Consider the following 115,343-nt stretch of genomic DNA (forward strand, 5'->3'; position numbering starts at 1 on the left):
TTCCCAAGTCATGGACCGAGGCCGTGGGGATGTCCCAGCACGCGTACCACTTCCTGGCGCTGTCCATCGGCACCGTGGCCGGTGTGGGCACCCTGGTGGGCATCGTGATGTTGATCGTCCGGCGCCGCCTTACCGGTCCCGTCTTCATGGCCACCACCGGTAACGACAAGTTCATGTACGTCATGCTGCTGGGTGCCATCCTGGCCGGTCTGGCGACCACGGTGCTGGCCGTGTTCGACCCGAACACCGTGGACTATCGGGAAACCGTCTCCCCGTGGTTCCGTTCACTGTGGGTCCTGCAGCCGGACGTCGGAGCCATGGCCGCGGCGTCCACCTCGTTCCACGTCCACGTGCTGTGGGGTATGGCACTATTCGCGATTTGGCCGTTCACCCGTCTGGTGCATGCCTTCACCGCCCCGCTGCACTATTTGTTCCGCCCGTACATCGTGTACCGCACGCGCGGTTCCAGCCCCCGGGCCGGCTCCGCCCCGGTGCGCCGCGGGTGGGAACCCATTGGCACCCACGACCGGGACAGCGGACGACGCCGCACTCGGCCGCCGCGTGAGCGCTCCGGTTCCACGCGCGTCAAGTAAGTAATTCTCGGATCGGGAAGCGTTCTCGCCACAACGCCTCCCGGCTCAGGCCCACCACGTCCCAGAAGGAGCGTCATGTCCTCCGTTGAAGCCGCCTCAGCGGCACCGAACTTGAAACAGGGTCAACTCAGGAACCTCATCCTGGCCACCCTGGCGTCCACCGTGGGTTTCTGGGCGTGGACCATCGTGGGTCCGCTCTCCAAGCGCTACGCCGGGGACATGTCACTGACTCCCGGCCAGACCGCCATCCTGGTGGCCATGCCCATTTTCGTGGGGTCCATTGCCCGAGTTCCGGTGGGTGCGCTCACCGACAAATACGGTGGGCGGGTCGTGTTCACGGTGATCCTGGGCATCACAGCGCCGCTCGTGTTGCTCACAGGCCTGGTGGGCCAACTCAACAACTTCCCGCTGCTGGTCGCGGTCGCGTTCCTCCTGGGCATCGCCGGCACCGTGTTCGCGATCGGTATCCCATTCTGCTCCGCCTGGTACGAGTCTCACCGCAAGGGTTTTGCCACCGGTGTGTTCGGCGCGGGCATGGTGGGCACGGCCGTTTCCGCGTTCTTCACCCCGCGGCTGGTTGCGGCCACCGGATATATGGCCACCCACATCATCATTGCCGCGATCGTGGCCGTCAGTGCCCTGCTGTGCTGGCTGCTGCTGCGAGACTCTCCGGCGCGAGCCGGACGCAAGGTTGAGCCGATGATGCCCAAGCTCAAGCAGGCATTCAGCCTGAAAGTCACCTGGCAGTTGTGCTTCCTGTACGCGGTGGTGTTCGGCGCTTTCGTGGCGTTCTCCAATTACCTGCCGACCTACCTGGCCAACGTGTATGAGTACGACCCCACCGGAGCCGGAACCCGCACCGCAGGATTCGCCCTGGCGGCCGTGATCGCCCGCCCGATCGGCGGCACGCTCGCGGACACGTTCGGACCCAAGATCGTCACCCTCACGTCCTTTGGCGGCACCATCGTGCTGGCGATGCTCGTGGCCTTCCAGCCCGATGCCGAGCACGTCTACGGCCCGCTATTCCTGGCCATGGCCGTGTTCCTGGGCCTGGGAACCGGCGGTGTCTTCGGTTGGGTCGGTCGTGCCGCTCCGGCCAAGGACGTGGGCACCATCGGCGGCATCATTGCTGCGGCCGGTGGACTGGGTGGTTACTTCCCGCCGCTGGTCATGGGCGCCACCTATAACCCGGACAACCGTTCGTATTTCGTGGGCCTCACACTGCTGGCGGTGTTTGCAGCCCTGGCGTTCCTGCTCGCCCTCATGGTTCGCAACGGCGGCAAGACCAGTGAGAACGACAAGCCGGTCGAACAGGCCCAGGCCTCCGCCGGGTAACTGACACGCGCGGCACGACGGCGCCTGACCCACGCCATCTCATCCGGCCTTACTGCACAGTAAGGCTCCCTACTCTGCAGTACGGCCGGATGAAATGGTGCGCCGCCGCGGCGCCCGCCGACCCGGGGCGAGCCGCGCCGTTAGCCGGTGGCTCGCTGATCCAGCATCCGTCGCACGATCTGCACGCATTCGTCGGGGGAGTAGTGCAGCTCTCCCGCGGCGCGGTCCAGGTACTCGGCGGCGGCGTTGCAGGCGGCCGCGTGGCGATCGTCGGAGGACTGGGCGATGAACGTGCCCTTACGGCCGCGGGTCTCGATCACACCGCTGGCCTCCATGGTGCGGTAGGCCTTGGCCACGGTCCCGGCGGCCAGCCCGAGCTCGGTGGCGAGCGAGCGCACCGGGGGAATCCGGTCGCCGGTTTCCAGTGAGCCGGAGGCGATCCCGGTCGTGACGCACTCGATGAGCTGTTCGTACACCGGCACCGGGGACGCAGTGTCCACGGTGAAGCTGGCTGCGGTGGTGGACATGGCGGGCCCCTTCGGACGGTGATTCGCGCATCGTGTTACTAACCATGATACAAATCCGGCCGTTGTCGGATAAAGAGGCTCGGCCGGTCGCCCAAAGCACGTAGGCTTACTACTGTGTTTGACCAGTCGACGTTGCCGATCCCGCACACTCCTCGACCCGAGCGGCGGGAGGTTCAGGAGTTCGTGCGCCACGGCCTGAACGTGGCCCGCGAGTTGTCATCCGGCCTGCCGTTGCCGGGCCAGGGCAGCACCCGCGAGTTGTGGGCGGAGCTGAGCGGTTTGGCGCGGCAGGATCTCGCCTATGCACGCATTATCGAACCGCATCTGGATGCCACGGCGATCATCGATCAGGCCGGCCGCAACGACGTTCTCACCGGCGCGGACACCTGGGCCGTGTGGGCCGCGGAAGGCCCCGGCACGCCCTTGACCGCAACGCCGTCCGCGGCAGGGTGGACACTCACCGGCACCAAACCGTGGTGCTCGCTCGCGGAGTTCGTGAGCCGCGCCGTGCTCACCGCCCACGTGGCGGATGAGACGGGGGAACTCACCGGCCACCGCCGCGCGTTCATGATCTCCACCGACCACCCCGGTTTCCTGCCCGAGCCCAACGCCGCGTGGGTCGCCCAGGGGCTCTCGGACGTCCCCACCACGGCGGTGGACTTCCGCGAGTTGCCCGCCGAACCGCTCGGCGAGGACGAGTGGTACCTCACCCGCCCCGGATTCGCGTGGGGCGGCATGGGGGTGGCTGCGATCTGGCGGGGCGGCGCCCAGTCCGTCGCGGACCTCCTGTGGCAACGATGCAAACACCCGCGCACACCCCTCGACGACGCCGCGCACACCCACCTGGGCCGCGTGGACCTGGCCCTGTCCGCGGCGTCGGCCGTGCTGGACCGGGCGGCGAGCGCCGTCGACGGTGGGGATGCCACGGGCGAGCAGGGCGCCCTGTGGGCATTGCGGGTTCGCCGCACCGTTGCCGAAGCGGCGGAAACGGTGCTGCGCGAGGTGTCCCGGGCCACCGGGCCGGGCCCGCTCACCGGGGACCCCGCGCACATCCGCCGCGTGAACTCGTTGCAGGTGTACATCCGTCAGGACCATGCGGAGCGGGACAACCGAGCGCTGGGCGAGTTGCTGTTGGCGGGGGCGGAGGGTTCGCCGTGGTGAGCTTCGACCACCGGGAGCCCGGAACCCCCGAACAGGCGTGGGCCGACAGTAAACAACTGCGCGCGGTGCCGGAACTGGATCTGGCGGGTGTGGACCGCGCCGTCGTCTTTGCGGCGCACCCGGACGACGAGACGCTGGGTGCCGGTGGCACCGTTCACCGCCTGATCCGGGCGGGCGCCTCGGTGCGCGTCATCGTGGCCACGCTGGGGGAGAAGTCGCACCCGAAATCCCCCACTCACACGCGGGAATCACTCTCGCGGGTGCGCCATCAGGAAATGGCGGACGCGGTGAACGTCATCAGCGCAGGCTCCAGCGAACCCGAGTACCTGGCCCTGCCCGACGGAGGGCTCACTGCGGAGGCGCTCGCGGACCCCGTCTCGGAGGCCGTGGCCTGGGTGGCGGAGGGCAGGCGGCCCCTGGCTGTGGTTACGTGGGTGAAGGACGGTCACCCGGACCACGAGATCCTTGCGGCCCAGGTGCAGCGGGCCGCCGGGGCCGCGGCGGTGCGTTGCGTCCAGTACCCCATTTGGTGGTGGCACTGGGGCGCTCCCAACACGTTGCCGCGCGGGGTGGTGCACGTGCCGCTGTCGGACGAGGACCGGGACGCCAAACAGCGGGCCCTGGCCCACCACGTGTCTCAGGTGCGCCCGCTGTCGGATCAGCCGGGGGACGAAGTGTTGCTCGGCCCGCACATCCTGGCGCACTTCGAACGGGACCGCGAGTACTTCATCCTGTCCGCACCGCACCAGACGCCGGTGTTCAACAGGGTCCACAGCGAGTCCGAGGACCCCTGGAACGTGGACGGTTCCCGTTATGAACACCGCAAACGCGACGTGCTCACCGCCAGCCTCCCGCGTGAGCTGTACCCCCGCGCCCTGGACATCGGCTGTTCCACGGGTGCTCTCACGGCACAGTTGGCAGCGCGCGTGGGCGTGCTGACCGCGGTGGACGCGAGCGACGTCGCACTGGGCAAGGCCCGCGCACGCCTCACCGAGCGGGGTCTCACGAACGTGCAGCTACGCCAGGCCGTGCTTCCGGGGCAATGGGACCCCGCCTGGCGCGAGCTGGACCTCATTGTGGTGAGTGAGGTGGGCTATTTCTGCTCGGCCGAGCAATGGAACGAGTTGTTGTCCCTGTGCACCGGGGCGCTGTCCCCGGAGGGTCACCTGGTGCTGTGCCACTGGCGGCACCCCATCAAGGACTGGCCCCTGGACGGTGACGATGTGCATCGTGAGGCCCGGCGCCGCCGGAACCTCACCAGGGTGGTGGCGCACCGCGAAGCGGATTTCGAGATCGACATCTACGCACGGACCAGGCGCGGCCATTCATGAGCTCTCGGATCGCGGTGGTGATTCCCGCGTGCAACGAACAAGATCGGGTGGCCCGGTGCATCGAATCGGTGAGCGCGGCCGTGCGCAACCTCGTGAGCGCCGAACCGGGGGCCATCGTGTGCGTGGTCCTGGCCGCCGACAACTGCACCGACCGCACGGTCCCCGAGGCGTGCGAGGCGTGGGCGACGTCGTGGGGCCCGGACGAGCGTGCGCACCTGACGGTGCTGGAGGGCCACTGGGCCAGCGCCGGGGGAGCGAGGCAAGCGGCCGCGAACCGCGCGCTGATCGGGAACCCGGACTGGATCGCCTCCACGGACGCTGACACCGCCGTGCCCGCTCATTGGCTCAGCTACCAGGTGGAGCGCGCGCGAAGCGGTGTGGACGCCGTACTGGGCACCGTGGAACCGGACCCGGACGAATGCCCCGACCACGTGTCCCGGCTGTGGCATTCGGAGCACGACCTGGCGGAGGGGCACCCCTATATTCACGCGGCCAACATGGGCGTGCGGGCCGGTGCCTTCGCCGCGGCCGGTGGCTTCCCGAACGTGGAATGCAGCGAGGACGAGGCGCTGGTCGGAGCGCTGCGCGCGCACGGGGCCCGAGTGGAGTCCACGGACCGCATCCGCGCGATCACCTCCGGACGGTTGCGCGGCCGGGCGGCCCTCGGGTTCGCCTACCATTTGCGCAGTCTGGCGGCCCAGCGAGGGGCGGTCGAGGGCTTCGCCGATCGCTGAAGCCCTTGCAGTAGCGGGCCCGGCACTGCCTAAGGTTGAGAGCAGTTCGTTGCAGTACCCAACGCAGAAAGAGGTTTTCATGAGTGAGACCAGCATCAGCGCCAATCGGGTCATCGACGCCTCGGCGGAGGACATCTTCGAGGTGCTCTCCCTGCCCGCCAAGCACCCGCAGGTGGACGGATCCGGCACCGTGGTGTCCGGCACCGACCAGCGGATCCAGCAGGTCGGGGACGTGTTCGTGATGAACATGAACTCGGACGCCATGGGCGGTGATTACAAGATGGAAAATCACGTCACCGGTTTCGACCCCAAGAAGTTGATCGCGTGGAAGCCGTGCCAGGAGGGCACTCCCGTGGAGAAGAACGGCTGGGAGTGGATGTACGAACTCCAGTCCCAGGGATCCGATTCCACAGAGGTCACGCTGACCTACTCGTGGGGCGACGCCAACCCGGCGCTCCTCAAGAAGATGAGCTTCCCGGTGTTCCCGGAGTCCGTGCTGGAGGATTCCCTGGAGAACCTCGCCGCAGCGGTGAGCGACAAGTAAGGGTTCACTCCCGCACGGTTCACCCGACGACGCCGCCCGGTCGCCCGCAGTATGCGGGTCACCGGGCGGCGTCGTCGCGTTCGGGTCGGTGCGGCCCGGGACGGTGCGGGCGCGGCGTACCCTGGTCCAGGACATCATCCACATGAACGTAGTGAAAGGGAGCGCCTCGGCATGCAGTCCGCAGGGACATGGGAAGGCTACGAGCGAGGCAGCTCCGGGTACAAGAAGATCCTGATCGCGCTGTTGTGCGCGGGCATCGCGACATTCGCCCAGTTGTATTCGGTCCAGGGCGTTCTCCCGATCATGGCGCGCGATTTGCGCATCGATGCCGCTCAGGCCTCGCTGGCCGTGTCGGCCGCAACCCTCGGCCTGGCGGTCGCGGTGATCCCGTGGTCGTTGGTGTCGGACCGGTTCGGCCGCCGCCGGACCATGGTGAGCGCGGTGGTGGCGGCCACCATCCTGGGCGTGACCATGAGTCTCATGCCATCCTTCGAACTGCTCGTGGGTCTGCGTTTCCTGGAGGGAATGGCGTTGGGTGGCATTCCGTCCGTGGCCATGGCCTACCTTGCGGAAGAGGTGAACCCGCGGCACGCGGCGATTGCCGCGGGGAGTTACATTTCCGGCACCACGCTGGGTGGGCTCTCGGGGCGCATCGTGGCGGCGCCGGTGGCCGACTTCTTCGGTTGGCGCGCCGGTACTCTCGTGGTGGCCATCTATGCGGCTCTCGCGGCGGTCGCGTTCATTCTGCTGGCGCCCAAGCAACAAGGTTTTACACCGCAAGCGGTGCGGCTCGGAGGGCCGGAGGGTCTTTTCGAGCGGCTGCGGGTGAACCTCAAGGATCCCGGATTGGTCTCGCTGTACATGCAGGGTTTCCTGCTCATGGGCGGATTCGTGGCGGTCTACAACTTCATCGGGTTCCACCTCGGTGACGAACCGTTCAACGTGCCGCAGTCGGTTGTGTCCGTGCTGTTCCTGTCCTACCTCTCGGGCACGTGGTCCTCCGCTCAGGCGGGTCGGATCGCGGCCCGGTTCGGCCGCCGCGCGGTGTTGATCACGTCCTCGTTGATCATGTTGGGGGGCCTGCTCGTCATGCTCATCCCGTGGTTGCCGGCCGTGGTCGCGGGGCTGCTGATTTTCACCGCGGGATTTTTCGGGGCGCACTCGGTGGCCAATGGTTGGGTGCCGGCGCGGGCCACCGTGGGGCGGGCCCAGGCGTCCTCCCTGTACACCCTCTTCTACTACGGCGGTTCATCCGTGTTCGGTTACGTGGCGGGGCTGTTCCTCACGGGTTACGGCTGGAGCGGCGCGGTGGCGTTCATCGGGGCCCTGATCGCGGTGGCAATTGCCTTGACCCTGGTCTTCTTGCGCCGGCCGGTCACACCGGCCACGGCGCGGTCCCTCGACGGCTAGGGTTGACGGAGACGCACCCCGCACATGGACCACCTGAGGAGGCCCCCATGACCAGCACGTTGACCGTTCGCCACTTGTTCGGCCCCGGACCGACCAATCCGTACCCTGAAGCCACCGAGGCACTCGCCCGACCGCTCATCGGACATCTGGACCCCAAGTTCCTGGAGATCATGGACCGTGCCTGTGACGGTCTGCGTCAGGTGTGGGGCACCGCCAACCGCCGGACTTTGCCGGTCTCGGCCACCGGTTCGGCGGGTATGGAAGCGGCGTTCGTGAACTTCGTGAATCCCGGTGACCCGGTGGTGATCGCCGTCAACGGGCTCTTCGGCGAGCGCATGTGCGATGTTGCCGCGCGCTGCGGTGCCGAGGTGATTCGGGTGGACTTCCCCTTCGGCCAGCCCGTGGATGCGCAGAAAGTGTCGCAGGCGCACCCGAACCCCACAATCATTGCGGCCGTCCACGCGGAAACCTCCACGGGCGTCCGCTCGGACATCGCCGCCCTCGGGGCCATCAAGGGCGACGCCCTGCTCCTCGTGGACGCCGTGACGTCGATCGGCGGTATTGAACTGAAGGCCGACGAGTGGGGCATCGACATCGGCTACGCCGGCACACAGAAGTGCCTGGGCGTGGCCCCGGGCCTGGCGCCCTTCACGGTGTCGGATCGCGCGTGGGAGCGCCGAGTGGAGAACCCCCGCTCGTGGTACCTGGACCTGGGAATGCTGGGCGGTTACGTGGGGGAGGCCTCCGGCAGCGCGACCCGCACCTACCACCACACCGCCCCGGTCGCCATGATTGCGTCCCTGGATGCCGGACTGCAGCGCATTCTCGATGAAGGGCTCGACGCCGTTCGCGACCGTCACTACGCGGCCGGCCACGCGCTGCAGAACGGGTTGGAGGCCATGGGGCTGGAGCTCTTCGCGGCGGAGGGCCACCGCTTGCCCGAGCTGACCACCGTCAAGGTCCCGGACGGGGTCGATTCCGCCGCCGTCCGTAAGGAACTGCTCGAGAAGTACAACCTGGAGATCGGACCGGGCGTCAAAGAGTTCGCCAACACCGTGTGGCGCATCGGCCTGATGGGCCCCAATGCCGCCCCGGAATCCGTGGCGCTCATCCTGGGTGCATTGAAGGACGTGCTGGGGAAGTAGTCCTCGAGGACCTACACCGGATGACGTCCGGCACCCTACCCGGTGACGGAACTGCCCCGGCCGCAAGATGCGACCGGGGCAGTTGTGGTTCTGGTCGAGATCTTTCCGGGTGGTGATCCCGCTCAGTGATCTCAGGCGGTCAGCTCCTTCTCGATGGCCTGGACGAACGGTTCCAGGTCACCGGGGTTGCGAGAGGTGATGAGCACCCAGTCCTTGGCGGGGCACCGCTTGACGGGCTGGTCCACCCACGTGCCGCCGGCGTTGCTGATGTCGACCTTGACGGACTCGTAGGAGGTCAGGGTCTTGCCGTCCACCAGTCCGGTTTGCACGAGCAGCCACGGGCCGTGGCAGATGGAGGCAATGGGGCGGCCGGAGGATGCGAAGGCCTGGGCGATCTTCTGGGCATCCTCGTCCAAGCGCAGGGTGTCCGCGTTGAGTGTGCCCCCGGGCAGCAGCAGCAGGTCGTACTCGGAGTCGTTGACGTCGGAAATCTTTTGGTCCACGGGGAAGGTCTCACCCAAATCCCAGTCGCCCACGAGGCTCTGAACCTCACCGTTCTCCGGCGAAGCGACGGTCACGGTGGCACCCGCTTCGCGCAGCTTCTCCAGGGGAACCTTCAACTCATCCTGCTCCACACCGCGGTTGGTCTGAAGCGAGAGAATCTTCTTACCGGTCAAGTCAGCCATTGGTAAAGCTCCTTTCTAATGGGTTATGCCTCCACGCTTCCACTGCTCACTGCTCTTGGCAAGAAGATTCCGGGACTGTCCGCTATGAGCAACACGACCCGGCAGAGGTGCAACTAACGGCGGGTCGGCTAATGTAACGAACAGGTCACGATGGAAGAAAGATGCGTCGTAATGCACGTGAATGGGTGAGGTCGGTCATACTCTAAACGGAAATCAGCAGCAATCTGATCACTATGGACGAGATAGCTCTCTGCCTGCGGCGGGGGTGGAGACGGTGCGCGCGTGTGGGACTTTGTCAGAGATAGTCAGCAACAGATCTTGTTCGCCTCGTGGCAGCATTTCAGCCTAGTGGTCCAATGCTTGGTGCTGGCCACGGTTGTGGCAGTGGTGCTCTCCGCGCTGGTCTACCGAAGTAAGACGGCCAGCGCGCTCGCCAACGGCGTTTCGGCCATGGGGCTGACCATTCCTTCTTTCGCGCTCATTGGTTTGTTGATCGCACCCTTCGGTTTTGGTGTCATCCCGGCCGTCATTGTGGTCACGTTCTTCGCGATCCTGCCCATCTTGCGCAACGCGGTGGTGGGGCTGAACAGCATCCCCGCCTCCGTGGTCGAATCCGCGCGCGGAATCGGTATGAGCCGGTTGCGCACCCTGGCCACCGTGGAACTGCCCATGGCGTGGCCGATCATCCTGGCGGGCATTCGAGTGTCCGCGCAAATGGTCATGGGCATCGCGGCGGTGGCCGCCTACACACTCGGCCCCGGCCTGGGAGGTTTCATTTTTTCAGGCCTCTCTCGGCTGGGCGGGGCCAACGCATTTGAATCCGTGGTGGTAGGAGTCGTTGGAGTGATCCTGCTGGCCATTATTTTGGACCTCCTTCTGGTGGTCCTGAGCCGACTGACAACCTCGCGAGGTATCCGTGTCTGAAACACAAACCATCCAGAACTCTGCCGAGCAGGTCAGCGGCGCATCCATCCTTCTCGATCAGGTGACCAAGCAGTACCCCGGTCAGGCCAAGCCGGCAGTGGGCGGGCTCACCATGGAGATCCCCGCGGGCAGCATTGTGATGTTCGTGGGTCCCTCCGGCTGCGGCAAGACGACCACCCTCAAAATGATCAACCGCCTGATCGAACCGTCGGACGGGTCCATCGTGATCAACGGGGACAACGTCACGGACATGAACGGTGACAAGCTGCGCCGTCAGATCGGCTACGTGATTCAGGCCGGCGGACTGTTCCCCCACATGAGCGTTGCCGCCAACATCGGGTTGGTGCCCAAAATGCTCGGGTGGGACAAGGACCGCATTGCCGCTCGGGTGGATGAACTCCTCGACCTGGTGTCCCTGGACCCCAAGACCTACCGCAACCGGTACCCCAAGGAACTCTCCGGCGGACAGCAGCAGCGCATTGGCGTGGCCCGTGCGCTCGCGGCGGACCCGCCCATCCTGCTCATGGACGAGCCGTTCGGCGCCGTGGACCCCATCACCCGGCAACGCCTGCAGAACGAGTTGCTCAACATCCAGGCCGAGCTGCAGAAAACCATTGTCTGTGTGACGCACGATTTCGACGAGGCCGTGAAGCTCGGCGACTGGATCGCCATCTTCAACGAGGGCGCCCAAATCGAGCAGTACGACTCTCCCGAACGGATCCTCGCCAATCCGGCCAACGAGTTCGTGGAGAACTTCATCGGTTCCGGCGCCGGGCTCAAGCAGCTCACGCTCAACCGGGTGCACGAGGTGGAGCAGCAGGAAGCCGTCACCGCCAGGGCGGGGGAGTCGCCGGAGGAGGTCATCGCCCGGCTCGACCAAGCCGGTCAGCAGAATGTGGTGATCCTGGATTCACGTGGCCGCGCGATCCAGTGGTTGTCGCAACGCCAGCTCTCACGCATGCAGGTGATTTCGGACGCCGCGGACCCCAACCTGCCGCTCGTCAACGAACAATCCACGCTCAACGACGCCCTGGACGCGATGCTGGTCGCGAGCACGGGCGCGGCGCTGGTCGCCGGGCGAAGAGATGTGTTCACCGGACTGATCACGGTCAATACCGTGATGGACGCGATCTCGGCCGGCCAGGCCGCCGCCCAGGGCCACGGTGACGCGCCGGTCGGTCTCAACACCGGTGCCCTCCCCCAAGTTTCCGACCACGACAACCAGGAAGACGCCGCCGCGGCCGGTTCCACAGCGGCCACCGAAGACGCGGCCGGGGACCGGTCATGAGCGCCACCACCGGGGTCGCGAACCCGGATGCCGTCTCGACCACCGCCGCGGTGGCCGGAAGTTCGTCCAAGGGACTGTGGATCCAGCTGGCCGTCATCCTCGTGGCCATTGCGGCCTTGTTCGCGTGGTTGGCCTTCGGTGACCTGACGGATACGGAACGTGCGACACTGGCGCCCGGCGCACTGTGGGGTTACACGTGGGAGCATCTGAAACTCACCGCGGTGGCGGCCGTGCTGGTCCTGGCCATCGCGATCCCGCTGGGAATCCTGCTCACGCGCGGCCCGCTCCGAAAGTTCACCGGACCCGTTCTGGTGGTGGCCAACATCGGGCAAGCGGCTCCGGCCATCGGCCTGGTGGTGTTATTGGCCTTCTGGCTCGGTTTCGGGTTCACGGCAGCGGTCGTGGCATTGGTGGCGTACGCGATCCTGCCGGTGTTGCGCAACACCATGGTGGGACTGCAACAAGTGGACCAGCGGCTCGTGGAAGCCGGACGCGGCATGGGGATGAGCGCGGCCGCGGTGCTCTTCAGGGTGGAACTGCCGCTCGCGGTGCCGGTGATGCTGTCTGGTATCCGCACGGCACTGGTGCTGCTGGTGGGCACCGCAACCCTCGCCACGTTCATCAACGGCGGTGGCTTGGGAATCCTGATCACCACGGGAGTGAACCTGAACTTGATCAAGGTGCTCATAGCGGGTTCCCTGCTGGTGGCACTGTTGGCTTTGCTCGTGGATTGGCTGGGGCGTTTCGTGGAATACGTCGCGCGCCCGAAGGGACTGTGATGGCAACGTCGAAACGAACGGGACAGAGGCAACGACCGGTGGCCGGGGCGGCGTCGTCGACACGAAAGCCCACGCGCATTGCCGCCGGGCTGAGCGCGGGCTTCGGCGTGATGCTGCTGGCGGGCTGCGGTCTGCAGCCGGCTACGTCGTTCGTGCCGGAGGTGCAACCGGGGTCGATACAGGCCGTGGAAGGCCTGCCCGAGGACGCCCAGATCACGGTGGTGAGCAAGAACTTCACGGAGCAACTCATCCTGGGCAAGATCGCCGTGATGACCGCGGAGGCTGCCGGGTTCGAGGTGGAGGATTTCACCAACGTTCCGGGAAGCCAGCCGGTGCGCGAACTCATGGTGTCGGGTGAGGGTGACTTCACCTACGAGTACACGGGAACCGCCTGGATCACGTACATGGGCAACCCGACCGGCATCCCGGACAAGGAAGAACAGTGGCGGGCCGTCCACGACGCCGACCTCGAGAACGGACTCACGTGGGGTAGGCCGGCGCCGTTGAACAACACGTACGCGTTCGCGGTGCGCAGCGAGGCCGTGCCCGAGCTGGGCAACATCTCCAAGCTGTCACAGATCGGGAACCTGCCCGTGGCCGAACGGACGTTGTGCGTGGAGGCGGAATTCAACTCCCGCCCGGACGGCCTGGATCCCATGCTGGACACCTACGACATTCCGCGAGGCTCGGCCAACGGTATTCCGGACGGCAACATCGGCGTGTACGACACGGGTGCCGTGTACACCGCAACCGATAACGGCGACTGCAACTTCGGTGAGGTCTTCACGACCGACGGTCGGATCGACGCCCTGGAGTTCACGGTGCTCGAGGATGACCGGAAGTTCTTCCCCGCGTACAACGCGGCGCCGGTGTTCAACTCGGAAACCCTGGAGCAATACCCGCAGCTGCGGGAGGTCTTCGATCAGGTTTCGCCGCTACTGACCGATGAGACCATGCGCCAGCTGAACCTCAAGGTGGACGTGGAAGGCCAAGAGCCCGTGGACGTGGCCCACGACTGGATGGTGTCCGAGGGGCTCATCACGGGGGAGGGCTGAGCGGGCGGTGTTGGGGCTGCGTCCCGATGACGGGGCCGGGCTGGCAGTCGAGCGGGCGGCGTCGCGCGAGGTAATGCTCAAGGGCTAAAAAGGGCGGCAGCCGCCCGAAGACGGCTGCCGCTGTTTCCGCCCGTCCAGGAGGCCACTGCCCGGGCGGAGTCTGGTGACGGTTCTCAGGAACCGTTGGAGAGTTCAGACACGAGGCGTCCCACGTGGCCCTTCGCGTCCACGCGGTATTCGGCGTTCGCGAGAGTGCCGTCTGAGTTCACCACGAACGTGGAGCGCAGCGGTCCCTCGGAGGTTTCACCGTTGATGGTGCGCTCACCCCACGCGCCCCATTCCTTGGCGGCGGTGTGCTCGGGGTCCGACAAGAGTGTGTAGGGGAGGTGATATTCCGCCACGAAACGACTGAGTTCTTCCGGGCTGTCCCCGGAGACCCCGTACACGTCGTAACCCAGGCCCTGGATGGCGGCCAGGTTGTCGCGGAAGTCGCATGCCTCGGTGGTGCACCCCGGCGTGAACGCCCTGGGGTAGAAGTACACCACTGCGCTGCGTTCGTTCTGGTCACCGAGGGTCACGGTGGTGCCGTCATGAGCGGTGAGAGTGAGTGCGGGGGCGGTATCGCCCGAAGCGAGTTCGCGGGACATGGCTGCTCCTAGTGGTGGGTGGTTCCGGCGGGATCCGCGGTCAGCGGGCCAGGATCCGGGACAGTGCTGCTCCAACGCACGCAGCGGAGACGGCCAGGGTCCACATCTCAGCGGACCGGTTCTGGATCTTGCTGCTACCGGAGGAGAAATCCGGGTCCAGCGTATCGCCGGTGTACTTGAAGTAGGACACGTGGGCTGCAGTGGCGGGTGCGTTCGACATTTCTCATTCCTTTCGTAATCCGGAAGCTGTTTTCCGTAATATGAAATCTACTGTAGGCTGGGTCACAGGTCAAGGGGTTTGCCCAGAAATTTTTTGCGGTATCGCGCGGGTGCGTGACGCGACCCCGTGAAGCCAGTGGCTCACGGGGTCTCACGTGAGGGGAAGACAGTTACCCGGTGTGAGGGGAGGAAAACGCTTAGAGCGCGCCCTCTTTCTGCAGGTTCATCACCTGAGACTGCGGGGGTGTATTAGTGACCGCGCACGTAGCCCAGGCGCTTGTCGACCTCATTCTTAAGGTCCTCGCGGCGCAGCCAACGGCCCAGATTATTCTCGAACTGTTCCGCCAGGGTGGTACGCCAGCCGACCACATCGCCGCTCATGTGTGCGGAGATGTGCACGGTGGGCATTGCCCAGAACGGATGGTCGCTGGGTAGGGGCTCCCGTTCGAAGACATCCAGGGACGCCGCCGCTATGCGTTCTTCGCGCAACGCAGCCAGCAGTGCGGGCTCGTCCACGAGCGCCCCGCGGCCCACATTGACCACGTGCGCGCCCGGTTTCATGTGCTTGAGCACGTGGCGGTCGAGCAGCCCCCGGGTCGTGTTGGTCAGGGGTGCGATCAACACCAGATGATCAATTTCTCCCACATGCTGCGCGAGGTCCGAACTGGCGACCACCGTGCCGAAATCCTTGTCGCGCTCGCGAGCAGTACGGCCCGCGCCCGTGACCTTCAGGCCTGCCGCTCGCAAGAGTCTTGCGGTCGCTCGGCCGATTCCTCCGGTGCCGACCACCAGGGCCCGCTGGCCCGCGGTCTGCTGAAGTTCCCGGTGTTGCCACTGTGCGTTGCGCTGCAGTTCTTTGCTGCGGTGCAGCTGCTTGTCATGTGCCAGGATCGAGACGAGCACGAATTCAGCGATGGGCACGTCGAAGGCACCGTGGGCGTTGGTCACCGTGATGTCCGAGTCGCGCAATGCGTCGAACAACAACGAGTCCACGCCCGCCGCAGCCACGTGGATCCACTCGAGGTCCGTCGCGTACTGCCAGGCATCCCGCAGCGCCGTGGAGAAGAAGTCCCAGACCAGCAGCGCTTGAGCCCCGGGAAGCATGTCGGGCAGTTGTTCTGCGGTTGCGTAGACGACCTCCGAGAGCGCCTCGAGCTCCCGGGCGTTCGGCAGGTCCGGTGCGCTGGGGGATGTGAGGACTACGAGCTTGGGGCGACGACGTCGCTCGGTGCCTGACGCGTAGTTGCTCGCCTTGAGTGCCCCGCGCGTGTGGGCGGTGTCTCGGTGCGCGCTGCCGATCGGGCGATTCTCGGGTGTCTGTTGCGGCTCCACATCTGAACCTTAGGCCAATCCTCTGATTGTTGACAATCATTCGATTACGCCGGGAGAATGTGGCGCATGACATCTCTGAGCCCCGTCCTGAAGCAGGCGACTCCGGTCGTGGTCGATCACGGCCTGGGCAGTTGGATTTACGGCACGGACGGCCGGGAGTACCTGGACTTCACCACGGGCATCGGAGTGACCAGCACCGGGCACTGTCACCCCAAGGTGGTGGAGGCGGCACGGGAGCAAGTGGGCAAGGTGATCCACGCGCAGTACACGACCGTGATGCACAGGCCACTGATCGAGTTCACGGAAAAGCTGGGTGAGGTACTGCCCGCGGGGCTGGACTCCTTGTTCTTCGCCAACTCCGGTTCGGAAGCGGTGGAAGCAGCGGTCCGGTTGGCTCGCATGGCCACCGACCGGCCCAACATTGTGGTTTTCCAGGGCGGCTTCCACGGTCGCACGGTGGCCGCGGCGTCCTTGACGACCGCCGGCACCAAGTTCTCGGCCGGCTTCTCGCCGCTCATGGGAGGGGTTCACATGTCCGCGTTCCCCTATGCCTATCGCTACGGCTGGGATGAGGAGACCGCCGTGGATTTCGCGCTGCAGGAACTCGATTACCTGCTGAGCACGCGCACCGCTCCCAACGACACCGCGGCGTTCCTGATCGAACCGGCGCTGGGGGACGGCGGCTACATTCCCACACCTGCGCGTTTTCTCGAGGCGCTGCGCGAACGGGCCGACCGCCACGGCATCCTTCTGATCATTGACGAGGTACAGGCCGGCGTGGGGCGCACCGGTAAGTACTGGGGACACCAGCACTCGGCTGCGCTGCCGGACATCCAGGTCATGGCCAAGGGCATCGCCTCGGGTTTCCCGATCTCCGCCATTGCAGCCTCGACCGAGCTCATGTCCCAGGCATGGCCCGGTTCGCAAGGTGGCACCTACGGTGGCAACGCGGTCTCCGCGGCCGCCGGCGTGGCAACGCTGCAGGTCGTGGCGGAGGAGGGCCTCGTCGAGAATTCCCGCGTGCGTGGTCAGCAACTGCGAGCGGGTCTGCTGGACCTGCAATCCCGCTACCCGGTGATCGGCAATGTGCGCGGGCTGGGCCTGATGCAGGGCATTGAGTTCACCGCCCCGGACGGCTCACCGGACGCAGCCACCGCCGCCGCCGTTCAGGGGGCCACGACCGACCAGGACCTCCTGACGCTCACGTGTGGTCCCGTGGGCAACGTGGTGCGGTTGATCCCTGCCCTTGTGGTCACCGAGCGTGAGATCGGCCAAGGACTCGAACGGTTCGACGCCGCTCTGGCAGCCGCCACGGCGTCGGCCGGTTCGGACGCCCGGGGCCGAGGACGCCCATGAACGCTGCCAGCAACTCCGCCACCTCGACAGGTTCCGCCGGTGCCCCTGATTCACGCTCCGCGACTCAGCCCGAGATCACCACGCCGGTGCTCACGCGACTGCGTGACGCGGGGGTCGAGGTCGACGCGTCCGAGCGAAGCACCTCCGAGTACGCCTACGATGCCTCCAACTACCGGGTGCGTCCCCTCGCCGTCGTCTTCCCGCGTACCGTGCAGGACGTGGTCGCCACGGTGCACGCGTGCGTGGACTCCCGCACCCCGATCGTCAGCCGGGGCGGCGGTACGTCCATGGCGGGCAATGCGGTGGGGCGCGGCGTCGTCGTCGATTTTTCGCGCCACCTGAACCGAATCCGCCGCGTGGATCGGGAGGCCGGAACAGTCGACGTGGAACCGGGGGTTGTGCTGGCCACCCTGACCCGCGAGGTCGAGGTGGCGACCGACGGGCAGCTGACGTTCGCACCGGACCCGTCCTCGAAGAACCGCGCCACGGTGGGCGGGGCGATCGGTAACGACGCGTGCGGCAATCATTCCGTGCGCCACGGCCGGACGAGCGATCACACGCTCGAGATCGACGTGGTGACCACGGACGGCGCGCGGCTGACCGCCACGGCCGCCGGGCTGCGCGCCACGGAGCCCGGCGACCGGATGGCGGTGGAGCGAGCGGAGGAGTTGAGCCGCGAATTGCGCGCGCTGGCCCACGATCATTTGGCCGCTTTCCGACTGGAACTCGGACAGATTCCGCGTCAGGTCTCGGGATACCACGTGCAGAACCTGCTGCCGGAAAAGGGCTTCAACGTGGCCCGCGCCCTCGTGGGTTCGGAGGGCACGTGCGCGTTGGTCGTGGGGGCGCGCATGCGTTTGGTGCCGAAACCCGCCAGCGCCCTGCTGGTCTGCCTGGGCTACGGCACGGTGGTCGATGCCGCCCGGGACGTGACCACGATCCTCGAGTTCTCGCCCGCCGCGGTCGAGGGCACGGACCGGGCCATTGTCGAAACCATGCACTGGCGCCGGGGGCCGGATTCCGTCACGGGGTTACCGGAGGGCAATGCCTGGTTGTTCGCGGACCTGGACGGTGACACGGAGGAAGCGGTCAAAGCGCAGGCCCATGAACTGCTGGCACGGTTGGGCGAGAACGGCCGGCTCGTGCAGGGCATCGCGGTCCCGGACCCCGAGGAACGCGCAAACCTGTGGCGGGTCCGCGAGGACGGCGCAGGCCTCTCGTCCCGGCTGGCCACGGGCGGGGAATCCTGGCCGGGCTGGGAGGACTCCGCGGTGGCCCCGGAAAACCTCGCCAACTACCTGGCCGACCTGCGCGTGTTGCTGGGCGATTACGACCTGGACGGCGTGATGTACGGGCACTTCGGTGCCGGGTGCATCCATATCCGCATCACCTTCGACCTGCGCACCGGGCCCGGGCGTGACGTGTATCGGAATTTCACTCGAGACGCGGCTCATTTGGTGGTCCGGCACGGGGGCTCGCTGTCCGGGGAGCACGGTGACGGTCGCGCTCGTTCCGCGCTGCTGCCCATCATGTATTCGCCCGAGGTGCTTGGGGCCTTCGCGCGGTTCCGGCGGGTGTGGGACCCCACCGGACTGTTGAACCCGGGATCGATCGTGGGCCCGGAACCCATCGACGCGCACCTGGCGCTCCAGGGTGTCCCGGACAGGCAGTGGCGCACGAGCTTCGACTTGCAACCCGTGGGGGCGACTGAGACCGCCCGAGAATCGGGGCCGGCAGCCCAGCCGGATCCCTGGGTGCACGCCGTTCAGGGGTGCATTGGCGTGGGGCGGTGCCGCGCGGACAGCGGCGGCGTGATGTGCCCCAGCTTCCGGGCGACCCGCGACGAGAAGGACTCCACCCGCGGCCGCGCCCGAGTGCTGCAGGACATGGTGCGCGGTGCGCCCAGCGTGGCCGAGGGCTGGAGGTCCGAGGACGTGCGTGAGGTCCTCGACCTGTGTCTCTCCTGCAAGGCGTGCGCCACGGACTGCCCCGCCGGCGTGGACATGGCCACCTACAAGTCCGAATTCTTCGACCACTACTACGCGCGCCGGATCCGCCCGCGCTCCCACTACTCCCTGGGCTGGTTGCCGCGCTGGCTCGCGCTCGCCGGCCCCATCGCACCGCTCGTCAACGCCGTCCTGGCCACGCCGCTGGGCAAGCTCGCGGCACGACTCGGGGGACTCACCACGAGCCGGGAGCTGCCAACGTTCGCCCCCGCCGGGCTATGGCGCGCCGAAGTCGCCCGCGCCGCTCGCTCCGTTCGGCTCGACGGCTCCGAGGGCGTGGCCACCTCACGTTCCGACGGCGACCCGTCCGATGGGGCGAATTCCGACAGTGCCGTCCTCTTCGTGGACACGTTCACCCGAGGTTTCCGGCCCGAGGTGGCCGGTGCCGCAGCCCGGGTCCTGGCCGGTGCGGGGGAAACGGTTGAGTGCATGGCGGACGTGTGTTGCGGGCTCACCTGGATCTCCACGGGACAATTGGGCACGGCCAAGAAACTGCTGACCCGAGCCGCCGCGGAACTGGATGACGGCACCGACCGCCCCATCGTGGTGATCGAACCCAGTTGCGCCGCGGCACTGCGCAAGGACCTTCCCGAACTCGTACCCACCGAGCAGGCGCAGCGGGTGGCGCGCCGCGTGAGGAGCTTTGCCACCCACGTTGTCGCACTGGCCGGAGAGGATCGGCTGGCGGAACCGGCACGACCGGTGCCGCGGCGCGCCGTGGTGCAGACCCACTGCCATGAGTACTCCGTGTTCGGCCCCGCCACCCAGCGCAAGGCGCTAGCCGCCGCGGGAGTGGCGGAGGTGAGTGAGGCTCACGGCTGCTGCGGGGTGGCCGGAAACTTCGGTTTCGAGGCCGAACACTATGAGGTCAGCATGAACGTCGCGGAGACGTCCTTGGCCCCGGCCCTGCGCGCGGCCGCGCCGGACACCGTGGTGCTCACGGACGGGTTCTCATGCGCGATGCAGGTGAACCACCTGCATTCAACCGCGCACGGCACCCACCTGGCCGAAATCCTCGACCCCGGAACATCAACCACCTGAATCTCCGCCCTCGAGCCCTCCACCATTGGGCTCGCTAACTTCGCCCGAAGGACATTTGATGAGCACACACACCACCGCACACCGCACCTCGCAGGCCGCGCTGGACGTGATCGCCACGGTCAAGACGGGTGCGTTCATCGACGGACAGTGGGGCGAGGCCGCCTCCGGAGCACGGTTCGACGTGCTCAACCCCGCGACCGAAGAGGTCATCGCCACCGTGGCGGATGGTGGACCCGAGGACGCCCAGCGCGCCATTGACACCGCCGGGCGCGTCCAGAAGGACTGGGCCGCCACACCGCCGCGCGAACGCAGCGACATCCTGCGCCGCGCCTACGACCTGATCATGGAACGCCAGGACGCGCTGGCGCTCATCATGACCACGGAAATGGGCAAACCGTTGGCCGAGGCTAAAGGCGAGGTGGCCTACGCCGCCGAGTTCTTCCGGTGGTTCTCGGAGGAAGCCGTGCGAATCGGTGGGGACCAAACGATGACCGGTGACGGTAAGAACCGCATCATGGTCTCCAAGCAACCCGTGGGCCCGTGCGTACTGGTCACGCCGTGGAACTTCCCCCTGGCCATGGGCACCCGCAAGATCGGACCGGCCATCGCCGCCGGCTGCACCATGGTGTTCAAGCCGGCCAACCTCACCCCGCTGTCCTCCCTGGCGCTCGTGGACATCCTGGTCGAAGCGGGGCTTCCCACCGGAGTGCTCAACGTGGTGTGCACCAAGAAGGCCTCATCGGTAGTGGGTCCGTGGCTGGCCAGCGGGATCGCCCGCAAGGTCAGCTTCACCGGTTCCACGGAGGTGGGTGTGCGACTGCTGGAACAAGCGGCCCAGCACGTGATGCGCTCATCCATGGAACTGGGCGGCAACGCGCCGTTCATCGTCTTCGAGGACGCTGATCTGGAGCGAGCGGTCGACGGCGCCGTGGCCGCCAAGATGCGCAACATGGGGGAGGCCTGCACCGCGGCCAACCGGTTGTTCGTCCACCGTTCCGTGATGGGCGAGTTCTCCCGCAAACTCGCCGAGCGGCTGAGCGGGCTCTCGGTGGGCGACGGCGCCCAGGACGGGATCGATGTCGGACCCTTGGTCGAGGCCAAGGCCCTCGACAAGGTACAGGAGCTCGTGGCCGATGCCGTGGCCAAGGGCGCCACCGTGGACTGCGGCGGTTCCCGCCCGGATCGCCCCGGATTCTTCTACAACCCCACGGTACTCTCCGGCGTGGACCCGGGATCCCAGCTGATGACCGAGGAGATCTTCGGTCCCGTGGCACCCGTGATCCCCTTCGATTCGGAGGAACAGGTGGTTGAGATGGCCAACGACACCCCGTGGGGACTCGTGGGTTACCTGTTCACCCAGGACGTGGACCGCAGCTTCCGGGTGAGCGATGCGCTGGAGGTCGGCATGGTCGGGCTCAACACGGGCATCGTCTCCAACCCCGCGGCACCGTTCGGCGGCGTGAAAGCTTCCGGTCTCGGTCGCGAAGGTGGCCGCGTGGGCATCGAAGAGTTCCTGGAGTACAAGTACGTGGCGGTGCCGCGCACCTGAGCTATGCGCCGTCCGTGGTCAGCCGCATGATCGCATCACGCATGTGATCGAGCAGCAGCACATCCACGCGGGCTTCATCCGCCGCGCGGATGGCCTCGGAGATCTCCCGGTGCTCGTCCAAGCGGAAACTGTGGGACGCGTACCGGGTCTCGAGCGCGGTCATGCACATGCGGGTCTCGACCATGAGCGTGTCGTGCATACGAATCAGCCGCGGGCTTTCGGACAGCTCCACGAGTAGGGCGTGGAACGCGACGTCGGCCTCCGTCAGGGCGGCAGTGTCACCGCGGTCGATAGCCGCAGCCATGTCCTCGACCTTTTCGAGGAGGCGATCCGCACCGGCCTCGGGGTCGCTCGCAATGACACGGTCGGCGGCGGCCCGCTCCACGGCGTTACGGGCCAGGTAGAGGTCACGAACGTCGTTGTCGGTGACCTCGATGACGAACACGCCGCGGTTACGGACGCTGAGCAGCAGGCCCTCCTGGGTGAGGCGCTGTAAGGCTTCGCGCAGCGGCCCGCGGCTCACACCCAGGGAACGGCTCAATTCCATTTCATTGAGCTGTTGCCCGGGCGCCAATTCGCCGTCCCCAATGGCTCGCCGCAGCTGCCTGGCGATCAAAGATGGGGTGGTTTCCTGCACCACGGGTCGTAGCAGATTGCCGGGCATGGCGGCCTCCGGTCCGGGGCAAACCGCACGGGTCTGCGCGTCAACGTCTTACGTAACAATACCCCTGAGGGTAGGATTGTCGACAATCAAACGGTCAGCACGTATCTGGCGTCGCGGCCGAAGATCCCGAGGCACCACCAGGTGCCACTTGAATTCACAGTGGAGGTTCTATGAATTCGCAACACCAGGCCGATCCGCCGCGTGATGCGCGCGGTACGAACACCCTCGACGGAACCTCGCACCACCCGGAGCCGGACGCCCAAACGGTGCGCCGCGCGGTAGCGGCGTCGGCGATCGGTAACGCCACCGAGTGGTTCGACTACGGCGTGTACGCCGTCTCGGTCGTCTACATCACCCAGAACTTCTTCCCGGGCGAGGCCGGGACCCTGCTGGCGCTGAGTACGTTCGCCCTGTCCTTCCTGGTCCGGCCCTTGGGTGGCTTGTTCTGGGGTCCGCTCGGTGACCGGCTGGGTCGCAAGAGAATCTTGGCTCTGACCATCATCCTCATGGCAGGTGCTACCTTCTGTATCGGCATCTTGCCCACCCACGCGAGCATCGGCCTGGCGGCCCCCGTCCTGTTGGTGTTGCTGCGCGTGATTCAGGGATTCTCGACCGGTGGAGAATACGGCGGGGCGGCCACGTTCATGGCCGAGTACGCCCCGGACAAGAAGCGAGGTTTCCTGGGCAGCTTCCTGGAATTCGGCACCCTGGGCGGCTTTGCCCTCGGTTCGCTGATTGTGCTCTTGGGCGAGGTCATCCTCGGCAACGAGGCCATGATGGACTGGGGCTGGCGTATCCCGTTCCTGCTGGCCGGACCCATGGGCCTCATCGGTTTGTATTTGCGGTCCAAACTGGCCGACTCCCCGGTGTTCCTGGAACTGGAGGAAGCCGGCCACTCGGAGGAATCCGCGGGCATGGCCCTGAAGGAATTGGTCACCACCTACTGGCAGCCCATGCTGATCATGGCCGGCCTGGTGGTGTCCGTGAACGTGGTCAACTACACGCTGCTCAGCTACATGCCCACGTACCTCGAGGGACAGACGGACATGTCCGCTCAGACGGTGCTGACCATCATGTTCGTGGCGCAGTTCGCCATGATGCTCGTGATTCCGTTCGCAGGAACGCTGTCCGACAGGTTCGGGCGCAAACCCATGTGGTACTTCTCGCTCATCGGCTTGATCGTGATGTCGATCCCCATGTACATGCTCATGGCCAACGGCTTTTGGTGGGCGCTGCTGGGCTTCGCGGTGCTGGGACTGCTTTACATCCCGCAGTTGGCCTGCATCTCGGCCACGTTCCCGGCGATGTTCCCCACGCAGGTTCGCTATGCGGGCTTCGCGATCACCTACAACGTGTCGACCGCGATTTTCGGCGGTACCGCACCGCTGGTCAACGAGGCCCTGATCGAATCCACTGGCAATCCGTTGATCCCCGCCTTCTACATGATGGGCGCGTGCGTGATCGGGTTGATCGCCGCCAAGTTTATGAAGGAGACCGTGGGGGCGTCGCTGCGCGGTACGGAGATCCCGGAGACGGGCAGGATGCCCGTGGTCACCCGGTAGAACAACGCGCGTATCGTCAGCGCGAGAGCAGTCGCAACGCGGCCAGGGTGTATGCCCTGGCCGCTTGCGTCAGCTCACGAATACTCACCGACTCGTCCACCTGGTGCGCCTGGTCGTTGAGCCCGCCGGGACCCATGACCACCGTGGGCACTACATGGTCCCGGGCAATGAACCCGCCATCGCACGCGGCCGTCCAGCCGCCGATCGACGCCGCTCCGCCCACGTCCGCGACGGCGGCATGAACCGTGGTGACCAGTTCATGGTCCCGCTCGGTGCGGAAACCCGGCATGGACATGGTGATGTCGATGTCCACGGAGATGCCGTCACCGGTGATCCCGGCTTCATCCACCGTGTTGCGCAGCTCGGAGACGATCTGCTCCGGGTCCTCGCCCGGCATGAGCCGCCGGTCCAACCACACATGGCACGACGGCGCCACCATGGACGTTGCCCGGCCGCCCTCGATCTTGCCCACGTTCCACGTGGGCGATCCCAGCAACGGATCTGTCACGCGCGTGTGCTTCTCGTGGTCCTGTTTGACGAGTGTGAGGAGCGCAGCGGCGGCGTCGATAGCATTTCGGCCGTCCGCCGGCCGCCCCGAATGGGCGGGCACTCCGGTGATCTCCACCTCGAGGTAGGCATCCCCTCGGCACGCGATCACGGTCTGCAGATCGGTCGGTTCGGCCACGATGCAGCCGCGGAAGTCCCGTCCCAGTCCGCGTGCGGTGAGGTGACGGATGCCGAGGCCCAGATCTTCCTCGTCCACCGTGGACGACAATCGCACCGGCCCCGAGAGTTCAACCGCCGAACGGCGAAGCGCCGACATGGCGATCACCACCGCAGCCAGCCCGCCCTTCATGTCCGTGGCGCCGCGCCCGTACAGCCGGGCGCCGTCGACCTGCGCGCTGTACGGCTGCCGCGTCCACCCGGGCCCGGCGGGCACCACGTCGGAGTGACCCAGGAACAACAGCCCCGGCCCGTCGGACACGGGCCCGCCCACGGGCAGGTCCACGTCCACATTGGGGCGCCCGGGGGCCACGACGTCGCTGCGGGCCAGTAATCCCCGCTCGCTCGCCGCGTGCTCCAAGGCCCGGGCCGTGTGCTCCTCGATGCCCCCGGGATTCTCGCCGGCGGTGTTCACCAGGGTGCAGGTCAGCTCGACCAGTTCGTCGGGGTCGATGAGGTCGAGCACGTCCCGTTCCTGCGAGGTGCACTGCACGTCGTCAGGCGTCATCCTGGGCCCCCGGTCACCCATCGACTTCCTCGCGGGCGATGTCGAGAGCTCGCACAAGTCGCTGAAGTCCTTCGTCGGTCCGTTCCGGGGTACTCGAGGCAAAGCACAAGCGGAACGCGTCCTGGAACTGGCCGGACGGCGACAGCGCGGGACCGGGAATGAACGCGACGCCCTCGGCCAGGGCGATCTCGAACAAACGCGAAGACGACACCCTGGCGTCGTCGCCCTGGAGAGTGACCCACAGGAAGAAACCGCCGGCGGGATCGGTGGTGCGTACACGAGTGCCCAGGTGCCTGGCGATGGATGCATCCATGGCTTCCTTGCGGCGCTTGTACTCGGTGCGCAGGCCGGCCAGGTGCTCACCGTAGCCGCCGCGGTTGATGTAGGCGTTGATGATGTGCTGGGCGGGCACGTTGGCGCACGTGTCCATGGCCTGCTTACCGGCGATCAAGAGCTTGCGCAGGCGTGGATCCGCGTTGACCCAGCCCACGCGCAAGCCGGGCGCCAGGATCTTGGAAAAGGTCCGGACGGAGAAGACCAGGGGGTCGTCCGGGCTGATCTCCCGGAAACCGGGTACGGGATCGCCGGAGAAGCGCAGGGCACCATACGGATCATCGTCGAGAATCATGGCGCCCCACTGATGCGCGAGGTTCAGCAAGCGGCGCCGTCGACCCTCGCTCAGGGTGGTGCCGGACGGGTTCTGGAAATTGGGGATCGTGTAGATCATGCGGGGCGTGCGGCCCGATTCGGCAACGAGGGTCTCGAGCGCGTCGATGTCCATGCCGTTGTCGTCCACGGGGACTTCCAGGACATCCGCGCCGTAGCTCAACGCGGTGCCGGAGCCGTTGGTGTAGGTGGGGCTCTCCACGACCACCAGGTCACCGGGATCCGTGAACAGTTTGAACGCGAGATCCAGTCCCTGCATGCCGCCGGAGGTGATCACAATGCGCTCCGGATCGGAGGAGCCGCTCGAGTACTGTTCGGTGACCGTGGTGATCAGGTCCGGTTCACCCTCGGTGGCGCCGTAGGTGAAACTTGCGTCCGTGAGGACTTCGCCGGCGATCTGTCGGAACTCTTCCGTGGGAATCACTTCCGCGGCCGGCGCGCCCATGGCGAAGCGAACGATGTCGTGGGTCTGGGCTGCAAGCAGCGAGGTGGAGGAGTCGATGACGGAACCCACCAAGCCGCCGGCGCGGCGGGCGAGTGGTAGTAGGTTTCCCGCCGTGGGGTCCGAGATGCCCGCGGTGGGGTTGGGGTCCAGGGAGTGGACCGTGGTGATACGCGGCGTGGTGGTGATCATGAGCTCACTTCCTGATGATCTGGCGGGGGAAGGACGTGAACGTTTCCACCCCCGTGCTGGTCACTCGGATGGTCTCCGAGACTTCGTAGCCGTATCCCGTCATCCACATACCGCAGATGAGGTGGAAGGTCATGTTCTGCTGCAGGGTGGTTTCGTCCTCGGAGCGGATGCTGATGGTTCGTTCGCCCCAGTCCGGTGGGTAGCCGACGCCCACCGAGTACCCCAGGCGGCTGGGTTTCTCCAAACCGTGGGCGGCCAGTTTCCAGTTCCACGCGCTGGCCAGTTCACGGATGGGCACATCCGGGGCGGTGGCATCCAGAACGGCCTGCATCCCCTCGGCAACGGCTTCCTCCAAGCGCAACATGTGGTCACTGGGTGGACCCAGATTCACTGTGCGGGCCAGGGGTACGTGATAGCGCCGGTGCACGCCGCTCAGCTCGACCACCACGGCATCGCCGGGGCACAGCACACGATCGGACCAGGTGAGATGGGGTGTGTCTGCGGAGGCGCCGGTGGGCAGCATGGGCACGATGGCGGGGAAGTCACCCCAGGCCTCGCCATCTCCTTCCGCTTGCGCAGCGGCAATCCGGGCGGCCACGCGGTACTGGGGGATTCCGGGTGCGATGGCGTCGATCGCAGCGTGCATGGCCGCGGTGGTGACTCTTGAGGCGAGGCGCATGTAGTGGATCTCGGCCTCCGACTTGACGGAACGCACCCAGTTGACCAGCTCGAAGCAATCGACGAGCAACCATTCGGGGAGCGCGTTGACCAGGGCCCGGTAGCCCTTGGGGGAGAAGAAATGGGCGTCCATCTCGAGTCCCACGCAGCCGTGGGCGGCCGGGGCGACCTGCGCGCGGTGTCGGAGCGCAAATGCGACCCAGTCGAAGGGGTGTAGGTGCGGGCGCTGAACGTAGCGCTCCGGATAGCCGATGATTTGATGAGGCGGCAGCCACGAGGTACGAAAGGCACCCTGCGCATCCATCTCGCGCAGGAACAACAGCATGTCTCCCTCGGCGGGGATGAAGAGCAGCTGCGGAACGTAGAAGGACCACGCGTCATAACCGGTGAGATAGAAGAGGTTGGCGGGATCCGTGACGATCAGCGCGGACAGCCCCTGGTGCGCCATCTTCTCTCGAACGCGCCGCAGCCGCTGTTCGTACTCGTGGGCCGTGAACAGCGGCGAACGGACATCAGGATTCCCCGGCGCGGCCGCCGCAACGGGAGCCGGATCAGGGGAGGGGTGACCCTCCGACGCGTCCCAAGTGCTCATGATTCATGATTGAGATAAATCCGCCTATTGTCAACAATCAGGCGATCCGTCGAGGAGCGCCCACCTGGGTGGGCGTTCCTGGCGCCGGACCTGTCCCGCTCAGGACACCAGTATCGACGCCGCCAGTTCGGCGGGTAGTTCCACGGACTCGGATCGGTCGACGCGGCGCAGGGTCACGGGTCCGGGGTGGCCCGGGTGGGCCTCCGAGCCGGAAGGGGCGGAGCCGGTGACCACCACGGCCGCACCCGGCATGAGCCCGGCGTCGTAAAGGGCTCGCAGCAGGTCCGCGTGGGTCTGCACCGATTCCGAGATCAACTCCAAGGTGTATTCGCGTGCCCCACCGGAGCCGGCCGCACCAGCGCCAGTGCCGGCATCAGCGTCAGCCTGCGCCACCGCATCCAACAGTGAGACCCCCTCCGGGTTCTGGGTGAACGCGCCGTGGATCGGAGTCCCGTACGGGGAGGTGGTGGGCGAGGCCAGCAGCTTCTCGAGCAGCACTTCCACCCGATCGCTCATGACGTGTTCCCAGCGGCAGGCTTCTTCGTGCACGTAGGGCAGTTCCAACCCGATGACGTCCGCCAACAGTCGTTCCGCCAGGCGATGCTTGCGCATCACGGACGTGGCCTGCTCGCGACCCTCCGCGGTCAGGGACACCGTGCGGGTGCGAATATCTCCTTCGGAGAGCACCATCAACCCCTTACGGCACAGCCGCTGCACGGTTTCGGACACCGTGGGGCCGGTGTGGCCCAGGCGCTCCACGATGCGCGCGCGCAGGGCGGGGATGCCCTCTTCTTCGAGCTCCAGCACGGTGCGCAGGTACATCTGGGTGGTATCGATCAAATCTGTCATGGTGCGTTCCTAGCTGTGGGACCGGTCCTTCCACTGCGAAATCTCTGAGGCCAAAGATTCTGCCCTGGCTTCACAGTATGAACCGTGAAACCTGGGCAAACCACCGCGGAGTGCGAATCACACGAGTCCGCGGTTGAGCAGACGGCCCGAGGGCTTCTGGTAATCGACTTCCTTACCGCCCACGAAGGTCCGGCGGACCTTACCGGAGAGCACCTTGCCCTGGTACGGGGTGATGGGGTTCTTGTGGTTGAGCGCCTTGGCGTCCACCACAAAGCTTTCGTCCTGCGCGAAGACGGCCATATCGGCGTCGTAACCCAGGGACAGGCGGCCCTTGGAACGCAGACCCACGCGCTCGGCCGGGCGCGTGGACATCCACTGCAGCACGCGACCCAGGCCCACACCGCGGCGTCGCGCTTCGGTCCAGATCAACGACAGACCCAGCTGCAGCGATGACACGCCGCCCCAGGCCACGCCGAAATCGCCGTTGCCCAGGTCCTTGAGGTCCAGGGTCGAGGGGGAGTGGTCCGAGACGATGAAGTCGATGGTGCCGTCTAACAGGCCCTCCCACAGCTTCTCCCGGTTGGCGACCTCGCGCACCGGCGGGCAGCACTTGAACGCGGTGGCCCCGTTGGGGATCTCCTCGGAGAGCAGAGTCAGGTAATGGGGGCAGGTCTCCACGGTGATGTCCAGACCGTCGCGTTTGGCGGAGGCGATCATGGGTAGTGCATCGGATGAGGACAGGTGCAGGATGTGGGAGCGCGCCTCGGTCCAGCGGGTGCGCTCGATGACCTCCGCAATCGCGATGTTCTCGGCACCGCGCGGGCGGGACTTCAGGAAGTGCTCGTACATGTCACCGTTGGGCTGCGGGGCCTTGTCGATGGTGCGTGAATCCTCCGCGTGCACGATCAGCAGCGAGTCGAAGGTCTTCACCTCGGCCAGTGCTTCCTCCATCTCGTCCGCTTCCAGGTGCGGGAACTCGTCCACACCGGAGTGGAGCAGGAAGCATTTGAATCCGAACACGCCGTCGTCGTGGAGGGGCCGCAGGTCCTTCTTGTTGCCGGGGATCGCCCCGCCCCAGAAACCGATGTCCACGAACGCGTTCTGCTGGGCGAACAGGCGCTTGTACTCGAGTGCGGCCACGTTCACGGTGGCGGGCACGGAGTTCAGGGGCATGTCCACGATGGTGGTCACGCCGCCGGCCGCGGCTGCGCGAGTGGCGGACGCGAAGCCCTCCCACTCTGTGCGACCGGGCTCATTGACGTGCACGTGGGTGTCCACGAGACCCGGGATCAGGGTCTCGTCGTCAGCGAGTTCCACGACCTCGGCACCCTCGAGGTTCGCGCCGAGCGGCTCGATCGCCACGATCTTGCCGTCCTTGACGCCCACCTCGCGCGGGGAGAAATGATCACCGCACGAGACCTGCTTGCCGCGCACCACGAGGTCGAACGTGCCGGCGTGCTGGCCGGTGATGCGAGCCTCCGTGGGCTCGTCCGATTCCGTGAGCTTGTGCTCCGACTTGTACGCGCGGATCAGTTCGCGCACGCGCTCGGCGCTGTTGACCTCGTTGGCGAGCCTGATCTGCTCGGCACGCGCGGATTCGACCTCTTCGCGGCGCTCCCCGGTCACGGCCAGCTGGGAGTTCTCCTGGGCCACGTCCTGCGGGGATGCGTTGACCTCGGGCTTCGACGCCGCCTCGGCCACCTTGGCCTGCACGCTCTCCGTGGCGCGCTTGGCGTTCTCCTGCGGATCCGTGGTGCGCTGGTTCGTGTCCTCAGCGGGGCGGTTGTTCTTGGTGTTGCCGGTGTTCTTGCCGGAGTCCTTGTTGTCCTGGGGTGGGGTCGCGTTCATAGCGGGAAGTCCTTTCGAAAGGGACGGGAACGGTGACGGGGCGGGCCGCTCAGCCGTTCGAGGTCGAGGCTAGTTCTGAAGCTACCGTGTGTCCGACCTCACGGAGCAACCGGGGCGCTTCACGCATGGAGGTGTGAGCATCCGGTGCCAGGTCGGAAAGGGCGTGCGTTGCGCGGAAACCGGTGGCCTCCAGCGTTTCGCGATCCAGGGTCGTGCGGCCGCACACGGCGATCACGGGCACGCCGTGTGCCTGTCCGACCTTGAGCACGCCCACCGGGGTCTTACCGCCCAGGGATTGTTCGTCCAGGCTGCCCTCGCCGGTGATCAACAGGTCCGCGCCGGTCACGGCATCGTCGAGTTTCACCAGGTCCAGGACGACGTCGATCCCCGGCCTGCGCGTCGCATGCAAGACGGCTAGCGCGGCGTAGCCGACGCCGCCGGCCGCACCGGCGCCCGGGGCTTCGGCCGCGGTGCGTGCGGAGTCTCCCAAGACCTCGGCAAGGACATCGCGGAAGGTTCCCAGGGTGGCATCGAGCTCGGCCACGTTGCGTTGGGAGGCGCCCTTCTGGGGTCCAAAGACCGCGGCAGCACCCCGCTCACCGGTCAGCGGGTTGTCCACATCCGCCGCGAGGACGAACTCGGCCTGGGCAACGCGCGGGTGCAGGCCGGAAACGTCCACGTGAGCCAACTGCGCGAGGGCTGCTCCGCCGTCGGGAATCTCGTGGCCGGCTGAGTCGAGGAGGTGGGCTCCCAGGCCGGCGAGCATACCCGCGCCGCCGTCCGTGGTGGCGCTGCCGCCCACGCCCAGGATCACCCGCGCGCAGCCGTCGTCCAGGGCCGCGGCAATCAATTCACCGGTGCCGCGGCTGGTGGCCTCGCGCGCGGCGAGGATCGGCTCGCCGTTCGCGTCGTGGGGGAGTGCGGCCAGGCCGGAGGCCAGGGACATCTCGACCACGGCGGTGTCGTCGAGTTGGGCCCACGCGGCCGCCACGGGTTCGCCGATCGGGCCGGTAACCGTGAGGTCGTGGCGCGTATAGCCGGCGGTGACCGCGGCATCCAATGTGCCCTCACCGCCGTCCGCGACGGGCAGGATCGTGACCTGGGCGTCGGGCTGGGCCTCGCGGATCCCGGCAGCGATGTGCTCGGCCGCCTCTTCGGCGCTCACCGAGCCCTTGAATTTGTCTGGTGCCACCACAATGCGCACGAGAACCTCCGGAAGATGTAGAGACGAACCGCGGGCCGCGCACGGATTCCGTGAGCGGCCCGCGAGGTATCGGACAGAGTAGATCACTCCGCTTTCAGTCGAGCTTGTCAGTCGAGCAGGGCGATGGCGGTGGGTGCGTCCACACCGCGGGCCGCCAGCTCCTCGAACTCCACCACGTTGTCCAGTTCGGTGCCCATGGAGATGTTGGTGACCTTCTCCAGGATCACCTCCACCACCACGGGAACCTGGTGTTCTCGGGCCAGTGAGTTGGCCTCGGAGAACGCTTCCTGCAGCTTGTCCGGATCGGTCACGCGCACGGCCTTGCACCCCAGGCCCTCGACCACCTTGAGGTGATCCACACCGTAGCCCTGGGTCTCCGGGGAGTTGATGTTCTCGAAGGCCAGCGACACGTTCTGTTCCATCTTGAACCCGCGCTGGGACTGACGGATCAGACCCAGGTAGGAGTTGTTCACGACCACGTGAATGTAGGGCAGGTTGAACTGCGCGCCCACGGCCAATTCCTCGACCATGAACTGGAAATCGTAGTCACCGGACAGGGCCACCACGGTCTCGCCGGGCTTACCGCGCACCACACCCAGGGCGGCCGGACCGGTCCAACCCAGGGGGCCCGCCTGACCGGCGTTGATCCACTTGCGCGGCCCGAACACGTGCAGGAACTGGCCACCGGCGATTTGCGACAAACCGATGGTGGACACGAAGGTGACGTCCCGGCCGAAGGCCGAGTTCATCTCCTCGTACACGCGCTGCGGTTTGATGGGCACCTCGGTGAAGTGCGTCTTGCGCTGGAGCTGGCCCTTGCGCTGAATGCATTCCTTGGCCCACACACCGTAATCGGGGACGGAGAACTTGCCCTTACGTTCCTTGGCCACCTCGAGGAGGACGGTCAGAGCGGCGTCGGCATCGGAGACGATGCCCAGGTCCGGTGAGAACACGCGTCCGATCTGAGTAGGTTCGATGTCCACGTGCACGAACGTGCGGCCCTCGGTGTACTTGTCGATGGACCCGGTGTGGCGGTTGGCCCAGCGGTTGCCGATACCCAACACGAAATCCGAGGCCAGGAACGTCTCGTTGCCGTAGCGGTGCGCGGTCTGCAGACCCACCATGCCGGCCATCAACGGGTGATCGTCCGGGATGGCGCCCCAACCCATCAGGGTGGGAATCACGGGAACGTCCAGCACCTCGGCCAACTCGACCAGTTTCTCGGACGCGTTGGCGTTGATGATGCCGCCGCCGGCCACGATCAGCGGGCGCTGCGACGCGAACAGCATGTCCAGGGCGCGCTCGGCCTGGGCGCGGGTGGCTGCTGGCTTGGCCACGGGCAGGGGCTCGTAGAGATCGATGTCGAACTCGATGTCGGCCAACTGCACGTCCAAGGGCAGGTCGATCAGCACCGGACCGGGTCGGCCGGTGCGCATCTCGTGGAACGCCCGCTGGAAAGTGCCCGGGATCTGGCCCGGTTCCAGCACGGTCACGGCCATCTTGGTCACCGGCTTGGCGATCGAGGCGATGTCCACGGCCTGGAAATCTTCCTTGTGCAGCTTGGCCACCGGCGCCTGACCGGTGATGCACAGGATCGGCACGGAGTCCGCAATAGCGGCGTACAGGCCGGTGATCATGTCGGTGCCCGCGGGTCCCGAGGTGCCCACGCAGATACCGATGTTGCCGGGAGCGGCACGGGTGTAACCATCGGCCATGTGCGAGGCGCCCTCGACGTGGCGGGCCAGCGTGTGGCGGATCCCGCCGTCATTACGCATGGCCGAGTAGAACGGGTTGATGGCCGCACCGGGCAATCCGAACGCCTCGGTTGCGCCTTCCTTCTTCAGGATGGCGACAATGGCGTCCACCGTACGCATCGTGGTCATGATGTTCTCCTTGAATTCTTGTGTCGGACCGCCGGGCCCGCGTGGGCCGGGCAATTACTTCTTGTCGCCGCCGGAGAGTTCGTTGGCGAGCTTGAACAACCCCGAGTGGTCCAGGCCGCCGTCGCCGCGGGCGACCAGGGCGGAGACCAGTTGGGCGACGACCGCGCCCAGCGGGATGGTGACGCCGGCCTCGCGTGCGGCGGCGGTGACGATGCCCATGTCCTTGTTGTGCAGGGCCAGGCGGAAACCGGGATCGAAGTTGCGATCGAGCATCTTCTGCCCCTTTTGATCGAGAACCTTGGAGCCGGCCAGGCCGCCGCCGAGGACCTTCAGGGCGGCGTCCGTGTCCACGCCGTAGGCCTCGAGGAACACGACCGACTCGGCGAGCAACTGAATGTTGCCGGCCACGATGAGCTGGTTGGCGGCCTTGACGGTCTGGCCGGAGCCGGAGGGGCCCACGTGCACGATGGTCTTGCCCACGCCATTGAGGACTTCCTGCGCCGCCTCGAAATCGGTGGCCTCGCCACCCACCATGATGGACAGCGCTGCGTCGATCGCGCCCTGCTCGCCACCGGAGACCGGGGCGTCCAACGGACGGATGCCGGCCTCGCGAGCGGCGTCGGCGAGGTTCACGGCCACGTCCGGGCGGATGGTAGACGCGTCGATCCACAGGGCACCCTGCGGGGCGTTGGCGAACACGCCGTCCTCACCGCCCACCACGTCCTGGACGTCCGGGGAGTCCGGAACCATGGTGATGATGACCTCGGCGTCCTTGACGGCCTCGGCCACGGAGCCGGCAGCGGTGCCGCCTGCCTGGGCGAGCTCCCGAGCCTTTTCGGGGGAGCGATTGTAACCGGTCACCCGGTGGCCGGCCGTGACGAGGTTCTTGGCCATGGGAAGGCCCATGATGCCCAGTCCGATAACTGCAACCTTGGCCATGATGTTCTCCTTAGACGTTCTGCGGTGATCCGCGGGTGTAGCTGGTATTTGGTCTTGGCGCGCTGCTCGCGTTGCGTGCCGCGCTGCCCGTGACGGGTAATGTGCGGGTGCGACCGGATCAGGCGCGCTTCTCGCGGGGCAGCCACGCGAAGGGATCCTCCTGCGAAGCCTTGTACTCCAGGCCGATCACGCCGTTGTAGCCGAGCTCACGGGAACGGTTGAGCCACGTCTCGAGCGGCAGCTCACCGGTGCCGGGTTCATTGCGGCCCGGGTTGTCCGCGATCTGGATGTGGCCGAAGTCAGCGGCGTGATCCTCGATGACGCGCTCCACATCGTCACCGTTGACGGCCAAATGGTAGAAGTCGGCCAACAGCTTGACGTTGTCGCGGCCCACCTTCTCAAGGACGGCCAGGGCGTCCGCGGCGGTCTTGAGCGGGTACGCCTCGGTTCCGGAGACGGGCTCGAGCAGCACGACGCCGCCCAAGGGTGCCACGGCATCCGCCGCGCGCTGCAGGTTTTCGACGCCGATCCGGTCCTGCTCCGCGGCGTCCTCGCCGTCCAAGCGGTTGCCGTAGAGCGCGTTGAACGCCCTGCAGCCGGTGGCCCGGGCGATCTTGACCACGGCGTCGATATTGGCCCGGAACTCCTCCGAGCGAGCCGGCTGGGAGAGCACGCCGCGCTCGCCGCCGGGCATATCGCCGGCGTAGAAGTTCAAACCGGTCAACTGGACGCCGGCATCCCTGAGCGAGTCCACGAAGTCCTGAATTTCGGCGTCCGAGGGTGTGGGACCCGGGAAGGGCCACCAGAACTCGGCGCGGGTGAAACCTGCGGAGGCGACGGCCTGGGGCCGGTCATTGATCGGTAGATCGGTCAGCAAGATCGAAGAGTTGACGGTGTAGCTCACGGTTTTCCTCCTGCGCGGCGGCCCTCGCGGGTGCATGTCTTTCGGATTGTGGAATTGAATTTCTGTTCTGTGAAAGACCCTAAGTGACAATGTGATGCCCGTCAACCCTCCCGGGGATACAGACGAGTACCCCCGGCAAGCAGAGAAAGCGAGACCAAGTTTCGTATGGTGGAAAATAAATTCTTTTCAACGGAACTTCAGGGACGTATTGTGTGATTCACACCACCCGAGGATGCCGGCGGACAAAGTGTGCCTCCGCTCCGAAACCACCCTTGAGGCGACGCTGCAGGTGTCGCAATCGCCGACCGGGACAAGTTCTCGCAGGGAGATCTCACATGGACAAGAAGAACCTTCACGCGGTGTCCCCCGAACTGGCCGGACGGCCCGATTTCGAGGGGGAGTATTCGCTGGGCACGGTGTCAACGGAACCGCCGCCCATCACCAGTGACCGGTTGTACAACGTGGACCTGGCCCCCACGAAACAAAAGGGCCGAACATGGAGTGCGTACAGCATCTTCACCTTGTGGGCGAATGACGTTCACTCGCTGGGTAACTACTCCTTCGCCATTGGGCTGTTCGCCCTGGGCCTGGGGGCATGGCAAGTGCTGACCGCGCTGGGCGTGGGGGCGTTATTGCTCTTCTTTTTGCTGAGCCTGTCCGGTTTTATGGGGCAGAAAACCGGTGTTCCGTACCCGGTGATGAGCCGCATCGCCTTCGGCGTGCATGGCGCTCACCTACCGGCAGGGGTCCGCGGTGTCGTGGCGATCGCATGGTTCGGGATCCAGACCTATTTGGCCGCAGTGGTGTTACGGGTCCTGCTCATTGCGCTGTGGCCCGGGCTGAGCTCCGTGGACTCGAATGATTTTCTGGGGCTGTCCACCCTGGGGTGGCTCAGCTTCCTGGCACTGTGGCTCGTGCAAGTGGTGATCATTTGCTACGGCATGGAAATGATCAGGAAGTACGAGGCATTCGCGGGGCCAATCATCCTCATCACCATGCTCGCCATGGCCGTCTGGATGTTGCTGCGGGTCGATTTTTCCATTGCGTGGTCCACCGACACCCCTCTCACGGGAGGTGAGATGTGGGTTCACATCTTGGGCGGTGGTTCCCTGTGGGTCTCGATCTACGGCACATTCGTCCTGAACTTCTGTGACTTCACCCGGTCGGCCAAGAGCCGTGGCTCCATTGTGAGGGGCAATTTCTGGGGAATCCCGATCAACATGTTGGTGTTCGGCCTGATCGTGGTGTCGCTGGCCGGTGCGCAGTTCAAGATCGACGGTAGGGTCATCACGTCCCCGGCCGACATCGTCGAGACGATTCCGTCCACGCTGTTCTTGGTCCTGGCATCACTTGCGCTGTTGATCCTCACGGTGGCCGTGAACCTCATGGCCAACTTTGTGGCCCCCACCTTTGCATTGACCAACATGTTCCCCAAGAAACTCAATTTCGCGCGGGCGGCGATTGTCTCGGCAGTGATCGGGTTGCTGATCCTGCCGTGGAACCTCTACAACTCCCCCGTGGTGATCGTGTACTTCCTGGGAGGCCTCGGGGCCCTGCTCGGGCCGTTGTTCGGCATCATCATGGTCGACTACTGGATCATCCGCCGTTCCAAGGTCAATGTGCCGCAGCTGTACATCGATGCCCAGGAGGGCGAGTACTACTACCACAAGGGCGTGAACCCTCGGGCGATTGCGGCGTTCATCCCGGCTGCGCTGGTTTCCATGGCTGTCGCGCTTCTCCCCATGTTCAGCGCAGCCAGTGAATTCGCCTGGTTCATCGGCGCGGGACTGGGGGCACTGTGCTACCTGGTCGCCGCCAGGAAGTCCTTGGAATACACCGATCAGCACGGCGAGTCCATCGCCGTGGCCGCCACTCACTGACCTTGACAAGGAGAACATCATGCGCATTTTGACGGTCAACGTGAACACCACGGAGTCCATGACGGAATCAATAGCGGAGTCGGCGCGGAAAGTGGCCGAGCCCGGCGTCGACATCGTGGGACTGACCCCGCACTTCGGGGCACCCTCGTGCGAGGGGAACATGGAGTCCTACCTCGCCGCGGTGGGCGTGATGGACGCCGTGCTCAGCTACGACCAGCCCTTCGACGCCGTGATCCAAGCCGGATTCGGCGAACACGGCCGGGAGGGTTTGCAGGAACTGTTGGAGCAGCCGGTCGTGGACATCACCGAGGCAGCCGCAACCATGGCCACGTTCGTGGGCCGCAGCTATTCGGTGGTCACCACCCTGGACCGCACCGTTCCCCTCATTGAGGATCGGCTCCGGCTGGCGGGACTCATGGACCGCTGCGCATCCGTGCGGGCCTCCAACACCTCGGTACTCGATCTGGAGGCGGATGAGAACGCCGCGATCCAGTCCATCGTGGCCGAGGCGCAGCGGACCATTGACGAGGACCGCGCGGAAGTGATCGTGCTCGGCTGCGGTGGCATGGCCGCCCTGGAAGCAGCCGTGCGTGAACAATGCGGTGTGCCCGTGGTGGATGGAGTGGCTGCGGCGGTGACCGTGGCACAGTCGCTCGTGCGGTTGGGGCTGAAGACCTCCAAGTCCCGTACCTACGCTGCGCCGCTGCCGAAGGACCTGACGGGATTTCCGTTCGGGCGGTGAGGGGACAGCGCCGTTAGGGCCCGTCCCCTCGCCGCCCGACCCGGGATGACCGCACGCCCACGGCGAACCACCTTCCCCGACAATGACGTACCCCATGAGCGGGGTCTAGAGTCTCCTCCCATGACTACTAACGTTGCTGCCTATCAGGCCGTTGCTTCCGGCGCCCCTCTGGAGAAGGGCACCATCGAGCGCCGGGACCTGCGCCCGGACGACATCCGCATCGAAATCGAGTTCGCCGGCATCTGCCACTCGGACATCCACACCGTGCGTGAGGAATGGGGACCGATCGACTTCCCCATGGTCCCGGGCCACGAGATCATCGGCCGCGTCACCGAGGTCGGATCCGAGGTCTCGAAATTCACCGAGGGCGAGCGCGCGGGCGTGGGGTGCCTGGTGGATTCCTGCCGCGAGTGCGAGTGGTGCCTGAAGGGTGAGGAGAACAACTGCCCCAACGCCGTGGGTACGTACAACGGTGTGGACCGCTTCGACGGCCGTCCCACGGACGGCGGGTACGCCACGGAGATCGTGGTGTCCGAGGCGTTCGCGCTGCACATCCCCGAGAACCTCGATCCGGCTGCCACCACGCCGCTGCTGTGCGCCGGCATCACCACGTACTCCCCACTGCGCACGTGGGGCGTCACCGAGGGCTCCAAGGTGGCCGTCGTGGGCATGGGCGGCCTGGGGCACGTGGCCGTGAAGCTCGCAAAGGCCATGGGCGCGGAGGTGACCGTCATCAGTCAGACCCGTTCCAAGGAAGAGGACGGCCGCCGTTTCGGCGCGACCGACTGGATCGCCCGCAAGGAGGACCCCGAGGCGCTCAAGAACCACAAGGGCGTGTTCGACGTCATCATCAACACCGTCTCGGCGCACATCGACGTGCAGGAGTTCATGGCCACCCTGCGTCCGCACGGGGCCATGGTGCTGCTGGGGCTGCCCACCGAACCCCTCGAGGTGAGCGCCCCCCTGCTCATCGGCGGCCGCAAGTCCCTGACCGGTTCCAACATCGGCGGCATCCGCGAGACCCAGGAGATGCTGGATTTCTGCGGCGAGCACGAAGTGACGGCGGAGATCGAACTGATCAAGGCCGATGACATCAACGACGCCTACGACCGCGTGGTGGGTTCGGACGTGCGCTACCGCTTCGTGATCGACGCCAAGACGTTGTGAGGTCCTGAGCCCTCAGGCGTCAGCGCCCCGCGTGGCCTCCCAACGTCAGCGGGGCGTGGCGGTTGACGTCCTTGTACAGCAGGTAGCGGAAGGGTTTGGGGCCTCCGGCGTAGCAAGCCTGCGGGCAGAAGGCGCGCAACCACATGAAGTCGCCCTCCTGTACCTCGACCCAGTCTTCGTTGAGCCGGTACACGGCCTGGCCCTCGAGCACGTAGAGCCCGTGTTCCATCACGTGGGTTTCTGCGAACGGGATGATCCCGCCGGGCTGGAACGTCACGATGGTCACGTGCATGTCGTGGCGCACGTCCGCCGGATCAACGAACCGCGACGTGGCCCAGCGACCCTCGGTTCCGGGCATGGGTGTGGGCTCCACGTCCTGATCGCTGGTCACGAAGGATTCCGGCTTCTCGACGCCCGCGACCTTCTGGTAGCGCTTGCGCACCCACATGAACCGAGTTTCCTCGGAGCCGCGGTTGTGCACGGTCCACGTTTCACCGGGGGCGATGAACGCATAGCCGCCGGGGTTGAGGGTGTGAATGTCGTCGTCACCGGGCTCGTCGCCCAGGGTCAGCTCGAGGGAGCCTTCCATGACGAACAGCACCGCTTCCGCATCCGGATCGTCCTCGGGCTTGTCCGAGCCGCCTCCGGGGGAAACCTCCATGAGGTACTGGGAGAACGTCTCCGCGAAACCGGTCAGCGGCCGAGCGAGCACCCACAGCCTGGTGCCTTCCCAATGGGGCAGGAACGAGGTCACGATGTCGCGCTGCGTGCCTCGCGGAATCACCGCGTAGGCCTCCTTGAACATGGCCCGGTCGGTCAGCAGATCGGTCTGCGGCGGGTGGCCACCGTGGGTTGCCCAGTACGTGCGTTCGCTCATCGTGTCTCTCCTGTCTCAGAATGTTCAGCGTTCGACGCCGCCGCGCCCGTTTTCGCGATCGAGCTCACCGTTTCCGGGGTCAAGCCGGCGGTGCGCAGCTCGTCCTCGGTGACCGCACCGCACAGCGTGCCGCGCAGGATGTAGCGGGCCAGGGCGCGAGCGGTGGCAGGTTCGTCGGCCACGTCTGCGGCTTCAATACCGGGTACCGACCGGCGCGCGTAGACCTCCAGGCGGTGGGCGGCGGTGTCGAATCCATCGCGGTAGAACGCGTAATTGGTCAAGAAACGCGTGGGCAGCTGGTGGGCGTGCAGATCCCAGCCCTGGTAGTACCCGCGCTCCAGGGACTGGCGGACCAGGCGCGCGTGCAATGCCCAGGACTCGCGGCGCTGGGCGGTGTCCCCCACGGGCAACTGGTTGGTGGACCCGTCGGAGAGGTGCACACCCGTACCGGCCACTGCCACCTGCATGACGTTCTTCGCGAAGTCCGCGGCGGGATGTTCCATGGACTGGAACTGCGCGGAGATCCCCAGGGACGCCGAGTAGTCGTAGGTGCCGTAGTGCAGCGACGTTGCACGGCCCTCGGCGGCGCGCAGCATCGCGGGGATCAGGCACGTGCCGTCCAGCCCCAGGATCATGGGGGCCGTTTCCATTTGGATTTCGAAGCGCAGTCGGCCGTTGGGCAGGCCCAGCGCATCCTCGAGTGTCCGGCACGCTTCAACCATGACGTGCACCTGGTCCACGGAGGAGACCTTGGGCAGGGTCAGCACGAGTCCGGCAGGCAAACCATCCGAGCTCACGCCGGCCTCGATCAGGCCTCCCTCGCGCACCAGGGTGGTGACGAAAACGTCCAGGGACCGTAGGCCACGGGCGCGGGTGGCCGCTTCGAAGCATTTGAATCGAATGCCCGCGAAGGCCGGTGCCGGCGCGGAACCGCCGGCCCTGTTGATCGCGAACTGCGCCACGGTGCGCGCGGCCTGGGCCGCGGCGGCATCCTCTTCGCCGTCGGAGCGGTTGCCGAACCCGTCTTCGAGGTCCAGCCGCAGGTCCTCAATCGGTTCGGTCTGCAACTTGGCGGCCACGCGATCCACGACGTCGCTCGCGCCGTGCCCGGTGAGACCCGCCAGTTCGGCGAGCTCTCGGAGTCCGCCCGCTTCATCGGCGGCGGCCTGTGCGGCGTGGCCCCATTCGGCGGGGGTGTCCACGGTGACGAGGTCGGCCGGGATGTAGCACGTGTGCACGGGCTGGCGAACCCCGGAATCACCCGGGAAGAACCGTGCCAGGTCCGCGTCGGTGCCTGCGAGCACCAGATCCGCTCGCTGGTAGAACGCGGTCGGCAGGCTCGCGCCGGCCGGGATGGCCCCCGCCGAGCCGCGGGCGGCGGCGTCGGCGGGAGCGGCGGAGGCGACTCGCGCCCCGAGAATGGATTGTGTCATTTGGCCCCTTCCATGAGGTCATACGCGGGCAAGGTCAGGAAGTCCGGGTAGTTGGCGCTCAACACCATGTCGGAGATGAGCTTGCCCGCCGGGACGAACCACTTCTCATAGTTCTCGGCGTCGATTTCTTCCTTGAGGACACCCAACTGCTTCTCCAGGGCATCAGCGACCAACTCGCGCGTTGCGGTGTTTCCGGTGTCGGTGTAGACCACACCGTTCTTGATCTGCTGCCAGATCTGGGAGCGGGAGATTTCCGCGGTGGCAGCATCCTCCATGAGGTTGTGAATGGCCACGGCGCCGTTACCGGACAACCAGACCGCGATGTAGCGGATGGCCACGTAAAGATTGGCGTTGAGTTCTTCCTCGGTGCGCTGATCGCCGGCGGAGGGGACGTCCAGTAGCTGCTCGGGGGTCACGGAGACCTCAGGGCGCTGGCGGTCCACCTGGTTGGGCTTGTCGCCCAGCACGCCGTCGAAAACTTCCAGGCACACGGGCACGAGGTCCGGGTGGGCCACCCAGGAGCCGTCAAAGCCGTCGTTGGCTTCGCGGGTTTTGTCGTTGCGGACCTTCTCGAAGGCTGCGCGGTTGACCTCTTCGTCCTTGCGGGACGGAATGAACGCGGCCATGCCACCCATGGCGAACGCGCCGCGCTTGTGGCAGGTCTGCACGAGCAGCTCGGTGTAGGCGCGCATCAGCGGCGCGGTCATGGTGACCGAGGAACGGTCGGCCAGGATGAACTTCTCACCGGCATCGCGGAAGTACTTGATGATCGAGAACAGGTAGTCCCAGCGGCCGGCGTTGAGACCGGAAGCGTGATCGCGCAGTTCGTAGAGGATCTCGTCCATTTGGAAGGCTGCGGGGATGGTCTCGATGAGCACCGTGGCGCGAATGGTGCCGTGTTCGATACCCAGGTACTCCTCGGCAAACGTGAACACGTCGTTCCACAGGCGCGCCTCCAGATAGGACTCCATCTTGGGCAGGTAGTAGTACGGACCGTGGCCGTTGTCCACCAGCTGCTTTGCGGTGTGGAAGAAGTGCAGACCGAAATCGGTGAGCGAACCGGAGCCTTCCGTCCCGTTCACGGTGATGTTGTGCTCGGGCAGATGCCAGCCGCGCGGGCGGGTCACGACCACGGCGAGCGGCACATCCCCGCGCAGCGTGTACTCCTTGCCCTCGGGGGAGGTGAAGGCCAGTGTGCCGCGGGCGGCCTCGCGCAGGTTGGCAATCGCGTCGATCTGGTTGGCCCAGCTGGGGCTCGCGGCATCCTCGAGGTCGGCCAGCCACACCTTGGCACCGGAGTTCAGTGCGTTGATGGCCATCTTGGCCGGCGTTGCGGGGCCGGTCATTTCCACGCGGCGGTCCTGTAACGCCCTGGGTGCCGGGGCAACCTTCCAGTCCCCCTCGCGCACCTCGCGGGTTTCCTCCGGGAAGTCAAGGATGCCGGTCGACGCGGCCCGCTCGCGGGCGGTCTCGCGCTTGCCCAGCAGCTCTTTGCGGCGGCCGTTGAACTTCTCGTGTAGTGCCTCGATGAACGCCAGTGCCTCGTCGGACAGGATCTCGGTGGCCGCGGCCACACTGTGCGGGGTGTTGTGGGTGATGGTCATGGTTGCCTCCTGGAAATTTCGGGTGGTGCTGGTAGTGCTGTCGTGCCGGCGGTGCGTGGTCTTGCTCGAAACGGTGGGCGGGCGGCGCCGTCGTCTTGTCCACGGCGACGCCGCCGCCCGTCAGGTCGCTGCGTTACTGGCCGTCTTCGCCCAGTGCGGTGTTCTTGACCGCTTCCGCCACGGCCGGGGCCACATTGGGGTCGAACACGCTGGGGACGATGAAGCTCGCGTTGCGCTCGTCCGGTTCCACGCAGTCCGCGATGGCCTTGGCCGCGGCCACGAGCATCTCGGAGGTGATGTCCGAGGCTCCGGCGTCCAGCAGGCCGCGGAACAGGCCCGGGAAGGCGAGCACGTTGTTGATCTGGTTCGGGAAGTCACTTCGACCGGTCGCGACCACGGCGGCGTGCTCGGCGGCTTCGGCAGGGTGCACCTCGGGGTCAGGGTTGGCCATGGCGAACACGATGGCGTCATCGGCCATGGTGGCGATGTCCGCACCGGTGAGCACGTTGGGTGCGGACACGCCGATGAAGACGTCCGCGCCGGCCACCGCGTCCTTGAGTGAACCGGAGAAGTTGTTCTTGTTCGTGTTCTCGGCCAGCCACGTGCGGTGGGGGTCGGTGTAGGTCTCACCGGAGTGGATGGCGCCGTTACGCGAGCACGCAATTACGTTGGCCACGCCGTTGGCGAGCAGCAACTGGATGATGGCGTTGCCGGCAGCGCCCACACCGGAGACGACCACCTTGACGTCCTCGATCTTCTTGTCCACCACGCGCAGGGCGTTGTAGAGGGCGGCCAGGGTCACGATGGCGGTGCCGTGCTGATCGTCGTGGAAGACGGGGATGTCGAGTTCTTCGCGCAGGCGGGCCTCGATCTCGAAGCAGCGCGGAGCCGCGATGTCCTCGAGGTTCACACCGCCGTACACCGGGGCCATGGCCTTGACGATGCTGATGATTTCCTCGGTGTCCTTGGTGTCCAAGCACACGGGCCAGGCGTCAACGTCCGCAAAGGCCTTGAACAGAGCGGCCTTACCCTCCATCACCGGAAGGGCCGCGGCGGGGCCGATGTCACCCAGACCGAGCACTGCGGTGCCATCGGTCACCACGGCCACTGTGTTGCGCTTGATGGTCAGACGGCGAGCGTCCTCCGGATTCTCTGCAATGGCCATGCACACGCGGGCCACACCGGGGGTGTAGGCGCGAGAGAGATCGTCACGGTTACGCAGGGACACGCGCGGGGTGACCTCGATCTTGCCGCCCAGGTGGATCAGGAAGGTGCGGTCGGAGATCTTGTGGACGTTCACGCCGTCCAGGGCGTTGAGCGCGTCGCGGACCTCGTCACGGTGTTCAGCGTTGGAGACGTTGCAGCTGATGTCGATCACCACGCTGGTGGGGTGCGATTCGACAATGTCCAAAGCGGTCACCTGGGCGCCGGCAGCGGAGGCGGCGGTGGTGATTTCACTGGTCGAGTTGAACGTAGCGGGCGCCTCAACTCGCAGGACCATGGAGTATCCGGGGCTGGGTGTAGACATCTGTATGAAGTTCCTTTCAGACCGAGCGGAACCCTCGCTCCACTTCTTTATCCGCATTGTGGAAAAATATTTCCACTTATTGAATCGTAGATGTAGTCTGGGATGAAAGACAAGACCCGTGTGAGAGTTATTTCACATGGTGACATCGGACGGACCGTCCCGGATGGGGTCTCCGTCCATCAGGAAAGCGAGTTGGCGCCATGGCAGAAGGTAAAAATGGGGGAGGAGTCCAGTCGGTCGAGCGTGTGTTCGACCTGCTGAACATCATCACCGCATCCGGGGGCGAGTCCTCCCTGAGCGAGCTGGCACACAGGGCCGAGCTCCCACTGCCCACCATCCACCGTTTGCTGCGCACTCTCGTGCCCCTGGGGTACGTACGTCAGCTGCCCAATCGCAGTTACGCGCTGGGTCCGGGCCTGATCCGTTTGGGTTACACCGCCAGCCTGCAATTGGGGACCTACGCGCAGCCCGTGCTGCAGCAACTGGTCCAGGCGCTCGGCGAATCCGCCAACATGGCCGTGCTCGACGGCAGCATGGTCGTGTACGTGGGCCAGGCGCAGTCCTCGCAATCAATGCGCATGTTCACCGAGGTCGGCCGCCGTGCGCCCCTGCACAACACGGGTGTGGGCAAGGCCATCCTCGCCACGCTCCCGGAGGAGCAAGTGGTGTCCATTGTGCACTCGATGGGCATGCCCACCCCTACGCCTAAGAGCCTGGGTACCGTGGACGCTCTGCTCGACGATCTCGAGGGGATTCGCGAGCGCGGTTACGCCATTGACGACGAGGAGCAGGAGATCGGCGTGCGCTGTTTCTCCATGGCCCTACCCAACGCCCCCACACCCACCGCGATCTCGGTCTCCGGACCCACCACGCGCGTGGACTGGGACTTCGGCGATCGCGCCGTCCCGCTGCTGCGCAACGCGGCCGAGGAGTTGTCCCGGCAGTTCGTGCCGGCGGGTTCCTGACGCCTGCCGAGGTAGCGAACGCCCCGCCGACGCCGCCGCAGCCCCCCGATCTTTTGGGGCCGCGGCGGAACCGAGTGGGATCAGGCGTCCCCGCCGGCGTTGCCGGAGGTGCCTGCGTTGGGATTGAGCAGGTCGTACTTGTCGATGGCCTGCTGGGGAGCCTCCGCGTCCACCTCACCGGAATCCGCGAGCATCTCCAGCGTGCGCACCACCATGGAGTGGGCGTCGATGTTGAAAAAGCGGCGCGCGCCGGCACGGGTGTCGGAGAAACCGAACCCGTCCGCCCCCAGCGAGGCCCACTCGTTGGGTACGTACTGGCGAATCTGATCCTGCAGATCGGAGGCGAAGTCCGACGTCGCCACGACCGGACCCTGGGTCGCGCCCAGTGTCTCGGTCACGTACGGGATGCGACGGCTCTCTCCGGGATGCAGGAAAGCGTCCCGCTCGGCGGCCAGGGCGTCACGACGCAGGTTGGTCCACGACGTCACCGACCAGACATCGGCCGAAACACCCCACTCGTCCGCGAGGATCTGCTGTGCCTCTAGGGCCCAGGCCACGCCCACGCCGGAGGCGAGCAACTGCGCCTTGGGGCCCTCCTTCTCGGCCGGTTTGAGCAGGTACATGCCCTTGACGATGCCCTCGACATCCACGTTCTCCGGCTCCGCCGGCTGGTGGATCGGCTCGTTGTAGACGGTCAGGTAGTACATCACGTTGTGGTCCTCATCGCCCGTGCCGTACATGTGCTCGATACCGCGCTTGATGATGTGCGCAATTTCGTAGCCGTAGGCCGGGTCGTAGTGGATGACGGCCGGGTTGGTGGCCGCGAGCAACGGCGAGTGACCGTCCGCGTGTTGCAGGCCCTCACCGGTGAGTGTGGTACGTCCTGCAGTGGCGCCGATGATGAAGCCACGGGCCAACTGGTCAGAGGCCGCCCAGAACGAGTCACCCGTGCGTTGGAACCCGAACATTGAATAAAACACGTAGAACGGGATCATGGCCTCGCCGTGGGTGGCGTAGGAGGTGCCCGCAGCGGTGAACGCCGAGGTCGCACCGGCCTCATTGATGCCCGGGTGCAGCAGCACCCCTTGCGGTGATTCCTTGTAGGCCAGCATGAGCTCGCGGTCCACGGAGAGGTAGTTCTGCCCGTTCGGGTTGTAGATCTTGGCGGTCGGGAAGAACGAGTCCATACCGAACGTGCGCGATTCATCGGGGACGATCGGCACAATGCGGTGGCCGAAGTCCTTCTCGCGCATCAGGTCCTTCAGAATGCGCACGAAGGCCATGGTGGTCGCGGCCAGTTGCTTACCGGAGCCCTTCTTCCCCGAGGCATAAGCCTTATCGGACGGTAGCGCAATGACCTTCTGCGCGTGCGGACGATCCGGGACAAATCCACCCAGTTCTTTCCGGCGTTCCAGGAGGTACTTGATCTCGGGGGAGTCCTCTCCGGGGTGGTAGTACGGCGCGTTGTAGAGGTCCTTCTCGAGTTCCTCATCGCTAATGGGAATGCGCAGGTGATCACGGAAGACCTTGAGGTCATCCAGGGTCAGCTTCTTCATTTGGTGGGTGGCATTGCGGCCCTCGAAGTGGGTACCCAGACCGTAGCCCTTCACCGCTTGCGCCAGGATCACGGTGGGCTGACCCTTGTGCTCCATGGCTGCCTGATACGCCGCGTAGACCTTGTGATAATCGTGGGCACCGCGCTTGAGCTTCCAGATCTCGTCGTCGGACATTTCCGCCACGAGCTCTTTGGTCTCGGGGGACTTGCCGAAGAAGTGATCTCGGACGAACCCACCGGACTCGGCCTTGTACGTCTGGTAGTCACCGTCCAGGGTTTCGTTCATGATCCGCACCAGGTCGCCGGTGGTGTCCTTCTCGAGCAGGGTGTCCCACTCGCGGCCCCACACGACCTTGATGACGTTCCAACCGGCACCGCGGAAGAACGCTTCCAGCTCTTGGATGATCTTGCCGTTACCGCGCACCGGACCGTCCAGGCGCTGCAGGTTACAGTTGACCACGAAGGTCAGGTTGTCCAACTTGTCGTTGGCCGCCAACTGCAAGAGTCCGCGGCTTTCGGGCTCATCCATTTCGCCGTCACCGAGGAACGCCCACACGTGCTGGTCGGCGGTGTCCTTGATGCCTCGGTTGTGGATGTAGCGGTTGAACTGCGCCTGGTAAATCGCGTTCATCGGGCCGATGCCCATGGACACTGTGGGGAACTGCCAGAAATCCGGCATGGAGCGGGGGTGCGGATAGGACGAGAGCCCCCGCGGCGCCTTGGTCTTCTCCTGGCGGAACGCGTTGAGATCCTCTTCGGTCATGCGACCTTCGAGGAACGCGCGCGCGTAGTTACCGGGGGAGGAATGGCCCTGCCAGAAGACCTGGTCGCCGCCGCCGGGATGCTCGGGGCCGCGGAAGAAGTGATTCAAGCCCACTTCGTAGAGTGTGGCCACACCGGCGTACGAAGAAATGTGACCACCCACCCCGATCTCCGGGTGCTGCGCGCGATGCACCATGACCGCCGCGTTCCACCGCAGGTAGGCGCGGTAGCGCCGTTCGATCTCCTCATCGCCGGGAAACTCCGGTTCCTGGTCCACGGGAATGGTGTTGACGTAGTCCGAGGTGGTCACCATGGGCACACCCACGGAATGCGTGCCCGCGTGCTGCAACAGCGCGCGCATGATGTACTGCGCGCGCTCGGTGCCTTGGGTCTCGATCAGACCGTCGAAGGACTCGATCCACTCCTGGGTTTCCTCGGAGTTGGCGTCTTTGAGGTTGTTGGTCAACCCGCTCAAAATATGGTGATTGCTTGAAGGCTGCACAGTTTCTCCTGCAGTGTCACGGTGGTTCACCGATGTGGCACCGCGGCTGCCAGGCTCCGGTGGGGGCCTGGCAGCCGCGAGATTTTTTGTAGGGCGACGACACCGCTCGGTGCCCTCGCGCTCGATGGTCGCGAGCGGCGTCGTTGTCCTGGCTAGTGATCGTTGGTCGAGGACCCGGAGCGATTCTGCACGACCGGGGCCTGAATAACCTCGCCCGACGCCGTGATGGCGGGAACTTCTTTACCCTCGGAGTCCACGAGTTTGCCGTTCTTGATGGTGTCGCCCTCGCGCAGCGATCCCTGCAGGTGCTCGAGCGACTCAAGTCGAACGTAGCGGGGTGGTGCCGCGGTGAAGACCGATCCTTGGCCCTTGGGCGGGTTACCCAGCTTGATCTCGTTGAACAGGATGTTCAGCAGCACGGCTGCCACGGCGGCGGAGGAGATACCGGAGTGGAAGATGGTCTCGAACCACGCGGGGAAGCCGCTGTAGATCTCCGGAGCGGCAATCGGGAGCATGCCGATACCGATGGCGGTCGAGACGATCACCAGGTTGGGCGTGCCCTGGTACTTGACCTTGCCCAGGGTGCGGATACCGGAAGCGGCCACGGTGCCGAACAGCACGATGCCCGCGCCACCGAGGACCGGCATGGGAACCGCGGCCACCACCCGACCCAGGATGGGCAGCAGGCCCAGGACCAGCATGATCAGGCCACCGGCGGTGACCACGAATCGGCTCTTCACGCCGGTGATGGCGACCAGGCCGACGTTCTGCGCGAACGCGGACTGGGTGAAGCCGTTGAACAGCGGTGCCAAGAAGGACGCACCCATGTCCGCACGCAGACCGTCAGCGATTCGACGGCGGTCCACCGTGGTGTCCACGATCTCGCCCACGGCAATGATGTCCGCGGTGGTTTCCGTGAGGATCACCAGCACCACGATGGTCATCGAGATGATGGCCGCGGGCTGGAAGGTGGGCGGGCCGAACGCGAGGGGCTCGGGGAGGGCGAACACGGCGCCGTCCGTGACTCGGGAGAAGTCGGCCATGCCGATGGCCAAGGCGAAGAGCGTGCCCAGGACGATGCCCAACAGGATGGACAGTCGTGAGACGATCGCGCTGCGCACCTTGGACAGGAGCGTGATGATCAACAGTGTGGCACCGGCCAGACAAACGTTCTTGAAGATCGCGTTCTCATCCCCGGAATTCGCGACGGCGGCTCCGCCCATGGCCCACTGCGCGGACACGGGGAACAAGGACAGACCAATGGTCGTGATGACCACGCCGGTGACCACGGGCGGGAAGAATCTGATGATGCGCGCGAAGAACGGCGCGATCAGGAAGCCAATGGCCGCTGATGCCATCACCGCGCCGAAAACCGCCTGTATCCCGCCGTCACCGTTGACGATTGCGGTCATGGTGGCCACACCGGCGAACGAGGTGCCCTGGACCAGAGGCAACTGGGAACCGAAGAACTTGATGCCGAAGGACTGGAGCACGGTTGCCAGGCCGCCGACGAACAGACAGCAAGCGACCAGGAGCGCTTGCTCGTTGGTGGACAGACCGGCTGCGCCACCCACGATCAACGGCGGAGCAATGATGCCGCCGTACATGGTCAGAACGTGTTGGAATCCGTAGCCCAAGCTCGGACCCGCGCCGAGGTACTCGTCCTCGGGCCGCTTGACCTCGGTCGTAGCGGTTTGTGACATTGGGAAGCCTTCCTAGAAATGAGTGAGCCGGCGTGTCCCCGCCCTGGCCTCAAGAAGCGGGGACACATCGGTGGTGGAGCAGATGGCTCAGCAGAAGCCGGTGATGCCCATCCAGGCGTGCTCGTCCTCGGCAGCGCCCTTGCGCTGCACGGTGGCCTCGATCAGGCCGAACGGACGATCAGCCGCGTAGTGGGTTTCATTGTTGTTCTCCAGGTCGCAGAAGCTCAGGTCATAGACGAAGTGGTGCTTGTTGGGGCACGAGAACTTGATCTCGTCGATTTCCGGGTGAGCCTCGATGACGGCCTTGCCCATGAGATACAAGGTTTCCTGCAACGCACGGGAGTAGTGGTCGGTGAACTTGGTGAGCATGATGTTCTTGACGTCCTCGTACACAGCGTCGAAGTCGACATCGGTAGTGTTGTACCGCCAGCGGGTCGCCACGTCCGTGGACATGATGCGGTCCGTGGTTTCCTGCAGGGTCGTGTACTGGTCCTTGGGGTAACCCTCGAAACCGGACTCGGTGGACTTCAGGACGGTGAGGTCCTTGAAACCGGAGATCACGGTCTTCTTGTCACCGTCCGTGACGAGCACGGAGGTGCGGACTTCTTGCTTGTTCTGGACAAAGCAGTGGTCATTGTCATTGATGCGATCCCAGCGATATTCGTCCGCTGCCCAACGGCCGCCGGTGATCCACTCGAACTCGCCCGTGAAGTGATCGGAGAGCTTGAGGAGCAGGTCCTCCGGGGACTTGATGTCGTACTGCTGGGCAAACGCAAACACCGTGTTCTTCTGGGTGTCGGTGGGAACGCAATGGGCGTTGTCGCCCTTGGTGTGCACCTCGGTCAGGTCACCGCGCAACTGGGAGGTGACCACCAGGTCGCGAATGATGTGGCGGTCGTTGTCACGGTTGATGCGCACCACGTGGTTCTGCGCCTTGCCGTACTGGTTTTTTCCGAGAACTACTTCGGTCATCGTGATCTACTCCTGTGAGGAAATTGAGTGTGCTGTCTGAGTGGATCGGCAATCGTCGACGGGGTCGGCTCCTGGGTCAACTGCCGCGGTATGTGGAATACGCAAACGGGCTCAGCAGCAAGGGCACGTGGTAGTGGCCCTGCTCCTGTCGCACCGAGAAATCCACTGAGACGAACGGATAGAACGTCTCAAGCTCGCGCCCGGCAAAGTACGGCTCGGTTGCGAAAATGATCCGGTAATGGCCGGACTCCAGGGTCTCTGGGCCGAGTTCGGTGACTCGGCCGTCCTCATTGGTGGTGGCGGTGCCAAGTTCTTGGCCTTCGCCGGTGAGGAGCGTGACGTCGATTCCCTGGGCTGGGCAGCCGTGCACGGAATCAAGAACGTGTGCGGATATGAAGCTCATGACAGGATCCCTTCGATGCGGAGGAGTGCAATCTGACGAAGTTGCTCGGCAACTTCGGTGCGCTCGTCTTCCGGGGTGTTCTGCAGGCGGCGCTGCAGTTCTGACAAAATCTCGGGCAATGAACGGCCGGCGGCACGGATCAGGAAGACCTGGCCGAAGCGCTCTTCGTACTCGGCGTTGCCCCGGGCGAGCTCGGCGTTGAGGTCCGCCGTGGACTCACCCAGCCCGGCCTGCTCGTTGCGGGAGAGATCGGCTTCTTTGGACTCCCCGGCGGCGCGCTCGCCGATCTTGGGGTGGTGCGACAACGCCTGGTCGAGCTCTGCGTCCGTGAAAGGGTGAGCGGCATCGCGGGCGGCGGCCAGGACGTCGTCGATGGTGTCGTACGGCCGGCCGGCCACGATCTCCTCGATCCAGCGCTGGATGTCCAGAGCGGGACGAACGGTCTCCACCGCCGTCCGTCGATCCGTGTCGTTGAACTCGCTGAGCGTCATTGCATTCCCCATATTTTCGCTATGTGAAATCTAAATTCCATATGAAGATAGTGAACTGGATCACAAGACGGAAGTCAAGGGGGTGAGCCGGAGTTTTCAGAACCGAAACCAGGTGTCATTCGGCTGTAAGGCACAACAAGGCGTGACGCACACCGGCGCGCGCGAGGCGGGTGCCGGAACGGTGCTTACGATGAGGTCATGAAACCGTTTGTACTGCTGGCCACCCGGCCCGAAAACGATGTGGCACTGGAGGAATATGATGCCGTGCTGCGTTTCGGTGGCCTGCAGGAATCCCAACTCGAACACGTGCGACTGGAGAAGGGCCCGGTTCCGCAGTTGGAGCTGGACAAGTACAGCGGAATCATTGTGGGCGGCTCGCCCTTCAACTCATCGGATCCTGCGGAGGAGAAATCGGCCACGCAGCACCGGGCCGAGGAATGGATCAGCGCTCTCCTGGACGAGGTGGTGGCCCGTGACTTCCCGTTCCTGGGCGCCTGCTACGGCGTGGGCACATTGGGAACCCACCAGGGGGCGGTGGTGGACCGCACCCGCAGCGAAGAGGTGGGGCCGATCACCGTCACGGTTACCGATAAGGGCGCCAAGGACCCCTTGCTGTGCCACCTGCCGGGGGAGTTCACCGCGTACGTGGGGCACAAGGAAGGCACGCGATCGCTGCCCGCCAATGCGGTGTTGCTGGCCACCGGAACCGTGTGCGAGGTGCAGATGTACCGGATCAAACAAAATCTCTACGCCACCCAGTTCCACCCGGAACTCGATCCGCAGGGTCTGATCAACCGGGTGGTCGCCTACAAGGATCTGGGGTACTTCCGGCCGGAGGACACCCACACCGTCATCGACCGGGTCAAGGACGGCCCCGAGGTGGATCAGCCCAAGAAAATCCTGGCGGCGTTCGTGGACCGTTACGCGGTGTAGGGACACACGTCCGCTGCACACGCCCGTGACAATGACCGCACCGCGCACCGGCGACCGATAGCGTGGGACCATGAGCCAGCATCCCGCGCCTTGGAGCAAGCCACCCGCGCCGTCCCCGGTACCGCCCGAACAGCTGCGCACGCTGGCGTATCACCGGCTGGGCCGGGCGGATCGGAACCACGCATGGTGGAAGCCGCTCGTCGAGGGCGCCATCCTGTTCTTCTTGTTCCTCGTCCTGTCGGTGTTGTTCGCCATTCCGATCATCCTGTTCATGGACAACCCCATGGAGCTCGATGACGTGACCGGCGTGAACCAGCTGGATCCGTTGATCTTCTTCTTCCTATTCGGGTCAGTCGCGCTGCTGGCACCGGCGGCGTACCTGGCCAGATGGATCATGGGTCCGCGGCCCCTGGGGCTGCTCCACTCGGTGACGGGGCGGTTGCGCTGGAAGTGGCTGCTCCGGTGCGGACTCGCGGCCTTGGCCATTTTCGTGATCGTCAATGGCCTGTCCATCCTGCTCGACCTCATGGCCGGCGGCGAGGCAATAGAATTCACCGTGGCGCCCCAGTGGGGTTGGCTGCTGCTCATGGTGGTGGTGCTGGTGCCCATTCAGTGTTTTGCGGAGGAACTGGTCTTCCGCGGTTATCTGATGCAGACGGTGGGCCGGTGGCTGAAGCACCCGGCATGGGCCATTCTCCTGCCGGTGCCGCTGTTCGTCGCCGGGCACCTCTACGACGTTTGGGGACAGACCGCCATTGCCATCATGGCGATCACCATGGGGGTGCTCACGTGGCGTACCGGTGGGCTGGAAGCGGCGGTCGCCCTCCACGTGGTCAACAACTGCACGGTCACACTCATGGCCATGGTCGGGCTGGCGGACCTCAACGATACGAGCGGCGGGCCCATCGAAGTCCTCTTCACGCTTGCGATCAACGGGATATTCCTTGTGGTCGTGTTCCGGATGGCGCGCAAGGCGCGGATTGCCACCTCCCGCACCATCATCCTGCCGCCCCGGCCGCGGTTGCCCTCGCTCGCTCAGCGGCCACTCGTGGTCAGCCAGAACGGCTCCGAACTCGCGGCATTCGTGGTGGATCCCCGCACCCATAACTACCTCTCCCTGCCCGAGCAGTACGGCCCGTACACGGTCCAGGACGGTCAGGGGCGCCCGGTGGGCCTGCTGGACGTGCGCAAGACGACGAGCCCGAACCAAGGACCCCGCGGGGGCGGTTCTTCCAGCAACCAGGACCGCACTCCCTAGACTGTGCTGCATGGCCCCACACTGCGTTTCTGATTTGGATTCTCACCGTGCCCCGTTCGGCTACGCCCGCGCGCTGGGCGATTACGTCATGGCATCGCCCAGCTCCTACCACGCGGTCGAGGCCGCGGCGCAGCTGCTGCGCGGAGCAGGATTCACGCAACTGAACGAGACCGAGGCCTGGAGCGACGTCGCCGGGAGGCACTTCACGATTCGTGACGGCGCGCTGGTCGCATGGGTGGCCCCGCGCAATCTTCGCCCGGGGGTCGGCTACCGAATTCTGGGCGCCCACACGGATTCACCCGGATTCAAGCTCAAACCCAAACCCACCACGGTGTCCCACGGCTGGTACCAGGCCGGGGTGGAGGTTTACGGCGGGGTGTTGTTGAACTCGTGGCTGGACCGGGATCTGCGCCTGGCCGGGCGGCTCGTGGTCCGCGATGAGAACGGTGAACTCTCGCAGCACCTGTGCTCGACCGAGGCCATCGCGCGCATTCCACAACTCGCCATCCATTTGGATCGCGCGGCCAACGAGGGTCTTAAGCTCGACAAGCAACAGCACGTGCAACCCATCTGGGGGACCGGGTCGGTTCAGGACGCCGATGTGCTGGGGTTGCTCGCGGACACGGTCGAGGCATCGGTGACCCCGGAGCGCATCGTCGGTTACGACGTGGTGCTCGCGGACACGCAGAGGCCGGAGCTGATCGGGCAGCGGCGGCAACTGCTCGCCAGCGGTCGGTTGGACAACCTGTCCTCCGTGTACGCCGGGCTGCACGCCATGGTCGAAAGTGCCGAGGACCTCGATTCCGCGTTGCAGATCTCGATGCTGGCCGCATTCGACCACGAGGAGGTCGGCTCCGCCACACGCTCGGGCGCGGCCGGTCCGTTCCTGGAGGACGTTGTGGTCCGGGTCAGTGCGGCGCGGGGCGAATCGCAGGACGATTACCGGCGCTCCTTATCCGCATCGGTGTGCCTGTCCGCGGACGCAGGGCACCTGGTGCACCCCAATTACCGGGGGCACCACGACCCCGTGAACACCCCGGAACCCGGTGCCGGGCCGCTGCTCAAGATCAACGCCAATCAGCGGTACACCACGGATGCCGTGGGTGCGGGGCTGTGGGCGGACGCGTGCGAGCGCGCCGGGGTGAGCTATCAGCAGTTCGTCTCGAACAACAACGTGCCGTGCGGTTCCACCATCGGACCGATTACGGCCACCCGGCTGGGTATGCGCACGCTGGATGTGGGCGTGGGACTGCTGTCGATGCACTCCGCCCGCGAACTCGCCCACGTGGACGACCTTCATGCGCTGTCCCGGGTGACCGGGGCGTTCTGGCGGTCATAGAACGTCACGTGTGTTGACAGTCGTTCTGAGCCCGTGATGGCCTGAACCCGTAACGCCATCAAGAGCGGCCGAGAGACGTGGCTCGTCAACGCCGCAGCAACCACCCGGATACCGGGACGGTGCTTCCGCCACGACCGATGGACAGCTTTTCAGCTCCCGCGGTTCGCACGGTCACGCCCGTGCGCCGGGCTGCTCTCGGTCGACGGTGCGGAGCATCGCGACAGAACGCGAGGGACACCCGAGAAGATGAGTATCGATACCCGGACCACAGAACAGTTGGCCCCCACCAAACATCAGCTGGACGTGGCGGAGCCCCTGAGCACCCGCGACCTCTTCGACGTGTTCCAGCCGGTGTTCAACCGCATTGCCGGCGGGGCTGTGGAACGCGAACAACAACGGATCCTTCCGTTCGAGCAGTTCGCATGGCTCAATGAACGGCGTTTCGGCGCGCTCACGGTCCCGCGCTCGCGGGGCGGCTACGGTGCCAGCCTGGAGCAGGTCGCCGAGTTGCTGATCGCTCTGGCCGCCGCCGACTCCAACGTGGCACACGTGTACCGCTCACACCTGGGATTCATTGCGAGTCTCGGCTCCGACGAATCCGACGTCTGGTTCCCACGCATTGCCGACGGTGAGACCGTGGGCAATGCCGCGACCGAGCGATCCGGTGCGGCCCTGGGCACCGCGGCCACCACACTCACCCGGACCACCGACGGCGAGTGGGAACTCAACGGCACCAAGTACTACTCGACCGGCTCCATCTTCTCCGACTGGATCCAGGTCACCGCCCAGATCCCCGGTCTGGAGGAGCGCTCGCACGCGCTGGTGAAAACCTCGTGGGACGGCATTGAACTGCTCGATGACTGGGACGGCTTCGGCCAGCAACTCACCGGAACGGGCACCACCCACTTCCGTGGGGTCAGGGTTCCGGCGGACCACGTGCGCAACCGCGACGGTCGGGCCACCCAGGAGACCGCCGTGTTCCAGCTCGTGCTCCTCGCCGTCGAGGCCGGCATTGCCAAGGCCGCGATCGACGAGGGCGTGCACCTGGTGCGTTCGCGCACCCGCGGTTTCAACACCGGCACGGGATCTGTCGCGTGCGAGGATCCGCAGATTCTGCAGCGCGTGGGTGAGCTCGGTGCCAAGACTGCCGCCGCGCGGGCCATTGTTCTTCAGGCGGCCCGTGAGCTCGACGCCGCCATCGGCGTGCTCGGGGGCGAGCCCCTTCTCGCCAACCCCCAGGAGTTGACCAACGCGTGTGAGGTGCCGGTGGCGCACGCGCAGGTGGTTGTCCCGGAACTGGTGCGCGACGTCACCGACGGGATCTTCGACCTGCTCGGCGCCTCCGCTGTGGGCAGATCCAAGTCCCTGGACCGCTTCTGGCGCAACGCGCGCACGGTGGCCACCCACAACCCCACGATGTACAAAGCGCGCATTGTGGGCGACCACCGCGTCAACGGGACCCCGATGTTCGGCCTCAACGCCATTGGTGAGGTCAAGCCCTCCGGCGGAACCCCAGCGGAGTAGAGCTGAACGGTCTCGATCCTGCGGCGCCCTCCAGGCGCTGCCGCGACCACGTCACAGGTGCCGCCCGAGCCTTCGCCTACACCTCATGCGTCGTTGGGACCCTTGGTCACGCGCAATAGGGTTCCAACCATGCACCACGTGGAAAGGAAGGTTCTAACAGGCCATGGGATGTGCCACTCGCTTGACCTTGGAACCGCTGCGCGTCGATCACGCCTCAGAAATGCTCGAGGTGCTCGGAGATCCAGCGCTCTACGAGTTCACGGGCGGCCGGCCACCCACGCTCGAGGAACTCACCGCACGGTACGCGCTCCAGGTCACGGGAACCTCACCGGACGGGGCCGAAGAATGGCGTAACTGGATCGTGCGATCGGCGGCCACGGCAGAAGCCATTGGATATGTGCAGGCCACGATCCGGCGAACTGAACGGTCCGCGGATCTCGCCTGGGTGATCGGCACCCGGTGGTGGGGGTGCGGTTACGCGACCGAAGCGGCGTCGGCGATGGCGGGGTTGCTGCGGGCAGATGACATTGCGCACTTCACCGCGCACATTTCTCCCGGTCATGGCGCATCCGAACGTGTGGCGCGCAAGGTGGGTCTGCACCCGACCATTGAACGGGTCGATGGCGAGGTCGTGTACACCTCATGCGTCGTTGGAACCCCTGGTCACGCCCAGAAGGGTTCTAACAATGCACCGGGTGCGCGGCAGGGGTCCAGCGGCCCCTGAGTTGTGCATTCCAGCCGACGACGCCGCCCCGGTCACCGTTCGTGCGAAAGGTGGCCGGGGCGGCGTCGTCGGTGGTTGGGGAGCCTACGGTAGCTGCGGCATGGCGATGTCGGCCATGCGTGCGAGAACGCGCACCACCTGGCAGGAGTAGCCGAACTCGTTGTCGTACCAGACGTAGAGCACCAGGGAGTTGTTGTTGACGATGGTGGCCAGCCCGTCCACCACGCCGGCGCGGCGGGAACCGACCAGGTCGGTGGAGACGACGTCCGGGGAGTCCACGTAGTCGATCTGCTTGCGCAGCCCGGAGTTCAAGGAGATGTCCTTGAGGAACGCGTTGACCTCGTCCGCGGTCTCGGGGGCATTCTCGAGCTGCAGGTTGAGGATGGCCATGGAGACGTCCGGGGTTGGCACGCGGATGGCGTTGCCGGTGAGCTTGCCCTTCATTTCGGGCAGGGCCTTGGCCACGGCCTTGGCCGCACCGGTTTCGGTGATGACCATGTTCAGCGCTGCGGAGCGGCCGCGGCGGTCACCCTTGTGCCAGTTGTCAATGAGGTTCTGGTCATTGGTGTACGAGTGAACGGTCTCGACGTGACCCTGCTTGATGCCGTACTGGTCGTTGAGAACCTTGACGACCGGGGTGATGGCGTTGGTCGTGCAGGATGCTGCGGAGAGGATCTTGTCCTCGGCCACAATGTCCTTGTCGTTCACGCCGCACACAATGTTCTTGAGTTCGCCCTTACCGGGAGCGGTCAGCAGGACCTTGGCGACCCCCTTCGACTGAAGGTGCTGGGAAAGTCCCTCTTCATCACGCCACGCGCCGGTGTTGTCGACCACCAGGGCGTTGTCGATGCCGTACTCGGTGTAGTCCACCTCGGCCGGGGAGCCCGCGTAAATGAACTGAATGGCCACACCGTTGGCGGTGATGATGTTCTGGTCTTCGTCCACGGTGATGGTGCCGTCGAACGGGCCGTGCACGGAGTCTCGGCGCAGCAGAGAAGCGCGCTTGACCAGGTCGTTGCCCGGCTTCTTGCGGACCACCACGGCGCGCAGGTTCAGGCCGGTTCCGTCGTTGCGGTTGATGAGGATGCGGGCCAGCAGACGGCCGATGCGACCGAAGCCGTAGAGCACCACGTCCTGAGACTCGGGTTCGTTCTCACCCTGGAGATCAACCACGGAAGCCAGCCGCTCACGCAAGTACGCCTCGAGGTCGGTGCCACCGGATTCCTGGTACCCCTGGGCCAGCTTGGCCACGTCGATGTTGCACGTACCCAGCTGGAGCTTGGTCAGCGTCTCGACGATGTCGAGGGTGTCCTTCAATGGCAGCTCTTCCCCCAGGATGCGGCGGGTGAAGCGGTGCGCTTTGATGATCTCGGTGACGGACTTGTGAACCAGTGACCGGCCGAACACGGTGGTGACCACCTTGTTCTCGCGGTGCAAACGGCCCACCAGGGGGACCAGTGCTTCGGCAAGTGCTTCTCGATCGGACCAGGTGGTGCTCATCAGCATCCTTCTTCCTCGACCCGGACTTCGTCGTGGGGGCCGTGTTGTGCCGCGCTTCGTTGTGCGGTCTAGCGTGATGGCGCCCCGTAGGGATGAGGCGGTTCGTCGTACGTCAGTGTACGTGGCTCGCGCACCCCTCGCGTGCGTATCTCATTAGGTGACGACGCCGCCGCGGTACCCCCTTCGTGGCGGCCGCCTTTGCTACCGTGGAGCCATGTTGACGGTGATCGGTGAAGCTCTCGTGGATGTGGTCTCGCGCAAGGGTGAAGCACCCCGCGCGCACGTGGGCGGAAGCCCCATGAATGTGGCCGTGGGCCTTGCGCGCTTGGGTCAGTCGGTACAGTTCCTGGGCCGTTACGGTCAGGACGAGTACGGCGAACAAGTGGCCGCTCACCTGCGGGACAATAAGGTGAGCCTGCCGTTCAGCCCGGATTCCAAGCCCACCTCGGTCGCGCAGGCCACGCTGGATCAGACCGGCGCCGCAACGTACGACTTCCAGCTGGATTGGTCCTTGGACGTCTCAGACAACCAGATCGATCAGCTCCTCGGCGAGACCGGCCTGCTGCACGTGGGCTCCATCGGTGCGATGCTCGAACCCGGCGCGACCCTGGTCCGCAAGGCGGTGGAGCGCGCCCATGACCACGCCCTGATTTCTTACGATCCCAATTGCCGGCCCACCATCATTCCGGATTCTTCGGATGCCCGCGCTCGTGCGGAGGCCATTGTGGCGTCCGCGGACATCGTGAAGGCCTCGGACGAAGATCTGCTGTGGCTCTATCCGAACCGCCCCGTCGAGGACAGCGCCCGGGCATGGTTGCAAGCGGGCGCGCGCCTGGTGGTCGTGACCCGCGGGCCGCTGGGTCCCTGGGCGGTCAGCCGCGGCACGGGACGCGAAGGTGTGGACACCGCCGCGGCCCGAGTGGACGTGGTGGACACGGTGGGGGCCGGGGATTCGTTCATGGCCGCCCTGATCTCCGCCCTGACCGATCGTGGTCTCACCGGAGCCGATGCTCGCCGTGGCGTGGACGAGCTGGACAAGGATGAGGTGCGGGAGATCCTGCGCTACGCCGCCGCCGCCGCGGGGGTGACCGTTTCCCGTTCCGGGGCGGACCTCCCGATCAAGGACGATCTGCCGAAGAACTGACGCACCGGCCGCTCCTGGGCGGCCGGCCGCTACGGCAAGCTCTCGCTGGGAGGCGATCGAGCGCCGTCGGCAACACAGTGTCCGTGAGTACGAATCGTTCAACGAAAGGAACACCGATGCTCGAGCGCGAACCCTACGCAGACTTGCCCGACCTTCCCACGTTCACTCTGACCTCAACGGATGTCACCGAGGGTGAGACCATGGCGACCCCGCAGGTCTCCGGAATCATGGGCGCCGGCGGCGAGGACATCTCCCCGCAACTGTCCTGGTCGGGCGCACCCGAGGGCACCAAGTCCTACGTGGTGACCATGTATGACCCCGACGCCCCCACACCCAGTGGGTTCTGGCACTGGTGCGTGTCCAATATCCCGGCCTCCGTCATGGAACTGGCGACCGGCGCGGCGTCGAACCCGCCGGAAGGTGCCGTGAAGCACCGCAACGACGGCGGCACCGACGAATTTCTGGGTGCAGCCCCGCCCGAAGGTCACGGAGCACACCGCTACATCCTGTGCGTGACCGCCGTGGACGTGGCTGAACTGGACGTGGATGAGAACGCCAGCCCCGCCGTGGTGAACTTCAACCTGTTCTTCCACGGGATCGCGCGCGCTTTCTTGACCCCCGTGTACGAAGTCAAGTAGCGCTCCAGTGGCGGTCGGAAGTAGCGAGGAGACGCCCCAACAACCCGTACGAATGATCGCGAGCGATCTGGACGGGACGGTTCTGGGACCCGATTTTCGCTTCCGGCCGCGCACCGTTGAGGCCATTACCGCCGCACGGGACGCCGGGATCCACGTGGTGTTCGTGACCGGGCGTCCCAAACGGTGGCTTCATCCGCTCCATGAACAGCTGGAGAACGTGGGGGTGGTCATTTGCTCCAACGGGGCCGTGGTGTACGACTTGCCCACCGAACGCGTAGTTGAAACCAGCCTGTTCGACGTGCGAGACGCATTCGGAATCATGGGGGAGATCAGCGAGCTGTTCCCCCGGACCCTCTATGCCGCCGAGACCCTGGAGCGGGTCTTCACCGACCCCGGGTGGTCCCGCAGCGACCGCATGGAAATCTTTCCCGTGGAAGAGGCACCCATCAGGCAGTGTCTGCCCCGGGGTGTCGGCGTGGTCAAGCTGCTGGCCAAGCTGGACGGTGCCGTACCCAGTGAGTACTTCGAGCACGTGCGTGAGCTGGTCGATGGGCGGCTTGCCGTCACCCACTCCGTGGCCGCGGCCCCGCTCGTGGAAATCGGGCAGCGCGGGCTGACCAAGGCCCGCACGCTGGAGCGATACGCCGCGGAGCGCGGCATCACGAGTCAGCACGTGATGGCCTTCGGCGACATGCCCAATGACCTGGAAATGCTCACGTGGGCCGGTCACGGGTACGCCATGGCGGACGGGCATCCGGGGGTCGTCACCGCGGTGGGCCGTACGGCACCGCCCTTCGCCGAGGATGGCGTGGCCCAGGTCATTGAGAACTACTTGAATCATGCCTAACCGGAAACGGCGACCGACAAGTTACTGTTTAGTACATGTCAGTTGCTGATCAGCCCGCCGCCCTTGCCCACCGTGGCTTCTCGCTGGACGGCCATGAGAACACCCTCCGCGCGTTTCGCGCGGCCGCGGACCTCGGATTCGTGTGGGTCGAGACGGACGTGAACACCACGTCTGACGGCGTGGTGCTGGCCTTTCACGACCCCACCCTGGATCGGGTGACCGACTCATCCGGTGACGTCTGTGATACTCCCTGGTCCGAGCTGCAAGATGTGCGCATCGGCAGTACGGAACCGCTGGCCACGCTGTCCGAACTGCTGCGTGAACTGCCGCAGCTGCACTTCAATATCGACGTCAAGGACGAACCCTCGGTCGCCGCGCTGCCGAGCGTGCTCGCCCAGGAGAACGCCGTGGACCGCGTGCGGGTGACCTCATTCTCCGAGCACCGGCGACGCCGCACGCTCGAGAACATCCACAGGCTCACCGGCAAGCGCCCGCTCACCTCGGCGGGAACCATTGGCTGCGCGGGACTCACGATCCTCTCCAAGGCGGCCCGTGTGACGGACAAGGCCTCACCCAGAATCGCGACCCTCCTCTGGTCGCTGATGACCAGGGCGTGGAGAGTCAAGGTGGCGGACTTCAACGCCGTCCAACTGCCCGTGACGTACGACCTCTCCCTGCCGGGCGGGCGGAACCTTCCGGTGTCGGTGGTGACCCCCAAGTTCATCGAGGTGGCCCACCGCGTGGGCGTGGCCGTGCACGTGTGGACCATTAACGACGCCCACGAAATGCGCCGCTTGTTGGACATCGGTGCCGACGGGATCGTGACCGACCGCGGGGATGTCCTCACCCGGGTGTTGGCGGACCGCGGACAGTGGCCACCACGCACCGCGTAAGTATGCGTGTGAGCTTTGACTCACACGTGTGATGTTTCTAAGGTCATAGGTACGCGAAACATGCGGCGCTATTGACTCGTGAGCTCGGCTCCGGGTAGCGCCGCCCACGAGTGAACGGAGGCGGAGATGCATCACCTTGACCCCGCCCGCGGCCCGGTTCGTCAACCGGTGGGCTGCGTCCGTTCGCGGTGGATCGGCTGCCTCAGCAAGATCCCGTAGCTGCTTATCTCTTTCCCACCGGCGCCCCCTGTTCGGTTGCGCCACGGCGCGCTCCCCCCAACGAGCGCTCGCCAGGAGTCTCACACCGTCGTGTCTCAACTGCGAGGAAATATGAGCGCAAAACCCTATCCACATCCGGCTCCGGACCAACACCGAGGGCAACGAGCAACCCGGGCCTCGGCCGAGCGGCGTCGTGCGTTGTCCCGCCGCGGTTTCCTGGGCGCGGGGGCCACGGCCGCGGTGTTCGCCCTGGCCGGCTGCGGAACCAACACCCAGCAGGCCTTCTCGGGAACGGAAGCCACGGGCGCCCCTGAACCGGGCGGAATCCTTCGGGTGGGTCTCGCGGGCGGCGGCGCGGCGGACAGCGTGGACGCCCACATTCCCGTGGGTACCGCCGATGCCGGACGCGTGCTCAACCTCTACGACACGCTGTACGAGTTCAACGAGGAGTACGAGCCCGTCCCGGCGCTGGCCGAAAGCGCGGAGCCCGTCGAGGACGGGCGAGCCTGGATCTTCAGGTTGCGCAAGGATGTCACGTTCCACGACGGCAGACCGCTGACGGCGGCGGACGTGGTGTTCACCTACGACCGCGTCACGGATCCCGCCGACCCCAAGGCCGGTGCCTCTGGTCTGGCGAGCCTCGCCAAGTCCGTGGCCGTGGACGATTACACCGTGCGCTTCGAACTGTCCGAGCCGGACGCCATGTTCATCGACTCCACGGCGCAGTATTCCATGGGGATCGTGCCCGAGAATTACGACCCGGCCAACCCGGTCGGAACCGGCGCCTTCAGCCTGGGACTGTTCGAACCGGGTCAGCTCACGGTCCTCAAGGCCAATCGGAACTACTGGCGAGACGCACCCCTGCTGGACGAGGTGCACATGGTGAACTTCAACGACGAGGATGCCTTGGTCAACGCACTGCTCTCCACGCAGGTGGACGTGGTGGGTCAGCTTCCCTTGGCGCTCGTGGACGTGGTGGGAACCGACCCGCGCATCTACACCGTCATGTCCGAAACCGGTAGCTGGTTGCCGTTCACCATGCGCGTGGATGTGGAGCCCTTCGACGACCCCCGCGTGCGCGAGGCGTTCAAGCTCGTGGTGGATCGCGAACAAATGGTGGAGCAGGTCTTCTCCGGACACGGCACCGTGGGCAACGACATGTACGCACCGTTCGATCCTGGAACCCCGCAGCTGCCGCAGCGCACTCGGAACATCGAGAAGGCCAAGCAACTGCTGGCCGATGCCGGCTACCCGGACGGGCTGGACGTGGAAATGGTCACCGCACCGATCCAGGCCGGAGCCGTGGAGTCCGCTCAGGTCTTTGCGGAACAGGCGTCGGAGGCGGGCATCAACGTGAGCCTGCGCCGCGTGGACACCACCACGTTCTTCGGTGACGGCTATCTGCAGTACCCCTTCTCTCAGGACTTCTGGTACACCCGGAATTTTCTGCCCCAGACGGCCAACGGCACGGTCCCGGACGCGCCCTTCAACGAGACGCACTGGGCGGATCCGGAATTCATCGACCTGTACAACACGGCACGCGCCACCCTGGACGACGATGAACGCAACCGACTGGTGGCACAGGCACAGGAAACGCTCCACAACGACGGCGGCTACATCGTGTGGGGATTCTTCAACCAAGCGGACGCGTACCAGAGGTACGTGGGCGGAGCGATCGAACACCGCGCGGGCATGCCCGTGAGCGGGTTCCAGTTCCGCCTGCTCTGGGTCGCCGAGGAAAGCGAGTAACCCGTGGGACGCATGATTCTCAAACGCCTGGGCATCTCGGTCTTCGTGCTGCTCGCGGTATCCGTGCTCGTCTTCATCTTCACGCTGCTGCTACCCGGTGACCCGGCGCAGGCGATCCTCGGTCAACAGGCCACACCGGAACGCCTCGCGGCACTGCGCGAACAGCTCAACCTCAACGACCCGTGGTACGAGCGGTACTTCACGTGGCTGGGTGGCTTGCTGGTGGGTGATTTGGGAACCTCGGCGGCCACGGGCGGTTCGGTCAATGAGCTGCTGGGGCAGAAGGTTTCGGCCTCGGTGCTGCTGATGATCATTGCCGCGGTCATCTCCATCCCGGTGGGTGTGCTGCTCGGCACCTGGTCCGCCATGCGCCGCGGCCGCACCACGGACCACACGCTGACGGGTTTTTCCCTGGTGTTGGCGGCGTTGCCCGAATTCGTGATCGGTATTGCGTTGACCACGCTGCTGTCCACCACGGTGTTCCAGCTGTTGCCATCCGTGACCATGGCGGCCCCGGGAACCCGGGTGTGGGATTACCCGCTGCAGTTGGTTCTTCCCGCACTGACCCTGGTGCTCGTGGTGGTCCCGTACATGATCCGCATGACCCGGACCACCATGCTGGACGTGCTCGATTCCGGCTACGTGGAGATGGCCCGGCTCAAGGGTGTGCCCGAACGCCAGGTGATCATGAAGCACGCGCTGCCCCACGCGATCGGTCCGGTGGCCCAGGTCGTGGCCATGCAGCTGGCCTGGTTGGCCGGTGGCATCGTGGTGGTCGAGTTCCTCTTCCGCTATCCCGGTCTGGGTCAGGCCATGGTGGACGCGGTCCGGATCCGTGACGTGCAGGTGGTCCAAGCGTTGTCCATGATCATTGCCGCGTTCTACGTGGTCGTGAACCTCATTGCGGATGTGATCGGCATCCTGGCCAATCCCAAGCTGCGGACGGAGTCCAACACATGAGCGCGCAGAACCAGCAACCGGTGACGCCGGACACTCCCGTCACCCCTTCCGCAGCGAGTTTCGAACCGGCGGAGTCGCGCGGGGATGCTCGCCCGGTCTCCTTCTTCCGTAGGTTCCTCTCCCAACCAGAGGCCAAGTTCGGCCTGGTACTGACCGGCCTGGTGCTCCTGATTGCCATTGCCGGACCGTTCGTGGTGCCCGCGTGGACCGGTTACGGCCCCACCTCCTACGCGGGAAAACCGTTCCAGTACGACATTTTCGGCACGGACAACCTGGGCCGCGACGTGCTGTCCCGGTTCCTCGAGGGTGGTTGGCGGCTGCTGCTGTACTCGGCCCTGGCAACACTGCTGGGCGTGGGGCTGGGAACCGTCCTCGGCATGCTCGCTGCCTTCCGCGGGGGGTGGCTGGATTCGGTCATCATGCGCACCGGTGACGTGCTGTTGGCCATTCCGCAGCTGGTCTTCGCCATGCTCGCCATCACCGTGCTCGGCCCGCAGGGCTGGGTGCTCGTGGTGGTCATCGGCGTCACCCACGCCCCGCGTGTGGCTCGCGTGATCCGCTCGGCCACCTCCGGGGTGGTTGCGGAAGATTACGTGCTCGCCTCCCAGATGTACGCGGTGCCCCAGTGGAAGATCCTGGGCCGGGACGTGGTCCCCAACATCATGGGCCCGCTCATGGTCGAGATGGGCCTGCGCATGACGTATTCCATTGGCGCGGTGGCATCGCTGTCGTTCCTGGGCCTGGGTATGCAGCCACCCACCGCGGACTGGGGCCTGATGATCAACGAGAACCGCATTGCTCTCTCGCTCCAGCCGTGGGGTGTGATCCTGCCGGTCGTCGCGATCGCCGTCCTCACCGTGGGCACCAACCTCATTGCCGACGCCGTGTCGGGTGCCTCCGCGGGCCGCGTCACCGGTTCCGCGCGGAAGGACAAGTAAATGCCCACCACAACTACCGTTCCCAAGGCCACGGTGGCCACGGCCATTTCCGTGCGGGACCTGAACGTGGGGGTCCACGGCGGGGAATCGATCCTCAAGGACGTCACCTTCGACCTCACGCCCGGGCGCATTCTCGCTCTGGTCGGTGAGTCCGGTTCCGGTAAGACCACCGCCGCGCTGGCATGCATGAACCACTTGCGTTCCGGTTTGGAACTGCGTGGTGGCTCGGTCCAGCTCCACAAGGGCGCCTCTCGGTTCTTCGACCAGAACATGGACCTGCTGACGCTGTCCGAAAAACAGGTGCGCAGGTTGCGCGGGGGTACGATCGCTTACGTCCCACAGGATCCGGCGCTCTCACTCAACGGTGCCCTGCGCGTGGGGGAGCAGATCCACGAGGTGCTGCGCATCCACGAGTTCGGGCGCAATAGCAAGCAACGCGAGGCCCGCGTCGCCGAGGTGCTCGAAGAAGTCGGTCTGCCCAGCACCAAGAAGTACCAGCGACGCTACCCCCATCAGCTCTCGGGCGGTCAGCAGCAGCGCATCGGCATTGCCATGGCCTTCGCGTGCCGGCCCGCCGTGATCATCCTGGATGAGCCCACCACCGGATTGGACGTGGCCACCCAGGACCTGGTGCTCAAGACGGTCTACGAGTTGACCACCAAGCATGACGTGGCCGGGCTCTACATCACCCACGACCTCGCCGTGGTCGCGCAGGTCGCCAACGACGTGGCGGTCATGCTCCGCGGCGAGATCGTTGAACGCGGCCCGGCCAAGCAGGTCCTCTACCGGCCCGAGCACGAGTACACCCAGACGCTCCTGGCCGCGGTCCCGGACCTCAAGGGTGCACGCGACATGGGCGGTGGACCCGCCGTCAGCCCCCGCGCCGCGATGCGCGCGCCGTGGGACCACGGGCATGACGACGCCGCCCGGCCGGGTGAGGCGCGCACCGACCGAGACCGAGCGGCGTCGTCGGTCGCTCAGACGTCCGACAATGAACCGTTGCTCGCCGTGCGCGACCTGCGGCTGGCTTACGGGCCGGCGGTGATCCTGGACGGCATCAATCTCGACCTGCTTGAAGGCCAGACGACCATGCTGCTGGGTGAATCCGGATCGGGTAAGACCACGCTCTCGCGCAGTATCGCCGGTCTCAACGGCGCGTACACGGGCGAGGTGCGGTTGGCGGGCCAGGTGCTCGCCAACGGGACGCGCAAGCGTAGCAACGAGGACCGGCGGCGGATCCAGTACATTTTCCAGTCGCCGTTCTCGTCGCTGAATCCGCGCCGCAGCATTGGGGACTCGCTCGAGGTCCCGCTGGAAATGAGCGGCGGGATGTCCCGTAAGCAGCGCCGCGCCGCCGTGGCCGACGCCCTGGACGCCGTGCGGCTGGGGCGTAGCTACATCAACCGCAGGCCGGGCGAGCTCTCCGGTGGTGAGCGGCAGCGTGCGGCGGTGGCGCGTGCCCTCGTGAATGCGCCGTCCGTGTTGGTGTGCGATGAGATCACCTCGGCGCTGGACGTGTCCGTGCAGGCTTCCGTAATTGAACTGCTGCGAGAACTGCAGCGCGATCGGGGATTGGCCATGCTGTTCGTGACGCACAACATCGCTTTGGCGCGGCACGTGTCCCATAAACTCGCGGTGTTGGAGAAGGGGCACCTGGTCGATTACGGGCCCACGGATCACGTGCTGCGTAACCCGCGCCATGACTACACCAAGTCGCTGCTGGAGCACGTGCCCACGCTGTAACCGGTCCCTCGCTGGAAGGACGTGTCACAATGACCATTGAAAGCGCGCACGCCGTAATTGCCGAAACCCACGTGCCAGGCACCACGGGGCGGGTGATTCGCGAGATCTTCGAGCAGCACCTGGGACAGGCGTGCGGTGGCATGTCGTTCAGCGTGTACCGCGACGGCGAGCCGCTGGTGCGGCTGCACGGAGGCTCGCAGGAACGGCGTGCGTCTCCGGATGATCCGGCGGAGGCTCCGTGGGCCGACGAGACCCTGGCCGTGATGTTCTCCGGCACCAAGGGGCTGGTGGCCACGGTGGCGGCCATGCTCGTGGACGATGGTGTGCTGGATGTGAACGCGCCCGTGGCCCGGTACTGGCCCGAATTCGCGGCGGCCGGCAAAGAGAACGTGACCGTGGCGCAGGTGCTCAATCACACCGTGGGCCTGATCTACACGGACCCGGACCCCACGGACAGTTTCTTCAACCTGAGCGCCCATTCCGAGATCCTGGCGCGACAAGAACCCGTGTGGGAACCCGGATCCAAGGTGGCCTATCACGCCGTGACGTTCGGGTACCTGCTGGAGGCCATCATGCTGCGCATCACCGGAAAGCGTGCGGGGCAGCTGCTGGCCGAACGGATCGTGGAACCCCACGGGCTGGATCTCTACCTGGGGCTGCCGGAATCCCTGGAGCCTCGCGTGGCGCCCGTGTTCCGTGCGCCCGGCTATGCGATCAGCACGTTCCTGCGTGACCCCGAGCGTCGCGCGATCGTGGATCGAATGTACGGCGACGCCCTGATGGGGGAGGAGCTTCCCGCCAACTCGCGGGCCTTCCACGCGGCCGGTCCGGCGTCCGGAGGTGCCATTGGCGGGGCCGATTCAATTGCCCGGGCGTATTCGCTCGTGGAATCCGGTGCGTTGGTGTCCGCGCCCACGCGCGCGTTGTTCACCCGCACATGGTCCGAAGGCCTGGATGCCGTCAACGACCGCCCGCTGCGCTTCGGCCTGGGGTACGAATTGCAGGATCCCATCCACACCTACGGTCCTGTGGAGCGCGCCTACGGGCATTCCGGGGCGGGTGGGTGCCTGCACGGTGCGTGGCCGGACTACGGAATCGGGTTCTCGTTCCACACCAATGAGATGTTGGCGGAGAACGTGGACCGCCGCGCCAAGGACCTGTTGGGCGCGCTGCGTAAAGCACTGGAATCCTGAGTTCTGCGAGGTCGGTCTCGATAGGGTGGTGATCATGACCACATCTCAGGAGAACTTTGTCCGCGCTGAAATCGTGGGCGGCACCGGAGTGCTCACGCTCACGCGCGAGAAGGCGCTCAATGCGCTGAGCCGTTCCATGTACCACCAGATCGCCGGGGCCCTTCAGGATTGGGCCAAGGACCCGGCCATCACGCAGGTGGTCATGCAGTCCACGCTGCCCAAGGCCCTGTGCGCCGGCGGTGACATCAAGGAGGTCCGCGAGGCCGCCCTGGACGGCCGCTCGGACGAGGTCGAGGACACCTTCGGCACCGAGTACGCCATGGACAACCTGATCGCCGAGTATCCCAAGCCGTACGTGGCCATGATGAACGGCATTGTGATGGGCGGCGGCATGGGCATCTCTGTCCACGGCTCGCACCGCATTGTCTCCGACACCACCCAAATGGCCATGCCCGAAACGGCAATCGGCTTCTTCACGGACATCGGCGCCAGCTACTTCCTGCCGCGTGTCTCCCGCGAGACCGCCGACGGCGCCCGCGAGACCTCCCTGGAATTCGGCCGGTACCTGGGATTGTCCGGCGCCCGCTTCGACGGTGCCGATGCCATCGCCCTGGGTTTGGCGGACACCTACATCGCATCGACGGATGCCGAGGCGTTCGTCGAATTGACCATTTCCGACGGCGTGGCCGCCGCGGTCGCCAGGTTCGGTCAGGAACCGCCGGCCTCGGAGATCATCACCACGTGGGACGAGGTTCAGGAAACCTACGGTGGCGATTGCCTCGAGGCCATTGTCGAACGCGCCGGAAGCGACCTGGACGGCATGAGCCCCACGGCGCTGGTTCGCGTGTTCGAGCTGCTCAACGCGGGGGCCCAGGACGATAACGTCCGCTCCTGCCTGGAGCGCGAGCTCAGCATGGCCACGGCAGCCGCGCGCTCCGAGGAATTCCTGGAGGGCGTGCGCGCCCTGATGGTGGACAAGGACAAGAACCCGCAGTGGTCCCCGGCCACGGTGGCCGAGGTGAACTCCGAGGAGATCCGCCGGGTGGTCGAGCGCAAGATCGAGCTGCCGTTCTGACCTGAACATCTGAGGTAGAGGTTTGCAGCAAACACCGTCGTGTGAGGGCGAACCTCTACCTCAGATGTCATTCACGGCTTTGCCGGCTACCGCGCGTTCAGTGGTCGGCCTGACTAGCCCAGAGGTGACGGGGTCTTGGAGGTGTCCGGGGTCAGCGGGTCGGAGCCCACGGAGCCGCGAACGCGGGCAATGAACGCCATGAGGTGGTAGACCACCAGGGTCGCGGCGGTGCCCAGGGCGATGCCCGCGAAGTCCAGGCCGAACACCGACCACGTGTAGTCCGCGATGCCCACGATCATGGCAACGGCGGCGGTGGTGAGGTTGACCGGGTTGGAGAAGTCCACGCGGTTCTGCACCCAGATGCGCACACCCAGCATGCCGATCATGCCGTACAACACCGTGGCCGCGCCGCCCAGCACACCCTGGGGAACGGTGGCCACGGCGGCGCCGAACACGGGCATGACGCTGAGCAGGATCGCGACGATCGCGGCCACCCAGTACGCGGCGGTGGAGTAGACACGGGTGGCGGCCATGACGCCAATGTTCTCCGCGTACGTGGTGGTGCCCGAGCCGCCGCCGGAGCCGGCAATGATGGTGGCCAGGCCGTCGGCCATGATGGCGCGGCCGGCGTAGGGGTCGAGGTCGTCACCGGTCATGAGCGCCACGGACTTCACGTGCCCGATGTTCTCGGCCACGAGCACCAGGATCACGGGGATGAACAGGCCCGCCAAGCTCAGGTGGAACTCGGGGGTGTGGAACTGCGGTAGCCCAAACAGTCCCTGTTCCTGCCACGCGGCGTTGATCGCGGTGAAATCGACCTCGCCGCGGACTACGGCCGTGACGTAGCCGATGGCCACGCCCAGCAGGATGGACAGCCGCCCGATCAGCCCGCGGAACAGCACCGAGATCAAAATGATGGACCCGAGGGTCACCATGGCGGTGACCGGGGCTTCCATAAAGTTCGTCTTGGCCGAGGGCGCCAGGTTGAAGCCGATCAGCGCCACGATGGTGCCCGTGACCAGGGGCGGCATGAGCTTCTGTAACCACCCCGTGCCCGCCAGCTGCACGATCACGCCGATGATCGCCAACGCCACACCGGCCATGACCACGCCACCGAGTGCGCCACCCGGACCGTACTGGTTCATCGCTGCCGTGATCGGGGCAATGAACGCGAAGGACGAGCCCAGGTACGAGGGCACACGTCCCGCGGTCAGGACCAGGAACAGGATGGTTCCGATGCCCGAGAAGAACAGCGTGGTGGCCGGCGGGAACCCGGTCAGCAGGGGCACCAGGAAGGTCGCGCCGAACATGGCGACCACGTGCTGCGCACCGATCGAGATCGTCCGGGGCCACACGAGTCGCTCGCGCGGTGTGACGACATCACCGGGGGCCACGGTCCGTCCGTCCCCGTGGAGCCGCCAGCCGATCCCGAGGCGTTGTGGGAGACCGGGTGAAGCGGCGTCGTGATGAGGGGGCGTGGACGGTGACGAACTCATGAGGGCTCCTGACAGCGGCGCGTGGCGTCTGACGGGCGGCCGAAAATGAGTACCGCCCGCCAAATTCTAATCCGGGGGGACCGATACCCTGGACACGTGCAACCAGCAGAGCTCAGTTCCGCCACCCAGGACTACCTGAAGACCATTTGGCAATTGGGGGAGTGGTCTCCGCAAAAGGTCACCACCACCACGCTGGCCTCGCGCATGGGGCTGGCGGCGTCCACGGTGTCCGAAGCACTCAAGAAGCTGACCGAGCAGGGCATGGTCACGCGACCGTCCTACGGTGTGGTCGAGCTGACCGATGAGGGCCGTGCAATTGCGGTGAAAATGGTGCGCAGGCATCGCCTCCTGGAGACGTTCTTGACCACCAAGCTCGGGTACGAATGGGATGAAATCCATGACGAGGCCGAGGTGCTCGAGCACGCGGTCTCGGAGAAGTTCCTGGATCGGATCGATGCGCTGCTGGGGCATCCGGCCGCGGATCCGCACGGAGACGTAATTCCGTCGGCGGCCGGAGAGATCGCCGCGCCCACTGCCGTGCAACTGGCGGACGTGCGGGACCCGGTGGACGTAGCCGTGGTACGGGTCTCCGACGATGACCCGGCCACGCTGCGCTATCTGGCCGGTGTGGGCGTGGTGCCGGGCACCCGGCTGCGGGTGCTGCCGGATTCGGGGTCGCCGGGGGTGATTGCGGTGTCGGTGGTGGCTGCTGCCGCGGCATCCGTGGTCAGCATGGGCGTGCTGGCCGCGGAAGCGGTGTGGGTGACGAGGGTTTAGCCGCACTGCCCCTCGACATCTCAGTCCCGAATAATGCTCTCGGAGCCCGCCCAGGTGCAGTTTTACGGACTGGAATGTTCACGGCCCGGGCGGCCCCCGGCGCACGAGCATGAATGATGGGCATCCTGATCCGGGATCGGTCTACACGAAGCAGAAGGTGTCGGTCGAGCAGTCCCCGCCTTCAAGGCGTACCTGGTGGGCCCGGGCAGGAAACTCCACGTGGAACTTCGGATCGAGCGTCATGGTGCCACTTTCCGGGTCCACATCGATCTTGAGCATGGCGCCCGGAATGCCTTCCGGGTAAAACTGCCTGTCCCACGTGCTGTACAGCGAATTGGTCGAGTACACGCGGCGCCCGTCACGGCTGATCTCGATCATCTGAGGGCCGCCGCCCCAGGGTTTACCCGAACTGTGATCGGTGTGATGCACAATGCCGCCGACCTCCACGATGCTGTTCAGCCGGGGATGCATCGGGTCGCTGACGTCGTACTGCCGGATTTCCCCGGTGGCCCAGCAGGCGACGTACAGGTACTGGTCGTCCAGGGACAGGCCGATGTCGGTGATGACCGGGGGAACGGCGCCGAACCCGGCCAGCAGCGGTGGAAGATCCTCGGCGGCCATCGGTACAGCCGGGATCGAGATGGTCTTCTGCGCTTTCCACTCCGTGCCGTCGCGGTACCAGGTGAACACGGATCCCGACAGGTCCGTGACGTCGATGACCACCCCGGCGAACCCGAACGTTCGCCTCGGATCGTGCGACGGCCTGAGCTCGAGCACCATCTGGTTCTCGTCACCCAGGTCGACCTCCTGAATGTGCTTGCGCGTCTCCATGTCGAAGAAATGCAGCCGGTGCCCGTATTGCCGCCCCACGAGCGCCTCGGGCACAAGACCGTCTTCGTAAAGGCGAGGTGGCGCCCATTCACTGGAGACGAGCACCTTGGCGTCCTGGTGCCACCAGAAGTCGTAGGCCATGGACTGCGATCCGTGGTCGGACTCCCAGGCGCCGGTGATGGAAAAGTCCGAATGATCCATGGTGAAGATCCCCGCCGGACCGTCGTTGCCGTCCTCGCTGCCGGACCCGAGACCGCTGACGAACACGCCGTCCGGGCCGCAGTGGATCGTGTGGGGACGGCTGTACCCGGTGGCAGAGGTCACTTCCTCCGGTTCGATGGTGCGCACCAAGTGCGGATTGCGTGGATCCGGACCTGTGTCGAGCACATAGATCCGCGACGACCTCACGCCCGGCACCAGTAGGTATCGCCTCTCCATGTCATCGTGGCCGGCGTGTTCACCTCCCAGGGCGGAGCTGCACGTATTCCAGCCGTAATGGTGGAACTCGTCCGGAGTTTCCTGAGGCGGGGCATCCCACCGGCCGATCACCGTACCGTAGCTCGGCGACGACTCATCGGTATCGACCACCGCGATGGCGTCCGGTTCCAGCAGGGCCACATAGGCCAGCTTCTCGGCCGGTGCGGCCATGGCGTCGTCGACGGTGCGGTACAAGCTCTTGGTTGAATGCAGATCGTGTGTAGTAGCCATTGTTTTCAGTCCCCTTGGCTTCAGACGGATTCCGATTCTAGTTCCACAGAACGGATTAAGGCAGGTCCCGGGGCGCCCTCTGCGGCGTGTGAGAGCGGAGCCCGCGGATGTCGGACACCTCGCAGTTGCGGCTCACCCGAGATCTGCGGCGGGTGCAATAGTCGTGCCGGAGGCTAGACCGGTCATAAGGCTGCTGCCTAATATGGGCGGTCCCGTTGTTTCAAGTTCTCAGAGGAGTTCCTCATGGCCAGCAATCTCTTGTCCCGCTCCGTTCACGACCTCAGCGCGGCTGCCTGGTTCGGCGGCTCACTGATGGGTGCCGTCGGCCTCAACGGGGCCGCCGCGGCCGCTAAGGACCCGAAGGAACGTACCCGGTTGTCCACCATCGGCTGGGCGAAATGGACCCCGGTGCAGACCGGCGCCCTGGTCGCGCACGCCGTCGGCGGTATTGGGTTGACCTTCGGCAACAAGGCCCGCCTGGCCAAGCAGAAGGGCGCGGGCGCCACCACGGTCACCAAGACCGCCCTGACCCTGGCGGGCATGGGGCTGACCGCGTACACGGGTGTGCTGGGCGCAAAGGTGGGGAAGCTGGCCGAGCAGGGCGGCGAGGGCGTCACCGAGCCGCGCCCCGGTGCGTCGGAGGAGCTGAAGAAGGCCCAGAAGCAGCTGAAGGTGTTGCAGTGGGCGGTTCCCGTGGTCAGCGGAACTGTGATCGTGCTCGGCGCGCAGCAGGGCGAGCAGCAGCGCCCCAGCAACCTGGTGGAAGGTATTTTCAACCGGCGGTGATCACTTCCGCCGTCGCCCGTCGCTCGAACGGCAGTGCGTCGGGGGCGGTCAACTCATCCCCCAAGACGAGGGGCAGGAGATTGCGTCGATACCCGTTGATCTCCTGCCCCGCATGTTATGAGAGAGCGAACCCCCTACCCGATCACCGAATCCACCAGCGCCTTGGCCTCCTGCTGCACCTGCGCCAGGTGCTCGGCGCCATTGAAGGACTCAGCGTAGATCTTGTAGACGTCCTCGGTGCCGGAAGGCCGGGCAGCGAACCAGGCGCTCTCGGTGGTGACCTTCAAGCCGCCCACCGCCGCGCCGTTGCCGGGGGCCTCCGTGAGCTTGGCGGTAATGGGTTCCCCGGCCAGGGTGTCCGCGGTGACCTGCTCCGCGGAGAGCTTCTTCAGGGCGGCCTTCTGCTCGCGGTTGGCCGGGGCGTCGATGCGCTCATATACCGGGTCCCCGAACTCCTCGGTCAGCTCCGCGTAGCGCTGGGATGGGGTCTTGCCCGTGCGCGCCGTGATTTCCGCGGCCAGCAGGGCCAGGATGATGCCGTCCTTGTCGGTCGTCCACGTGGAGCCGTCCATACGCAGGAACGAAGCACCCGCAGACTCCTCACCACCGAAGCCAATGGAGCCGTCCATCAGGCCCGGAACGAACCACTTGAAGCCTACGGGCACCTCGACAAGTCGCCGCCCCAGCGACTCGGCAACGCGGTCGATGATCGACGACGACACCAGCGTCTTGCCCACACCGGCGTCCTGGGACCAGCCCGAACGGTTGCGGTACAGGTAATCAATGGCCACGGCCAGGTAATGGTTGGGGTTCATGAGCCCGGCATCCGGGGTCACAATGCCGTGCCGGTCCGTGTCCGCGTCATTACCAGTCGCGATGTCGTACTTGTCGCGGTTGCCGATCAACGAGGCCATGGCGTTGGGGGAAGAGCAATCCATGCGGATCTTCTCGTCCCAGTCCAGGGTCATGAACGCCCACTGGGGGTCCACCTCGGGGTTGACCACGGTGAGGTTCAGTCCGAACCGCTTACTGATCTCCTCCCAGTACGCCACGGATGCAGAACCCATGGGATCCGCCCCAATGTGCAGACCGGATTCCGCAATCACGTCCAGGTCGATGATGGACGGCAGATCCGAAACGTAGGAATCCAGGAAATCGTAGCTGCCGGTGGTCGCCGCGGCTTGGGCGGCGTCGTGCGAGACGCGCTGCACGCCGTCGAGCCCGGCCTCCATGAGCTCATTGGCGCGCGCGGCGATCCACTCGGTGGCGTCCGAATCCGCGGGGCCACCGTGTGGAGGGTTGTACTTGAAGCCGCCGTCGGCGGGTGGGTTGTGGGACGGGGTGATGACAATGCCGTCCGCCTGTTCGGCCGCCCCGGACGCGTTGTACTTGATGATCGCGTGGGACAGCGCCGGGGTGGGCGTGAAACCCTCGCGCGAATCCAGCAGCACGTTCACGCCGTTGGCCGCCAGCACCTCGAGTGCGGTGTCCTGCGCGGGCCCGGACAGCGCATGCGTGTCCTTGCCCATGAACAGCGGGCCGGTAATGCCCTGCTCCGCGCGGTACTCCACGATCGCCTGCGTGATGGCCGCGATATGGGTGTCGTTGAACGACGTCTTGAGTGAGGATCCGCGGTGCCCGGACGTGCCGAACGCCACTCGCTGATCGGGATTACCGGTGTCAGGTACGCGGTCGAAATACGCCGCGATCAGCTGATCGATGTCCACAAGGTCACTGGGTTGGGCTACGGTGCCCGCACGGTTCGCCATACCCCAAACCTACTCGGGAAACCCCCGCTCGTCAGCGACGCGACGCAATGTTCCGTTCGGTGGCGCTCACGCGGCGGGCGGGTCCGTGGGCGGTTCCAGTTGCGCGGCCAGGGCCAGCAGCCACGCCTCGGACGACGCCGCTCCCACCAGTTGCACCCCCATGGGCACCTGTGCGGGGTAGTCGCCGGATTCCGGCTGCGTCCACACGGTGGGAACGCTGATCGCCGGGAGCCCCACCACGTTGATGAACGAGGTGTACGGGGTGTACTGGCACTGCCTCATGTAGTCACGCTCGGCGCCCTCCGGATCGGCCATGTCATAGCCCTCGAAGAACCATCCGATGGGCCGCGGCGGCATGGCCAGGGCGGGCGTGAGAATCATGTCGTAGGAGGCATATTGGGCAATGGTGTCCGCCTCGAAGGCCCGGATGGCGCTCACGGCGTCCGCCAGATCCACCGCCGAGCGATCCAGCGCCGCGGAACGGAAATGCCGTGCCAGACCGGTGAGCTGGGACTCCTGCCCCGCCGCCAACGGGACCTGCCCCACCGCGGTCGTCCACAGCTTGAAGAACGAGTCCGCGTACCCCGGCGCGTAGCTGATGTCGGCATCCTCGACGTGGTGTCCCAACGCTTGCAATTGACGAACCCCCTCGGTCAGCGCCAGCTGCGCCTCGGGCGATACCGTGATGTCGTAGGTTCCCTCGAAAGGAGACGCCGTCGACACCCCGATCCGCAGCGGCCGGTCACCCCACGGGGCGTCCCCGGCCAACGCGCGGCTCACCACGGACGTGAAGGAGCGCTCCGGTACGGCACTCACCGGCCGGTCGATGGCGGTGTGACCCGGTGTGGAACACAGCACGTCCATCAGGAGGGCCGCGTCCAAAGCGGTGCGGGTGATGGGGCCGTTGACACCCAGCTGCCCCACATTGTTCAGGGCATCGCTGCTCGGCACGCGTCCGCGATTGGGTTTGAGTCCGATCAGGCCACACGCGGCAGCCGGAATTCGGACGGAACCGCCGCCGTCGGAGCCAATGGCACCAGCCAGCACCCCGGAGGCCACGGCCGCCGCCTGACCTCCGGACGAACCACCCGGGCTGTGCCGCAGTGAATGGGGATTACGCGCCGGCGGAAATACCCTGTTCTCGGAATAGCAATTGAGCAGGAACTCCGGAACCTGCGTTTTCCCCAGCATCACCGCCCCGGTGGCCTCGAGGGTTTGCGCGAGGGGCTCGGAGTTCGTGGCGATCGGGAACCTACCGTCATCGCCACGGCTGATGAGACTTCCGAACGTCGTGGGCATGCCGGCCACGTCGTGCCCGTCCTTCAAGGACGTGGGCACGCCCAGCAACGCGGGAAGCTCGGACTGGTAAGTGGAGGCCGACGCCTCCGCGGCCAGTTGTTCATCCGCCTCACGAGCCCGTTCCAGGGCACCTTCGCTGTCAACGTGAATGAACATCCCCAGGCTCTCATTGAGTTCCTGGATGCGCTCGAGTGAGGACCTCACGGTGTCCTCGCTACTGACCTGACCGTTACGCAATGCCAGGACCGTCTCGGTGAGTGTCGGATAGTGCGTCACGGTGCTCCTCGGGGCTCCAGGTGCGGCTCGGCATACGAGCCTCGGTGCTTCCACCCTCCCACACCCACGAAGTGGATTTAAGGTTCCCTATGACGTTTTTCGCGCCGAAAAGAGGGGATAGGGAACCATAAATCGTTGGGCACTCAACCGCGGGGGCGGCCGAGCGGCGTCGGCGGGGCCGGGAAAAAGAACGGGCGGCCACCGGATGACCGGTGACCGCCCGTCGAGAGAGCGCTAGTTCAGTTCAGATCAGGCGCCAGCCTCTTCAATGGCCTTGGCGAACACGCGCAGGCCGTCGCGCAGCAGGTCGAAGTCGATGACCAGCGGCGGCAGCAAACGCACGTTGTTGCCGAAGGTACCGCAGGTCAGGATGACAACACCCTGCTCGAGGCACTTAGCGGCAATCTGCTTGGCAGCGTCAGCGTTGGGCTTCTTGGAACCCGGCTCCACGAATTCGAGCGCCATCATGGCGCCGCGACCGCGCAGCTCGCCCACGATGGGGGAGGACTCGGCCAGGTCGCCCAGCTCTTCCTTGATGATCTTCTCGATCTCCAAGGCGCGCTCGTTGAGGCCCCACTCTTCGATGGTCTCAATGGCGCCCAGGGCTGCTGCACAGGCGACGGGGTTACCGCCGTAGGTGCCACCCAGGCCGCCGCCGTGCACGGAGTTCATGATCTCCGCACGGCCCACCACACCGGACAGCGGCATACCGCCGGCGATGCCCTTGGCGAAGGTCACCAGGTCGGGCTCGATGCCCTCCCACTCGGAGGAGAACCACTTGCCGGTGCGAGCGATGCCGGCCTGGACCTCGTCAGCCACGAACACAGCGCCGTTGTCCTGGCACCACTTGGTCAGCGTCGGCAGGAAGCCCTCGGCGGGGACGATGAAGCCACCCTCACCTTGGATGGGCTCGATGACGACCGCAGCCACGTTCTCCGCGCCGACCTGCTTCTCGATCAGCAGCAGCGCGCGCTCCGCCGCTTCCTGGCCGGTCATGCCGTCGGCATCGCGGAACGGGTAGGACATGGGGACTCGGTACACGTCGGACGCGAACGGCCCGAAACCCTGCTTGTAGGGCATGACCTTGGAGGTCATGGCCAGCGTCAGGTTGGTGCGGCCGTGGTACGCGTGATCGAAGACGACCACTGCGCTGCGCTTGGTGTAGGTGCGAGCGATCTTGACCGCGTTCTCCACTGCCTCGGACCCCGAGTTGAACAGGGCCGCACGCTTGTCGAAGGACCCCGGAGTCAGCTCGGCGATCTTCTCGCCGAGTGTCACGTAGCCCTCGTAGGGAGTGACCATGAAGCACGTGTGGGTGAACTTCTCCACCGCGTTCTTGACGTTCTCCACGACTTTGGGTGCCGAAGCGCCCACGGAGGTCACGGCGATGCCGGAACCCAGGTCGATCAGCTGGTTACCGTCGACATCCAAGATCACGCCGCCGTCCAGTTTCTCCGCGTACGCGGGCACGGAGGATGCCACGCCGGAAGCAATTGCATTACCGCGACGCTCCGCCAGCTCCCGGGACTTGGGGCCTGGAACGGCGGTCTTCAGATCACGCTTCTGCTCCAGCGTGTATTCGATGTCAGCCATAGTTGTGTTGCTGTCCTTTCACAGGTCAAGAATTAAGAGCCCGGATCAGGCCCAGGGAGAAGGTAGGCCCATGTATTGGGTGGTGGTGTACTCGGCAATGCCCTCGGCGCCGCCCTCGCGGCCCAAACCGGATTCCTTGACGCCACCGAAAGGAGCCGCAGCGTTGGAAATCACGCCCACGTTCATGCCCAGCAGGCCGTATTCAATGCGCTCACCAATGCGCAGCGCGCGTGAGATGTCTTCGGTGAACACGTAGGACGCCAGGCCGTACTCCGTGGAGTTGGCCAGCCGAACTGCGTGATCTTCGTCCTTGAAGGTGATGACCGGAGCCACCGGGCCGAAGATCTCCTCGGTGAACACGCGGCTGTCCTCGGTCACGCCGGTGATCAGCGTGGGCTCGAAGAAGTAGCCGTCGCCGGCAACCGCGTTGCCACCCACGGCGATGGTCGCGCCCTTGTCCTTGGCGTCCTCGACCAGTTCGACGACGCCGTCGCGAGCCTTCTTCTCGACCAGCGGGCCAACGTCCGTGCCGTCTTCCAAACCGTTACCGGTCTTGAGGGCTGCGAGCTTTTCCCCGAACTTCTTGCAGAACTCCTCGGCCACGGACTCGTGCACCAGGAAACGGTTGGCGGCGGTGCACGCCTCACCCATGTTGCGCATCTTGGCGGCCATGGCACCCTCGACGGCCTTGTCCAGATCGGCGTCCTCGAAGACGATGAACGGACCGTTGCCGCCCAGCTCCATGGAGGTGCGCAGTACGCGGTCCGCAGCGGTCTTCATGAGCTGCTTACCCACCGGAGTGGAGCCGGTGAAGGAGACCTTGCGAAGGCGCGGATCATCCATGATGGGACCGGACACCTTGGAGGCGGAGGCCGAGCACACCACGTTGAGGACGCCGGCGGGAATGCCGGCCTCGATCATCAATTTGGCAAAGTACTGCGAGGTCAGCGGGGTCAAGCGCGCGGGCTTGAGGATCATGGTGCAGCCGGCGGCCACGGCGGGGGCGACCTTACGGGTGGCCATGGCCAGCGGGAAGTTCCACGGGGTGATCAAGAGGCACGGGCCCACGGGCTTGTGGGTCACGATCATCTTGAGGTTGCCCTCCGGGGTGTCCGCGTACCGGCCGTAGTGGCGGGGTGCTTCCTCGGCGAACCAGCGCATGAACTGGTTGGCGTAGGCCACCTCACCGCGGGACTCCTTGAGCGGCTTACCCATTTCCAGGGTCATTAGGGTCGCGAGTTCCTCGGTGTGCTCTTTCACCAACTCGTACGCGCGCATCAGAATGTCCGAGCGTTCCCGGGTGGAGGTTCGGGCCCAGGACTCCTGGGCGTTCGCGGCGGCGTCCATGGCCGCACGGGCATCGTCCTCGGTGGCGGAGGCCAAGGTGGCAAGGACTTCACCGGTGGCGGGGTTTTCGACATCGAACGTGCCGCCGTCCGAAGCATCGCGCCATTCGCCGTTGATCAGCAGACCCGTGGGAGTGCCCTCAAGCAGTGCAGAAATGTTCTCTTGGTTAGTCATATTGTGCCTCTCTCACAGTTCCATCTGAAGAACTGGGCAGTTGAAGGTGCTTGGGCGCAATGTCCCTGGGTACATGGTATGCCCCGGCGCAAGTCGTGACACGCCTTATTTCTTGCGGGTTTCGACCGCCGCCACCAGGCGGGGTTCGGCGTCAGCCCCGGGCTCGATACCGCGGGGAATGCGGACCATGAAAACCAGTCCGAGAATCCACCAGAGAGCGAAGATCACGTAGGGGGCGACACCCAAGCCGGCAGGCATGCCGGGGATGTACAGAAGTGCCAGTCCGGCGCACAGCACGACCGACAGAATGCCGATGGCTGTCCCGCCGTTACCGCGGCCACCGATGCGGAAGGGGCGTTCCATGTCAGGCTCGCGTTTGCGCAGGATCACGAACACGATCGAGACCAGCAAATAGGCGATCACGATGGAGGGCGAGCCCGAGTCCACCAACCAACCCAGCATCTGCTCACCGAAGAACGGTGCAATGAAGGAGAGCGCGCCCACGAACAACAAGGCATTGACCGGCGTCCCGTGTGTGGGGTGGATCTTGCCGAACCAGCGCGGCAGCATACGGGAGTTGCCCAGCGCCCACAGCAGGCGTGAGGCGCCCATGAGCAGAGAGTTCCACGACGTCAGAATGCCCGCCAGTCCGCCGGCCAGGAGCAGGTTCGCCATGACCTGGGAATTGAACACGGCACCCATCGCATCCGCCACGGCGATGTCCGCCACCGCGAGTTCCGCAACGGGAAGCGATGCGGATGTGGCGAGAATGACGGCTGCGTACCAGACAGTCGCGAGCATGACGGAGGTGATGATAGTGCCGCCCAGTTTCTTGGGGGACAGGTTCATTTCCTCGGACACCTGTGGGATCACGTCAAAGCCGACGAACAAGAACGGCACGACCACCAGGACCAGGAAGAAACCACCGATGCCGTTGTGGAAGAACGGTTCCATGTTGCGCGCGGAGCCACCGGAGAACGCGCCGAAGATCATCATGAGACCCACGAGCACCAGGAAGATGATCACGAAGATCTGCACGGTGGAGGCCTGCTTCACGCCGCGGATGTTGATCCACGTGATGATCACGGCGCACAGCGACCCGAGCAAGGCCCACGTGAGGTTGACCTCGAATCCAGCCACGGTCCACAACGGAATCTGGCTCAGGTTCGGGAAAATGTACTGCACCGTCCGCGGGACGGCCACCGCTTCGAACGCCACAATGGTGATGTAACCGACCGTGATTCCCCACGAGCCGATGAACGCCCAGCGCGCGCCCATGCCACGCAGCAGATAGTTGTGTTCACCGCCGGCCGCCGGCATGGCGGCCACGAGCTCGCCGTACACCAGTCCGACCACCGCCATGATGGCGCCACCGGCCACCATGGCCAGCGCGGCGCCCGCCGTTCCGGCGTCGTCGAGCCAGCCACCGGTCAGGACCACCCAGCCGAAGCCGATCATGGCCCCGAACCCCAGGGCGATCGCGTCTATCCGACCAAGGACTTTTTTGAATCCGCGCTGGTCTGAATGCGTCATGCAGGAGTCCTATCGAACGAGTATGAGAGTTGACGTTCTCATTGTGTCGTTCCAAGGACTCAATGGTGTTTTTCGCCGCGACATTGCGCGGTGCCGGCACCGCGCAGCTACTTGCGGCCGACGACGCCGCCGAAGACGACGTCGCGGGCGACCGGTGCCCCGCCAGGAAATAGGGTTTCGGCCAACTCTTTCTTCAGGCTGCGTGATTGCAGTGGGCGCACGTGCAGTTTTCACACGTGCAGTTCTCGCACGTGCAGTTGGGTCCGCAGTTCTCGCAGTTGCATACGGACTGGTCAAGGGGTGCGGTGGTCATGGCGGTGCTCCTTGGTGTGGTGATGGGCGGCCCAGAAAATGTGCGCCGCGTCCGAAGCGGGGACGGGGGTCCGTCACCTCGGTCTTCGTAGCATCATCCTCGTGTAGGAAACTTTTGGTATCAAGACTGCCGGGGGGCGCTCCACCGCGGGAGCAGGACTCTCGCCCTCGGTGAACTCTGTTCACCAAAACCGGAGTGAGGCATAGCCTGGAGGTATGGCTTACACAACAGTTAATCCCGCCACTGGCGAAACCGTAGAAGAGTTCCCCACCGCATCGGATCAGGAGATCCGGGACGCAATTAAGCGTTCGGGTGAGGCTTACAAGTCCTGGCGCGACACCCCCGTTTCGGAGCGCGCCCAGCTCATGCACAAGCTGGCCGAGCTGTACCGCGAGCGCAAGGAAGAGCTCGCCAAGATTTTGACCGGGGAAATGGGCAAGCCCAAGGCCCAGGCAACCGGTGAAGTCATGCTCGTTGCCGGAATCTATGACTACTACGCCGACAACGCGGAAGGCTTCATGGAAGGCCGCACCCTGGAACCCTCCACGGGTGGTCAGGCCCGCGTGCTCCTGGAATCCACCGGTTCCCTGCTGGGCATCATGCCCTGGAACTTCCCCTACTACCAGGTGGCTCGTTTCGCGGCCCCCAACCTGATGCTGGGTAACACCATTCTGCTCAAGCATGCCGGAAACGTTCCGCAGTCCGCCGTGGTGCAGGAGAAGCTGTTCCACGAGGCGGGCTTCCCGGAGGACGTCTACATCAACATCTTTGCGTCCAATGATCAGATCGCGGACATCGTGATCCCGGATCCTGTCGTGCAGGGTGTGTCGCTGACCGGTTCCGAGCGCGCAGGCTCCTCCGTGGCAGCCACCGCGGGCAAGCACCTCAAGAAGGTCGTGTTGGAGCTGGGTGGTTCCGACCCGTTCATTGTGCTGGACGGGGAGAACCTGGACCGCACCGTGAAGCACGCGGTGAGGGGACGCATGTCCAACAATGGTCAGGCGTGCACCAATTCCAAGCGCTTCATTGTGCTGGAGGATGCCTACGAGTCCTTCGTGGAGAAATTCTCACAGGCGGTTCAGGGCATCGAGGTCGGTGACCCCTCGGACGAGAAGACCTTCCTGGGGCCGATCAGCACCGTGGGTGCTCGTGACGAGATCATGGAGCAGGTCCAGGACGCCATCGACAAGGGCGCCTCCGTTTTGGCCGGCGGGAAGAAGATCGATCGCGACGGCGCATGGATGGAAGCCACCGTGCTAGCTGACGTGACCCCCGAGATGCGCGCCTACGCCGAGGAGATCTTCGGCCCCGTGGCCGTGGTCTACAAGGTCAAGGACGCCGACGAGGCCATTGAGCTCGCCAACTCCTCGCCCTTCGGCCTGGGTGGATCCGTTTTCGGCGCCGACGAGGCCGCGGCTCTGGACATCGCCAAGCGCGTGGACTCCGGCATGGTGTTCGTCAACGAGACCACCGGTACCGCTCCGGATCTGCCCTTCGGCGGCGTCAAGCGCTCCGGTGTAGGCCGCGAGTTGGGCCCCTTCGGTATCGAGGAGTTCGCCAACAAGAAGCTGCTGCACACGCCCGCCAAGAAGTAACGCAGGGTTGGCCGTTTGCGAACGGTAGGCAGATGAAAACCGCCCCCGCACCCACCACGGTGCGGGGGCGGCGTCGTTGGCACGTGAACCTTAGTAGAATCATGTCGGCCACCACACACGGAGGGAGATCCATGTCAAGCAACGGCCAGGCCAAGGCTGAGCTGTCCGATCAGGACCTGGAGCTCATCAGCTTGCTGCAGTGGGCCCCCAGAATCACGTGGGGTGAAGCCGCCGAGATCTTGGACGCCCACCCCACCACTCTGGCCGGGCGGTGGGAGAAACTGCGCAGCTCCGGGGCGGCCTGGATCACGGCTCAGGTCAATCTCAACGACCCCAGGAATCTCCTGTCCTTTCAGGAGGTCTCGTGTGGCACCCAGCAGTGGGAACGTGTCGTGAGAGAACTCGTGGCCATGCCCGAGGTACTTTCCGTGGATGCTTTCGGTCGCGAGCCGGATCTCGGTCTCACAGTGGTCAGTCGGGATCTGCAATCGCTGTCACGCATCACCGAGGAAAAAATCTCCCGGGTCCAGGGTGTCGTGAAGATCCACAACATGATCTCCACCAAACTTCACCGCGCCGGTGACGAGTGGCGCTTGAACAGGCTCAGCGACGAGCAGCGACGGGCGGCGCAGGCGTGGGCGAGGGCCGAACGGGAATCGTTGCCGGTCAGTAGTACGCCGCTCAGCGAGGATCACCGCCCCGTGATCGAGGCACTCATGCTCGACGGTCGCGCAAGTGCGGCCGAGATCGCCCGCACCACGGGACTGCACCCGGCCACCGCCCGCCGTTACCTGCACAAGGTCCTGGCCTCGCAGTTGTTGTCCATTCGTTGCGACCTGATCCAGCGGTTCTCCGGGATGCCCATCACAGCCCAATGGTTCGCCCGCCTGGACGCGAACCAGCACGAGGCCGCCGCGGAGGCTCTCAACCGGGATCCGCGCACTCGCGTCGTCACGTCCATCACCGGGCGCGCCAACCTCATGGTGGTCATGTGGCTTCGTTCCGTGGGGGATATTCTGGAGGCCGAACGGGCCATCCAGTCCGCGGTCCCGGGCATGGACATTCAGGAAACGGTGGTCTCGCTGCGGCCCATCAAACGCATGGGCTGGGTTCTGGATACCGAGGGCCACGTGGGTCAGAAATTCATCTCACCCCGGTTGCACCTCAGTTGACCCCGCGCCGGTAGCGGACCCGGGCGCCCACAACGGTGGCTTGGACCACGGTGTCCTTGACCGCGCGGTCGTCCTCGGAGAACACGTCCCGATCCACCACCACGAAGTCCGCGAGCATACCCGGCGCCAAGCAGCCCTTGCGGTTCTCCTCATAGGAGGCGCGCGCCACGGCGTGGGTGTAGTAGTACACGGCCTCCGGCCGGGACACGGTTTCCTGCGGCTGCCAGCCGTCCACCGCATCTCCGTGGCGGGAGCGCGTAATGGCCGCGTGGATGCCCTGGAACGGATTGGGATCCTCGACCGGCGCGTCCGAACCGAAGACAAGTTCGGCGCCGGCGGCTCGCAGACTGTTCCAGCCGTAGGCGACCAGATCACGATCCGCCAGGAAGTCATTCAGGGGAAGGTCCGCGGTGCAGTGCATGGGCTGCATGGACGCGGTAACACCCAGCTGACGGAACCGCGGGACATCACTGCGCTTGATGTACTGGGCGTGCTCGATTCGCTGACGCAACCCGAACACCCGCGACGTGGCCTGGTGGGCCTCAAAGGCGTCCAACACCTCGGTGGCGGCCTGGTCACCGATCGCATGCACCGCGGTGGCAATGCCGGCGCTCGCTGCCAGGTGAATCCAATGATCCAATTCGTCCCGGGTGGTCACGGCCATGCCATGATCCGCCGTGCCCGGCCAAGGATCCGACATGTGGCACGTGTGTGAACCCAGAGCGCCGTCCGCGAAGAGCTTGAGCGGGCCCATGGAAATCCATTCGTCTCCCGAGGCAGTGCGGACGCCGCGGTCGATGAAGTCCAGGATCTGTTCCTGGCGCAAGATTTTGTGAACGCGAATATCGAGCTCACCGCGCTCGCGGAGCTTTTGATAGGCGGAGAGGCAATCGGCGCCGTCGATGTCGTGAATAGAGGTGATACCTCTCTTGAGCAACTCACGCTGGCCCGCGGGAAGGTAATCATCGATGTTGCCGGAGACATCCGACTGCATCAGACCGTCACGAATGGGGATGCCCGCGGCTTCACGAATGATGCCGGTCAGCTCCCCGTGTTCGTCGCGCTCGTAGGTGCCGCCGTCCGGGTCCTTGACGTTGCGGTCCAGCCCCAGGGTCTCGAGGGCCCTGGAGTTGAGCCATAACGTGTGCCAATCCAGCGACCCCAGAGCCATGGGGATATCCGGACAGATGCTGTCCAAACTGTGCTTGTCCGGGAACACCGGGACGTCCCAGCCATTGGCGTTCCACTGGCCGCCGAAGATCCACGTCTTCGACTTGTCCTGGCGGGCCCGATCCACGAACGGTTTCAGCAGCTCCAACGCATCCCGCAGCGATGCGCAGGCCCGCATGTCCGGTTCCGTGATGGACCGCGAGTAAATGGCGGAATGAATGTGTCCGTCGCCCATCCCCGGCAGTACGTATCGACCCTCGAGGTCGATGCGCTCCGTACCCATGGGCGCCCTGTCCTTGAGGTCCCGATAAGCGCCCACGGCCACGATGCGGTCCTCGGAGGTGAGGATGGCATCCGGGTGGGGCATGTCGCGGGTGAGCCACGTGGCCCGGGGCGTCCACCCCGTGGCCGGGTTCATGGCGTGGACCGTGGCGTTGTGGAACAAACGAAACATCCGTGGAACTCCTGGAGACGAACCGTTACGTGGCGGGCAAAGGTCGATGTCCGATCCTAGCGGAGCTGGGCTCGGGCACACCGTGCGGGCTCAGACGCCCGGCATGACCTTGGAACGGTCGACCACCACGTGCACCACGGCGGGGACGCGGTCCTCCTGTACGGCCGTCATGGCTTCACCGATGACTCGCTCGATGTCGCCGTTGTTGTCCAGGCGGGCACCGTACCCGCCGTAACCCTCAGCCAGGACGCCGAAGTCGGGGTTCTCCAGCTGCGTGCCGGAGATCCGGCCCGGGTAACGAGCCTCCTGATGGGACCGGATGGTACCGAACTGAGAGTTGTCCATGACCAGGATCAAGGGGTGCGCACCGAATTGCTTGGCCGTGGCCAGCTCCTGGCTGTTCATGAGGAATTCGCCGTCGCCGGCGATCGAGAAGACAAAGCGGTCCTTGTCCGCAAGCGACAGCGCCACGGCCGCGGGAACCGAGTAGCCCATCGTGCCGTTGCGCACGGAGAACTGGGACGGATAGAAGGAGTTCGGGAAGTACCGGTGCCCCCACGCCGTGTGGTTACCCGAACCGAACGTCATTTGGGCGTCCTCGGGCATGCGCTTGAGGACCTCTGCCATGACCAGGGTCATGTCGGCGGTGCCCTCCGCGTTGGTGCCGGTGTTGCCGGGGATGCGGCAGATCTGATGGTGAGCGGTCACCGCGGGGTCACGCCATGAGGCCCAGTCCGGGTGCTCGCCCAGATCGAGGTCCGCCACGGCTCGGCCGAAGGCCACGGGGGATGCCAGGATCTGGCGGGTGACCGCACCGGAGTGCTGACGCAGCGAAGCGTCGATGTTGACGATCCAGTTGATGGCATCCGGTTCCTGGCGGACGGTGAAACCGTCGGTGGGGATGTCGGAGAGGGTGCCGCCCACGAGAACCAACAGGTCGGCGTCTTTCAGGACGGCCACCGATTCCTCGGTGCGACGGTACCCGAGCTCGCCCGCGTTGACGGGGGAGTTGCCCGGGATACGGTCCGCGGCGCGCCAATCGGAGATCACCGGAATACCGTTCCTCTCGGCAAATGCGGTGACCTGCTGGGAGGCCACGCCACTCCAGCGGGGGCCGCCGAGCAACAAGGCGGGGCGCTCAGCGGTGGAAAAAGCGTGCGTGAGGTCGGCCAGTTCCTGATCGCTCACGGAACCCTCGGTCACGGGGATGGGCGACACCACCGGACGGTCCACCAGCTCGGTGATGACGTCCTCGGGAAGGCCTACCACCACGGGCCCGGGACGGCCCGACGTCGCGGCGAAGAACGCCTCCGCAACGACCTCGGAAGCACGCTCGGCCTCGTCGAGCACGAACACGCGCTTGGTCTGGGTACCGAACCACGCGTACGGGTCCACATCCTGAAACGCTTCCTTCATGCGGTGGCCCACCGGGATCAACCCCACGAACAGCACCAGGGGAGTGGAGTCCTGCCACGCAAGGTGGATTCCCACGAAGGCATTGGACGCGCCGGGCCCGCGGGTCACCATGGCGACGCCCGGCAGGCCGGTGGCCTTGCCCACGGCCTCCGCCATGTACAGGGCGCCGCCCTCCTGACGGCACACCACGTTCTCGATCCCTGAGTCGTACAGGCCGTCGAGCACGTCCAAGTAGCTTTCACCGGGCACGGAGAACACACGTTCCACACCGTGGTGCTTGAGCGAGTCGACAATGAGATGGCCGGCTGACTGTTCGGTCATTACTACCTCCTGGTGTGGGCCCGGACTCGTCGAGGTCCGGAAGAGCGGTGACTGGATTCAACGAGCGTTAGCGCTCGCAACGGGGGTGCCGATCCGTTACAGGTCTCCGTACATGATGTCGCCACCCACCACCGTGGCCGTGACCTGCACGTCCTTGATGGTCTGCGGGTCGATGGCGTAGATGTCATCGGATAGCACCACGAAGTCCGCGAGTTTGCCCGCGCTCAGCGCGCCCTTCACCTGGTCCTGGTGGGACGCGTAGGCGCTGCCCACGGTGTATGCGTGCACTGCTTGGTCCACCGTGATGCACTCTTCCGGCACGAACTGGGCGCCGGACGCGGTGCGGCGGTTGACCATGTCGTGAATGTTGTACAGCGGCGGGTAATCCACCACCGGCGCGTCCGTGGAAGCCGGAGTCACCATGCCCGCCTCGAGGAGGGACTTCATGCGGTAGCACAGGCGGGTGCGCTTCGCACCGAGTGCCTTGGCCATGCCGTCGCCGAGTTCATTGACAAAGCGACCCTGGGGCACCGGAACCACACCCAACCGTGCGGAGCGGGCCACCTGCTCGTCACTGGCCACACCGAAATGCTCGATGCGGTGGCGGGCGTCCTCGCGGGGGAACTCGTTGTGTGCTTTTTCGAAGATGTCCAGCACCACGTCCACGGCGCCGTCGCCGATGGCGTGCACGGCCAATTGCCAACCGTTCTTGTGCGCGGCCATCAGACGGCCCTCCAGCCACTCCCGGGGGAATTGCAGCAGCCCGACGTTGTCCACCCCGTTCTCCGCGTCCGCGGCGTAACCCTCGGTCATGAAGGCCGAACGGCCGATCAGGGAACCGTCCGAGAGCACTTTGACCGCGCCGATCCGGAACCAGTCATCGCCCAGGCCCGAGCGGATGCCCAGATCCAGGCCGAAGGGTTGCTCCTCTTCGGGTAAGTCGTTGGCCACGTCCTGCCCGCTGGGGTCAATGGGGTGCAGCGTAGTGAGGTAGGGCATCACGGTGGCGCGCACACGTAGCCGCCCCTGGTCCCTGGCCAGTTGATACGCGGCAATGTCCGTGAAGGACTGCCCGAGGTTCGCGGGTGAACCCAGACCGGGCTCGGTGACGGAGGTGATGCCGGCGGCCAGAGCGGCGTCGCACGCGGCCGCGATCTGGTCCGCCACGACGTCGGTGGTCTTGACCGGGAGGGCCTCCTGGACCAGACCGCGAGCGGTTTCCGACAACAGGCCCTGGGCGGCGCCGTCTTCATCGAGGGGCACCTCACCACCAACGGGAACCGTGAAACCCCGGCGACCGGGGTACCCGGCGCGCTCGAACGCCGCAGTGTTCACCACGGCCATGTGTCGCGAGTTGTGCCACAGCCACACCGGGTTCTCCGGGCTGGCCTCATCCAGTGCGGCCGCTGTGGGGTGCACACCGTCCAGGTAGTTCTGGTCATAACCCTGACCCATGACCCATTCGCCGGGCTCGGCACCGGCGGCTGCGTCACGCACTGCGCCGATCAGATCGTCCATGGTGGAGATCGCGGACGGGCGGAGATCCAGCTGAACCAGGGACTCGCCCAGAAAGCTCAGGTGGCAGTGGGCATCGTTGAAACCGGGGACCACGGCGGCACCCTTCAGATCCACCACGCGGTCGAAAAGATCGGGGGAAAGCTGATCGTCCAGGCTCACGACTTTTCCCTGGTGCACTCCCAGGCTGTGCGCCAGGGGATGATCCGGATCCTGAGTGTAGATTGTGCCGTTGGTGAAGATCACGTCCAGAGCCATGAAGTCTCTTACCGTCCTTTTCTCGTGCCGGCCGTGAACGGCGGCGGGGTCGTTCCATCGTCCCCCGCCGGAGACCACCTGTCACTTGCCCGCCCTGTATTGCCCCCGCTGGGCGCAATATGACGCATCATCCCACGAACAGGAGAAGCTCATGGCCTTCGATCCGACGGAGCCCGCCACGGGGCCCATGCCAACGTATGAAGACCGCGGTGACGAGGGGTACAAGAAGTCACTGGGGCACTTCCAAATCCAAATGATCGCCATTGGCGGCGCCATTGGCGTGGGGCTGTTCCTCGGCATCGGGCAGCGTCTGGCGACCGCCGGCCCCGCCTTGGTGCTGTCCTACCTGGTCGTTTCCGTGGTCGTGTACCTGCTGATGCGCGCGCTGGGTGAAATGGTCATTTACCGCCCGACCACCGGCGCGTGGGTCTCCTACGCGCGCGAGTTCGTGTCCAACCGGTTCGCGTACATGACCGGCTGGAGCTACGTGGTGCTGTCCGCGGTGGCCGGCGTGGGTGAGATCGCAGCGCTCGCCGTGTACGTCCAGTTCTGGTGGCCGGAGATCCCCGGGTGGATCCCATCATTGGTGGCGGCGCTCGTGATAGTCGGCTGTAATCTCCTCAGCGTGAAGCTGTACGGCTTCATCGAGACCTGGGCCGCCATGATCAAGGTGCTCGCCATCCTGCTGTTCCTGGTGGCGGGCATCATTCTGGTGGTGGCCGGCGACATCTTCAACGCCCCCACCGCGGCCTCCGTGGCCAACCTGTGGTCGGAGGGCTTCGCGCCCGGCGGTGCACTCGCCCTGGTGATCGTGATGTCCGGCGTGGTCTTCTCCTTCTCCGCGATTGAAATCGTGGGTGTCTCCGCCGGTGAGGCCAAGGACCCCGAGCGCTCCATGCCGCGAGCCATCAACTCCGTGGTACTGCGACTTGCGCTGTTCTACATCGGCTCCATCCTGGTGCTGTCCATGCTGTTGCCCACGGAGCAGTACTCCGGCAACGAGTCGCCCTTTGTGACCGCCCTCGGGTCGCTGAACATTCCCGCGCTCGCCGGTGTCATGAACTTCGTGGTCCTCACCGCAGCCATCTCCGGTGTGAACGCGACCCTCTACGCGTGCGTCCGGCTGCTCCGCAACCTGGCCGCCCACAGCCAAGCGCCCCGCGTCACGGCCACCGTGTCCAAACGCGGCGTACCGTCCGGCGCGCTCATCTGCCTGTTGGGCTTCTACCTGCTGGGCATTGTCCTGATTTACGCATTGGGGGCCGCATCCGCGTTCGAGGTGGTGTTGAGCGCGTGCGCCGTGTTCATCCTGTTCGGCTGGATCTCCATCTTCGTCTCCCACCTGGGCTACCGCCGCAAGGTGGCCCGCGGGGAGGCGCACGCGGTCACGTTCCGGATGCCCGGCGCCCCGGTCACCAACTACCTCTGCCTGGCGTTCCTGATCGCTGTGACGCTGTACATCATGTTCGACTTCAGTAACCCGCATTGGTACTACAGCCTGCTCGCGGGCGTGGCGCTCGTGGTGGGCACGACCATTGGATACGGCGTGTCCGAACGTCACGTGGCCAAGAAAGGCCTGCCCGACCTGGGCCCGGCCGCAACACACGACGAAGAGCCGCTGGACCAGCAGCAGCGTTAAGGTGGTAGTGGACCGAAATTCCATTTCTGAATCCGGAGGAACCATGGACAACGTGAACAATTTGCCGTCCGCGTCCGTTGACGACATCCCCGAGGGCGCACCCGTCCTGGACGTGCGCGAGCAGGACGAATGGGATGCCGGGCACATCCGCGGCGCCCAGCACCTGCCGCTGTCCCAACTGGCCGAGCGCACCGGTGAAGTGCCGGTGGACGAGGATGTCTACGTGATCTGCCGCTCCGGTGGTCGTTCGCTGAAGGCCACGGCCTACCTCGCGCAGTACGGGTTCGATCCCGTCAACGTGCTGGGAGGTATGGGTGCGTGGGCGGATGCCGAGAAGCCCCTGGTTTCCGAAAACGGCGAAACTCCCCGCGTCCTGTGAACGCGGCACATTCCGGCGTGGCCTCGGGTCCCACTGCGGATTCGGGGCCACACCCGCGTCGGTTCGCTTTCCTGGGCCCGGAGGGCACTTTTACCGAAGCGGCGCTGATGCAGGTCCCCGGCGCGCGAGAGTCCGAACGGATTCCCATGGCGTCCGTTCCGTCCGCTCTAGCGGCCGTTCGTGAGGGTGTCGTGGACGCCGCGGTGGTACCCATCGAGAATTCGGTCGAGGGTGGCGTGACGGCCACACTCGACGACGTCGCGTCGGGCTCCGAGCTGCGCATCCTCCAGGAGATTTTGGTTCCCATCCAGTTCACGCTGGTGGCGCCGGGTGAGCGGCCGCTGGGTCAGATTCGATCCATTTCCACTCATAGCCACGCGTGGGCCCAGATCCGCGGGTGGGTCGAACAAAATATTCCCGGTGTTGAATATGTTGCGGCATCCTCCACGGCGGCCTCCGCGGTGGCCTTCCTGGACGGTCACGGCGGCACCCGTTCCGAGGGTGTCGGCTACGACGCCGCGGTATGTTCGCCCGTGGTGGTCGATCGGCACCCCGAACTCACCGTTCTGGCCGACAACATTGGCGACAACCGCAATGCCGTGACCCGTTTCATCGTGGCGGCCAGCCCCGACGCCACCATCCCCAAACCCACCGGCGCGGATAAGACGTCCGTGGTGATTCCACTGTGGCAGGATCGTGCCGGAGCGCTCATGGAGATCCTTGAGCAGTTCGCCACTCGCGGGGTGAACCTGTCCCGGATTGAATCCCGGCCCACCGGAAGCCACCTGGGCGACTACTTCTTCAGCGTGGACGTCGACGGTCATATCCATGATGCCCGTGTGGCAGACGCATTGATGGGCGTGCGGCGCATGTGCCCGCGCACTCGTTTCCTGGGATCTTATCCGCGAGCGGATCAGCGAGTCATCGAGGTTTCCAAACAGCACTCGGATGCCGCATTTGTTCAGGCCCGTTCCTGGGTCGACCACCTGAGAGGACAATTACCCCGTGGAAATTGAAGGCTGGAGTCAAACCCTCACAGCGGGCCCATTGCTGTTGATCGCGGCCGCGGCAATCGCCGTGTTGTTGGTGCTCATTATCAAACTGCGAGTTCACGCGTTCCTCGCACTCATTGTCATTTCCGCGCTGACCGCTTTCGCCACGGGCATTCCCACCGGTGAAGTCGTTCCGGTGCTGCTTTACGGCTTTGGCAACACCCTGGCCAGCGTGGCGCTGCTCGTGGGTCTGGGCGCGATGCTCGGCCGTTTGCTCGAAACCTCCGGGGGTGCTCAGGTGCTCGCCGACAGGCTCATCGGAATCTTCGGTGAAAAGCGCGCCCCGCTCGCCCTGGGTGTGGCGTCCTTGCTGTTCGGCTTCCCGATCTTCTTCGATGCCGGCCTGGTGGTCATGCTCCCGGTCGTCTTCTCCGTGGCACGCCGCCTGGGTGGAAGCGTGTTGACCTACGCGCTGCCGGCCGTGGGCGCGTTTTCCGTGATGCACGTGTTCCTGCCGCCCCACCCGGGTCCGGTGACCGCCGCCACCTTCTTCGAAGCGAACGTCGGGTACATCATCCTGGTCGGCCTGGTGTGTGCCATCCCGTCCTGGTACCTCTCGTCCTACCTGTTCGGCAAGTTCACGGGGCGCAGGATCAACCTCCCGGTACCCAGCATTCTGGGCGAGGCCGAGAACGTGAAGAACCCGCCGGCGGTCGGCCTGGTCGTGACCCTTCTGTTGCTGCCCATGCTGTTGATCTTCCTCAACACCGGCTTGGGTACCCTGGCCAACTCCGGCGCGGTGTCGGAAGAGGCCGCGGGTCAGGGCTGGTACGAGTTACTGCGTGCCCTGGGTGAGACCCCCATTGCGCTGACGATCACTCTCATCATTGCTGCTCTGACCATTGGCAAGGTTCGCGGCATGAGCGGATCGGCCATTGAGAAGACCTTCGAATCGGCGCTCGGGCCGGTCTGCTCGGTCATCCTGATCACCGGCGCCGGCGGCATGTTCGGCGGGGTGCTACGTACCTCGGGCATCGGCGACGCACTGGAGAATGTGCTGTCCGACGTGGGTATCCCCGTGATCCTGGCCGGCTTCATCATTGCCGCCGTCATGCGCGTGGCACAGGGCTCGGCCACCGTGGCGCTGACCACCGCGGCCGGCCTGGTGGCTCCCGCGGTGCTCGCCGGCGACTACAACGCCGTGCAGCTGGCCGCCGTGGTGGTTGCCGTGGCCGCGGGTTCCGTGGTGCTGTCCCACGTGAACGATTCCGGCTTCTGGCTGGTGGGTCGCTTCCTGGAAATGGACGTCAAGACCACGTTCGCGACCTGGACGGTCCTGGAAACCATCATCGGTGTGGTGGGCTTCACGATCGCCGCCGTGATCTTCGGCCTGGCCGGTGCCGCCTAGCCTCCGAGTCCACTGCTGACGACGCCGCCGCGTCCCCTCATTTTCCGGCCCCGGTGCGGGTGCCAGAAGCGGGGAATGTGGCGGCGTCTTTCGCGGCGCTCGGATCGCGGGAGCGTAAGCGTCAGATCTTGTCCGGATCCGCGGCGTCGATGACGGGGACCTCGGGTTCATCCAAGTCCGCCATGGACGGGGCCACGCGCACCCGCACGGAGCCGGGGAACACCTCGGACTCGAAGGCCGTGATCTTGCCCAGCGTGTCGCCATCGATTTGGGATTCCGTGGCGTCCCAGAATTCCACGCGCACGTGCTTGCCGCGATGGAAGTCGATGACGGGTAGGTCGTGGGTGTGGCGCAGAAGGACCTTGGCGGCCATCCGGCCCCAACCGAGCATGCTGCGGGGGCTCATGACCACCAGGTCCAGAACACCGTCGTCCAATTTGGCATCCGGAACCAGGACCATGCCACCGGTGAGCTCACCGCAGTTGCACACCATCACCGAGCGGGCGCGCGTGGATTCCCATTCGCCGCCGTCCACCCGGAAGCGGGCCCAACCGGGGCGGTTGAAGAGGTGGCGGGCACCGGCCTCGCCGTAAGCAACCCAGCCGACCATGTCCTTGAGGTCGTCCTTGGTGTCCGCCATGATCTGGGCGTCGAAACCGCCGCCGCCCATGACCAGGAAACGGTTCTTGTCCGTGGTGCCGTCCTCGCGTTCCACGTTGAAGGACACCGTGTCAATGGATTTCTCGGAACCGAACAGGGCCACGTCCACGCAATGGCGCGGATCGGCCAGATTCGCGCCCAAATTGCGGGCCAGCAGGTTCCCGGTGCCCAGGGGAACGAGCCCCAGGGCGGTGTCGGTCCCGGCCAGCGTTTCGGCCACGGCGCGCACCGTGCCGTCGCCGCCGGCGGCAATGACCACATCTGCGTCGTCCTCGATGGCGCGCCGGGCCATGGAGTATCCGGAGTCGTCTTCCTCCGTGAGGTAGAACTCGGGATCGGACCAGCCTCCCTTGCGGCACGCCAGGATCACGGCGTCGCGGGCTTCATCGGCTTGGAGCTTGATCGGGTTGAGCACCACAGCAACTCGCTGCGGCACCAGAGAATTGGTGCGCACGGAAGTCTTTCTCGGTAGGAACAACACTCACCTGTTTACTGGGGCAGTCTACGGTCGCCGGCTTGGCGTGAGCCACGTGCGGCGGCGGGTTCCGCGTTGGTCTGCCCCGTTCGCTACCCTGGAACGGTGATCGATATCAATGAGCTACGCGCCCACCCCGACCTGTTCCGTGCTTCCCAGAACGCCCGTGAGGCGGACGAGAGCCTGGTGGATCGAATTCTTGACGCGGACGCCCAGCGCCGCACGGCCATCACGGAGTTCGAAAACCTCCGCGCGGAGCAGAATGCGTTCGGCAAGAAGGTCGCCAAGGCGCAGGGCGAGGAAAAGCAGCAATTGCTCACCCAGGTCAAGCAGCTCGCGGCGGAGGTGAAGGCCACCCAGGCCACCGCCGACGCCGCTCAGCAGACTCAGCAGGCACTGCTCGCTCAGCTGCCCAATCTGGTGGAAGAGGGTGTACCTTCCGGGGGCGAGGAAGACTTCACGGTGCTGCGCACCGAGGGCACGCCGCGAGATTTCGGAGCCGAGGGTTTCGAGCCCAGGGACCATGTGGAAATCGCCGAACTGCTCGACGGGATCGACATGGAGCGCGGGGCCAAGGTCTCCGGGTCCCGGTTCTACTTCCTCAAGCGGGATATCGCTCGCCTGGAGAACGCGCTGCTGCTCGCGGCCCAGGACCTGGCGCTGGACAACGGTTTCATTCCCATGACCACGCCCAACCTGGTGCGTCCGGAGGTCATGAGCGGCACCGGCTTCGACGTGGAACACGATGACGAGATCTACCGTGTGGAAAAGGACGACCTGTACCTGGTCGGCACCTCCGAGGTGGCCCTGGCCGGCTATCACATGGACGAGATCCTGGATCTCTCGGACGGTCCGCTGCGCTATGCCGGGTGGTCCTCGTGCTACCGCCGCGAAGCCGGTTCAGGCGGAAAGGACACCCGAGGCATCATCCGCGTGCACCAGTTCAACAAACTGGAAATGTTCGTCTACTGCACCCAGGATCAGGCCGCCGCAGAGCATGAGCGGCTGTTGGCCTGGGAAGAGCACATGCTGCAGGCATGCGGGCTCAGCTACCGTGTGATCGACACCGCCGCCGGTGACCTGGGCACCTCCGCGGCCCGTAAGTTCGACTGCGAGGCCTGGGTTCCCACTCAGGGCCGCTACCGTGAGCTGACCTCCACGTCCAACTGCACCACCTACCAGGCCCGCCGCCTGAACATTCGTGAGCGGCTGCCGGAAACCACGGGTGCTGACGGTAAACCCAGGAAGGCCGGTACACGCGCCGTGGCCACCCTGAACGGCACGTTGGCGACCACGCGCTGGATCGTCGCGATCCTCGAGACGCACCAACAGCGGGACGGATCCGTGGTGATCCCTGACATTCTGCGGCCCTACATGCGCGGTCAGGACGTGATGCGCCCGGTGAACTAGGGCGCCGGGGAGTTCATGCGCCCTTAACCGTGTGGTCTGCGTCGTGTCATCGGATGCTGGTGGTGTGACACCATGACTGTTATGACTCAAACACAGGCCGGCATCGATGACCGGCAGCAAGAACAACTGAAATCAGCGGCGGATACGCTTCCCCCCACCAAGGTTCAACCCGTACGCGTGGGCTCGTGGACCAAGGAGAAGGGGGTCAAATACCTCGTCGCCCTGGATGTCGACGGCACCCTGGTGGACCACGACGGCAAAATGTCACGCGCCGTGAAGGACACCGCCCGCGCGGTGGTCGCGGCGGGTCACCACGTGGTGATCTCGACCGGCCGTTCCATGGGGGCGACACTTCCCGTGATCCGCCAGGTGCACATGGAGTCCGGGTTCGCCGTGTGCTCCAACGGTGGCATCACGCTGCGGCTGGATCCGCAGCTCGAGAACCACTACGAAGTGGTGGATCGCGTGAGCTTCGACCCCTCGTCCGCGCTGGGGGCCCTGGCGAACAAACTGCCCGGCGCCAAGTTCGCACTCGAGGGTACGGACGGACGGTTCTACTCGACCGAACGGTTCCAGGACTCGTCCTTCGGCATTGAAGCCATTGGCGTGGATCTGAAGACGCTGGCCGAAACACCCGCGGTGCGCCTGGTTGTTTACAGCGCCAATGACACCCCAGAGGAGTTCGCCAAGGTGATCGATGAGGCCGGTCTGCACGGAGTGACCTACTCCGTGGGATGGTCCTCGTGGTTGGACGTGGCGGCCAACGGGGTGTCCAAGGCCAGCGCCCTGGAGCAGATCCGGCGTCAGCTGAACGTGGACCCCGCTCATACGATTGCCATGGGCGACGGCCGCAACGACATTGAAATGCTCGATTGGGCGGCCCGAGGCGTGGCCATGGGCCAGGCCCCGGACGAGGTGGCCAAGGTGTGCCACGAGGTCACCACCACCGTGTATGAGGACGGGGCCGCCCGCATCCTGCGGACCCTGCTCTAGAGTCGGACACCGCTCCCGGCCGCGGTGCCGCCGCATAAAACGCGCGCGCGAACTGCGATACTGAGAACGTGTTTGTGATGACATTGACTCAGCGCGTGGCGGACAGGTCCCGGCCCAGCTCCGAGCTGGATCGTCAGCTCACGCGCGAGTTGGGAGATCTGACCACGAGCGCGCCGTTCCAACCCACCGGGCCGGGCGAGGTCCGAGGGCTGACCGAGGACCCCGAGGCAGCCGTGAGCGCCACCATGATTGCCCTGCGCGATGATCGTTATGCGGTGGCCATTGGCGTGGGTGAGGTGTTCCTGACACGCGTGACCGACCCGCAGGGCCGATTGGCGGTCGCCGCGGACGGAGCAGGAATGCACTACGGCCACGAGGCCGCAGCCATCGGGCGCAGCATCGAACGCGTGGCGGTGCGCGTGTGCGCCGCGGACCAGCAGTCCGCGGCCGAGGCGCAGGCGGTGCTCAAGCTCGTGGGGCGCATCGTGAGTGTCCGCAGTGAGGCCGAATGGCGCGTGGTCGACCTACTGATTCCGGGGGCGAGGGGACAGCAGAAGGACGTCGCGGCTCAGCTGGGAATCACTCCGCAGGCGGTGTCCAAAGCGGTCATGCGCTCACTGTGGCATGAGGAATGGGATGCCCGACCCGCCGCAGCGACCCTCCTCCAGCGCTGCGCGGAACACTTCTAGGCGCTCACCACCAGACATCCACGGCGTAACCGCGCTCGGTCAGCGCGAATTCCAGCTCAGGAGCGCATTCCATGGGCAATCGCAGCGACCCCAGGACGTCCTGGGTATCGAAATATCCGGTCAGCCAGGTGAAGGCCGAGTGGGTGCTGCTGAGCTGTTCGCACAGCTCAACCACGTGATCCAATCGGTCGGGGGTGCTCAGCACCCAGAAGGACTCGACATCGGTGAGCTGGAACAAACCCACCCAGGACACTGGTTGAGCGCCCCCGGTTGTTCCAGCCTGCCCCGCCGAGGGCTCTCCCCGAAGGGGCAATTCTTCCGGGTGGTCGAAGCCACCCTCCGAATCGCCCCCGGCACGGGGCGACCAGACCCAGCCCCCCGGCGCGGCAGGACCCAGGGCCGGCGCCAGCGGGTCCAATTCCCAGCGCGGTGCGCGGGTCAACCAGTCCGGGCTGCTCGGTGGGAACAACGGACCGTCCACGGGGGCGGGCCATTTCTCGGACCACGTGGCCCAGCTTCCGGCGCTGATGCGATCCCAGAAACTCTGCATGGGCAGTTGGACGGAAAGTTCCATGACGCTGGTGTGGGAGCGCAGCCAACCCGCGGGCGCGTCCAGGAGGGGATCCTGCAACGCCTCGTTCGTGTACGGTCGCGGGACAATGTCCGTGTGGACGGCCGGGGAGACATGCGGGTCCACCCCGGCGGCGGCCAGAAGCTTCTGCACGGCCGTGACCAATCGGTCCGCGCCCAGTAATTGCGTGCACGCGCTGCCGTGGAACACATATACGCGCTCGTAGGGCGCAGGGTGTGAGCCAAGCACGGAGATCACCTCGAACGGGCGGGTGGGAAGCAACGGATGGGCGGAGCGCCGTCGCGCGCTGTCTGCGGGGCGTTCACAAGACATCCCACCACACCACACCGACACGCACAGGCCGCTGGCTCACCCGGCACACGGTGCGGGCGGATGAAACGGAACCCCGCACCAGCGAATGGGTGCGGGGTTCCGGAAGGGTCGGTGTGGAAACTCAGTCGTCCTGCTCGGCCTCTGCGGCGGAATCGTACTGGGACTGCTGGAAACGTTCCTGAGCTTCCACGATCAAGCGCTCGGCGGTTTCCTTGCCCTCCCAGCCTTCACCCTTGACCCATTTGTTGGGTTCCAAATCCTTGTAACGTTCGAAGAAGTGCTGGATCTCCTTCTGCCTGAACTCGTTGACGTCCTCCAGGCCCTGGATCTCGTCGTAGCGCTTGTCCGTAGATACGCACAGCACCTTGGCGTCACCGCCGGCTTCGTCGGTCATGTTGAACACGGCAATGGGTCGGGCTTCCACGATCACGCCGGGCATGATGTCGACATCCAAGATGACCATCGCGTCCAGCGGATCGCCGTCCTCACCGAGGGTGTCCTCGAAGTATCCGTAGTGCGTGGGGTACTGCATGGACGTGAACAGCACACGATCCAGCCGGATACGACCGGTCTCGTGGTCGATCTCGTACTTGACGCGGGATCCGCGGGGGATCTCAATGGTGACGTCCAGCTCCATGGCAGCACTCCTCGTATTCGAGTTTCGGTTGTAACGGGGCACGCGGAGGGCGCCCCGACTTCACGTTGTCACCCACGATAGCGGCACGGGGCGCGCACGGGGCAATCAACGACGCCGCTCGGATCTCCCTCATCGTTTCGTGTCGGTGCGCGCATGCGAAAGAATAGGCGCATGCCTCAGCAGAGTTCTCGGCCGCCGCGACGCAGGAGGAGCCTCCTCGGCCCGGTGGTCGCCGGGTTGCTGATCGTCGCGCTGATTTTCGGCTCGGTGTGGGCCATTCCCGCCGTCCTCGCGGAAACCGTGGCGGGGGAGCCCGGCCGACCCATGACCGTGGTCTCCGTCCCCACCGAACAGGGGAAGTTGCCCGGGGTGCTGGACGCCGCGGCGTCGCCGTCGGAGAACCCGGGCGCGGACGACGAGGTCATTCAAGACATCGTGAGCGCAGAACTGGCCGGCGCGCCGGGCAGCGCGAGCGTCACCGTGCTGGACACCCAATCAGGCCGGGTGCGTGCCGAGCGGGCAGCGGGTGAGGCCCGCATCCCCGCATCCAACCAGAAAACGCTGACCGCACTGACCGTGGCGGAACACCTGGACCCGTACTCGCGGCTCGCCACCACCGTGGAGACCGGTGACGATCCGCACCGCATCACGCTCGTCGCGGGAGGGGACACCCTCTTGGCGCCGGGTAAGGGTGACCCGGATGCTGTCAACGGCCGGGCCGGGCTCGAAGACCTGGCCGAGCGGACCGCGAGTGCGCTCACGGAGCGCGACGTTCAGGGCGAGGTCACGGTGAGTCTGGACACATCGCTGTTCTCGGGGCCGGCACTGAATCCGGGGTGGGCCACGGAGGACGTGGCCGCCGGTGAGATCACGGCCGTCTCGCCCCTGGCCATGTATTCGCACAGGGTTCCCACCCCTGACGGGAAGGACCCGGGGCCCCGTGGTGAACGGCCCGATAACGCGGGGGAGGCTGCCGCGGGAGAATTCCGGGACCGACTCCAGGACCAGCTGGGAACGCGGGCCACCGTGAGCGCCGGTGAGCACGCGAGGCCGGAAGAAGCCGTGGAACTCGCGCGCGTGGAGTCCGCGCCCCTCCACGAACAGGCCGCGTACATGCTCGAACAATCGGACAACTCCCTGGCGGAAACACTCGCGCGCGTGGCGGCGCGTGCAGCCGGGGAACTGGGCAGCGTAACGGGTGTGCAACGGGCCATCCGCGCCACGCTGGAGGCGCATTCGATCGACATGGCCGGCGCGGACATCATTGATGCCAGCGGAATGGCAGTGTCCAACCGCGTCACCACGGGTCTGCTGGCCCAGGCCACCCGGGCGCTACTGATCGATCCCGATGCGGGGCCCTACGGGCAGGGGCTGCCCCTGGGTGGTGCCACCGGAACGCTCACGGACCGGTTCGACGACCCGGATGAGCGGGCGGCCAGGGGGCTCACCCGGGCGAAGACCGGCACCCTCAATTCCGTGGTGTCGTTGAGCGGGTACGTGCAGCAGGCGGGGGGCGAGGTGCTGGTGTACTCGGTGATCTTCAATGATGTCCAGGGGCAGACAGGCCCCGCCAGGGACACCGTGGACCGCACGGTGGCTACGCTCGCCCAAGGCTGAACCCGGGACGGTGTGGCAATCGGTTCTCTGTGGTTGAGTGGTGGGCATGACTCAAGACGTGGCACGACCTTCACTCGTGGACTGGGACTCGGCGGCCCAGATCGCTGCCAAATTGACCCCGCCCGGGCCCACTCCCAAACCGCGGGAGATGAGCAAGGCCGTGGAGTCCCTGCGCTACTTCGCCCATGAATCGGTCCATCACGTGCACACCATCACGCGACTGGACGCCGCCGAGAATCTGCGCGATTCCAAGATCCTGGTGGTCGACCGTGCCGGGTGGGCCAAGGCCAACACTCAGACGTTCTCGGTGCTCATGCAGCCGATCTTCGACCGGATCCGGGCGAAGAACCCTGAAAAGTTCGACGCTGCCCTGCGCGGGGTCGCGCCCACGGCCGCGGCAGCCGAAATGGGTGCAATGGTCGGTTTCCTCTCGTCCAAGGTGCTGGGCCAGTACGACCCGTACGCGGGTCTGGTCTCACCGAAGGCGGCCGAATCCCACCCGGGCGGACGACTGATGTTCGTGGCTCCCAACGTGTTGTGGACGGAGCGTGAGATCAATGTCGAACCGGACGATTTCCGCCTGTGGGTGTGCCTGCACGAACAAACCCACCGCGTGCAGTTCGCTGCGGCACCCTGGTTGCGCGGACACATGTTGGAGCAGATCTCCACACTGGGATCCTTCGACGTTTCCCCGTGGGACCGGCTGAGCGCCGTCGTCGCGTCCGTGATCGGCAAGGGATCCGCGGGGCGCACGGACCCGGGTCTGGGTCCCATCGGTCATTTGCTGACCGCGGAGGAAAAGGCCACGGTGTCCCACCTGACCGCCGTGATGTCCCTCCTCGAAGGCCACGCCAACGCCGTGATGGACGCGGTGGACTCCTCGATCGTTCCCACCGTCAAGACCATTCGGCGCCGTTTCGACTCTCGCTCCGAGAATCACGGCGCCCTGGACCGGGCGATCCGCACCCTCATGGGGATCGACGCGAAAATGCGTCAGTACGGCAACGGGCAGAAATTCGTGGAGTACATTGTGGAGCGGGCCGGAATGGATGCGTTCAACACGGTGTGGACCTCGGCGGATACATTGCCCGACGAGACGGAGATCCACGATCCGCAGCGCTGGATGGACCGGGTGCTCGGGTGATGCGCTTGCCGCACAGCGCATAGATCCGGCGGAGTGTGTCAGGATGAAGCCGTGAGCTCGGAAAATATTCAGCAGCAGATTCAGCTGTACGGCCAACCGCTGTCGGAGCGTTTCGGTCACGTGGTGGCGGCCTACAACATCACCCAGCGTCGGCTGGCGGAAGTGTTGGGGCTTTCCGCGCCCATGCTCTCCCAGCTCAGCAGCGGACGCCGCATCAAGATCGGCAACCCCGCCGTGTATGAACGCCTGGTCATGCTGGAGGACAGCGTGGGGGCCCAGGATATCGAGGCCGTGTTGCGCCGAGTCGAGGCTGCCCAGCCGGTGCTGTCCACCACCCAGATCCGCACGGGGATCAGCACCGAGAGTGATGCCGTCACGGCGTTGGCCACCGTGGTGCCCACCGGTGAGCTCGAACGCGCCTTGATCATGCTGGGCGAGCACACTCCGGTGCTGTCCAAGGTGTTGGGCATGGCCGAGGACATGGCGCGCCGCACCCGCGACGCTCAGGGCTGATCCTTGCAACGAGGACGAACCGGTCGCTTGCACCCCTGGGTGGCACGCGCACGCAGGGCCGTGAACCGTTCCCTGTCCGAGCTTCCGGCCACACCTGACGGATCACCACCGCTGGTGCTGGTCGCGTGCAGTGGCGGCCCCGATTCCCTGGCCCTGGCCGCGGCCGCCGCTCACTGGGCGCGCCGAGGCACGGTGCGCCTGGGTGCCGCAGTGATCGACCACCAGATGCAACCGGGTTCCCACGAGGTCGCCGGGGCCACCGTGCGGGTCCTGCAGGACATGGGTCTGGAGCCCGTGATCTCCCGTCGCGTCACCGTGGACCGGGCCGGTTACGGACCCGAAATGGCCGCGCGTCTGGCCCGCTACGCCGCACTCAACGATATCGCCGCGCAGTTGCACGCGGAGGCCGTTCTTATGGGCCACACCCGCAACGACCAGGCGGAAACCGTGCTGCTGGGCCTCGCGAGGGGATCGGGTACGCGCTCCTTGTCCGGTATGTCCTCGCGGCACACGAGGGAGGGCGTGCTGTACCTGCGCCCCTTCTTGAACGTGACCCGGCAGGAGACCGAGACGATCTGCCGTGCCGAAGGTCTGGACCCCTGGCACGATCCCAGCAACTCGGACACGGCGCTGATGCGTTCCAGGATCCGCCACCGCGTGCTGCCGTTCCTGGAGGAACACTTGGGCCCGGGTATCTCCGACGCCCTGGCACGGACGGCCTCGGTCCTCGAAGCGGACGCGGATTTCCTGGACGAGCAGGCCGCGGAATTCTTCCGGCGCGCGAGAGTGGAACCGGCGGCGGCGTCGGCCGTGGAACTGGACTGCCAGGCGGTCCAGGAGGCCCCCGCCGCCATGCGACGTCGCATGCTCGCCCAGGCATGCATTGCCGCGGGCGGGGAAACCCCCACGTTCGAACGGTTGAGCGCGCTCGAAGGATTCGCTCTGGGGCACGGAGCTGCCGGTCCGCTTCAAATGGCGGGTAAGGTGACCGTGTGGCGACGACGCGCGGACCCGTTCTGCGTCAAGGGGCGCCTCGAGTTCCAGAACACCGAATAACCCCTCCTATAATCTTCATCCCCGCACACGCAACACCTCAGGAGCACAACGTGAAGGCCGAGCACGTCCAGTCAGATCTGTCCCACGTCCTATTCACCAAGGAAGAGATCGCCCAGAAGATTCAAGAACTGGCGGAGCAGATCGACCGCGACTACCAGGGCCGGGACGTCCTGCTCGTGGGTGTGCTCAAGGGTGCGGTGATGGTGATGGCGGATCTCACCCGGGCGCTCAAGGGGCAGTACCCCATGGACTGGATGGCCGTGTCCTCCTACGGTTCCGGCACCAAGTCCTCCGGTGTGGTGCGGATTCTCAAGGACCTCGACACCGACCTGCACGGCAAGGACGTCCTCATCGTCGAGGACATCATTGATTCCGGTCTCACACTGTCCTGGCTGCGCACCAACCTCGAATCCCGCGGCCCCAAGTCCGTGGAGATCTGCGCGTTGCTCCGCAAGCCGGACGCCGCCAAGACCGCCATTGAAGTCAAGTACGTGGGGTGGGACATTCCCAACGAATTCGTCGTGGGGTACGGCTTGGACTTCGCGGAGCACTATCGCAACCTCGAATGCATCGGCACGCTGGCCCCGCACGTCTACGAGTAAGAATTCAGGCAATCCCGGGGTCCCGCGTGTAGCGTGAGCGCGGCGCGTGCGCTCAGAGAAAACGCGGCGACCTCAATGGGGTCGGGTATCCCCGAAAGGGATAGATTATGCGTGACGCGCCGCGCACCCGCACCGGTAGCCGGATCATTCGGACCCGGACACAACACCGTCAGTTTTGGGGCGCGACAATTCGTGTCACGTCCACGGGAGGATCATCGGCTTGGCCACGGCGAAAAAACCCACCAGTTTCTTTAAGGGACCGTTCTTCTGGATCTTGCTAGCCGTCTTGGTGCTGGTTCCCGTGGGAGCGAGTCTCTTCGGCCCGTCCACCTCTCGTGTGGACACGAACGTGGGTATGTCGCTGCTGCGTGACCACAAGGTCCAAGAGGCGAAAATCTACGACGGCGAACAGAAGGTCGAGCTCCAGCTCAAGGACGACTTCACCCTCGACGACCAGAATTTGGGTAAGGACGTCGAGTTCTTCTACGTGGAACCACGCGCCGAGGAAGTCGTGGCCACCATGAACGACGCCCAGCTGGAGGGGTTCACCGACCAGCCGGTGGAGAACAACTGGCTTCTTTCCCTGATCCGGTTCATGCTGCCGTTCCTGATCATCCTGGCGATCTTCTGGTTCATCTTCTCCCGCATGCAGTCCGGCGGACAGGCCATGAAATTCGGTCGCTCCAAGGCCAAGATGTTCAACAAGGAGAACTCCGAGGTCATGTTCTCGGACGTGGCGGGCGCGGATGAGGCCGTCCAGGAACTCGACGAGATCAAACAGTTCCTGGTGGAACACGACCGTTTCACCGCGGTGGGCGCCAAGGTTCCCAAGGGCGTGCTGCTCTACGGCCCGCCCGGTACCGGTAAGACCCTGCTCGCCAAGGCCGTGGCCGGTGAGGCCGGGGTGCCGTTCTACTCCATCTCCGGTTCGGACTTCGTGGAGATGTTCGTGGGTGTGGGTGCCTCCCGCGTGCGCGACCTCTTCCAGCAGGCCAAGGAGAACTCCCCGGCCATCGTGTTCGTGGACGAGATCGACGCCGTGGGCCGCCAACGCGGTGCCGGCATGGGCGGCGGTAATGACGAGCGTGAGCAAACCCTGAACCAGTTGCTGGTTGAGATGGACGGTTTCGACGCGAACACCAACGTGATCCTGATTGCCGCGACCAACCGCCCGGACGTCCTGGATCCGGCGCTGCTGCGCCCGGGTCGTTTCGACCGTCAGATCGGCGTGGACGCCCCCGACATGAAGGGTCGCGAGCAGATCCTGCGTGTGCACTCCAAGAACAAGCCGCTCGCGCAGAACGTGGATCTGGCGTCGGTGGCCAAGCGCACCCCGGGCTTCACCGGCGCCGAACTGGCCAACGTGATGAACGAGGCCGCGTTGCTGACCGCGCGCTCTCACGCGCAGCTCATTGACGACCGTGCCGTGGACGAGGCCATCGACCGGGTGATCGCGGGCCCGCAGAAACGCTCGCGCATCATGAAGGAACTCGAACGCAAGGTCACCGCGTACCACGAGGGTGGTCACGCGCTGGTGGCGGCGGCACTGCGTAACACCGACCCGGTCACCAAGATCACCATCCTGCCGCGCGGCCGCGCGTTGGGGTACACCATGGTGATGCCCGCCGACGACAAGTACTCCACCACTCGTAATGAGCTGTTGGACCAGATGGCCTACGCCATGGGTGGCCGCGCGGCGGAGGAACTCGTGTTCCATGACCCCTCCACCGGAGCGTCGAACGACATCCAGAAGGCAACGGACACCGCCCGCAAGATGGTCACCCAGTACGGCATGAGTACGCGTATCGGTTCCGTGAAGATCGGCGGGGACAACTCCGATCCGTTCGTGGGTCGCGAGATGGGCTCGTCGGGCAAGGACTACTCGGACCGCACCCTGGCGGTCGTGGACGACGAGGTGCGGGGGCTGCTCGACCAGGCCCACACGGAGGCTCATGAGATTCTCCACGAGAATCGGGACGTCCTGGATCGGCTGGCCTTGGAGCTGCTCGAAAAGGAAACACTCAACGAAGCCCAGATCGGTGAGATCTTCCGTGATGTGCGCAAACGGGACGTGAGGCCCGTGTGGCATTCGGGTGACAATCGCCCGGTCTCCGACATCCCGCCGGTGATCACCGCGGCCGAGCGCGAGGAAGCTCACCGCAAGCACACCCAGGACCCGGACACCATGGCTCCGCAGGACCAGGCGGTCGCCGCCAAGCCCGAGCATCCGCTCGAGGTCCCGGAGCACGGCGAATCCCAGCTGCCCGGTACGGACGGGCGGGGCGGACCCCAGGGCGGTCCCGCCGGCGGTGAGCAGCAGGGCGATGACCGGAACCCCTGGTCCGGTGGATCTCAGGAGCAGCGCTGAATGGGCCGGGACAAGGATACGGAGCTGTCCGAACCGATCTCCGGCTCGTACGCGGACTATCTCGACTCCGAACACGTCACCGAACGGATCGACCAGCCGCGCATTGCAGCTGCGGTACGAGAGATCCTGCTGGCCATCGGGGAAGATCCGGACCGCAGCGGCTTGAGGGACACACCCGCGCGTGTGGCCCGCGCGTACGCGGAAATTTTCACCGGGCTCCATCAGGATCCTTCGGAGCTGATGGCCACCACGTTCGATATCGGTCACGCGGAAATGGTCATGGTCAAGGACATCCCGTTCTACTCGACCTGTGAGCACCACCTGGTGCCGTTCCACGGGGTGGCCCACGTCGGTTACATTCCCGGTCCCGCGGGGCAGGTCACCGGGCTGTCCAAGCTGGCGCGCCTGGTGGACGTGTTCGCCAAGCGACCCCAGGTCCAGGAGCGATTGACCACGCAGGTGGTCGAGGCACTCGAGGATAACCTGCATCCCGCCGGAGCGATTGTGGTGATCGAATGTGAGCACCTGTGCATGTCCATGCGTGGGGTGCGGAAGCCGGGGGCCAAGACCGTGACGTCCGCGGTGCGCGGTCAGTTGCGGGATCCGGCCACTCGCGCGGAGGCCATGAACCTGATCCTGTCGGGTCAGAACCGATGAGGCCGAACCGTGCCGCCGGCCCCTTGGGTTGGGGGTCGTATGAGCAGTTGCCGCGGGGCCGCACACTGATCATGGGTATCCTCAACGTCACCCCGGATTCCTTCAGCGACGGCGGTGCCCACGACACCGCGGACGCGGCCATTGCTCACGGACTGGAGCTCGCCGCCCAGGGCGCGGACATCGTGGACGTGGGAGGTGATTCCACCCGCCCGGGTTCCGTGCGCGTGAGCCTTGAAGAGGAACAGCGCCGCATTCTTCGGGTGATCCGTGAGTTGTCGGACCACGGCATCGTGGTCAGTGTGGATACGCTCAATGCGGAGACCGCCGCGGCCGCCCTGGATGCGGGCGCGCACATCATCAATGACGTATCGGGCATGAACGTCCAGCAGGCGATGATCGAGCTCGTGGCGCGGCGACGGGCACCGTACATTCTGATGCATTCGCGCGGCACGTCCACGACCATGGACGCCCTCTCCTCCTACGACGATGTCGCTGACGACGTGATCGCCGAATTGTGTCGGTTGCGTGAGCGCTTTTATCGGGCCGGTGTGAAACCGGAGAATCTGATCGTGGATCCGGGACTGGGTTTCGCCAAGGCGGGTTCCCAGGACTGGGACCTGTTACGTGCCCTTCCCCGGTTACTCACCATGGGAAACAAGGTGCTCATTGCGGCCTCCCGCAAGCGCTTCCTGGGTCACCTGCTGGGCGACGAGCGGGGCCCGCGTCCCGCGGCCGATCGGGACGGCGCCACGGCCGCCATCAGCGCGCTCTCCGCCTTCGGGGGTGCCTGGGCGGTGCGGGTTCACGACGTCGCAGCCACAGCGGATGCGGTGGCCACCGCACACGCGTGGCTGGGTGTCACGCCACCGATCCTTGATCCGCACGAGAGCGAGAACTGAACACCGATGACTTCCCCTCCCGCCGAACCGAGCCACCACGACCGCATTACACTCACCGGCTTGGGAGCCGTGGGATATCACGGTGTCTTCGAGAAGGAACGCCGCACCGGTCAGCCGTTCTTCGTTGATCTTGTCATGTACGTGGACCTGAAGCCCGCCGGTGAAACCGACGAGCTCACGGCCACCGTCCATTACGGGGAAGTGGCCGAATTGGTCCGGGAGATCGTGATCGGTCCCCGGTACCAGCTCATCGAGACCCTCGCGGAACGCATCGCGGCGGAGCTGCTCGGGCAGTTCCCCATGATTCGGGGACTCGAAGTCACCGTGCACAAGCCCAAGGCACCCATTGAAGTCACGTTCGCGGACGTCGCCGTCACGATTTTCCGCACCCGGGAAACGGCGGTCCGGTAGTGGCGGCCCGGTGCGTGGTGGCTTTGGGAGCCAATCTGGGGGACCGCTTGGCCGTGCTGCGCTCGGCCGTTGCCGATCTGGACAGTACTGCCGGAATCACCGTGCTCGGATGCTCGCCCGTGGTCAGTACCAAGTCCGTGGGCGGACCAGAGGGGTCACCGGACTACTACAACGCGGTGGTCGAACTCCAGGTGGAACTCGGTCCCGAACAGACGCTCCGGGCGTGCCAGAAAATCGAGGACGAGCACGGTCGTGAACGGCTGGTTCGTTGGGGGCCTCGCACCCTGGACCTGGACATCATTTGCTTCGAGGGAGCCGAACGGCAGGACCCGCAGCTCACATTGCCCCACCCGCGGGCACACGAGCGTGCCTTCGTACTGGTCCCGTGGGCCCGCCTGGATCCCGATGCGCGACTGGGCGGACAATGGGTGCGGGAGCTGGCCCGCAGGGCCCCCGACCTGGAGGGGCTGACCACCACGGATTTCACCGTGTGCGGGGATACGGAACGGAGCTGATTCGACCATGCGCTACTTGACCGTTCTGTCCCTCGTGGTCATTGCCCTCGTCGCCGCGGTGGTGGGGTGGAGCATCAATCAGGCACTCACGGGGCAGAGCCAGTCGATGCTGATCCTCCCGTGGGGGAGTGTGGTGGCGGAGGCGGCAGCGGCCGTCGTGTTGGTCTATCTCGGTCTGCGACTGCGCGCGTACCGGGACCCCGAGGGCGGGCGCCGGCGGCGTCGTCGAGCTCCCGCGGACCGTAAGCCGTATGACCCCGTGTGGGGCGTGGGCACCGCTGCGGCGGCCCAGGCAGTGGCCTACTACGGGGCCCTGACGGCCGGTTGGCACGCGGGGATCGGCGTGGACCAGGTGATGTTGTTGGGAGTGCGCACGACCCAGGAACCGCTGTGGTTGTGCGTGGGGCAGATCGTGGCCGGAGCGGTGCTGATGGGTGTCGGTTGGGTTGTCGAGAATTGGTGCAAGCTGCCCCCCGATGATCCCGACGCGGAGCAGGACACCCCGTACGGTGGACGTCAAGATCCTTACACCGCCGGAGAGGGAGGCTATGCCCGACATCAATGACCTGGGTCCACAGGGACTGTCGTGGAGACGCGTCTCACCCGCCTACATCAAGGTGAGGCTCATTTCTGCCACCGTCAGCACCGTGATCTGGGTGCTGATCACCGGCGTCCCGGTGATTCTGGCTCTGCTGTCGATCTGGGGCGACCCGTCCGATCTGTGGCGGTGGCTCCCGCCCGCCATCGTGCTGGTCTGGGGGATCATCGACTTGTGCCTGATTCCGCGCCGGGTCCGCGCCATTGGTTACGCGGAGCAGGGCACCGAACTCTGGCTGCGCAGGGGCATCATTTTCCGCAGTGTCACAGTGGTTCCCTACGGACGCATGCAGTACGTGGACATCAAGACCGGGCCGCTGCTCAACGCCTTCGGGCTGGCGGACCTGACCCTTCACACGGCCGCCGCCGCCACGGACGCCAATCTGCCCGGCCTTCCCCGCGCGGAGGCCGACCGGTTGCGCGAGGAGCTCACGCGCCGGGGAGAAGAGCTCATGGTGGGGCTGTGATGAGCGACTCCAGGACCAACGGCCCGGCCGGAACCAATGCGCTCCGCCCGTCCCCCGAGGGGCAATGGCTGCGTGTCCACCCGCTCACGCCGTACGTGCGCAGCTGGCTGCTGATCGTGGCCTTGGTGTGGGGCGTGGGAAATGTCTTCCTGGACGACGTACTGTCCGCGGTCGTCTACGGCGACCCGTTGGACGTGGACTTCGCCGGAACGGTCCAGCTGGTGGGGATCGGCCTGGTGGCCGCCGTGCTGTGCGGGGTGGTGGGCCTGGTCATGGGCCTCGGTGTTCTCTCGTGGTGGTTCACCCGCTACCAGATCACCCCGGAACACGTGCGATTCCGCAGCGGAGCCATCTTCCGCACCCAACGGCAAGCGCGGCTGGACCGGGTGCAGGGCATCGACATCGAACGCAAACTACTTCCGCGCATTTTCGGTCTGGCCTCCCTGAAATTCGACGTGGCCGACGGCGGTACCAGCGCCCTGGAACTGTCGTACCTGCGCCGCGACAAGGCGCGAGAGCTGCGTCATCAATTGCTCGGTGCCGTTCGTGAGGCCTCCCGGTCCGCCCCCGCGACCGCGGGGGGCTCCCGAGACGGCTACGGGCACGACGCCGCCCGCCCCCCGGTCGGTGCTCCCGCGCCGCGGGCCGACGCGCCCGCCCCGGCGCCGTGGGATCACTCGCCGCAAGCCCGGCAGTACCGCACAGCACGTGCAGGACATGCCGATAACCGGGGGATGAGCACCCCGGAGGAAGGTTCCCGCGAGGTACGCGCCGCCGCGCGGCTGGGTCTGCTCTCGGACCAGGACGACCCGGATCAGCAGCGCCGCGTCTTCACCGTGCCCACGAGCCGCGTGGTGTTGAGCCTGGTGCTCTCCTGGGGCACCGTGTCGGCGGTGTTCTTCGCGACGGTCGCCGTGGTGGTGTGGTGGTGGAACCCGCAGGCCCTGCGGGTCGTGATCCCCAGCTACCTACCCGTGGCGGTGATGATTGTTTCGGGGCTCTACAACAGACTGGAAAGCAGTTGGGGGTTCACACTCAGCCAGGTCCAGGTGGGCGTGCGCGTCCGCTCCGGTCTGCTCAACGAACGCTCCTCGACCATTCCGGTCGGCCGGGTGCAGGCGCTGCAGGTGTCCAAACCCGCGCTCTGGCGGGTCTTCGACGGCCACAGGGTCAAGGTGATCACCGCGGGTAAAGGCGGTGTGGATGATCTGGAGGGGCTGCGTTCACTCGTGCTGCCCGTGGGGACCCCGGACAACGTGGCGGACATCCTCGAGCTGGTGCTGCCCCTCGCCGAGGCGCCCACGGAACTCGTGCGTGACGGGCTCAACGGGATCGACGGGGACGCGAACTACACGACAAGTCCTCGACGGGCTCGGTGGCTGGATCCTTTGACCTGGCGGCGCACGGGATTCGCCATGGATGACGCCGTGTTGTCGCTGCGGTGGGGCCGTCTCAACCGCAACGTGAGTGTGATCCCGCACCACAAGACCCAGTCACTCGGACTGCAGCAGGGCCCGATCGAACGCCGCATGAGAATCGCCAGTATCCACGCCCATATGATCACCGGGCCGGTGACCACCGCGGTTCACCACCTGGACGCGCAAGAGGCCAGGGATCTAATGGTTCGCCAGACGGATGCGGCACGCGCTGCCCGGGAACGCAATAATCACGACAGCGCACGGCGCTCACGCGAGGAGATCCAGTGAACGAGCCACAACACCGCCCGGGACGATTGGGCGTGGGCGTCATCAGCGCCGGAAAGGTCGGTGCCGTCCTGGGTGCGGCACTGCGCGCGGCGGGCCACGCCGTGGTGGGCGTGCACGCCCACTCCGAAGCGAGCAGGGAACGGGCGGATGCCCTGCTCCCCGATGTCCCGGTGCTCGACGTGGCCACCATTGTGGACCGCAGCGAGCTGGTGCTGCTGGCCGTGCCCGACGACCAACTGCCGGGCCTGGTGGACGGGCTCGGCAAGCTCGGCGCCTGGCAACAGGGACAACTGGTGGTGCACACCGCGGGTCGCTTCGGAACCGACGTTCTCGAACCGGTGCGGGCGGCCGGTGGCATCGGCCTGGCCGTCCACCCGTCCATGACGTTCACCGGACTCAGCCTGGATCTGCAGCGGCTCACGGACTGCAGCTTCGGGGTGACCGCAGCCGCACCCGTCCTGCCCATTGCCCAGGCGCTCGTGGTGGAAATGGGCGCCGAACCCGTGGCCATTGCCGAGGCGGACCGGCCGCTCTACCACGCGGCACTCGCTCACGGGTCCAACCACGTGATGACCCTCATGGGCCAATCCATGCAGTTACTGCACACGATCGGTGTCGAACACCCGGATCGAATGCTCGGCCCGCTGGTGCGAGCCACGGTCGACAATGCCCTGGCCTCCGGGGAGAACGCACTGACCGGCCCGGTGGCCCGCGGAGACGTCACCACGGTGGCCGCCCACGTGGCCGCGTTGGCGGAACTTGCCGGACCGGACCGGGCGGCGTCGTCGGCGGGCCACGACCTGCTCGAGGGGTACCGCGCCCTGGGAAGACTCACGGCGCAGCGGGCCGCGGCCTCGGGCCGGATCGACGAGACAACGTACCGCGCGGTGCTGGCCGCGCTCGATGGGAAGGACTTTCAGTGACTCGACCCGTGGTGTGCACCACCGTGGAGCAGATGCGGGACACGCTCGACACGCATGTGTCCCGGGGCGTGAGCAGTGTGGGGCTGTTCCCCACCATGGGGGCGTTGCATGAGGGGCACCTGCGCATTGCGCGGACGGCCCGGGATGAGAACGACCTGGTGGTGGTGTCCGTGTTCGTGAACCCGCTGCAGTTCGGCCCCAACGAGGATTTCGACAGCTACCCGCGGCAGCTGGAACGGGACATCGCGGCGCTCGCCGACTGCGGGGTGGACGTGGTCTTCGCCCCGAGCACCGAGCAAATG

At 65.6% G+C, this 115,343-nt stretch carries 99 protein-coding genes and 1 riboswitch (2 of these 100 cut by a window edge); of the genes, 61 read left to right on the plus strand and 38 right to left on the minus strand.

The window, feature by feature from the left end; genetic code table 11:
* Both narI and AC3ENJ_RS11490 read left to right on the plus strand, forming a co-directional pair.
* Positions 1–593, plus strand: the 3' portion of a protein-coding gene (gene narI, locus AC3ENJ_RS11485) for a respiratory nitrate reductase subunit gamma (protein WP_190781995.1). It extends 214 nt beyond the left edge of the window; 593 of the gene's 807 nt are visible here — the last part of the coding sequence; the start codon falls outside the window, past its left edge; its stop codon occupies positions 591–593.
* Positions 594–668: 75 nt separating this feature from the next.
* Positions 669–1,928, plus strand: coding sequence for an MFS transporter (locus AC3ENJ_RS11490; protein ID WP_431814152.1), 1,260 nt, complete (start codon positions 669–671; stop codon positions 1,926–1,928).
* A gap of 140 nt (positions 1,929–2,068) precedes the next feature.
* Here the strand turns inward: AC3ENJ_RS11490 and AC3ENJ_RS11495 are convergent, their stop codons facing one another.
* Positions 2,069–2,455 carry a GntR family transcriptional regulator gene (locus AC3ENJ_RS11495; RefSeq protein ID WP_431814153.1) on the minus strand — a complete coding sequence of 129 codons (387 nt, stop codon included), beginning with the start codon at positions 2,453–2,455 and terminating at the stop codon, positions 2,069–2,071.
* A gap of 114 nt (positions 2,456–2,569) precedes the next feature.
* Between AC3ENJ_RS11495 and AC3ENJ_RS11500 the strand changes: the two genes are divergently transcribed.
* The 6 genes from AC3ENJ_RS11500 (at position 2,570) to AC3ENJ_RS11525 (ending at position 8,780) form a co-directional block, all read left to right on the plus strand.
* Positions 2,570–3,616, plus strand: a complete 1,047-nt coding sequence (locus AC3ENJ_RS11500) for an acyl-CoA dehydrogenase family protein (RefSeq protein ID WP_431814154.1) — start codon at positions 2,570–2,572, stop codon at positions 3,614–3,616.
* Complete coding sequence (locus AC3ENJ_RS11505) at positions 3,613–4,947, plus strand: PIG-L family deacetylase (RefSeq protein WP_431814155.1); 1,335 nt, start codon at positions 3,613–3,615, stop codon at positions 4,945–4,947. The genes AC3ENJ_RS11500 and AC3ENJ_RS11505 overlap by 4 nt, the downstream gene beginning before the upstream one ends.
* Positions 4,944–5,681 carry a glycosyltransferase family 2 protein gene (locus tag AC3ENJ_RS11510; protein WP_431814156.1) on the plus strand — a complete coding sequence of 246 codons (738 nt, stop codon included), beginning with the start codon at positions 4,944–4,946 and terminating at the stop codon, positions 5,679–5,681. Before AC3ENJ_RS11505 ends, AC3ENJ_RS11510 begins: the two co-directional genes overlap by 4 nt.
* Before the next feature lie 79 nt (positions 5,682–5,760).
* The gene (locus AC3ENJ_RS11515; protein ID WP_431814157.1) at positions 5,761–6,225 is read left to right on the plus strand and encodes an SRPBCC family protein; all 465 of its coding nucleotides are present in this window, start codon (positions 5,761–5,763) and stop codon (positions 6,223–6,225) included.
* A 171-nt stretch (positions 6,226–6,396) separates the two neighbouring features.
* Positions 6,397–7,635: an MFS transporter gene (locus AC3ENJ_RS11520; protein WP_190808003.1), complete on the plus strand. Its 1,239-nt coding sequence runs from the start codon at positions 6,397–6,399 to the stop codon at positions 7,633–7,635.
* Between the two features lie 47 nt (positions 7,636–7,682).
* Positions 7,683–8,780, plus strand: a complete 1,098-nt coding sequence (locus tag AC3ENJ_RS11525) for a pyridoxal-phosphate-dependent aminotransferase family protein (protein ID WP_190781987.1) — start codon at positions 7,683–7,685, stop codon at positions 8,778–8,780.
* 131 nt (positions 8,781–8,911) lie between these two features.
* On the opposite strand, the gene AC3ENJ_RS11530 is transcribed toward AC3ENJ_RS11525, so the two are convergent.
* Positions 8,912–9,466: a type 1 glutamine amidotransferase domain-containing protein gene (locus tag AC3ENJ_RS11530; RefSeq protein ID WP_190781986.1), complete on the minus strand. Its 555-nt coding sequence runs from the start codon at positions 9,464–9,466 to the stop codon at positions 8,912–8,914.
* Between the two features lie 282 nt (positions 9,467–9,748).
* Between AC3ENJ_RS11530 and AC3ENJ_RS11535 the strand changes: the two genes are divergently transcribed.
* Genes AC3ENJ_RS11535 through AC3ENJ_RS11550 form a run of 4 tightly spaced genes read left to right on the plus strand, consistent with a single transcriptional unit; the run spans position 9,749 to position 13,512 of the window.
* Positions 9,749–10,390 (plus strand): ABC transporter permease, encoded by a 642-nt coding sequence (locus AC3ENJ_RS11535; RefSeq protein WP_431814158.1) that lies wholly within the window; start codon positions 9,749–9,751, stop codon positions 10,388–10,390.
* Positions 10,383–11,678, plus strand: coding sequence for an ATP-binding cassette domain-containing protein (locus AC3ENJ_RS11540; RefSeq protein ID WP_431814159.1), 1,296 nt, complete (start codon positions 10,383–10,385; stop codon positions 11,676–11,678). The genes AC3ENJ_RS11535 and AC3ENJ_RS11540 overlap by 8 nt, the downstream gene beginning before the upstream one ends.
* Entirely contained in the window at positions 11,675–12,457 is a 783-nt protein-coding gene (locus AC3ENJ_RS11545; protein ID WP_190808001.1) for an ABC transporter permease, read from the plus strand. The genes AC3ENJ_RS11540 and AC3ENJ_RS11545 overlap by 4 nt, the downstream gene beginning before the upstream one ends.
* Entirely contained in the window at positions 12,457–13,512 is a 1,056-nt protein-coding gene (locus tag AC3ENJ_RS11550; RefSeq protein ID WP_223842178.1) for a glycine betaine ABC transporter substrate-binding protein, read from the plus strand. Before AC3ENJ_RS11545 ends, AC3ENJ_RS11550 begins: the two co-directional genes overlap by 1 nt.
* Positions 13,513–13,685: 173 nt before the next feature.
* On the opposite strand, the gene AC3ENJ_RS11555 is transcribed toward AC3ENJ_RS11550, so the two are convergent.
* The 3 genes from AC3ENJ_RS11555 to AC3ENJ_RS11565 all read right to left on the minus strand — a co-directional run bounded on the left by AC3ENJ_RS11555 (position 13,686) and on the right by AC3ENJ_RS11565 (position 15,710).
* A complete protein-coding gene (locus AC3ENJ_RS11555) occupies positions 13,686–14,159 on the minus strand; it encodes a peroxiredoxin (RefSeq protein WP_431814160.1) in 474 nt (157 codons plus the stop codon).
* 40 nt (positions 14,160–14,199) lie between these two features.
* Positions 14,200–14,379 (minus strand): hypothetical protein, encoded by a 180-nt coding sequence (locus AC3ENJ_RS11560; protein ID WP_190807999.1) that lies wholly within the window; start codon positions 14,377–14,379, stop codon positions 14,200–14,202.
* 248 nt (positions 14,380–14,627) lie between these two features.
* Complete coding sequence (locus AC3ENJ_RS11565; RefSeq protein ID WP_431814161.1) at positions 14,628–15,710, minus strand: D-2-hydroxyacid dehydrogenase; 1,083 nt, start codon at positions 15,708–15,710, stop codon at positions 14,628–14,630.
* A gap of 66 nt (positions 15,711–15,776) precedes the next feature.
* Here AC3ENJ_RS11565 and AC3ENJ_RS11570 point away from each other — a divergent pair, with 66 nt between their 5' ends.
* Genes AC3ENJ_RS11570 through AC3ENJ_RS11580 form a run of 3 tightly spaced genes read left to right on the plus strand, consistent with a single transcriptional unit; the run spans position 15,777 to position 21,662 of the window.
* Positions 15,777–17,066 carry an aspartate aminotransferase family protein gene (locus AC3ENJ_RS11570; RefSeq protein WP_431814162.1) on the plus strand — a complete coding sequence of 430 codons (1,290 nt, stop codon included), beginning with the start codon at positions 15,777–15,779 and terminating at the stop codon, positions 17,064–17,066.
* Positions 17,063–20,113 (plus strand): FAD-binding and (Fe-S)-binding domain-containing protein, encoded by a 3,051-nt coding sequence (locus AC3ENJ_RS11575; protein ID WP_431814163.1) that lies wholly within the window; start codon positions 17,063–17,065, stop codon positions 20,111–20,113. Before AC3ENJ_RS11570 ends, AC3ENJ_RS11575 begins: the two co-directional genes overlap by 4 nt.
* A 58-nt stretch (positions 20,114–20,171) precedes the next feature.
* Positions 20,172–21,662: an NAD-dependent succinate-semialdehyde dehydrogenase gene (locus AC3ENJ_RS11580; RefSeq protein WP_431814164.1), complete on the plus strand. Its 1,491-nt coding sequence runs from the start codon at positions 20,172–20,174 to the stop codon at positions 21,660–21,662.
* Position 21,663: 1 nt separating this feature from the next.
* On the opposite strand, the gene AC3ENJ_RS11585 is transcribed toward AC3ENJ_RS11580, so the two are convergent.
* Positions 21,664–22,326 (minus strand): GntR family transcriptional regulator, encoded by a 663-nt coding sequence (locus AC3ENJ_RS11585; RefSeq protein WP_431814165.1) that lies wholly within the window; start codon positions 22,324–22,326, stop codon positions 21,664–21,666.
* A 170-nt stretch (positions 22,327–22,496) separates the two neighbouring features.
* Here AC3ENJ_RS11585 and AC3ENJ_RS11590 point away from each other — a divergent pair, with 170 nt between their 5' ends.
* Positions 22,497–23,888: an MFS transporter gene (locus tag AC3ENJ_RS11590; RefSeq protein WP_431814166.1), complete on the plus strand. Its 1,392-nt coding sequence runs from the start codon at positions 22,497–22,499 to the stop codon at positions 23,886–23,888.
* 16 nt (positions 23,889–23,904) lie between these two features.
* Here the strand turns inward: AC3ENJ_RS11590 and AC3ENJ_RS11595 are convergent, their stop codons facing one another.
* The 9 genes from AC3ENJ_RS11595 to AC3ENJ_RS11635 all read right to left on the minus strand — a co-directional run bounded on the left by AC3ENJ_RS11595 (position 23,905) and on the right by AC3ENJ_RS11635 (position 35,316).
* Positions 23,905–25,104: a M20 family metallopeptidase gene (locus AC3ENJ_RS11595; RefSeq protein ID WP_498957870.1), complete on the minus strand. Its 1,200-nt coding sequence runs from the start codon at positions 25,102–25,104 to the stop codon at positions 23,905–23,907.
* A 28-nt stretch (positions 25,105–25,132) separates the two neighbouring features.
* A complete protein-coding gene (locus tag AC3ENJ_RS11600) occupies positions 25,133–26,419 on the minus strand; it encodes an aminotransferase-like domain-containing protein (protein ID WP_190807994.1) in 1,287 nt (428 codons plus the stop codon).
* 4 nt (positions 26,420–26,423) lie between these two features.
* A complete protein-coding gene (locus tag AC3ENJ_RS11605) occupies positions 26,424–27,689 on the minus strand; it encodes a M24 family metallopeptidase (protein ID WP_431814168.1) in 1,266 nt (421 codons plus the stop codon).
* 99 nt (positions 27,690–27,788) lie between these two features.
* Entirely contained in the window at positions 27,789–28,538 is a 750-nt protein-coding gene (locus AC3ENJ_RS11610; protein WP_431814169.1) for a metal-dependent transcriptional regulator, read from the minus strand.
* A gap of 117 nt (positions 28,539–28,655) precedes the next feature.
* Positions 28,656–30,386 (minus strand): allantoinase AllB, encoded by a 1,731-nt coding sequence (allB, locus tag AC3ENJ_RS11615; RefSeq protein WP_431814170.1) that lies wholly within the window; start codon positions 30,384–30,386, stop codon positions 28,656–28,658.
* Positions 30,387–30,435: 49 nt separating this feature from the next.
* Positions 30,436–31,590, minus strand: a complete 1,155-nt coding sequence (locus AC3ENJ_RS11620; protein WP_431814171.1) for a glycerate kinase — start codon at positions 31,588–31,590, stop codon at positions 30,436–30,438.
* Positions 31,591–31,697: 107 nt separating this feature from the next.
* Positions 31,698–33,473 carry a glyoxylate carboligase gene (gene gcl / locus AC3ENJ_RS11625; protein ID WP_431814172.1) on the minus strand — a complete coding sequence of 592 codons (1,776 nt, stop codon included), beginning with the start codon at positions 33,471–33,473 and terminating at the stop codon, positions 31,698–31,700.
* A gap of 54 nt (positions 33,474–33,527) precedes the next feature.
* Positions 33,528–34,568, minus strand: a complete 1,041-nt coding sequence (locus tag AC3ENJ_RS11630) for a 2-hydroxy-3-oxopropionate reductase (RefSeq protein WP_431814231.1) — start codon at positions 34,566–34,568, stop codon at positions 33,528–33,530.
* Positions 34,531–35,316, minus strand: coding sequence for a hydroxypyruvate isomerase family protein (locus AC3ENJ_RS11635; protein ID WP_431814173.1), 786 nt, complete (start codon positions 35,314–35,316; stop codon positions 34,531–34,533). The genes AC3ENJ_RS11630 and AC3ENJ_RS11635 overlap by 38 nt, the downstream gene beginning before the upstream one ends.
* Before the next feature lie 335 nt (positions 35,317–35,651).
* On the opposite strand from AC3ENJ_RS11635, the gene AC3ENJ_RS11640 reads away from it, so the two are divergent.
* The 3 genes from AC3ENJ_RS11640 (at position 35,652) to AC3ENJ_RS11650 (ending at position 39,105) form a co-directional block, all read left to right on the plus strand.
* On the plus strand, positions 35,652–37,196 hold the full coding sequence (locus AC3ENJ_RS11640; protein WP_431814174.1) for an NCS1 family nucleobase:cation symporter-1: 1,545 nt from the start codon (positions 35,652–35,654) through the stop codon (positions 37,194–37,196).
* 19 nt (positions 37,197–37,215) lie between these two features.
* Positions 37,216–37,938 carry an aspartate/glutamate racemase family protein gene (locus tag AC3ENJ_RS11645; protein WP_190781968.1) on the plus strand — a complete coding sequence of 241 codons (723 nt, stop codon included), beginning with the start codon at positions 37,216–37,218 and terminating at the stop codon, positions 37,936–37,938.
* 120 nt (positions 37,939–38,058) lie between these two features.
* Positions 38,059–39,105: an NAD(P)-dependent alcohol dehydrogenase gene (locus tag AC3ENJ_RS11650; protein WP_431814175.1), complete on the plus strand. Its 1,047-nt coding sequence runs from the start codon at positions 38,059–38,061 to the stop codon at positions 39,103–39,105.
* Positions 39,106–39,124: 19 nt separating this feature from the next.
* Here the strand turns inward: AC3ENJ_RS11650 and AC3ENJ_RS11655 are convergent, their stop codons facing one another.
* The 4 genes from AC3ENJ_RS11655 to AC3ENJ_RS11670 form a co-directional block, all read right to left on the minus strand.
* Positions 39,125–39,982 carry a bifunctional allantoicase/(S)-ureidoglycine aminohydrolase gene (locus AC3ENJ_RS11655; protein WP_190807985.1) on the minus strand — a complete coding sequence of 286 codons (858 nt, stop codon included), beginning with the start codon at positions 39,980–39,982 and terminating at the stop codon, positions 39,125–39,127.
* Positions 39,979–41,415: a DUF6986 family protein gene (locus AC3ENJ_RS11660; protein WP_431814176.1), complete on the minus strand. Its 1,437-nt coding sequence runs from the start codon at positions 41,413–41,415 to the stop codon at positions 39,979–39,981. Before AC3ENJ_RS11660 ends, AC3ENJ_RS11655 begins: the two co-directional genes overlap by 4 nt.
* Positions 41,412–43,019: a malate synthase A gene (aceB, locus tag AC3ENJ_RS11665; protein ID WP_431814177.1), complete on the minus strand. Its 1,608-nt coding sequence runs from the start codon at positions 43,017–43,019 to the stop codon at positions 41,412–41,414. The genes AC3ENJ_RS11660 and aceB overlap by 4 nt, the downstream gene beginning before the upstream one ends.
* A gap of 133 nt (positions 43,020–43,152) precedes the next feature.
* Positions 43,153–44,547: an NAD-dependent malic enzyme gene (locus AC3ENJ_RS11670; RefSeq protein WP_431814178.1), complete on the minus strand. Its 1,395-nt coding sequence runs from the start codon at positions 44,545–44,547 to the stop codon at positions 43,153–43,155.
* Between the two features lie 200 nt (positions 44,548–44,747).
* Between AC3ENJ_RS11670 and AC3ENJ_RS11675 the strand changes: the two genes are divergently transcribed.
* Positions 44,748–45,512 carry an IclR family transcriptional regulator gene (locus tag AC3ENJ_RS11675; RefSeq protein ID WP_431814179.1) on the plus strand — a complete coding sequence of 255 codons (765 nt, stop codon included), beginning with the start codon at positions 44,748–44,750 and terminating at the stop codon, positions 45,510–45,512.
* Positions 45,513–45,592: 80 nt separating this feature from the next.
* Here the strand turns inward: AC3ENJ_RS11675 and aceE are convergent, their stop codons facing one another.
* The 5 genes from aceE to uraD form a co-directional block, all read right to left on the minus strand.
* A complete protein-coding gene (gene aceE, locus AC3ENJ_RS11680; protein ID WP_431814180.1) occupies positions 45,593–48,331 on the minus strand; it encodes a pyruvate dehydrogenase (acetyl-transferring), homodimeric type in 2,739 nt (912 codons plus the stop codon).
* Positions 48,332–48,483: 152 nt separating this feature from the next.
* Entirely contained in the window at positions 48,484–50,034 is a 1,551-nt protein-coding gene (locus tag AC3ENJ_RS11685; RefSeq protein WP_431814181.1) for a nucleobase:cation symporter-2 family protein, read from the minus strand.
* Between the two features lie 87 nt (positions 50,035–50,121).
* Positions 50,122–51,006 (minus strand): factor-independent urate hydroxylase, encoded by an 885-nt coding sequence (pucL, locus tag AC3ENJ_RS11690; protein ID WP_431814182.1) that lies wholly within the window; start codon positions 51,004–51,006, stop codon positions 50,122–50,124.
* A gap of 76 nt (positions 51,007–51,082) precedes the next feature.
* Positions 51,083–51,409 carry a hydroxyisourate hydrolase gene (gene uraH, locus AC3ENJ_RS11695; RefSeq protein ID WP_095797655.1) on the minus strand — a complete coding sequence of 109 codons (327 nt, stop codon included), beginning with the start codon at positions 51,407–51,409 and terminating at the stop codon, positions 51,083–51,085.
* Positions 51,406–51,900, minus strand: a complete 495-nt coding sequence (uraD, locus tag AC3ENJ_RS11700) for a 2-oxo-4-hydroxy-4-carboxy-5-ureidoimidazoline decarboxylase (RefSeq protein ID WP_431814183.1) — start codon at positions 51,898–51,900, stop codon at positions 51,406–51,408. The genes uraH and uraD overlap by 4 nt, the downstream gene beginning before the upstream one ends.
* A 198-nt stretch (positions 51,901–52,098) precedes the next feature.
* Between uraD and AC3ENJ_RS11705 the strand changes: the two genes are divergently transcribed.
* The 5 genes from AC3ENJ_RS11705 (at position 52,099) to AC3ENJ_RS11725 (ending at position 57,678) form a co-directional block, all read left to right on the plus strand.
* Positions 52,099–52,833 carry a glutamine amidotransferase gene (locus tag AC3ENJ_RS11705; RefSeq protein ID WP_431814184.1) on the plus strand — a complete coding sequence of 245 codons (735 nt, stop codon included), beginning with the start codon at positions 52,099–52,101 and terminating at the stop codon, positions 52,831–52,833.
* A 70-nt stretch (positions 52,834–52,903) separates the two neighbouring features.
* Positions 52,904–54,091, plus strand: coding sequence for a CPBP family intramembrane glutamic endopeptidase (locus AC3ENJ_RS11710; RefSeq protein ID WP_431814185.1), 1,188 nt, complete (start codon positions 52,904–52,906; stop codon positions 54,089–54,091).
* Between the two features lie 10 nt (positions 54,092–54,101).
* Positions 54,102–55,430 (plus strand): M18 family aminopeptidase, encoded by a 1,329-nt coding sequence (locus AC3ENJ_RS11715; protein ID WP_431814186.1) that lies wholly within the window; start codon positions 54,102–54,104, stop codon positions 55,428–55,430.
* A 52-nt stretch (positions 55,431–55,482) separates the two neighbouring features.
* A riboswitch (SAM riboswitch) is annotated at positions 55,483–55,574 on the plus strand.
* A 102-nt stretch (positions 55,575–55,676) separates the two neighbouring features.
* On the plus strand, positions 55,677–56,954 hold the full coding sequence (locus AC3ENJ_RS11720) for an acyl-CoA dehydrogenase family protein (RefSeq protein WP_431814187.1): 1,278 nt from the start codon (positions 55,677–55,679) through the stop codon (positions 56,952–56,954).
* 163 nt (positions 56,955–57,117) lie between these two features.
* On the plus strand, positions 57,118–57,678 hold the full coding sequence (locus AC3ENJ_RS11725) for a GNAT family N-acetyltransferase (protein ID WP_431814188.1): 561 nt from the start codon (positions 57,118–57,120) through the stop codon (positions 57,676–57,678).
* Between the two features lie 84 nt (positions 57,679–57,762).
* On the opposite strand, the gene AC3ENJ_RS11730 is transcribed toward AC3ENJ_RS11725, so the two are convergent.
* Complete coding sequence (locus tag AC3ENJ_RS11730; RefSeq protein ID WP_431814189.1) at positions 57,763–59,178, minus strand: glyceraldehyde-3-phosphate dehydrogenase; 1,416 nt, start codon at positions 59,176–59,178, stop codon at positions 57,763–57,765.
* Positions 59,179–59,392: 214 nt separating this feature from the next.
* Between AC3ENJ_RS11730 and AC3ENJ_RS11735 the strand changes: the two genes are divergently transcribed.
* The 10 genes from AC3ENJ_RS11735 (at position 59,393) to AC3ENJ_RS11780 (ending at position 70,577) form a co-directional block, all read left to right on the plus strand.
* Entirely contained in the window at positions 59,393–60,322 is a 930-nt protein-coding gene (locus AC3ENJ_RS11735; protein ID WP_431814190.1) for a carbohydrate kinase family protein, read from the plus strand.
* A gap of 116 nt (positions 60,323–60,438) precedes the next feature.
* Complete coding sequence (locus tag AC3ENJ_RS11740; protein ID WP_190781952.1) at positions 60,439–60,960, plus strand: YbhB/YbcL family Raf kinase inhibitor-like protein; 522 nt, start codon at positions 60,439–60,441, stop codon at positions 60,958–60,960.
* A 52-nt stretch (positions 60,961–61,012) separates the two neighbouring features.
* Entirely contained in the window at positions 61,013–61,807 is a 795-nt protein-coding gene (locus tag AC3ENJ_RS11745) for an HAD family hydrolase (protein WP_190781951.1), read from the plus strand.
* Between the two features lie 35 nt (positions 61,808–61,842).
* Entirely contained in the window at positions 61,843–62,700 is an 858-nt protein-coding gene (locus AC3ENJ_RS11750; protein ID WP_431814191.1) for a glycerophosphodiester phosphodiesterase family protein, read from the plus strand.
* Between the two features lie 330 nt (positions 62,701–63,030).
* The gene (locus tag AC3ENJ_RS11755; protein WP_431814192.1) at positions 63,031–64,668 is read left to right on the plus strand and encodes an ABC transporter substrate-binding protein; all 1,638 of its coding nucleotides are present in this window, start codon (positions 63,031–63,033) and stop codon (positions 64,666–64,668) included.
* 12 nt (positions 64,669–64,680) lie between these two features.
* Entirely contained in the window at positions 64,681–65,628 is a 948-nt protein-coding gene (locus AC3ENJ_RS11760; RefSeq protein WP_223841420.1) for an ABC transporter permease, read from the plus strand.
* Positions 65,625–66,566 carry an ABC transporter permease gene (locus tag AC3ENJ_RS11765; RefSeq protein WP_431814193.1) on the plus strand — a complete coding sequence of 314 codons (942 nt, stop codon included), beginning with the start codon at positions 65,625–65,627 and terminating at the stop codon, positions 66,564–66,566. The genes AC3ENJ_RS11760 and AC3ENJ_RS11765 overlap by 4 nt, the downstream gene beginning before the upstream one ends.
* Positions 66,567–68,309, plus strand: coding sequence for an ABC transporter ATP-binding protein (locus AC3ENJ_RS11770; protein ID WP_190807973.1), 1,743 nt, complete (start codon positions 66,567–66,569; stop codon positions 68,307–68,309).
* 29 nt (positions 68,310–68,338) lie between these two features.
* The gene (locus tag AC3ENJ_RS11775) at positions 68,339–69,502 is read left to right on the plus strand and encodes a serine hydrolase domain-containing protein (protein WP_431814194.1); all 1,164 of its coding nucleotides are present in this window, start codon (positions 68,339–68,341) and stop codon (positions 69,500–69,502) included.
* A 34-nt stretch (positions 69,503–69,536) separates the two neighbouring features.
* Entirely contained in the window at positions 69,537–70,577 is a 1,041-nt protein-coding gene (locus AC3ENJ_RS11780) for an enoyl-CoA hydratase/isomerase family protein (RefSeq protein ID WP_431814195.1), read from the plus strand.
* Positions 70,578–70,690: 113 nt separating this feature from the next.
* On the opposite strand, the gene AC3ENJ_RS11785 is transcribed toward AC3ENJ_RS11780, so the two are convergent.
* Positions 70,691–72,073, minus strand: a complete 1,383-nt coding sequence (locus AC3ENJ_RS11785; protein WP_431814196.1) for a uracil-xanthine permease family protein — start codon at positions 72,071–72,073, stop codon at positions 70,691–70,693.
* A gap of 96 nt (positions 72,074–72,169) precedes the next feature.
* Here AC3ENJ_RS11785 and AC3ENJ_RS11790 point away from each other — a divergent pair, with 96 nt between their 5' ends.
* Positions 72,170–72,850 (plus strand): metal-dependent transcriptional regulator, encoded by a 681-nt coding sequence (locus AC3ENJ_RS11790; protein WP_431814197.1) that lies wholly within the window; start codon positions 72,170–72,172, stop codon positions 72,848–72,850.
* Between the two features lie 141 nt (positions 72,851–72,991).
* On the opposite strand, the gene AC3ENJ_RS11795 is transcribed toward AC3ENJ_RS11790, so the two are convergent.
* A complete protein-coding gene (locus AC3ENJ_RS11795) occupies positions 72,992–74,389 on the minus strand; it encodes a selenium-binding protein SBP56-related protein (protein ID WP_431814198.1) in 1,398 nt (465 codons plus the stop codon).
* A gap of 243 nt (positions 74,390–74,632) precedes the next feature.
* On the opposite strand from AC3ENJ_RS11795, the gene AC3ENJ_RS11800 reads away from it, so the two are divergent.
* Positions 74,633–75,175, plus strand: coding sequence for a hypothetical protein (locus AC3ENJ_RS11800; protein WP_431814199.1), 543 nt, complete (start codon positions 74,633–74,635; stop codon positions 75,173–75,175).
* 134 nt (positions 75,176–75,309) lie between these two features.
* On the opposite strand, the gene pgm is transcribed toward AC3ENJ_RS11800, so the two are convergent.
* The 5 genes from pgm to AC3ENJ_RS11825 form a co-directional block, all read right to left on the minus strand.
* Positions 75,310–76,944, minus strand: coding sequence for a phosphoglucomutase (alpha-D-glucose-1,6-bisphosphate-dependent) (gene pgm / locus AC3ENJ_RS11805; protein ID WP_431814200.1), 1,635 nt, complete (start codon positions 76,942–76,944; stop codon positions 75,310–75,312).
* Between the two features lie 66 nt (positions 76,945–77,010).
* Entirely contained in the window at positions 77,011–78,519 is a 1,509-nt protein-coding gene (locus AC3ENJ_RS11810) for an amidase (protein WP_431814201.1), read from the minus strand.
* A gap of 249 nt (positions 78,520–78,768) precedes the next feature.
* Positions 78,769–80,112: a 4-aminobutyrate--2-oxoglutarate transaminase gene (gene gabT / locus AC3ENJ_RS11815; RefSeq protein ID WP_431814202.1), complete on the minus strand. Its 1,344-nt coding sequence runs from the start codon at positions 80,110–80,112 to the stop codon at positions 78,769–78,771.
* A gap of 45 nt (positions 80,113–80,157) precedes the next feature.
* Positions 80,158–81,633: an NAD-dependent succinate-semialdehyde dehydrogenase gene (locus AC3ENJ_RS11820; protein ID WP_431814203.1), complete on the minus strand. Its 1,476-nt coding sequence runs from the start codon at positions 81,631–81,633 to the stop codon at positions 80,158–80,160.
* Between the two features lie 105 nt (positions 81,634–81,738).
* A complete protein-coding gene (locus AC3ENJ_RS11825; RefSeq protein ID WP_431814204.1) occupies positions 81,739–83,166 on the minus strand; it encodes an APC family permease in 1,428 nt (475 codons plus the stop codon).
* A 528-nt stretch (positions 83,167–83,694) separates the two neighbouring features.
* Between AC3ENJ_RS11825 and AC3ENJ_RS11830 the strand changes: the two genes are divergently transcribed.
* Together AC3ENJ_RS11830 and AC3ENJ_RS11835 are read left to right on the plus strand one after the other, a co-directional pair.
* Complete coding sequence (locus AC3ENJ_RS11830) at positions 83,695–85,074, plus strand: NAD-dependent succinate-semialdehyde dehydrogenase (RefSeq protein WP_431814205.1); 1,380 nt, start codon at positions 83,695–83,697, stop codon at positions 85,072–85,074.
* A gap of 131 nt (positions 85,075–85,205) precedes the next feature.
* The gene (locus AC3ENJ_RS11835; RefSeq protein WP_431814206.1) at positions 85,206–86,246 is read left to right on the plus strand and encodes an Lrp/AsnC family transcriptional regulator; all 1,041 of its coding nucleotides are present in this window, start codon (positions 85,206–85,208) and stop codon (positions 86,244–86,246) included.
* Here the strand turns inward: AC3ENJ_RS11835 and AC3ENJ_RS11840 are convergent.
* From AC3ENJ_RS11840 to AC3ENJ_RS11850, 3 genes are all read right to left on the minus strand, one after another.
* A complete protein-coding gene (locus AC3ENJ_RS11840) occupies positions 86,239–87,870 on the minus strand; it encodes an amidohydrolase (protein WP_431814207.1) in 1,632 nt (543 codons plus the stop codon). The genes AC3ENJ_RS11835 and AC3ENJ_RS11840 overlap by 8 nt on opposite strands.
* 90 nt (positions 87,871–87,960) lie before the next feature.
* A complete protein-coding gene (locus AC3ENJ_RS11845) occupies positions 87,961–89,607 on the minus strand; it encodes a thiamine pyrophosphate-dependent enzyme (protein ID WP_431814208.1) in 1,647 nt (548 codons plus the stop codon).
* 96 nt (positions 89,608–89,703) lie between these two features.
* A complete protein-coding gene (locus AC3ENJ_RS11850; RefSeq protein WP_431814209.1) occupies positions 89,704–91,380 on the minus strand; it encodes an amidohydrolase in 1,677 nt (558 codons plus the stop codon).
* Positions 91,381–91,531: 151 nt separating this feature from the next.
* Between AC3ENJ_RS11850 and AC3ENJ_RS11855 the strand changes: the two genes are divergently transcribed.
* The 4 genes from AC3ENJ_RS11855 to AC3ENJ_RS11870 are packed head-to-tail and all read left to right on the plus strand — an operon-like array spanning position 91,532 to position 95,798.
* Positions 91,532–93,019: an amino acid permease gene (locus AC3ENJ_RS11855; protein WP_431814210.1), complete on the plus strand. Its 1,488-nt coding sequence runs from the start codon at positions 91,532–91,534 to the stop codon at positions 93,017–93,019.
* Between the two features lie 43 nt (positions 93,020–93,062).
* Positions 93,063–93,398 carry a rhodanese-like domain-containing protein gene (locus tag AC3ENJ_RS11860; protein WP_190781928.1) on the plus strand — a complete coding sequence of 112 codons (336 nt, stop codon included), beginning with the start codon at positions 93,063–93,065 and terminating at the stop codon, positions 93,396–93,398.
* Complete coding sequence (pheA, locus tag AC3ENJ_RS11865; protein ID WP_190781927.1) at positions 93,395–94,414, plus strand: prephenate dehydratase; 1,020 nt, start codon at positions 93,395–93,397, stop codon at positions 94,412–94,414. The genes AC3ENJ_RS11860 and pheA overlap by 4 nt, the downstream gene beginning before the upstream one ends.
* Positions 94,404–95,798 carry a GntP family permease gene (locus AC3ENJ_RS11870; RefSeq protein ID WP_431814211.1) on the plus strand — a complete coding sequence of 465 codons (1,395 nt, stop codon included), beginning with the start codon at positions 94,404–94,406 and terminating at the stop codon, positions 95,796–95,798. The genes pheA and AC3ENJ_RS11870 overlap by 11 nt, the downstream gene beginning before the upstream one ends.
* A 121-nt stretch (positions 95,799–95,919) precedes the next feature.
* Here AC3ENJ_RS11870 and AC3ENJ_RS11875 read toward each other — a convergent pair whose 3' ends face one another.
* Positions 95,920–96,912, minus strand: a complete 993-nt coding sequence (locus AC3ENJ_RS11875; RefSeq protein ID WP_190781925.1) for a diacylglycerol/lipid kinase family protein — start codon at positions 96,910–96,912, stop codon at positions 95,920–95,922.
* Positions 96,913–97,038: 126 nt separating this feature from the next.
* Here AC3ENJ_RS11875 and serS point away from each other — a divergent pair, with 126 nt between their 5' ends.
* The 3 genes from serS (at position 97,039) to AC3ENJ_RS11890 (ending at position 100,025) form a co-directional block, all read left to right on the plus strand.
* Positions 97,039–98,343, plus strand: coding sequence for a serine--tRNA ligase (gene serS, locus AC3ENJ_RS11880; protein WP_431814212.1), 1,305 nt, complete (start codon positions 97,039–97,041; stop codon positions 98,341–98,343).
* An 81-nt stretch (positions 98,344–98,424) separates the two neighbouring features.
* Positions 98,425–99,336: an HAD family hydrolase gene (locus tag AC3ENJ_RS11885; RefSeq protein ID WP_190781923.1), complete on the plus strand. Its 912-nt coding sequence runs from the start codon at positions 98,425–98,427 to the stop codon at positions 99,334–99,336.
* Positions 99,337–99,413: 77 nt separating this feature from the next.
* Positions 99,414–100,025 carry a hypothetical protein gene (locus AC3ENJ_RS11890; RefSeq protein ID WP_223841389.1) on the plus strand — a complete coding sequence of 204 codons (612 nt, stop codon included), beginning with the start codon at positions 99,414–99,416 and terminating at the stop codon, positions 100,023–100,025.
* 4 nt (positions 100,026–100,029) lie between these two features.
* Here AC3ENJ_RS11890 and AC3ENJ_RS11895 read toward each other — a convergent pair whose 3' ends face one another.
* Both AC3ENJ_RS11895 and AC3ENJ_RS11900 read right to left on the minus strand, forming a co-directional pair.
* Positions 100,030–100,929: a hypothetical protein gene (locus AC3ENJ_RS11895; RefSeq protein ID WP_223841388.1), complete on the minus strand. Its 900-nt coding sequence runs from the start codon at positions 100,927–100,929 to the stop codon at positions 100,030–100,032.
* Between the two features lie 121 nt (positions 100,930–101,050).
* Entirely contained in the window at positions 101,051–101,566 is a 516-nt protein-coding gene (locus AC3ENJ_RS11900) for an inorganic diphosphatase (protein WP_190807954.1), read from the minus strand.
* Between the two features lie 171 nt (positions 101,567–101,737).
* Here AC3ENJ_RS11900 and dacB point away from each other — a divergent pair, with 171 nt between their 5' ends.
* The 15 genes from dacB to panC form a co-directional block, all read left to right on the plus strand.
* Complete coding sequence (gene dacB / locus AC3ENJ_RS11905) at positions 101,738–103,183, plus strand: D-alanyl-D-alanine carboxypeptidase/D-alanyl-D-alanine endopeptidase (protein WP_431814213.1); 1,446 nt, start codon at positions 101,738–101,740, stop codon at positions 103,181–103,183.
* 58 nt (positions 103,184–103,241) lie between these two features.
* A complete protein-coding gene (locus AC3ENJ_RS11910; protein WP_308495960.1) occupies positions 103,242–104,327 on the plus strand; it encodes a zinc-dependent metalloprotease in 1,086 nt (361 codons plus the stop codon).
* A 51-nt stretch (positions 104,328–104,378) separates the two neighbouring features.
* Complete coding sequence (locus tag AC3ENJ_RS11915) at positions 104,379–104,840, plus strand: DNA-binding protein (RefSeq protein WP_190781919.1); 462 nt, start codon at positions 104,379–104,381, stop codon at positions 104,838–104,840.
* 39 nt (positions 104,841–104,879) lie between these two features.
* The gene (gene tilS, locus AC3ENJ_RS11920) at positions 104,880–105,896 is read left to right on the plus strand and encodes a tRNA lysidine(34) synthetase TilS (RefSeq protein WP_431814214.1); all 1,017 of its coding nucleotides are present in this window, start codon (positions 104,880–104,882) and stop codon (positions 105,894–105,896) included.
* A gap of 50 nt (positions 105,897–105,946) precedes the next feature.
* Complete coding sequence (gene hpt / locus AC3ENJ_RS11925; RefSeq protein ID WP_431814215.1) at positions 105,947–106,498, plus strand: hypoxanthine phosphoribosyltransferase; 552 nt, start codon at positions 105,947–105,949, stop codon at positions 106,496–106,498.
* A 220-nt stretch (positions 106,499–106,718) separates the two neighbouring features.
* The gene (ftsH, locus tag AC3ENJ_RS11930) at positions 106,719–108,866 is read left to right on the plus strand and encodes an ATP-dependent zinc metalloprotease FtsH (protein ID WP_190781917.1); all 2,148 of its coding nucleotides are present in this window, start codon (positions 106,719–106,721) and stop codon (positions 108,864–108,866) included.
* Positions 108,867–109,523: a GTP cyclohydrolase I FolE gene (folE, locus tag AC3ENJ_RS11935; RefSeq protein ID WP_223841386.1), complete on the plus strand. Its 657-nt coding sequence runs from the start codon at positions 108,867–108,869 to the stop codon at positions 109,521–109,523.
* A gap of 71 nt (positions 109,524–109,594) precedes the next feature.
* The gene (gene folP / locus AC3ENJ_RS11940) at positions 109,595–110,422 is read left to right on the plus strand and encodes a dihydropteroate synthase (protein WP_431814216.1); all 828 of its coding nucleotides are present in this window, start codon (positions 109,595–109,597) and stop codon (positions 110,420–110,422) included.
* Positions 110,423–110,428: 6 nt separating this feature from the next.
* A complete protein-coding gene (folB, locus tag AC3ENJ_RS11945) occupies positions 110,429–110,833 on the plus strand; it encodes a dihydroneopterin aldolase (protein ID WP_431814217.1) in 405 nt (134 codons plus the stop codon).
* Between the two features lie 14 nt (positions 110,834–110,847).
* Positions 110,848–111,348, plus strand: coding sequence for a 2-amino-4-hydroxy-6-hydroxymethyldihydropteridine diphosphokinase (gene folK, locus AC3ENJ_RS11950; protein ID WP_320414997.1), 501 nt, complete (start codon positions 110,848–110,850; stop codon positions 111,346–111,348).
* Between the two features lie 7 nt (positions 111,349–111,355).
* The gene (locus tag AC3ENJ_RS11955) at positions 111,356–111,913 is read left to right on the plus strand and encodes a DUF3180 domain-containing protein (RefSeq protein WP_190781913.1); all 558 of its coding nucleotides are present in this window, start codon (positions 111,356–111,358) and stop codon (positions 111,911–111,913) included.
* The gene (locus AC3ENJ_RS11960) at positions 111,897–112,412 is read left to right on the plus strand and encodes a PH domain-containing protein (protein ID WP_431814218.1); all 516 of its coding nucleotides are present in this window, start codon (positions 111,897–111,899) and stop codon (positions 112,410–112,412) included. Before AC3ENJ_RS11955 ends, AC3ENJ_RS11960 begins: the two co-directional genes overlap by 17 nt.
* The gene (locus AC3ENJ_RS11965; protein WP_431814219.1) at positions 112,412–114,118 is read left to right on the plus strand and encodes a PH domain-containing protein; all 1,707 of its coding nucleotides are present in this window, start codon (positions 112,412–112,414) and stop codon (positions 114,116–114,118) included. The genes AC3ENJ_RS11960 and AC3ENJ_RS11965 overlap by 1 nt, the downstream gene beginning before the upstream one ends.
* The gene (locus tag AC3ENJ_RS11970) at positions 114,115–115,041 is read left to right on the plus strand and encodes a Rossmann-like and DUF2520 domain-containing protein (protein ID WP_431814220.1); all 927 of its coding nucleotides are present in this window, start codon (positions 114,115–114,117) and stop codon (positions 115,039–115,041) included. Before AC3ENJ_RS11965 ends, AC3ENJ_RS11970 begins: the two co-directional genes overlap by 4 nt.
* On the plus strand, positions 115,038–115,343 hold the start of the coding sequence (panC, locus tag AC3ENJ_RS11975; protein ID WP_431814221.1) for a pantoate--beta-alanine ligase. 537 nt of this gene lie beyond the right edge of the window; the window shows 306 of its 843 coding nt (coding positions 1–306); the start codon lies at positions 115,038–115,040; its stop codon lies off the right edge, out of view. Before AC3ENJ_RS11970 ends, panC begins: the two co-directional genes overlap by 4 nt.

The sequence above is a fragment of the Kocuria sp. cx-455 genome (assembly GCF_057707085.1).

What these genes read in the sequence shown, in the direction of transcription:
- AC3ENJ_RS11780 (WP_431814195.1), top strand. Translation starts at nt 69,537, where the DNA reads ATGACCACATCTCAGGAGAACTTTGTCCGCGCTGAAATCGTGGGCGGC.
- AC3ENJ_RS11825 (WP_431814204.1), bottom strand. Translation starts at nt 83,166, where the DNA reads ATGACGCATTCAGACCAGCGCGGATTCAAAAAAGTCCTTGGTCGGATA.
- AC3ENJ_RS11670 (WP_431814178.1), bottom strand. Translation starts at nt 44,547, where the DNA reads ATGTCTACACCCAGCCCCGGATACTCCATGGTCCTGCGAGTTGAGGCG.
- AC3ENJ_RS11550 (WP_223842178.1), top strand. Translation starts at nt 12,457, where the DNA reads ATGGCAACGTCGAAACGAACGGGACAGAGGCAACGACCGGTGGCCGGG.
- AC3ENJ_RS11520 (WP_190808003.1), top strand. Translation starts at nt 6,397, where the DNA reads ATGCAGTCCGCAGGGACATGGGAAGGCTACGAGCGAGGCAGCTCCGGG.
- uraH (WP_095797655.1), bottom strand. Translation starts at nt 51,409, where the DNA reads ATGAGCTTCATATCCGCACACGTTCTTGATTCCGTGCACGGCTGCCCA.
- AC3ENJ_RS11895 (WP_223841388.1), bottom strand. Translation starts at nt 100,929, where the DNA reads ATGTCTTGTGAACGCCCCGCAGACAGCGCGCGACGGCGCTCCGCCCAT.
- uraD (WP_431814183.1), bottom strand. Translation starts at nt 51,900, where the DNA reads ATGACGCTCAGCGAGTTCAACGACACGGATCGACGGACGGCGGTGGAG.
- AC3ENJ_RS11555 (WP_431814160.1), bottom strand. Translation starts at nt 14,159, where the DNA reads ATGTCCCGCGAACTCGCTTCGGGCGATACCGCCCCCGCACTCACTCTC.
- AC3ENJ_RS11830 (WP_431814205.1), top strand. Translation starts at nt 83,695, where the DNA reads ATGGCTTACACAACAGTTAATCCCGCCACTGGCGAAACCGTAGAAGAG.
- AC3ENJ_RS11610 (WP_431814169.1), bottom strand. Translation starts at nt 28,538, where the DNA reads ATGACAGATTTGATCGATACCACCCAGATGTACCTGCGCACCGTGCTG.
- AC3ENJ_RS11855 (WP_431814210.1), top strand. Translation starts at nt 91,532, where the DNA reads ATGGCCTTCGATCCGACGGAGCCCGCCACGGGGCCCATGCCAACGTAT.
- AC3ENJ_RS11710 (WP_431814185.1), top strand. Translation starts at nt 52,904, where the DNA reads ATGAGCCAGCATCCCGCGCCTTGGAGCAAGCCACCCGCGCCGTCCCCG.
- folE (WP_223841386.1), top strand. Translation starts at nt 108,867, where the DNA reads ATGGGCCGGGACAAGGATACGGAGCTGTCCGAACCGATCTCCGGCTCG.
- AC3ENJ_RS11660 (WP_431814176.1), bottom strand. Translation starts at nt 41,415, where the DNA reads ATGACACAATCCATTCTCGGGGCGCGAGTCGCCTCCGCCGCTCCCGCC.
- AC3ENJ_RS11580 (WP_431814164.1), top strand. Translation starts at nt 20,172, where the DNA reads ATGAGCACACACACCACCGCACACCGCACCTCGCAGGCCGCGCTGGAC.
- AC3ENJ_RS11645 (WP_190781968.1), top strand. Translation starts at nt 37,216, where the DNA reads ATGCGCATTTTGACGGTCAACGTGAACACCACGGAGTCCATGACGGAA.
- AC3ENJ_RS11650 (WP_431814175.1), top strand. Translation starts at nt 38,059, where the DNA reads ATGACTACTAACGTTGCTGCCTATCAGGCCGTTGCTTCCGGCGCCCCT.
- AC3ENJ_RS11715 (WP_431814186.1), top strand. Translation starts at nt 54,102, where the DNA reads ATGGCCCCACACTGCGTTTCTGATTTGGATTCTCACCGTGCCCCGTTC.
- AC3ENJ_RS11640 (WP_431814174.1), top strand. Translation starts at nt 35,652, where the DNA reads ATGGACAAGAAGAACCTTCACGCGGTGTCCCCCGAACTGGCCGGACGG.
- AC3ENJ_RS11740 (WP_190781952.1), top strand. Translation starts at nt 60,439, where the DNA reads ATGCTCGAGCGCGAACCCTACGCAGACTTGCCCGACCTTCCCACGTTC.
- AC3ENJ_RS11775 (WP_431814194.1), top strand. Translation starts at nt 68,339, where the DNA reads ATGACCATTGAAAGCGCGCACGCCGTAATTGCCGAAACCCACGTGCCA.
- AC3ENJ_RS11585 (WP_431814165.1), bottom strand. Translation starts at nt 22,326, where the DNA reads ATGCCCGGCAATCTGCTACGACCCGTGGTGCAGGAAACCACCCCATCT.
- allB (WP_431814170.1), bottom strand. Translation starts at nt 30,386, where the DNA reads ATGAACGCGACCCCACCCCAGGACAACAAGGACTCCGGCAAGAACACC.
- AC3ENJ_RS11575 (WP_431814163.1), top strand. Translation starts at nt 17,063, where the DNA reads ATGAACGCTGCCAGCAACTCCGCCACCTCGACAGGTTCCGCCGGTGCC.
- AC3ENJ_RS11955 (WP_190781913.1), top strand. Translation starts at nt 111,356, where the DNA reads ATGCGCTACTTGACCGTTCTGTCCCTCGTGGTCATTGCCCTCGTCGCC.
- AC3ENJ_RS11900 (WP_190807954.1), bottom strand. Translation starts at nt 101,566, where the DNA reads ATGGAGCTGGACGTCACCATTGAGATCCCCCGCGGATCCCGCGTCAAG.
- AC3ENJ_RS11750 (WP_431814191.1), top strand. Translation starts at nt 61,843, where the DNA reads ATGTCAGTTGCTGATCAGCCCGCCGCCCTTGCCCACCGTGGCTTCTCG.
- AC3ENJ_RS11655 (WP_190807985.1), bottom strand. Translation starts at nt 39,982, where the DNA reads ATGAGCGAACGCACGTACTGGGCAACCCACGGTGGCCACCCGCCGCAG.
- folP (WP_431814216.1), top strand. Translation starts at nt 109,595, where the DNA reads ATGGGTATCCTCAACGTCACCCCGGATTCCTTCAGCGACGGCGGTGCC.
- AC3ENJ_RS11765 (WP_431814193.1), top strand. Translation starts at nt 65,625, where the DNA reads ATGAGCGCGCAGAACCAGCAACCGGTGACGCCGGACACTCCCGTCACC.
- dacB (WP_431814213.1), top strand. Translation starts at nt 101,738, where the DNA reads ATGCCTCAGCAGAGTTCTCGGCCGCCGCGACGCAGGAGGAGCCTCCTC.
- AC3ENJ_RS11760 (WP_223841420.1), top strand. Translation starts at nt 64,681, where the DNA reads ATGATTCTCAAACGCCTGGGCATCTCGGTCTTCGTGCTGCTCGCGGTA.
- AC3ENJ_RS11675 (WP_431814179.1), top strand. Translation starts at nt 44,748, where the DNA reads ATGGCAGAAGGTAAAAATGGGGGAGGAGTCCAGTCGGTCGAGCGTGTG.
- AC3ENJ_RS11860 (WP_190781928.1), top strand. Translation starts at nt 93,063, where the DNA reads ATGGACAACGTGAACAATTTGCCGTCCGCGTCCGTTGACGACATCCCC.
- AC3ENJ_RS11685 (WP_431814181.1), bottom strand. Translation starts at nt 50,034, where the DNA reads ATGTCACAAACCGCTACGACCGAGGTCAAGCGGCCCGAGGACGAGTAC.
- pucL (WP_431814182.1), bottom strand. Translation starts at nt 51,006, where the DNA reads ATGACCGAAGTAGTTCTCGGAAAAAACCAGTACGGCAAGGCGCAGAAC.
- AC3ENJ_RS11530 (WP_190781986.1), bottom strand. Translation starts at nt 9,466, where the DNA reads ATGGCTGACTTGACCGGTAAGAAGATTCTCTCGCTTCAGACCAACCGC.
- AC3ENJ_RS11820 (WP_431814203.1), bottom strand. Translation starts at nt 81,633, where the DNA reads ATGACTAACCAAGAGAACATTTCTGCACTGCTTGAGGGCACTCCCACG.
- pgm (WP_431814200.1), bottom strand. Translation starts at nt 76,944, where the DNA reads ATGGCGAACCGTGCGGGCACCGTAGCCCAACCCAGTGACCTTGTGGAC.
- AC3ENJ_RS11745 (WP_190781951.1), top strand. Translation starts at nt 61,013, where the DNA reads ATGATCGCGAGCGATCTGGACGGGACGGTTCTGGGACCCGATTTTCGC.
- AC3ENJ_RS11560 (WP_190807999.1), bottom strand. Translation starts at nt 14,379, where the DNA reads ATGTCGAACGCACCCGCCACTGCAGCCCACGTGTCCTACTTCAAGTAC.
- AC3ENJ_RS11490 (WP_431814152.1), top strand. Translation starts at nt 669, where the DNA reads ATGTCCTCCGTTGAAGCCGCCTCAGCGGCACCGAACTTGAAACAGGGT.
- AC3ENJ_RS11800 (WP_431814199.1), top strand. Translation starts at nt 74,633, where the DNA reads ATGGCCAGCAATCTCTTGTCCCGCTCCGTTCACGACCTCAGCGCGGCT.
- AC3ENJ_RS11785 (WP_431814196.1), bottom strand. Translation starts at nt 72,073, where the DNA reads ATGAGTTCGTCACCGTCCACGCCCCCTCATCACGACGCCGCTTCACCC.
- AC3ENJ_RS11720 (WP_431814187.1), top strand. Translation starts at nt 55,677, where the DNA reads ATGAGTATCGATACCCGGACCACAGAACAGTTGGCCCCCACCAAACAT.
- AC3ENJ_RS11515 (WP_431814157.1), top strand. Translation starts at nt 5,761, where the DNA reads ATGAGTGAGACCAGCATCAGCGCCAATCGGGTCATCGACGCCTCGGCG.
- AC3ENJ_RS11965 (WP_431814219.1), top strand. Translation starts at nt 112,412, where the DNA reads ATGAGCGACTCCAGGACCAACGGCCCGGCCGGAACCAATGCGCTCCGC.
- AC3ENJ_RS11730 (WP_431814189.1), bottom strand. Translation starts at nt 59,178, where the DNA reads ATGAGCACCACCTGGTCCGATCGAGAAGCACTTGCCGAAGCACTGGTC.
- AC3ENJ_RS11705 (WP_431814184.1), top strand. Translation starts at nt 52,099, where the DNA reads ATGAAACCGTTTGTACTGCTGGCCACCCGGCCCGAAAACGATGTGGCA.
- AC3ENJ_RS11845 (WP_431814208.1), bottom strand. Translation starts at nt 89,607, where the DNA reads ATGACCGAACAGTCAGCCGGCCATCTCATTGTCGACTCGCTCAAGCAC.
- AC3ENJ_RS11725 (WP_431814188.1), top strand. Translation starts at nt 57,118, where the DNA reads ATGGGATGTGCCACTCGCTTGACCTTGGAACCGCTGCGCGTCGATCAC.
- AC3ENJ_RS11735 (WP_431814190.1), top strand. Translation starts at nt 59,393, where the DNA reads ATGTTGACGGTGATCGGTGAAGCTCTCGTGGATGTGGTCTCGCGCAAG.
- AC3ENJ_RS11600 (WP_190807994.1), bottom strand. Translation starts at nt 26,419, where the DNA reads ATGATCACCACCACGCCGCGTATCACCACGGTCCACTCCCTGGACCCC.
- gcl (WP_431814172.1), bottom strand. Translation starts at nt 33,473, where the DNA reads ATGACCACGATGCGTACGGTGGACGCCATTGTCGCCATCCTGAAGAAG.
- AC3ENJ_RS11525 (WP_190781987.1), top strand. Translation starts at nt 7,683, where the DNA reads ATGACCAGCACGTTGACCGTTCGCCACTTGTTCGGCCCCGGACCGACC.
- AC3ENJ_RS11795 (WP_431814198.1), bottom strand. Translation starts at nt 74,389, where the DNA reads ATGGCTACTACACACGATCTGCATTCAACCAAGAGCTTGTACCGCACC.
- aceB (WP_431814177.1), bottom strand. Translation starts at nt 43,019, where the DNA reads ATGACCATCACCCACAACACCCCGCACAGTGTGGCCGCGGCCACCGAG.
- AC3ENJ_RS11545 (WP_190808001.1), top strand. Translation starts at nt 11,675, where the DNA reads ATGAGCGCCACCACCGGGGTCGCGAACCCGGATGCCGTCTCGACCACC.
- AC3ENJ_RS11960 (WP_431814218.1), top strand. Translation starts at nt 111,897, where the DNA reads ATGCCCGACATCAATGACCTGGGTCCACAGGGACTGTCGTGGAGACGC.
- AC3ENJ_RS11495 (WP_431814153.1), bottom strand. Translation starts at nt 2,455, where the DNA reads ATGTCCACCACCGCAGCCAGCTTCACCGTGGACACTGCGTCCCCGGTG.
- AC3ENJ_RS11590 (WP_431814166.1), top strand. Translation starts at nt 22,497, where the DNA reads ATGAATTCGCAACACCAGGCCGATCCGCCGCGTGATGCGCGCGGTACG.
- AC3ENJ_RS11835 (WP_431814206.1), top strand. Translation starts at nt 85,206, where the DNA reads ATGTCAAGCAACGGCCAGGCCAAGGCTGAGCTGTCCGATCAGGACCTG.
- AC3ENJ_RS11885 (WP_190781923.1), top strand. Translation starts at nt 98,425, where the DNA reads ATGACTCAAACACAGGCCGGCATCGATGACCGGCAGCAAGAACAACTG.
- folB (WP_431814217.1), top strand. Translation starts at nt 110,429, where the DNA reads ATGACTTCCCCTCCCGCCGAACCGAGCCACCACGACCGCATTACACTC.
- AC3ENJ_RS11510 (WP_431814156.1), top strand. Translation starts at nt 4,944, where the DNA reads ATGAGCTCTCGGATCGCGGTGGTGATTCCCGCGTGCAACGAACAAGAT.
- AC3ENJ_RS11755 (WP_431814192.1), top strand. Translation starts at nt 63,031, where the DNA reads ATGAGCGCAAAACCCTATCCACATCCGGCTCCGGACCAACACCGAGGG.
- gabT (WP_431814202.1), bottom strand. Translation starts at nt 80,112, where the DNA reads ATGGCTGACATCGAATACACGCTGGAGCAGAAGCGTGATCTGAAGACC.
- AC3ENJ_RS11570 (WP_431814162.1), top strand. Translation starts at nt 15,777, where the DNA reads ATGACATCTCTGAGCCCCGTCCTGAAGCAGGCGACTCCGGTCGTGGTC.
- AC3ENJ_RS11890 (WP_223841389.1), top strand. Translation starts at nt 99,414, where the DNA reads ATGACATTGACTCAGCGCGTGGCGGACAGGTCCCGGCCCAGCTCCGAG.
- AC3ENJ_RS11770 (WP_190807973.1), top strand. Translation starts at nt 66,567, where the DNA reads ATGCCCACCACAACTACCGTTCCCAAGGCCACGGTGGCCACGGCCATT.
- AC3ENJ_RS11840 (WP_431814207.1), bottom strand. Translation starts at nt 87,870, where the DNA reads ATGTTTCGTTTGTTCCACAACGCCACGGTCCACGCCATGAACCCGGCC.
- AC3ENJ_RS11605 (WP_431814168.1), bottom strand. Translation starts at nt 27,689, where the DNA reads ATGAGCACTTGGGACGCGTCGGAGGGTCACCCCTCCCCTGATCCGGCT.
- AC3ENJ_RS11850 (WP_431814209.1), bottom strand. Translation starts at nt 91,380, where the DNA reads ATGGCTCTGGACGTGATCTTCACCAACGGCACAATCTACACTCAGGAT.